This is a genomic window from Streptomyces sp. NPDC002795, from assembly GCF_042888725.1.
GTDB lineage: Bacteria > Actinomycetota > Actinomycetes > Streptomycetales > Streptomycetaceae > Streptomyces.
The window spans coordinates 110616-223555 of sequence record NZ_JBIAQB010000008.1; the positions used below are offsets into that span (position 1 = coordinate 110616).

Below are 112940 nucleotides of genomic sequence, written 5' to 3' on the forward strand. Positions count from 1 at the left end.
CGGTGGCCAGACCGGTGTCGCGGTCGGACGTTCGCTGATCCATCGTGGCTCCCTCTCCGTGGTGTCACCTGCTGAGAAGGAAGTTAGTGCCGCGTTCCCCGGCGCCGCGTCGGCCGACCGTCCAAGCTTCCGGTCCGATCGGCCGAGCCACTACGGGGCGACAGCGCGGCTCACGCAGTCGCGGAGTAGAGCGCGCCGCTGGTCGTGCACGCCGGCGGGCTCCTCGGCGGAGGCGGCGTAGACATTGCTCACCGGGGACCAGGCCATGGACATGGCGATGACCATGGCCAGCACGTCGAAGGGGTCCCCCTGGCGGATGCGTCCGGCGTCCTGGGCCTGCGCGATGGCCTGGAGTTTGTGGTCGTCGTAGTGGTCGTGGTCCGCCACGAGGTGCCCCGCCGGGCGCCGCTCCAGGCGCGCCCAGGTCGCGAGCCGGATCAGGTCGGGGCGGCTGAGGTACTCGTCGTAGAGGCGCACCGCCCAGTCGGCGAGGTCCGTGGCGTCGATGGAGACGACGTTGGTGATCCGCTCCAGTGAGGCGAAGAAGATCGCGTCGAAGAGCTGTTCCTTGTTGCCGAAGTAGCCATAGAGCTGCGCCTTGTTGGTGCGTGCGGCGGCGATGATCCGCTCGACGCGTGCACCGGCGATGCCGTACTGGGCGAATTCCTGGGTGGCGACGTCGACGATGCGCTGGTACGTCGCCGCTCCGCGGCTGCTGGATGGCTGGCTACTGGATGGCTGGTCGGGCATGCATCGCACCGTAACAGACAGACTCGTCTGTTTGCTTCTCGGCCCGTATCCACCTACGGTCAAACAGACCGAACAGTCTGTCTTAGGAGTTGGCGATGCGTTCCACAACCGGATGGCAGGCGGACAGCGTGACGCGGACCCTGCGCCGTACGGCGCTCGAGCGCCGGGACCTGCGCCCGGACGACATCGCGATACGGGTCGAGTACTGCGGTGTCTGCCACACGGACCTGCACGCGCTGCGGGCACACGAGAGCGGTGCGAACGGCGCGCTCGTGCCCGGGCACGAGTTCACCGGCGTGGTGACCGAGGCCGGGAGCGCGGTTGTCGACTTCTCGCCGGGCGACCCCGTGGCTGTCGGCAACATCGTCGACTCGTGCGGCGTGTGCCGCATGTGCCGGGCCGGCCAGGAGAACTTCTGCCGTGAGTTCCCGACGCTGACCTACGGCGGAGCCGACCGGCAGGACGGGTCGACCACCCTGGGCGGGTACTCCCGCGAGTACGTCGTGAGCGACCGGTTCGCCCACCGTCTCCCCGCGGGCCTCGACCCGGCGGCCACGGCCCCGCTGCTCTGCGCCGGAGTCACCGTCTGGGAACCGCTGCGGGCGCTCGGCGTGGGTCCAGGTACCACCGTGGCCGTGGCCGGTCTTGGCGGCCTGGGACACCTCGCGGTCAAGATGGCGACCGGGCTCGGCGCCACGACCTCCGTCATCAGCCGGACCCCGGACAAGGCCGACGAGGCACACACCCTGGGGGCGCGGGGATTCGTCGTGTCCACCGACCCGGAGCAGATGGAAGCGGTCCGCGACCGGTTCGATGTCGTCATCGACACCATCTCGGCTCCCCATGACCTGGCTCCGTACCTACGGGTGACCGCCATGGACGGCACCCTCGGCCACCTCGGCCACCTCGGACCGGTCACCGTGGACACGCTGGACCTGCTCATCGGCCGCAAGAAACTCAGCTCCGCGGGCAGCGGCGGCCGCCCGTCCACCGCCGCCATGCTGCGCTTCTGCGCCGACCACGGCATCACCGCCGACATCGAGCTGCTGCCGTCGTCCCAGGTGAACACCGCCCTCGCCCGCCTGGAGCGCAACGACGTCCGCTACCGGTTCGTGCTCGACATGTCCGACCTGGACTGACCGCGGCCACGCCGCGCGCGAGCCGAGCCGGAGTGCCGCTCAACGAAGGTTCTCCCCCGCCCAGTCCTCGAAGCGCGTCAGCGGTATGCCCAGCGCAAGGCGTTGCTGGAGTGGCTGGGCGAAGTGGTCGCCTACTGCGTCACCGCGCGCGGGCTGGCCGCGGCCCTCTCGTACGACGAGGCGCAGGACCCCGTACGGGGTAACTCCCGCGCGGCGACGCTGATCGAGGCGGGAGAGCCGCTGCTGCGGAGCGCCGCGCGGGAGGGCGCGGTGACGCCGAAGGGCACGGTCGAGGACCTGATCACCCTGGCCGTCGGCCTCGCCCTCGCCACGGAACACCACCCCGACCCCACCGCGCGCGCCAGCACGCTGCTCGGGCCGGCGGTGGCGGGGGTCAGCCCGGATCGGGCCTGACCTGCCGCGACGCGCGGGGGACCGGCAGACGGTCGGTCTCCGCCTCGACGAGGTCAGGCCGTCGCCCTCGCCGTGGAAGCGGTGTGCAGCAGCGCGACGATCTCCGTCAGCTGCGCCGCGACCTCGGCGTCCTCGACCGGGTGGGTTTCGGCGAAGCGGTTGTGGGAGCCGGGGATGGAGAGCTTGGCGTCCTCGATCACCGCGCCGCCCGCGACACCCACGGACTTGCGGACCTCGTCGTGCGCCCACACGCCGCCGAACCGGCCGAGCGAGGTACCGGCGACGGCGACGGGCCTGCCGCTGATGGCGCCGGCGCCGAACGGGCGGGACAGCCAGTCGATGGCGTTCTTCAGGACCGCCGGGATCGTGCCGTTGTACTCGGGGGAGAAGAGCAGCAGCGCGTCCGCCTTCGCGGTGGCCTCGCGCAGTGCGGTGGCGGCGGCCGGGGCGCCGCCTTCGACGTCGATGTCCTCGTTGTAGAAGGGGATCGCGGCCAGGTCGTCGAAGAGTTCGACCTCGACGCCTTCGGGGGCGAGCTGCACGGCGGCTTCGGCGAGGCGGCGGTTGTACGAACCGGCGCGGAGGCTGCCGACGAGCGCGAGGATACGAACAGACATGAGAACTCCAAGAGGATGCGATATCGCGGTTCTGCGGCCCCGGTCCCGGCGCGTACATCGGAGCACGAGCAGCTAACCGGACCAAGGTCCGTTTACTGTCTAGCAGACGAAACGGACCGCGGTCCATTTGTTCGTACGTGACTTACGCTGGGCACATGGCCAGCACCCTGCCCCACTCCCCGCCCGCGGACGACGGGCCGTTTCTGCGCGCCGACGCCGCCCGCAACCGCGCACGCCTCCTCGATGCCGCGGAACGCCTGGTGGCGGAGCACGGCGCGGGCGAGGTCACGATGGAAGCGGTGGCCGCGGCGGCGTCCGTGGGCAAGGGGACCGTCTTCCGTCGCTTCGGCGACCGCACCGGCCTGCTCCTGGCGCTCCTCGACCACTCCGCGAAGAAGCTGCAGGGCGACTTCTTGAGCGGCCCGCCGCCGCTCGGCCCCGGCGCACCGGCCGTGGAGCGGCTGCGGGCGTTCGGCGTGGCGGTGATCGACTGGTCGGTCGAGCAGCTGGACCTCATCCTGGCCTCGCACTCGGACTCCGTCCGCCGCCTGTCCCACCCCATTCGCCAGGTGTTCCTCGCGCACGTCACCGCCCTGCTCCGGGAGGTCGCGGTGGACACGGACTTCGAGCTCCACGCCCAGGCGCTCCTGGCCTACCTCGACCCGTCCCTCATCCACCATCTGACCGGTGAGTGCGAGATGCCCGTATCGCGGGTGAAGGCGGGCTGGACCGATCTGGTCGACCGCGTCACCCGGCCCTGACCGTCAGGAGGACAGAAGGGCCGCGGCCAGCGCATGCGCCGTGGCGGGTCCCTTGCCCCGGCCGTACGGGGCGTGGACTTCCGAGAGGGAGGGCATGGCGGCCGGGGAGCGTTCCTGCGGGGCGCGTTCCACGACGGTGGTACCCGTGGCGGCTTCCAGGACGGGGGCGTAGCCGGCCGCTCGCAGGGCGGCCAGGGTCGCCTCGGCGTCCGCCGCGGAGATGAGGACGGTGGGGGCGAGCGCGCGCAGGCCGAGCTTGGCGAGGGGACGGGCGGCGGCGATCTCGGCGGTGAGCGCGGGGTCGTCGCAGCGCAGGGCGCATGCGGAGCTGACGACGCGGATACGGCCGTGGACGCGGGCGGTGTCGGAGATGAGGTAGCTGAGTGGCTGTGGCAGCGCGGCCGAACCGTGCGAGGCGGCGGTGAGGCGGTCGGTCAGGGTGGCCGCGTCCCAGCCCGCGTCGAGCGCGCGGCGCACGGAGGCGGGGCCGATCCGCCACACCGTGGCATGCCCGTCGGACTCGCGGTCGGCGCAGGCGGCGAGAAGCTCGGCCAGTTCGGATGCGGCCGGTCCTGACACGGTGGCGGTGAGGTCGGCCTGGAAGCGGGCGGTGTGTTCGGGCGGCGGGAGCAGCCCGGCCAGTGTGCGTCCCAACTCCCCTACGGCGTCCGCCAGTACGGGGTGGTCACCGATGTCGGCTCCGGCGCCGGGGACGGCCGGGAAGTGCCGGGCCGCGCCCGCGTCGAGGAGGGCGAGGACGGCGCGCCCGGCGGCGGTGAGGGTGTGGTGGGCGGTGAGGCCGAGGAGTTCGGCCTCACCCAGGACGGCTCGCGCGCGGTCCTCCGCGTCAGGGATCGACAGGCAGGCCGGGCGATACCAGGACGCCCGGACGACGAGGTCGGTGAGGGTGTCGCCGTCGAGGGTCGGCGCATGGACGGACCGGCCTGCGGGGGCGGTTCCGGGTGCCTCGCCCTCGGGCAGGGAGCCGAGGGCGGCGAGCAGGCCGTGGCGCAGATCGACGGCGTACGGGTCGTCGGGGGCGATCAGTGCGACGGCGGTGTCGCCGGAGGCCTCGGGCCAGTACGTGAAGATCTCCGGGACCACCACCCACGCGGCGACCAGCGGCAGCAGCCGGGCGGCCGGGTCCGCTCCGGACCACTGGTCCCAGGCGGGCGTGGGCAGCAGCCGTACCGGTTCGGCCGGGGGCGCGGCGGCTCGGCGGGAACGGCCACGCCCTGTGGGCGTCTTGCTGCTCCCCTCGGGCTCACTCGGGCCGATCAGCGCGGCGTTCGCCGCGAGGTCGATCCACAGGCGGGCCTCGCTCTCGTCGAGGCCGGCCGCCTTCGCGAGACGACGGGTGTCGCGCACGGCGACGCCGCCGCTCTTGCGGATCGCGACCGGCTCGGCGGCCAGGGCGCGCAGCAGCCGTTCGGCCCGGTCGGCGGCGGCCGCCGCGGCGGACCGGGCCTGACCTTCGAGGGTCTGTGGGGCGAGCGGCACGGTGGCCACCGGCTGCGGGGCGTGGGGCAGGGCCCGGTGGGGGCCGGCCTCGCGCAGCACGCGGGCGACCTCGTACGGCAGCTCGGCGAGGTCGGTTCCGACGGGGACCAGCATGCCGCGCTCGGCGAGCCAGTCGGTGCCGGGGTCGCCGGAGCCCTGCTCGCGGAAGTGGAACTTGGCGTGGGAGCCGGCGTAATAGCCGTACTCGGAGACGAAGCAGTGTGTGGCGAGCAGCGGTGGTCCCGGGACCAGGTCGGCCAGGAGGTCGTGGGCGTCGGCGGGAGCGTCGGCGACCAGGGCGCGGACCCGTTCGGCGTCGGAGAGCGTCGCGACGATCGCGTGCTGGGCGGCGTCGCGGGTGCGCTCCGCGGGCAGGCCGAGCCCTGTGGCGATGCGGTGGATCTCGGCGGCCTTGAAGGCGTCGGTGAGCAGCGGGCCGACGGGGCCGCCGTAGCCCTGGAGTTCGGCGGACCTGCCGTGGAGAACGCTCGGTACGGTCAGCCGGTCGCCATGCGGTGGCAGCAGCAGGGCCCGGTCGGCGAGCCGGTCGAGGGCGACCTCGGCGACGGCTCGCCGCCGGGCGGCCTCCTCACCTTCCTCGCTGCCGCCTCCCGCGATCCTGTCGAGGAGTTCCGTACGGTCCACGGCCCGGTTCTCGGGTTCGAGGCCCTCCGGAGCGGGCTCCACCGGCTCGTGGGACTCGGCGGCGTACGCGGCGATCTCGGCGAGTACGACGAGTTCGGGCAGGGTGACGCGGTCGAGGGCCCGGCTGACCGAGCCCGGGCCGAGCAACTGACGGGCCAGCACCGCGAACCCGGACACCGGGGCGCCGGAGGCCGGCAGGTCCCGCTCCTCCAGAAGGCGCGTCAACGCGGTACGGGAGAGGGTCTTCAGCCAGGCGGCAAGGGTGTCTTCACTGGTCACGGCCGACAACCTAACGGGCGCGCGAGCCGCGACGCCAACGCCTCTCACCGCCCTGAACCCGGCCCGGGGATACGGACGCCGGCGGCGCGGAGCTTGGCCTCGACGAGTGCGGTGAGCCGGGCCGTGCCCGGCGCCTGGTCCTCGCCGTGGCGGGCGATCAGCTTGTACCGGGTCGAGGCCTCGGTCCGGGCCTGGAGCCCTGTCACGATCTTCAGTTGGGCGGGACTGGCGAGGTAGTGGTCGGCCATCTCGGTGGCGAGTTCGGCGATGCGGGGGTCGTCGGCGCCCCAACTCACGGATTCCGCGGCGCGTTTGCTCAGGGCGAGGAAGCGGGAGTCCTCCAGAGCGTGCTCGACATCGGCGAGGTAGTCGTCGAAGCCATCGGGGACCAGGGCCTTGGCGAGCACCAGACCGTCCCGGGCGGCTTCCACCTCCTCCGGGGTGAACCCCAGTTCCGCCAGGCGCTCCAGGAGCAGCACGGCGCGGTCGGGCAGCAACGCCCGGTTGCCGTCGGCCAGGCGGTGCAGTGTGTCGCGCCGGGTGGTCAATTCCGCGATGCGTTGGGTGAGTTGCTGCTCCACGTCGTCGAGTGCGGCCGCGAACCGTACGGCGTCGGCATCGAGCAGCGCGCCGACCTCGGCCAGCGGCACTCCGGCGGTGGCCAGCGTACGGACCTGAACCAGCCGCAGCAGGTCGGCCGATCTGTAACGCCGGTAACCGGAGGTGTCGCGTTCCGGCTCCTCGGCCAGGCCGAGCTTGTGGTAGTGCCGCACCGTCTTCACTGTGACACCGACGAACACCGCCGCCTGCCCGATCGTGACCCCGTTCGCCATCTCTCAGGCGCCCTGGCTCGGACGGCCGGCCGGTCCCGGGCCGGTGCTCCTGCCGACGAACACCTCGTCGACCAGCCGCTGCGTCGCCTGCTGGAAGGCCAGGGCCGCGGAAAGATCGGCGTCGTCCGCGTAGTTCAGGGCGGCGGTCAGGGTCGTGCTGCCGTCGGGCGTGCTGTACATCAATGCCGCGTGACCGGCGGCGCCTCCGTTGTGGGTGATGACCGTGCCACCGTCGCCCGTGTCCTGCACGAACACACCCAGGCCGTAGCCCATGCCCGGAGCGGGCGTCGGGCGCGGTGTGCACATCTCGGCCAGCAGATGGGCGGGCAGCAGCTTGCCGCTCACCAGCGCGGAGATGAACGTGTGCAGGTCCCGCGTGGTCGACACCATGTCGCCACCGCTGGAGATCCAGGAGGGATTCTGGCTGGTGACGTCGACCGTTTTCACCTCGCCCGCCTCCTCGTACCGGTAGTAGCCGTGCGCATGCGGCTCCGCGATCTCCGTCCCGGTCGTCGGTGCCTCTGTGCCCGAGAGTCCGAGCGGCCCCAGGATCAGCCGCTGCATCTCCTCGGCGACCGGGCGGCCTGACACGCGCTCGATCACCAGCCTGGCCAGCACGTAGTTGGTGTTGGAGTAGCTCCAGTCCGCCCCCGGCTCGAACCGTGCCGGCTTCGACAGCGCCAGCCGTACGAGTTCCTCCGGTTGGTACGTCGCGAAGCGGTTCCCCACCCACTCCTTGCCTGCGGTGGTGGCGGGGATGCCCGGCACGACTGTGCCGTCCGGGTAGTACTCGCCGGTGAAGTTGAACACTCCGCTGGTGTGCTGCAACAGCATCCGGACCGTGATCCGCTGGTCGAGACCGAACTCGGGGAGGTAGTCGGCCACCGGGGTGTCGAGCCCGATACTGCCCTCGGCGACCAGTTGCAGGACGAGCGTCGCGGTGAACGTCTTGGTGTTGCTGCCGATCCGTACGTGGCCGTCCACCGACGGCTCGGCCGGCTCCCCCAGCTTGCTCACCCCTGCGCTGCCGACCCACTCGCCCCGCTCGTCGTGCACGCGCAGCGTGATCCCGATGAGGCCGGAGTCGACGATGTCCCGCAGCGCCTTGCGGAGTTCCGGGCGATCCTGGTCGGCCGCGTCGGGGCCGTCAGTGACGTTGCGTGTCATGTCAGACATGGTGATCGCTCCCGTGAGGTTCGTGAAGGTGTGGCGACACGCCGAGCTTGCACCCTGCCCCAAGGTCAACCTCAACTGTGATCTGGGCCACACCTCCCGTCGCTCACCGCCCGAGCAGCAGGGCGCAGCGCGGGTCCAACAGGGGTATCCCGTAAGGAGTTGCCGGTGTGTCCCGCCATCCCCAGGACCGCAGTGCCGCGAGGGCCCTCACGTCGGTGCGGTCGACCAGGGTGAGCCCGGTGGCGTGGCCGTGGTCGTCGAGCAGCCGCCGCTGCAACCGACGGGCCAGATTCCAGTCCCGGCCCTGGGACTGTTCCCGTACCCGACGCGGCACGACGATCTCCCTGATCTCCATCAGTCCCTCGCGCAGCGGGAATCCGTACGCGCACGCCGTCAGGGCCGTGTTCTCCGCGACCACCAGCGCGAACCCGGGACGCCGCATATCGGTCAGCAGGCGCTGCAGAAACGCCTGGCTCCGCCACACCTGTTCCGCGGGCCGAGCGACGGAGTGGGCCGCGTACAGCTCACCCAGCTCCTGGAGATGGTCGGCGATCTGGCTCCTGGACAACGGGCGGACCCGCTCCGCTTCCCAGGGCGAAGGACACTGGTGGCCGAGCCGTGCATGCGACTGCGCATCGGCCGGTCGGAACGCACGCTCTGCCATAGGGCGAACCCTGTCCCGGACACCGTCGAAGCGGGCCCAGTGTCTTCGATCGCCGAGAACGGCAGGGGCGCCTGGCCGATGCACGGGGAACCCTCGGTCCCCCCAACCGTACTCCGGCGGTTACTGCGCCCCTCCCGCCGCACGGGCCATGATCGGCTCCGCGGCCTCCTCGGCCGTCTCCGGAGGTACGACGAGCAGGTCCCAGCGCCCGCGCCCGGGGGCGAGGAGGACGACGGTGTCCGCGGTGGCCGTCGGGTTTCTGCGCAGGCGGACGACTTCACCGGCGACGAACATCCGGCCAGGCGCCGGTGACCACACCGTGCCGTTGAACATGACGCTGGCGACATGCCCCCACGTGCGGGGCAACCCGGCGAGCAGCGAGGGCAGTTCGGCCGGAAGGTCGTACGAGCGCGGCCACCACGCCCCGTCGATGGCCCGGGGCCCGCCGGCGTGGAGCGCCAGGCGAAGGCGCAGCAGCGGCTGGGAGGGAAGGGGTGGGTGCATTGCGAGGGTCATGAGACGCGGCTCCTGCCGACTGCCTTGCACGGACGGGTGGTTGACGGCGGTCGTCAGTCGCGAGGGCGCGGCGACATGGCCGGGCACCGACATACGAACATCCTCGCTTCCTTCACCGTACTCCCGCCCGCCAAAAATCGGCCCGGACGGACTCTGGACGGAGAGGACGGAGAGGACGGAGAGGACGAGGAGGGCACGGACAGTGACGAGCCTGTCACCGCGCTCGCCCGCAGGAGTACGCTGGAGAGACCAAGGGCATTTCGCACTCCGGCATCCACGCGGGTCTCGTCCTCGGCGAGCAACGGCATCGGGGACGACCGTGACGTCGCCCCGAAGACGGGTCCGCATCATGACCGGGACCACCACGCCCACGCATGCCACCCTCACTCCCCGTTTCGCTCTGTCCCCGACGGGCGGCGGCCTCCTCGACGGAGCCTGGTGGCCCCGTTCGCGCGATCTGACCGCAGAGCTCCCTGCCCTGGCGGACGTACTCGCCCCGCTGTGGGGTCGCGTGACTCGCGTCGCCGTCAATCCGATGCTCTGGCCCGTCGTCCCTCGCAAGGTGACCGTCGGTGACCGGGTCCTCAAGATCGGCTGGTTCACCCCTGACCTCGACCCGCACACCATGCTGTTGCTGTCCCTCGGGAACGGTCGCCGGGACCTCCTGGTGATCCCGCCCGAGACGAGCGAGGCGAGCGCCGCGCGGCTCATGGCCGCGGCCTGTGACCCGGACGGGCCCCCGCTGACGGCCACCGATCTCATGGCCGCCGAGATCACGGGCCACGGCGACGTCGCCGTGGTCGACCGGCCGCAGAGTGCGGAGGAGGCGTGGGAGTACGAAGGCGGCGCGACCTCCACCCACACCGTTCGCCTCGCCGTGAGCCGGTGATCGCCATGGACGCCACACTCACCGCGGGCGCGGTCCTGGTGCTGATCACCGTCGTCGCGTATGTCATCCACCGTCTGAACGCGCAGTCGACCGAGAGGAACGTCTTGCGCACCTACAGCCGCACCGATAACGCTCCTCCCCCAGGCCCTCTCCCAGCGCCTCTCCCACCCGATCCCACCGACCGCCCCCGCCGAGCGGCACGACCATCGTGACGGGGGCCGCCGACGGTCCCCGTCACGCCGGCAACGTGCCCGTCGCCGCCACCTTCGCGTACCAGTGCGCGCTGGCCTTGGGGGTGCGGGTGCCGGTCGGGTAGTCGACGTGGACCATGCCGAAGCGCTTGCTGTAGCCGTAGCCCCACTCGAAGTTGTCAAGGAGGGACCACAGGAAGTAGCCGCGGATGTCCGCGCCGGCGGACATCGCGCGGTGCACGGCGGCCAGGTGGTCGCGGACGTAGGCGATGCGTTCCGGGTCGTGGACGTTGCCCTCGGGGTCCGCGTAGTCGTGGAAGGCGGCGCCGTTCTCGGTGATGGCCAGGGGCAGGCCGGGGTGCTCGGCGCCCAGGCGCAGCAGGAGTTCTTCGAGGCCCGAGGCGTCGATCGTCCAGCCCATCGCGGTCCTGTCACCGGGCGTGGGGTGGAAGGCGACGCGGTCGGCGCCCACCCAGGGGCTGTGCGTACTGGCGCCGTGGCCGTCGCTGCCGTGCGCCGGGTCGCCCTCGGAGACCAGGGTCGGCGAGTAGTAGTTGACGCCCAGGAAGTCCAGCGGCTGGTGGATCTCGGCGAGGTCGCCGTCCTGGACGAAGGACCAGTCGGTCAGCGGCGCGGTGTCCTTCAGCAGGTCCTCGGGGTACTCGCCGCGCAGCATCGGGCCGGTGAAGACCCGGTTGGCGAGCGCGTCGATGCGCCTGGCGGCGTCCGTGTCACCGTCCGCGCCGGTCAGCGGGCGCACGTGATGCACGTTGAGTGTCACCGACACCTCGGCGGACGGGCGCAGCCCCGAGCGAAGTGCCTGAACGGCCAGGCCGTGGCCCAGGTTGAGGTGGTGCGCGGCGCGCAGTGCGGCGACCGGCTCGGTGCGGCCGGGGGCGTGCACGCCGGACGCGTAACCGAGGAAGGCGCTGCACCAGGGCTCGTTGAGGGTGGTCCAGGTGTCGATGTGGTCGCCCAGGCCGTCGGCGGCGAGCGCCGCGTACTCGGCGAACCGCTCGGCGGTCTCGCGGGCCGGCCAGCCGCCCAGGTCCTCCAACTCCTGTGGCAGGTCCCAGTGGTAGAGCGTGGCGACCGGCTTGATGCCCTTCTCGCGCAGCGCGTCGGCCAGGCGCCGGTAGAAGTCGAGGCCCTTCTGCAGGGCCGGGCCGCGGCCGGTCGGCTGGATGCGCGGCCAGGCGAGCGAGAAGCGGTACGCCTTGACACCCAGGTCGGCCATGATGTCGACGTCCTCGGCCCACCGGTGGTAGTGGTCGCAGGCGATGTCGCCGGTGTCACCGTTCAGGACCTTGCCGGGCGTACGCGCGTAGGTGTCCCAGATGGACGGTGTGCGGCCGTCCTCCTGGGCGGCTCCCTCGATCTGGTACGAGGCGGTCGCCGTGCCCCACAGGAAGTCGGCGGGGAACGTGAGCGCGGGTGACATGAGGGAACCTCCGGGAGGGAACAGGTGGGTGGCGGGCGGGAGTTGGGCTCAGCCCTTGACGGCGCCCTGCATGATGCCGCCGACGATCTGCCGGCCGAAGACGACGAACATCGCGAGCAGCGGCAGCGTGCCGAGCAGCGCGCCCGCCATGATCAGGGACTGGTCGCGGACATAGCCGGCGCTCAGCTGCGTGAGCGCCACGGGCACGGTCGGGTTGGTCATGTCCAGGGCGATGAACGGCCAGAAGAAGTCGTTCCAGGCGTGGACGAACGTGATCATGAAGATCACGGCCATGGGGGCACGGGCGATCGGGAGCACGATGGACCAGAAGATCCGCAGCGAGTGCGCGCCGTCGACCCGGCCGGCCTCGACGAGCTCGTCGGGCAGCGCCTCGGCGAAGTACTGGCGCATGAAGAACACGCCGACCGCGCTGACCAGCGTAGGGAAGATGACCGACGGCAGCTGCTGACCCCAGCCGAGGTCGCTCATCATCATGAACAGCGGAACCACGCCCAGTTGGGGCGGCACCATCATGGTTCCGATGACGACCATCAGCAGCGCGTTGCGGCCCTTGAAGCGGAGCTTGGCGAAGGCGAATCCGGCCAGGGTCGCGAAGAGCACGGTGGACAGCGAGATGGCGCCGGCGACGATCAGCGAGTTCATCATCGCCTTGCCCATGGCGGCCTCGGTCCAGGCCCGGGACAGGTTGCTGAAGAGGTGCGGTCCCGGCAGGAACGGCGGCGGGGTCCGCGAGATCCGGGCGCTGTCGGAGGAGGCCGCGACCAGCGTCCAGTAGAGCGGGAAGAGCGAGACCAGGGCGGTCAGGCCGAGCAGTACGTAGGCGACGGGTCCCGCGTGGTGCTGTTTGCCCGCGCCCTGCCTCATCAGGCGCCCGCGGCGGGCGGGGGCCGAGCGTTCGACGGTGCGGCGGCCTCCGGCGCCGGTGCGGACCGGAGCGGTGTCGGTGGTCATGGCGTGACTCCCCGGTCAGTGCGTGCGGTTGCGCAGGCGCGAGATGACGCGCTGCAGGACGAAGACGAGGACGAGCAGCAGGAACATCGCCCAGGCCACGGTGGCCGCGCGGCCCATCTGGTAGTTCTTCCAGCCCTCTTCGTAGAGCAGCAGGCCGAGGGTCTGGTACTGGTTGTTGGTGCCACCGGTGATGCCGTTGGGGCCCTGGCCGAAGATCAGTGGTTCGCCGAAGAGCTGGGTGGCGCCGATCGTCGAGAGGACGATGGTGAAGACGATCGTCGCCTTGATGCCGGGGACCGTGACGGTGCGGAACTGCTGCCAGCGGTTGGCGCCGTCGATGGCGGCGGCCTCATAGCGCTCCAGTGGCACGGCCTGCATGGCGGCCAGGTAGAGCAGGGCGTTGTAGCCGGTCCACCGCCAGATCACGATCGCGGAGATGGCGGTCTGGGAGGCCCCTGTGGAGTTCTCCCAGTCGACCGGGTCGATGCCCACCAGCCCGAGGCCCCAGTTGATCATGCCGAAGTCGCGCTGGAAGAGCATCGTGAACACGAGCGCCGCGGCGCCGACCGAGGTGGCGTACGGGGTGATGGCGGCGACACGGAAGAAGGTCGAGCCACGCATCCGGTAGTTGAGCAGATGGGCCAGACCCAGGGCCATGAGCAGCTGCGGGACCGTGGAGATCACGCCGATGGTGATGGTGTTGCGCAGCGCGTTCCAGAACCGCTCGTCGGCGATCAGCGCGGTGTAGTTGTCCAGTCCCCGCCATGACATGACATCGAACGTGGACAGCTCGACCTGGTGGAAGGAGATCCAGGCCGTGTAGATCAGCGGGTAGAAGCTGAACGCCGCGAAGACGATGAAGAAGGGGGCGATGAACGCGTACGGTGCGCCCTTCACGTCGAGGCGGTGCAGCAGCGGAATCTTCGAACGGGACTTGTTGGAACGGGACTTGTTCGCACGGGACTTGTTGAGACCGTCCGGATCCGGATCCGGTTTCACGGGCGGGCCGAGCTGGGTGGAGGCGGCCACCGGGGTCCTTCCGTCGGGAGGGCGGGCAGGCAGGCAGACAGACAGCGAACAGGCAGACCGGGGTGGGTGACGCGGGGCGGAGGCCGGGGGCGGCCGGACGATCTGGCCGCCCCACTCAGCGCCGTACGCGTGTCCGCGTCAGCCGACGGCCTTCTTGATCCGCTCGTCGGTCGTCTTCCATGCCTGGGCCGGGGACTTGCCGTTCTCGACCAGCTGGAGGCCCTGCTGGAAGTTGTCCTTGATGGTGCCGTCCTTGCGGCCGAGGACCTGCTCGGCGGGCACCTCGTTGGCCGCCGCTCCGAAGATCCGGCCGGTCGGTGCGCCGGAGAAGTACTCCGACTTGGCGTCCTTCACCTTCGGGTCCGCGAGTGCGGTCTTGGAGGACGGGAAGTTGCCGAGCTTCTCGAAGAGGTAGGCCTGCTGCTCAGGGGCGGTCAGCCACGCCACGAGCTTCTTGGCCTCGTCCTTCACCGGGCTCTTTTCTGTGACCCCGAGGAAGGAGCCGCCCCAGTTGGCGCCCTTGGGGGCCTTGGCGACGTCCCACTTGCCCTTGTTGGCCTCCCCTGCCTTGTCGGTGATGTGCGCGAGCATCCAGGCCGGGCAGACGGTGGTGGCGAAGGTGCCGTTGGCGAGCCCCGGGTCCCAACCGGGCTGGAACTGGGGCAACTTGGCGGTCAGGTCCTTCTGGGCGGCCTCGGTCGACAGATTCCAGGCCTCCTTGATCGCCGGGTTGGTCTTGTAGATCAACTGTCCGGACTTGTCGTAGAACTGCTCGGAGTTGCCGTAGACCATGGCGTTGAACAGGCCGGAGGCCGAGTCCAGATACGAGACCTTCTTGTCCTTGTTGCCCTTGGCGAACTTCTCACCGGTCTCGACGTACTTGTTCCAGTCACCCGCCCACAGCTCGCCGACCTTCTCGCGGTCGGTGGGCAGTCCGGCCTGCTCGAACAGGTCCTTGCGGTAACAGACCGCCATCGGTCCCGTGTCCGTGCCGAGGCCCAGGACCTTGCCGTCCTTCGTGGTGATCTGTCCCTGCTTCCACGGCTGGAAGTGCTTGATGCCCCTGGTTTTGGCGAAGTCCGTGAACTTGTCGGCCTGCGTCTCGGTGATCTCCTTCGCCCGCGCCACCTCGATGCCCTGGATGTCCTTGAGCCCGGAGCCGCTGGCGAGGTGGGTCTGGAGGGCGGTGTAGTACGTCTGCTCGTCGCCGGCCGCCTCGGCCTTGACGGTGACGTTCGGGTTCTCCTTCTCGTACTTCTCGATCAGCCCGGTCTCCTTGAAGCCCATCACGCCGTACAGGCCCATGGTGATGGTGACCTTGCCGTCCTTGACACCGCCGCCGGTGGCGGCCCCGCCACCTCCGCCGCAGCCCGCGAGCAGGGCGCCCGCCGCCGTGCAGGCCAGCACAGCTGTGACTTTTGTACGCAGTTTCCGCTCGACCTTGAGCATGAACGTCCTCCCTGAGACGGCGCCGACGCACCGGTGGCACGAGTCGGCCCGAAGCCCGGCCGCCCGCGGCAGGCACCATCAAGTTCCCAGCTCAGAGCGGGTTTTCCGGAGGTCGGCGAACAAGGTTCGCGGTCTCTGGAGAGCCTGCTGAAGAGTTGGTGGGAACGTGCCCACTGAGTTGCTGGAAGACTGGCGGCCGACAACTCCCGTGTCAAGAAGTCGAATCCAGCTCGTTTCCACCTCGTTATCGACGGACGCTTCCGGAAAGGGGTCACCGAGCGGGCGGAATCGGGGCGGCAACTGGCAGAATGCGCAGGCCGGGAGGGGGCCGGGCGGGTCGGAAGACTCAACAGGGCCGCCCTGAAGGGGAATTGGAGGATCCGGAACGATGAGTGGCGACACCACACGAGAAGCGACGGGCCGCGAGCGGGGCGAGGGCCCGGACCCCGAACCGGGCAGGGCGCCCGGACCCCGGCCGACCATCAAGACCGTGGCGGCGCGGGCGGGTGTCGGGCGCACCACCGTGTCCCGCGTGGTGAACGGCTCGGAGCTGGTCAGCGAGAAGGCGCGGGAGGCCGTGCTCAGCGCCATCGCGGAGCTGGGCTACGTTCCCAATTCGGTCGCTCGTGGCCTGGTCACCAGCCGGACCAACGCGGTCGCCCTGGTCATCCCCGAGTCCGAGAGCCGGCTCGGCTCCGAGCCCTACTTCTCGGCCGTGATCCGCGGGGTGAGCGCCGCGCTCGCCGACACGCACACCCAGCTCCAGCTGACGCTCGTCCGTGACCAGGCGGAACGTGACCAGCTCACCCAGTCCGTCGCCGAACGCCGGGTCGACGGCGTGCTGTTGGTCTCGGTGCACGAACACGACGTCCTGCCGGGCCTGTTGGAGTCGGCCGGCCTGCCGACGGTCCTCGCGGGCCGCCGCCGCGAGGACGACCCGCTCAGTTACGTCTGCGCCGACAACCGGGGCGGGGCGGCCACCGCCGTCCGCCATCTCCTGGACCGCGGCCGGCGCCGTATCGCCACGGTCGCGGGCCCGCAGGACATGGAGGTCGGCCGCAGCCGGCTGCGCGGGTACCGGGAAGCGCTCGTCGAGGCGGGCATCCCGGACGAGGAACACCTGGTCGCGGTCGGGGACTTCACCGAGGAGGGGGCCCGCGTCGCGATGCGTTCGCTACTTGAACGCACCCCGGACCTGGACGCGGTGTTCGCCGCCTCCGACCTGATGGCCGCGGGCGTTCTCCTCGAACTGCGCGCCCAGGGGCTCCGCGTGCCGGAGGACGTCTCGGTCGTCGGATTCGAGGACTCCTACCTCGCCCGCCACACCAACCCGCCGCTCACGACGGTCCGCCAACCCACGGAGGAGATCGGCGGCACGATCGCGCGCACCCTCCTGCGCGAGATCGGGAACCCGGCCGTTGTTCGCACCCGGCTCGTGCTCGACACGGAGTTGGTGGTGCGGGAGTCTTCGTGACTTCGGTCGTCGACCGTGACGACGACCGAGTGCCGGCCGGAGGCTCCGTCGGGGACGGTCGGGGAGCGCTTGGCTGTCTGCGTCTCGCCGGTGCGGTCGGTGACCCGGACCGTGAGGGTGTGGCGACGCCGGCGACCATGACGGTGCCTGGCTTCGGGCGGGCGAAGGGTTTTGGTGTGTCGATACGGGACCGTGTCTTGACGGGCGCGCGCCGGGCCCACTCCCGCTTGACCCAGCACGGGTCTGTCCGTTCATGCCGACGGCGAGCGTCGCGTCCCGTCCGTCCATCACCTCCTCGACAGGGCTGCCGATGGTCATGCCGGATGGCTCGGACGCCGCATCCGAGGTTCCGGAAGGGTGCCCGAGCCGTCCGACCAGCCAGTGCAGCATTGGGGTCCCCACCAGCGCCTCCAGGTCCGGACGGCCTGATGGATTGCTGCCGATGTGTACGACTGCTTCCCGGGACCCTCCGTGGTCGGGAACTGTCACAGGTAATGCGAACTCCGTGAGGCCGTGGATTGGCCCGAACCGCCTTTCATCCCACTCACCGGGAACATTCCACTGCTCCCCTCTCTCCCGCATGGCACGCTCCGATCGCCTGATGCTCTGCACTGCCACGGCGACCGGGAGGACGACAACACATGGGCGGCCCGCACACCTTGGCGCGTCTCGCCGACTGGGCGGCCGACGCCCACGGAGACACGGAGGCTCTCACGTTCCGGGGGGCCCGTTGGACGTTCCGTACCCTGCGCGACCAGGTGGACCGGGCCGCGCGCGCCCTGATGGCGCAGGGGCTGCGGCCGGGCGAATCGGTCGGCGTCTGGGCGTCCAACAGCGACCGGTGGGTGATCGCCGCGCTGGGCGCGTTCGCCGCGGGCGGCGTCCTCGTCCCGGTCAACACCCGTTACCGCGCCGCGGAGGCCGCCGACATCCTGCGTCGGGCGCGTGCCCGTGTGCTGCTGACGGAGCACGACTTCCTGGGCCGCGACTACCGCACCGAACTCGCGGAAGGCCATCAACTGCCTTCCCTGGAACGGGTGGTGGCCCTGCACGACGACGGCGAGTGGGACACGTTCCTCGCCTCCGGCGACGCCGTCACCTCCGAGCAGCGCGAGGAACGGTCGGCGTCCGTCGCCCCGGACGCGCCGAGCGACCTGCTGTTCACCTCGGGCACCACGGGCCGCCCCAAGGGGGTGATCGGCGAGCACGGACAGGTGGTGCGGGCCTCCCGGGACTGGGCGCGGACGGTGACCTTGCAGTTCGGTGACCGGTATCTGCTGGTCAACCCGTTCTTCCACACGTTCGGGTACAAGGCGGGATTCGTGGCCTGCCTGTTGACGGGCGCCACGGTGCTGCCGGAGCCGGTGTTCGACGCGACCCGGGTCCTTGAGCGGATCGCGCATGACCGTGTCTCGGTGCTCACCGGCGCGCCGACGGTGTTCCTCTCCCTGCTGAACCACCCGCAGCGGTCCGCCCACGACCTGTCGTCGCTGCGCATGGCGGGGACCGGCGCGTCCAACATTCCCACCAGTCTCATCGAGCAGATCCGCGGGCTCGGCGCTCACACCGTGTTCACCGCGTACGGGCTCACCGAGACGAACGGCTTCGCCACCATCTGCCCGCCCGCCGAGGGCGCGCACACCCTCGCCCACACGGCCGGGCCCGCGATGCCCGGCACCGAGATCCGGATCGACGCCTCGACCGGCCGGTTCGCCGACGGCGAGGGCGAGGTGCTGATCCGGGGGTACCAGGTGATGCGCGGCTATCTGGACGACCCGGATGCCACCGCCGCCGCGATCGACGCCGACGGCTGGCTGCGCACCGGGGACGTCGGGCGCCTCGACGAGCGCGGCTTCCTGACGATCACCGACCGGCTCAAGGACATGTTCCTGGTCGGCGGCTTCAACGCCTACCCGGCCGAGATCGAACAGGCACTGCGCGGCCATCCGGCCATCGCCGACGTGGCCGTCGTCGGCGCGCCCGATGAACGGCTCGGCGAGGTCGGTGTCGCGTATTGCGTCGCGGCGGCCGACACCGGGATCGATACGGCGGAGCTGACCGGCTGGGCACGGCAGCGGCTCGCCAACTTCAAGGTGCCGCGCGCCTTCGTCCCCGTCGACGCCCTGCCGCACAACGCGGCCGGAAAGGTCGACAAGGTCACGCTGCGCGAGCGCGCCCGCGAGGCGCGGCCGCCCGGGGCGTGAGCCGACGGCCCGGTTCCTCCATGCGCGTTCCCGCCCTACGTTGCCCATCCCTCGCAGACACCCGTCCCCACAGGAGAGCTCATGAAGTACTCCGTCGTCCTCCCCGTCGACCTAGGCGTCCTCGGTGAGCCCGCCGATGTGCTGCGCCTGGCCCGGCACGCCGAAGCGCTCGGCTTCGAGTCGGTCTCCGCCGTGGAGCACGCCGTCGTGATCAGTGACACCGAGAGCCGATACCCCTACGCGCCCGACGGCCGGCTGCCCCTGCCCAACGATCTCGCCTACCCCGACCCGCTCGAACTGCTCGCCTTTCTCGCCGCCGGCACCGAGCGCCTCGGCCTCTCGACCGGCGTGCTCGTGCTGCCGAACCACAACCCCTTCGTGCTCGCCAAGCGTCTGGCCACGCTGGACCGGCTGAGCGGGGGCCGGCTGCGGATCTGTGCGGGGCTCGGCTGGATGCGCGAGGAGATCGAGGCCTGTGGCGGCGACTTCGCGCGGCGCGGCAAGGTGGCGGACGAGTCGATCCGGCTGATGCGTCAGCTGTGGGCGTCGACCTCGCCCGAAGGACTGTCCTTCCAGGGCGAGTTCTACGCGGTCCAAGGCGCGCACAGTTACCCCAAGCCGCACGCGGGCCGCGCCGTGCCCCTGCACATCGGCGGCCACTCCGAGGCGGCGGCCCGCCGGGCGGGACGCCTCGGTGACGGCTTCCAGCCCCTCGGCCTGGCCGGCGATGAACTGACCACGGCCATCACCCTCGTACGGGAGACGGCGCGGGAAGCCGGACGGGATCCCGGTGAGGTGGAGTTGACGCTGGGGGCGACGCTGCCGCGCGCGGCGGAGAAGACGGAGTGGGCCGCGTCGCTCGGCGCCGACCGGCTCGTGCTGTCCGGGTCCCGGCGCGCGACGTCCCTGGACGCGTTCGTCGAGGAGATGACGGCCTGCGCCGCGAAGGTGGGCCTGTCCCGATGACCGAGTACCTCACTCCCCCGCCCGCCCCCGAACTGCCGTCCGCGCTGCCGCGCGACCCCAACTGCCCGCTGTTCGGCGGGCGGACCGCCGTGGTGACGGGCGGGGCGCTCGGCATCGGCGCGGGCATCGTCCGGGCGCTCGCGTATCACGGGGCGCGCGTGGTGCTGTGCGACACGGACGGCGACGCGGCGCGGGCGACGGCGGAGGCGGCGCTCGGCGACGGCTCCCCCGAGGCGGCGGTCGTGATCGGGGACATTCGTTCACGAGCCACCATCGATGCCTTGGTGGAAGCGGCCGGTGCGCCGGACTTCCTGGTGAACAACGTGGGCGACTTCCGCCCCTCCGGCCCGTTCCTCACCAGCGGGGAGCAGGACTGGCAGGACATGTACGAGCTGAACTTCCTGCACATCCTGCGGGTGACGCGCGCGTTCCTGCCCGCGATGGTGGAGCGCGGGCGCGGCGGCATCGTCAACCTGTCGTCCGTGGAAGGGCAGCGGGGCATTCCCGGCAGCGCGGTGTACGGGGCGTTCAAGGCGGCCGCCGTCGCGTTCACGGCGTCGCTGGCCGCGGAGGTCGGCCAGTACGGCATCCGCGTCAACGGCATCGCGCCCGACCTCACCGACACACCGCAGACCCCGATGTGGGCGTCGACCGCCGCCAAGTACCAGGACCACGTGGGCAAATGGGTTCCGGTGGGCCGCTTCGGGCACCCGGCGGACCACGGCGACGCGGCGGTGTTCCTGCTGTCCGAGCAGTCCCGCTTCATGACCGGTACGACGCTGAACCTGGACGGCGGCACGATGGCGGCACCGGGCTGGCTGCGCCGCGACGAGCACCGGTACACGAACATGCCGCGGGGGCTGCGCTGAGCACAGGCGTACCGGTCCGATGGTCAGGAGCCGTCCGCAGGAGACTGGTCAGGGGCGGTGAGGGGCCACGGTGCCGCTGCCTCCAACTGGGCTGCCAGGGCGAGCAGTCGGCCCTCTCCGCCGAGGTCGGTGGCGAACTGTACGCCCAGTGGCAGCCCTTCGGCGTCGCGTCCGAACGGGACCGACATGGCGGGCATCCCCGTGACGTTGTGGACGCTCGTGAACGCGGAGTACACCGCCGCGTGTTCGTAGATCGACTCGGGTCGGGAGGTGTCGAGGACGCCGAGGCGGGGCGTGGGCCGCGCCAGCGTCGGCGTGAGGAGCACATCGTGTGTGCGGAACGTGGCACCCACCGACCAGCCGAACTCCTGGACCGCGCGGAGCGCACGGCTGACGTCGGCGGCGGAAAGCGTGCGGTAGTGCTCGTACAGGAGGTGAGTGAAGGGTTCCAGGTCGTCTTCCGCGAGGGGGCGGTCCAACTGCTCCAGGCGTGTGTCGATCTGGGCCACGAGGTCGCCACCCATCAGTACCGCCGACGCGGCGGCGACCTCGGCCGGGCGGTAGGGGGCCGCCAACTCCGTTACCTCGTGGCCGAGTCGGGCACACAACCGGGCGGCGTCGCGCGCGGCCGCGGCCGACTCGGGATGTACGTCGGGGCCGTCCGGCAGAGCGGTGACGAGGCCGATCCGCAGGGTGCCCGGGTCGCGTCCTGCCAGCTCCGTGAAGGAGGCCTCCGGCGTCGGTGCCGCGTAGGCGTCACCGGGGAGCTGCCCCGCGGCGATGTCGAGCAGCGCGGCGCTGTCGCGGACGGTGGTGGTGAGCGCGTGGTGCCCGGAGACGAGCCCCGAGAGCGTGGTCGGCCTCGGGTAGGGGGAGACGCGGCCGCGGCTGGGCTTGAGGCCGAAAAGGCCGCAGGCGGCGGCCGGGATGCGGATCGATCCGCCGCCGTCGCTGGCGTGCGCGACCGGGACCATCCCGGCCGCGACCGCCGCTGCCGAGCCGCCGCTGGATCCGCCTGATGAGTGGGCGTGGCTCCATGGATTGCGGGTGGGTCCGTGCAGTGCGGGCTCCGTGCCGGCGTTGAGGCCCAGTTCGGGGGTGTTGGTGGTGCCGAGGACGACCATGCCCGCACGCCGGTAGCGGGCGACCAGCTCGCTGTCGCGGCTCGCGACGTACTCGGCGAACAGTCTGCTGCCACCGGCCGCGGGCAGGCCGCGGACCTCCATGTTGAGGTCCTTCACGAGGACGGGCACGCCACGCAGCGGTCCGTCGGGCAGACCTGCCGCGACCTCCGCGCGCGCCGCGTCGAAACAGGTGTGGATCACCGCGTTGAGCCGGGGGTTGAGCTTCTCGATCCGGGTGATGGCCTCCTCGACGACGTCCCCGGCCTCGCGCTCGCCGTTCCTGATCGCCGCGGCGAGTGCCACGGCATCCATGTTCTGTTTCACGCCTCTCCCCTCGTCGTCACGTCTCGCCCCTCACCGTTCGCTCGATGACTCGGCTATGCCACGTATCCCTCGGGCTTGCCCCAGGTCGCGCGGCGGGTGGTGTCGCGGTCGACCAGGACGCACCGGGTGCCGGTGAAGTTGGTCGGCATGCACTTGTTGCAGTGGATGCACAACGACGGTGTGTCGGCGTCCTGTTGGATGCGGTTGATCAGATCTGGTTCGCGCAGCAGGGAGCGGGCCATCGCCACGAACTCGAATCCCTCGCGCATGGCGAGGTCCATGGCCGCCTTGTCGGTGATGCCGCCGAGCAGGATCATCGGCAGCTTCACCGCGGCCCTGATCTGGCGGGCGTCCTCCAGCAGATAGGCATCCCGGTAGGGGTAGCTGTGCAGGAACTTCTTGCCGACGGCCCGCACACCCAGCTTGATCGGCTGCGGCATGACCGCGGCGAACTCGCGGAGCGGCGCGTCCCCCTTGAACAGGTACATCGGGTTGAGGAGGGAGCTGCCCGCGGTCATCTCCAACGCGTCGACGGTGCCGTCCTGTTCGAGCCACTGGGTGACGGGGATCGCCTCGTCAAGCCAGAAGCCGCCGGGGACGCCGTCGTCCATGTTCATCTTCGCGATGACCGCGATGCGGCCGCCCACCGCGTCGCGGACGGCCCGCATGATCTCGCGGGAGAGCCGGGCGCGGTTCTCCAGGCTGCCGCCGTACGTGTCGGTGCGGTGGTTGATCTTGGGGCTGAGGAAGGAGCTGGCGAGGTAGTTGTGGCCGAGGTGGACCTCGACGGCGTCGAAGCCCGCCTCGATCGCCCGCCGCGCGGCCTCGGCGTGGGCCTCCGTGACGCGCTTGATGTCCGCGACGGACGCCTCCTTGGCCCAGCTCAGCGTGGTGGCGTGGAAGTGCTTCGACGGGGAGAGGGCGGGCGCGCCGTTGGCCTTGGGGTTGGCGACGGGCCCGCCGTGCCCGATCTGCGCGGAGACGGCCGAGCCGTGCGCGTGCACCGCGTCGGTGAGCTTGCGCAGTCCCGGCATCGCCTCGTCGGTCCAGTGGATCTGGTGCCGGTCGGTGCGCCCCTCCTTGGCCACGGCGCAGTACGCGACGGTGGTCATGCCGACGCCGCCGCGGGCGTAGCCGACGTGGAAGTCGACGAGGTCCTCGGTGACGAGCGAGCGATGGCTGAGCCCTTCGTACGTCGCCGCTTTGATGACACGGTTGCGCAGCTCGACGGGGCCGAGCGAGGCGGGGGCCAGGACATCGGGTGTCCCGTTGGTGGTCATGACTGGTTCCTCCTCGGTTCGGCATGGGGAACGCGCCCGTGCCAGTCGCTTCAGGTGGGGCGACGCTACGGTCGGCGGTTCACTGTCGCCGCCCGGCATCCCACTCACCGGGAGCCGGGTCAGAACGCCTTCGGGCCGCGGAGGGTCGTCTCCGCGCCCCCGTCCACGTACAGCACCTGCCCGGTGATGTGGCTGTTGTCCTCGGACGCGAGGAACATCGCGGCGCGCGCGACGACGTCCGGCCGCATGTAGCCGTTGAGTGGCATCGGGACGGCGGTGTCCATGACGGCCTTCATCTGCGGGTCGTCGAACAGGTCCGCGCTCATGGGGGTGAGGACGATGCCGGGCGCGACGGCGTTCACGGGGATCCCGGCGTCCGCCCAGCCGGGGGCGACGGCCGTGCGCCGCAGCCACTGCGCGAGTGCCGCCTTCGACGAGGGGTAGAGCCGACGCTCCCGGCCGTCGCCGATGGCCTTCCTCGCGTGTGTCAGGGCCGCCGGCTCGTCGGCCGCGAGGCAGGCGGCGACGATGTCCTCGTCCACGGGTTGTGTGGCGGAGATGGAGGCGAAGACCACCACGCGGGGCCGCTCGGACGCGGCGAGCGCCGACCGCAGGGCCGTCACGAACTCGGTGGTGCCGAAGTAGTTGACCGCTACCAGCGGCTCGCCGGGGACGGAGGTGCCCGCGCAGGTGACGACGGCGTCCACCACCCCGTCGGCGGCCTCGCGTGCGGCTTCGGCGGCTCCCGCCCGGCCGCCGGGAGTCGAGAGGTCTGCCGTGATGTCCGCGCCCCGCAGGTCGACCCCGATCACCTGGTCCCCCTGGGCGCGCAGCAGGGCGGTGAGAGCCGCCCCGATCCCGGATCCGGACCCCGTGACGACGACTTTGCGTGGCATGGATTCTCCCTCGGTCGATGGGCGCCTGCTGTCGATGGGCGCACCGCACCGTAGGCACGCGGCGGCGGCCCCCGAGGGGCGTCCACCGGTGAGTGGGACAGGGGAACGATCCGGTGCCGTGTGCTCCGTAGGCTGCGTGTCCGTCCGTGGAACCTGCCACCTGGAGGAGCAGCGTGCCCAGAATCGCGTCGGCCAGGCCGGGTGCGGAACCGAGTTCGCCGCGGCAGCACGCACGCCGGCAGAGCATCCTGCGGGTCGCCTCCGACATGGCGGCGGACACGGGGCTCGAAGGGGTGCAGATGCAGGAGGTGGCCCGGTGCGCCGGGGTGGCGATCGGCACGCTGTACCGCTACTTCCCTTCGAAGACACACCTGTTCACCGCCGCCATGGCCGAGCAGATCGAGGAGTTCGGGGCGGCGCGGCCACCCGCTCCCGCCGCTCCCGACCGCCCCGAGGACGCCGTCCTCGACGCCCTGGTCCGCGCCACTCGCAACCTGCTGCGACGCCCCGCGCTCGCGACGGCGATGATCCAGTCGTCGAACGCCGCCCGCGCCGGCACGGTCCCCGACCTGGCCCGCGTCGACACCGGGTTCGCCGACCTGCTGGCCCGTGCCTGGGGCGCCGACCCTCCCACCGAGGACCAGTCGGCGCGGCTGCGGCTGCTGATCCTGCTCTGGTACGGGGTGTTGCAGTCGAGGCTCAACGAGAACATCACCCCCGACCAGGCCGACGAGAACCTCCGCATGGCCTGTTCCCTGCTCCTGGCCGCCCCCCGACCGACGGGATTCCGATGACCGACACCGACGACCGGCAGCAGATCATCGAGGCGCTCGCCCGGCTCGCCGAGGCGCTCGACACCAGGGACTGGGGGGGCCTCGCCGCCGCCTTCACCCCGGACGCCACGGGATACGGACGTACCGGCCCCGACGCGATCGTCGCCAACGTCAGGGCGCACCTGGGCGGCTGCGGTCCGTCCCAGCATCTGCTCGGCAACCATCGGGTGACGGTCGAAGGCGACAGCGCCCGGTCGCTGACGTACGCCCGCGTCCTGCACCAGGGGGCCGGTGAACGGGCCGGTCGCTTCTACGAGTGCTGCGGTGAGTACGACGACAACTGGCGTCGTACGGACGGTGGTTGGCGGCTGTGCTCGCGGGTCTTCACCGTGTCGCTGAGCCTCGGGGATTTCGATGTTTTGCAGCCGCCCGTCGCCGGTCCCGACGCGTGAGAGGGCGCCGGGGCCCGAAGGTCCCGGCGCCCCGTGGACACTCAGCCGACGGGCTTCGGCGCGGCCGCATCCACGTCGTCCACCAGCCGCACGTCCTCCTGCTCGGCCAGGCCGCCCTGCGCGGGCGCCCGGCCGTGCTTCATGAACAGGGCGATCAGCAGGCCCACCGCGCCGACGGCCGCGGCCCATCCGTAGGCGTTGGTGAGGGCGCTGTCCGCGTACAGCACGGAATGGGTCTTCGGGTCGACCCGCAGGACGTGCTGCGACATGACCGTGCCGGTGACAGCGGTGGCGATGGCGGCCGTCAGCAGGGTGCTCATGCCGCCGATCGAGTTGCCGACGCCGCTCTGCGAGGCGGGCAGCGCGTCCTGGAGCAGATTCGCGTTCGAGGAGTGCAGGAAGCCGTTGCCGCACCCGATGGTCAGGGCCATCAGCCCCACCTGCCACTGCACAGTGAACATTTGGGAGCCGAAGTACATGCCCGCGAGGAACAGCAACGCGGCGGCGATGAGTACGTTGCGGGCTCCGGCCTTCTTGGACAGATAGCCGCCGAGCGGGCCGACGACCATGGCCGCGATCCCCAACGGGCAGGTCCACAGGGCGTATTCGAGCGCCGTCAGTCCGGCGCCGTAGCTGATTCCCGGCACGTTGTCCGGCGTCCTGAACAGCGTGGGGCCGATCAGCGCGTTCGCGTTCATCATGTACGACACGCACACGACGGCCAGGATGGTGGCACCGAATTTCCTGCCGAACAGCACGCGCATGTCGATCAGCGGGTGCCGGCAGACACGCTCCCACCACACGAACGCGGCCAGCATCGCGACACCGGCGATCAGGCAGGCGAGGGTGAGTCCGGAGGTCCAGCCCCACTCGGTTCCCTGGGTGACGCCGAGCAGCAGCACGGCGATCCCGGGCCCCATCAGCACGGTCCCCAGGTAGTCGATGGGCCGGTCGACCCGGATGTCGCTCTCCGGCACCAGCGCCGCGTAGACGGGCATCAGGACCGCCACGTAGAGGGCGAGGAACCAGAAGACTCCGTGGTAGCCGAAGCTGTCGATGAGCCAGCCGGCCAGGAAGGGCCCGAACAGGGCCGACATGCCGATTCCGGTGACGACGGTGCCCAGTGCGATCGGCACGAAGTCACGCGGCATGATGTCGCGGACCAGGCTGTAGGAGAGCGTGACGATGCCGACGAGGCAGCCCTGGAGCGACCGCCCGACCAGCATCATCGGGAACGACGTCGCGAGGGCGCACACGACGCTGCCGAGTATGAACACGACGCCGAGCCAGACGACGACGTTCTTCTTGCCCCACTTGTCGGCGGCCTTGCCGACGAGCGGTTGAACGGTCGCCCCGGCGAGCGTGAGGATCGAGGCGGTCCAGGCGATGTGCAGGGTCCCGAGCTCCTCCGCCATGTCCGGGAGGGCGGGGTAGACCATGATGAGCTCGAACGTCGCGATCTCCGAGAAGAGGATGATCAGGACGAGCACGGTGAACACGTGGCGCTTGGGTACCGCGCCATGGGACGGATTCAGGTTCAGTGCCATCGCGTTCCTTTGTCGGAGGGGAGGGAGCGGTGGACGTGCGCGTCGCTGAAGGGCGGTACCGGCCCCGGGACGTGTGCCGGAAAACTACGGCCACGACACACCGCCGAGGCACGGCGTCCCACTCACCGGGAGGGCGGCGTTCACGCCACGGAGCCGGTGTCCCAGTGACCGGAACCGGTGGGGTCCGGGCGGGCGTTTCGGGCCGAGACTGGCTCGACCGTGATCCGAGTGGAGTCCCCCGACGCCCCCGAGGAGTCCTCAATGACGAGCGACCAGGACCAGCGCACCATCGCCGCCCACACCGTCTACGCCGAACTCACCGGCCCCGGCGGCCCGTTCGAACTCGTCCCGGAGGACGTACTGGGCGCCCGGCTGCCGGTGTTCGCGCGGCGACGACGGGCGCTGCACGAAGTGGTGCACGAATCCGTGCACCACGGTGAACGCGACTACATCGTCACGGCCGACCGCCGGATCACCTTCGCCGCGCACGCCGCCCAAGTGGCCTCCCTGGCGCAGGCGCTGCGCGAGGAGTACGGGGTCGGCAAGGGCGACCGGGTCGCCATCGCGGCGGCCAACTGCCCCGAGTGGATCGTGACGTTCTGGGCGACGGTGTCGATCGGCGCGGTCGCCGTCGGCTTCAACGCCTGGTGGTCACCGCGCGAACTGGCCCAGGGAGTCGAGAACGCGACTCCGTCGGTGATCGTCGCCGACGCCAAGCGGCATGCGCGGCTCGATGACTGCGGGGTGCCCCTGCTGTCCGTCGAGGACGACATCGCCCGGCTGACCTCCAAGTATCCCGAAGCGCCGCTGCCCAGCGCCGACGTGGCCGAGGACGATCCGGCGGTCATCCTCTACACGTCCGGCACCTCCGGGCGGCCCAAGGGCGCCGTGCACACCCACCGCAACCTCCTGTCCGTCGTGGAGTACCACCGGCTCAACGACGCGGTGCTGGGGCGCTTCGGTGACCCGCTGGCACCCGAGGACCGCGTCTACCTGCTGGTCCTGCCGCTGTTCCACATCGCCAGCCTGCACAATCTCGCGGTGCCGCGGCTCGCCACCGGCAGCAAGGTCGCCCTGCACCAGGGCTCCTTCGACGTGGACGCCGTCCTGTCCATGGTCGAGCGGGAGCGCGTCACCAACTGGGGCGCGGTGCCCACGATGGCCCACCGCATGCTGGAGCACGGTGGGGCCGGCAACTACGACACCTCGTCGCTGACCTCGTTCTCGCTGGCCTCCGCCCCGTCCTCCGTCGAGTTCAAGGAGCGGCTGCGCACCGGTCTGCCCTTCGCCCGCGACTCCCTCGTCGACAGCTACGGCCTGACCGAGTCCTGCACGGGGATCGCCGCTGCGAGCCCGCAGGACCTCGTCGAGGCCCCCGGAACGCTCGGCCGCCCCGTCCTGGGCGTCAGCCTGGAGATCCGTGACCCGCTCGGGCAGGTGCTGCCGACCGGGGAGGAGGGCGAGGTGTGTGTGCGCAGCGCGTACAACATGCTGGGTTACTGGGGTGACGCGCAGGCCACCGAGGACGCGATCGACGCCGACCGCTGGCTGCGCACCGGTGACCTCGGGCGGCTCGACCCGGACGGGCGGCTGCGGCTGGTCAGCCGCCGCTCCGACCTGATCATCCGGGGCGGCGAGAACGTGTATCCGGCGGAGATCGAGGCCGTCGTCGCCGCGTACCCGGGTGTCCGGGAGTGCGTGGTGCTGGGCGTCCCCAATCCGGACCTGGGGCAGGTGGTGGCGGCCGTGGTGGTGACCGAGCAGGGCGCCGACGTCACGGAGGAGGGGCTGCGCGCCCACGCGGAGCGGGAGTTGGCCCACTTCAAGGTGCCGTGCCAGTGGCGGATCACCACCGAGGGCCTGCCGCGCAACGCGACGGGCAAGGTGCTCCGGCGCGCCGTTCAGGTGTGACCGGAGCCGATGGGATGAAGGCCGTCAGTCGAGCCGCGCAGAGAGGTGTCATGCGACTAGGAATTACGAGCCCCGTGGTCACTGCCGTACCCGGGGCGCATTCGCCGTGGGAACGCGCCGCGGGGATCGAGGAACTCGCGACGATCGCGGAAGCCGCCGACCGCCTGGGCTTCCACCATCTGACCTGTTCGGAGCATGTGGCGGTCCCGGCGGACATCGCGGAGCAGCGCGGGGGCACGTACTGGGATCCCCTGGCGACGTTCGGCCATCTCGCCGCGCGCACCCGGCACATCCGGTTCGCCACCCAGGTCCTGGTGCTCGGGTACCACCATCCGCTCGCCATCGCGAAGCGCTACGGAACACTGGACCGGGTGTCGGGCGGCAGGCTGGTCCTTGGGCTCGGCGTGGGCAGTCTCCAGGAGGAGTTCGACCTCATCGGCGCCGAGTTCGAGGGGCGTGGGGCGATCGCCGACGACGCGCTCGCCGCGCTGCGCGCCGGCCTGTCGCGTCGTCAACCCTCGTACCACGGCGAGCACTTCGCCTATGAGGGCTTCGTGGTGGAGCCGCATTCCGTGCAGGAGCGCGTGCCGCTGTGGATCGGGGGACGTACCGGGCGCTCGCTGCGCCGGGCCGTGTCGCTCGGTGACGGGTGGGTTCCGTTCGGGCTGCCGCTGGACCGGTTGGGCGCGATGCTCGCCGAGGCCGAACTGCCCGAAGGCTTCGAGGTGGTGCTCAGCGCCGGCAGGCCACTGGACCCGACCGGCGACCGGGCACGGACCGAGGCGGCCCTGCGCAGAGCCACGGAGGCGGGGGCGACGCTGGTGAGCGTGTCGCTGGCCGCCGAATCGGCCACCCACTACGTCGAACAGGCCGAGGCACTCGCCGAGTTGGCGCTCCCGCGCCCCTGACCTTCGAAGGAGTAACCGTGACCGACGACCCGATGGCCGCGCTGGAGGCAAGGCTGCGCCGACTTGAGGACGAGCGGGACATCGCCCGCCTCATGGCGTCGTACGGACCGCTCGTCGACAGTGGCGCCGCCGACGAGGTCGCCGAGCTGTGGGAACCGGACGGTGTGTACGACATCGACGAGCTCTACCTCGGCGACCGGAGCGAGATCCGCTCCATGGTGCGGTCCGCCGCACACCAGGGCTGGATACGGGGCGGATGCGCACACGTCGTCGGACCGGCGCATGTCACGGTGGACGGGGACACGGCCGTCGCCGTGGCCCATTCACTGATGGTCGTGCACGACGACGGCCAGTACGTGGTCCGCCGGGCCACCGCGAACCACTGGCAGCTGCGCCGCTCCCCGGACGGCTGGCGGGTGACCACCCGCACCAACCGGGTCCTCGACGGCCGCCCGGAGTCCCCGGCCCTGCTGCGCAGCGGGGTGCGGGGGACGGCGGCCGGCGCTGCCACCGCTCGATGAACCTCCATCCGTACGGAAAGGTGTATCCACGCAATGGACATCGGCAGCCCCCTGGACTTCACCGGACGCGTGGTCCTGATCACCGGTGGCACCAAGGGAATCGGCGCGACGACGGCAGAGGCGTTCCTGTCCGCGGGCGCTCAGGTCGCCGTGTGCGGGCGCGGCGCCCCGACCTCACCGCCTCGCGTGGGCGGCCGTGAGGCCGTGTTCCTCCCCTGCGACGTACGCGACGCGGACGCGACGGCCCGACTGGTGAACGCGGTCGTGGAGCGCTTCGGCCGCCTCGACGTCCTCGTCAACAACGCGGGCGGCTCCCCCGACGCCGACGCGGCCACCGTCTCTCCGCGTTTCGTGGAGAAGATCGTCGCGCTGAACCTTCTCGGCCCGTTCTATGTCGCGCAGGCGGCCAACAAGGTCATGCGGGAGCAGGACAGCGGCGGGATCGTCATCAACATCGGCAGTGTCTCCGCACACGACCCGCAGCCGGGCACGGCCGCCTACACCGCGGCGAAGGCCGGACTGCTCGCCCTGACCCGGGCGTTGGCCCTGGAGTGGGCACCCTTGGTGCGGGTCAATCACATCACCACCGGCCTCACCCGCACCGAGAGCGCCGCTTCCGTCTACGGCGAGGACGGCGGCGCCGCCGTCGCGAACGTCGTCCCGATGCGGCGGATGGCGGCGCCCGAGGACGTGGCGCGCGCCTGTCTGCTCCTCGCCAGCGATCTCGCGGGGTACGTCAACGGCGCGGATCTGGCCGTGCACGGTGGCGGCGAGGTCCCCGCCCGGTTCTACGCGGCGCGGCAGAAGACCACCGACTGACCCTCGGGCATGTGTGAACAGCCCCTGATTCAGGGGCTGTTCACACATGCCCGAGGGTCAGACCAGATTGTCCTCCACGGTCAGCCCGAAGGCGCCGCGGCCGTACATGGCCAGAGCCCGCTCGACGTCGTTGGCGACGTGGACACTGCCGGCGTGGGCGTCCCGCCAGGCCCGTTCGATGGGGTTGCCGCGCCGCAGGGAATGGCCGCCCGCCGTCTTGAACAGCAGGTCGATGGCGGCCACCGCACGCTCCGTGCTCCGCACCTGGTCCCGCCGGGCGCGCAGCCGCAGTTCCATCGGGATCTCCCGTCCCGCCGCGGCGAGCTCCGTCATCTCCCGCAGGTTCCGGTCCATCTGGAGCACGGACGCGTCGACGTCGGAGGCGGCGCGGGCGATCGCCACCTGCGCGAAGGGATCCTCCGCGAACATCCCGCCGCCCAGGCTGAGCCTGACCCGTTCCTTCATCAGCGAGACGTACGAGTCGTACCCTCCGCCGACCGCACCGAGCACCGGCGCGGTCACGGCGCTGGTGAAGACCGTGCCGAACGGGAGCCGGTACAGCGGGCCCTTGTTGACCTTCTGTCCGGGTCCCCGCAGTTGGGCCTGCTCGTAGTTGCGGATCACCCGGTGCGCGGGCACGAAGGCGTTGTCGACGAGGATGTCGTTGCTCGCCGTGCCGCGCAGCCCGACCACGTCCCACACGTCCTCGACGCGGCATTCGGCCCGGGGCACCAGGACCGTCAGGAAGTCCACCGGGCGGCCCTGCGCGCCGACCACGAGGGCGCCGAGGAGCAGCCACTCGGCGTGCTCGCAGCCGGAGGAGAAGCTCCACCGTCCGCTGAGCGTATAGCCGCCGTCCGCCGGGGTGAGGCGGCCGACGGGAGCGTAGGCGGACGACAGCAACGTGTCCGGGTTCTCGCCCCAGACCTCTTCCTGCGCCTGCCGGGGGAAGAGGGCGAGCTGCCAGGGGTGCACGCCGAGGACCGAGGCCACCCAGCCCGTCGAACAGCACACGGCGGAGATCGTGCGGACGACCTCGTAGAAGTCCACCGGATCGGCCTCCAGGCCGCCGTACCGGCGCGGCTGGAGCATCCGGAAGACACCCGCGTCGACGAGCTCGCCGACCGTGCTCCGGGGGATGCGGCGCGCCTCGTCGGCGGCCACCGCGCGCTCTTCGATGGCCGGCAGCAGGGAACGTACGGATTCCAGAACGTCGTTGCCCATCAGCTGTCCTTGTCGGGCAGCAGTCGGCGGGACGCCTCGTGCGCGCCACGCACCAGGTCCGCGCGGGGGAAGCCGCTGCGTGCCTCGGCGGTGGCCGCGTTGCCTCCGGCCACCAGGACCGGGCCGTTCGAGAGGTTCTCCAGTCCTTCGCGGGCGACGTCGTCGGGTTCGGCGACCCGCAGTCCGGGCAGGTCCATGCGGAGTCCGGCCCGTTCCATGGCGGGGGTACGGGTGACGCCCAGCACGAGTTCGAGGACGTGTACGCCGTGTGGCTGGAGCTCGAGCCACAGTCCCTCGGCGAAGACCCGGCCGAACGCCTTCACCGCCGAGTAGACGCTGATCGTGGCCTGTCCGAGGTAACCGGCGAGCGAGCCGACGAGCAGGATTCCGCCCCGGCCCCTGTCCTTCATCCGGGCGCCGAAGTGGTGGGTGAGGGCCAGCTGGGCGGTGATGTTGAGGTCGAGTACCCCTTGGACGCGATCCAGGTCGCCGCTGACGAACTCGTGGCCGTAACTGTTGGCCCCCGCGTTGAAGACCAGCAGGCCGACCTCCAGGTCGTGGGTGACCTCGCGGATGCGCTCCACAGAGTCCGTGGCGAGCAGGTCGAGGGCGAGGGTACGCACCTCGACACCGCGGGCCCGCGCGTCGTCGGCGGTCCGCTCCAGTGGCTCCGGTTTGCGGGCGATGAGCACCAGGTTGACACCGGCGTCCGCGAGCTGGTGGGCGAACGAGGCGCCGACCCCCTCGGACCCTCCGGCGATCACGGCCCATGGCCCGTACACACCCTTGTCGAGCATCGGCTTCCTTCCTGCTTGTCGTGCTTGCTTGTCGTGGTACGGCCTAGTGGGCGGCGGGCTGGGTGCCGGTGGTGTCGAGCGCGGCCACGGAGTACGCGGCGTACGTGCGGTACGGGTCGCGGCCCTCGAAGTACGGGGTCAGCTGGGCGTCGAGTTCCGCCGCGGTGAACACCCCGTCGGCGGCGGTGAACTTGTGCTCCACGGTCGGCGGGGCCATCAGGGCGACCATGTCGCCGTAGACGACGAACACCTGGCCGTTGATGCCGTCCGCGGCCGGGGACGCCAGGTGGGTGACGAAGGTGCCGACGCGCTCCGGGGCCATGATGTCGAGCCCGCCCTCGGGACCGTTCCCGGTGCCGAAGGAGTCGGCGGTCATCTCCGTGCGGGCGCGCGGGCAGATGGCGTTCGCCCGCACGCCGTAGCGGGCCAGGCCCTGCGCGGTGGCCAGGGTCAGGGCGGTGATGCCTGCCTTGGCCGCCGAGTAGTTGGGCTGGCCGGGGGCGCCGAACAGGAAGGCCTCGGAGGAGGTGTTGACGACGCGTCCGAAGACGGGCCCGCCGGCGGCCTTGCTCGCGGCACGCCAGTGCACGGCGGCGGCGCGCGAGACGGCGGCGTGGCCCTTGAGGTGGACGCGGATCACATCGTCCCAGTCGGACTCGGAGAGATTGAAGAGCATCCGGTCGCGCAGCACGCCCGCGTTGTTGACGAGGATGTCGAGGCCGCCGAAGGTGTCCACGGCGGCTTCGACCAGGCGCTCGCCCATGGCCCAGTCGCCGACGTCCCCGGTGACCGCGACGGCGCCGGACCCCAGCGCGCGGATCTCGGCCACCACATCGTCGGCGGCCTGCCCGATGTCGTTGACGACGACGTCGGCGCCCTGGGCGGCGAGTGCCAGCGCCTCGGCCCGGCCAAGCCCCGCGCCCGCTCCGGTGACGACCGCCGTGCGCCCTGCCAGGGTCTGTGTCGCGCTCATGCTGCGGCTCCCTCTGTGTGTCGGTGAGTGGAGTGCGGTGTTCGGAGTGATCACCGCGAGCACAAAACTAGTATTCGTTTCAGTTTTCGCGGTGGGGATGTCCCGCTGAGTGGACGCGGCCTCATCCCATCGACAGGCCCTACGTGAACCGGGCCGACACGGAGCCGAGCCCCGCGAAGTCCGCCCGGAACTCGTTCCCCGGGCGCACGTCGACCGCGCGGGTGCACGAACCCGGAAGCACCAGGTGCCCCGCCTCCAGGCGCACACCGAACGAGGCGACCTTGCGGGCGAGCCAGGCCACCGCCTCCGTGGGGTCGCCGAGGACGGCGCTGGTGTTGCCCCGGGCGATCTCCGTACCGTCCTGGTACAGCACCGCCTCGATGTCCGCGGGGTTCAGATCACGTGGCGCCACCCGCGCGTCGCCCAGGATCACACCGGCCGACGAGGCGTTGTCGGCGATGGTGTCGGCCAGGCCGATCCGCCAGTCGGAGATCCGGCTGTCGATGAGTTCGAGGGACGGCACGATGTGGTCGGTGGCGGCGAGGACGTCCTCGGTCGTGCAGCCCTCCCCCGGCAGGGACTTGCCGAGGACGTAGCCGATCTCGACCTCGACGCGGGGGAAGCAGTAGCGGGAGGCGTCGACGGTCGGCCCGGTCAGCACCATGTCGTCGAGCAGGTGGCCGTAGTCCGGTTCGTCGACGCCCATCATGCGCTGCATGACCTTCGAGGAGAGCCCCACCTTGTGGCCGCGCACCGTCGCGCCGTCGGCCAACCTGCGGCGGATGCCGAGGAGTTGGATCTCGTAGGCGTCGACGACGTCGATGCCCGGGAAGGTGTCGACGAGCGGGGCGATGGGGCTGCGGTCGCCCTCGGCGGCCCGCAGCAGGTCGGCTGCGGCCGCACGGCTCGCGGTGTCAAGCAAGGGAGTTCTCCTTCGGGAAGGTCCGCTCGGCGGCGGGCGCGGCGGGGTGGAAGCGGACCAGGCCGCCCGACAGGGCGCGGCGTCCGTCGGCCGAGGCCTCGAAGCGGGCCGCGCCGCCGCCGTCGGTCAGCGCCGTCACGTCGAGCCGGTCGCCCGGGAAGACGGGCGCGGCGAACCGTGCCCGCAGCTCCGTCAGGTCGGCCGGGTGCGCGCCCAGCGCGGGTGCGAGGGTCAGAGTGGTGGCGGCCAGCGCGCACAGGCCGTGCAGGAAGGGCCGGGGCTGCCCGGCGGCGCGGGCCGCGGCCGGGTCGATGTGCATGGCGTGGCGGTCACCGAGCAGCCGGTAGAGCGCGGCCTGCCGGTCGTGGGTGTCGACGGTCAGGCTGCGTGCCGTGCCGCCCGCGGGACGGGACGGGGCCGCGGGGCCGCGCTCCCCGCCGAACCCGCCGCCGCCCGGCGCGAACAGCGACCAGGTCGCGACGAAGCTCTCGGCGCTGACCTCCACCTCGAAGACCGCGGCGGATCCCTTGTCCCACACCTCGGTGACCCGCGCCCGCGTCGTCAGCTCGCCCGCAGGGTCCAACGGCCGCCGCACCACGAGGTGTTGGGCCCCGTGCACGGCGGTGGTGACGTCGAACGCACCGAGGGCGCCGAGTGCGTCGGGGGCCCACTGGGCGAGCGTGAGCGCGAAGGTGGGCAGCACCCGCAGGCGCTCCTCGTGGACGAGGTCGAGCGCGGTCGCGGGCGCACCCACGGCCAACGCGTAGAGAATGGCGTCGCGTTCGGTGTACGCGACCGTGCGGGTACCCAGGTCGTGGCCGCGCCACGGGGAGACGTTCATCGGTCCGCGCCGAGGATCAGTCCGCTGGTGGGCACTCCGGTGCCGGCGGTGACCATGACGTGGGCGACGTCGTCGGGCTGGTTCACCGAGGTGCCGCGCACGAGGCGGACCCCTTCGGCGATGCCGTTCATGCCGTGCAGGTACGCCTCGCCGAGCTGCCCGCCGTGGGTGTTCGTCGGCAGGGCGCCGCCGAGTTCCAGATGGCCGTCGGCGATGAAGTCCTTCGCTTCGCCCCGGCCGCAGAACCCGAGTTCCTCCAGTTGCGGCAGGACGAGCGGGGTGAAGTGGTCGTAGAGGATCGCGGCGTCCATGTCGGCGGCGGACAGACCGCTCTGCGCGTAGAGCTGACGGCCGGTCAGGCCCATCTCCGGGATGCCGGTGATGGAGGGGCGGTAGTAACTCGTCATCATGTGCTGGTCCTCGCCCAGGCCCTGGGCCGCGCCGCGGATCAGCGCGGGCGGGTGGGGCAGGTCGCGGGCCCGTTCGGCGGAGACGATGACGAGGGCCTGGCCGCCGTCGGTCTCCTGGCAGCAGTCGAGCAGCCGCAGCGGCTCGGCGATCCACCGTGACGCCTGGTGGTCGGCGAGGGTGATGGGGCGGCCGTGGAACCAGGCCGCCGGGTTGTTCGCCGCGTGCGCCCGGTCGACGACGGCGACCCTCCCGAAGTCCTCGGTGGTGGCGCCGTATTCGTGGAGGTAGCGGCGGGCGAACATGGCGACCCACTGAGCGGGGGTGCTCAGCCCGAAGGGGGTCATCCACGCGTACGCGGCCCGGTCGGCGGTCGTGTCCATCGCCCGGTCGGCCTGGCCGAGACCGTACCGCTCGCCGGAGCGTTCGTTGAAGGCGCGGTAGCAGACGACGACCTCGGCGGCCCCAGTGGCGACCGCCATGGCGGCCTGCTGGACGGTGGCGCAGCCCGCGCCGCCGCCGTAGCCGATCCGGGAGAAGAAGGTCAGCTCCCCCATGCCCAGGTTGCGGGCGAGGTGGATCTCGGAGTTGGTCTCCGCGGTGAAGGTGACCAGTCCGTCGACCTCGGACGGGGCGAGCCCGGCGTCGGCGAGCGCGGCGAGCACCGCCTCGCAGGCGAGCTGGAGTTCGCTGCGCCCGGAGTTCTTGGAGAACTCGGTCGCGCCGATCCCGGCGATCGCCGCCGTGCCCGTCAGGGGGTATGTGCTCATCGCGGCGCCGCCTCCTTCGGCAGCCGCACCGTGACGGTGCCGGTGACATGGTTGCCCAGGCTGTTGGCGCCGGTCACGGCGATGTCCACGCGGCCGTCGTCGTGCCGGGCGCGCACCTCGCCGCTGAGCGTCATCGTGTCTCCCGGGTAGTTGGGCGCGCCGAGCCGGATGCGGATCGCGGTGACGGTGGCGGCCGGGCCCGCCCAGCCGGTGACGTACCGGTCGACCAGTCCGTTGCTGGTCAGGATGTTCATGAAGATGTCCTTCGAGCCGCGCTGCCGGGCGAGTTCGGGGTCGTGGTGGACGTCCTGGTAGTCGCGGCTCGCGAGGGCCGTGGCGACGATCAAGGTGCGGGTCAGCGGGATCGGCAGGTCGGGCAGCTGCTCGCCGACGGTCACCTGTCCGTACGTCCGGGTGGGTGGGAGCGTCACGAGGCCACCGCCGGCTGGGCCAGGACGTCGCCGAGCCGGGAGAGCTGGGCGCGGGCGCCGCCCAGGGTGGACGCGATCTGCCGCCCCCACAGGAAGTGCCGGTGGACGGGGTAGTCGGTGTCGACGCCGATGCCGCCGTGCAGGTGCTGCACCCGGTGCACGGTGGTCAGACCCGCCTCGGATGCCCACCAGTTGGCGACGAGGGCGGCGGACTCCTGCTCCGCTTCGTCTGCCTCCCCACCGGACAGGGCGTCCACCGCGTGCCACATGGTGACGCGCAGGGCGTCGATGTCGATGTAGCAGTCCGCCAGCTGGTGCTGCACCGCCTGGAAGGTGGCGAGCGGGCGGCCGAACTGCTTGCGCTCGCGCAGATGGTCGGCGGCATGCCCCAACGCGCCTGAGGTGACACCGAGTTGGAGCGCGGCCAGCGCGGTGTGCGCGAGCCGCACGGTCCACTCGACCGCCCCCTGACCCGGGGTGCCGACCGCCTCGGCGGGGGCGCCGTCGAGCGTGAGGTGTCCGCTCAGATCGTGGTCGGTCGTCTCGGCGTGCTCCCAGGTCACCCCTGCGGCGTCGGCGGCGACGAGGAAGAGGCCGGTACCGGCCCCCGTGTCGGCGCTGACCAGAACGTGGGAGGCGCCGGTCGGGCTGGGCACGGCAGCCTTCTGCCCGGTCAGCCGCCAGGGCGCGGCGTCCCCCGGGGCCGATGCGGCGAAGGTTTGGGGCGCCAGCGGGTCGGCCGGGCCGAACTCCTCAAGGGCCAGGGCCAGTCGGGCCGTGCCCGCGACGAGCGGCGGCAGCAGCAGGGCGCGGGTGCGGGCGTCGCCGTGCGCGGCGACGGCGAGCGCGCCGACCAGGGTCGACCACAGGGGCACGGGTGCCACGCTGCGGCCCTGCTCCTCCAGGAGCACACACAGCCCGGCCGGGCCCAGCCCCGCGCCGCCCACCGCCTCCGGCAGCGCGACGCCGACCAGTCCGGCGTCGGCGAGGTCGGCCCACAGCCTCTCGTCGACCCGGCTCTGCGAGGTCTCCACGGCGCGCAGCCGCTCGGGGGACGTCCGGTCGGAGAAGATCTCCCGTGCCAGGTCCCGTACGGCTTCGAGCTCTTCTCCCAGGGAGAAATCCATCAGTTGGCCTCCGCTTCGGCGGGCCGGAAGACCGGCAGGGTCAGGTCGGGGTCGGCGTCGAACCAGTCGAGGACCACCCGCATGCCCACCGTCACGTCCTCGGGCGTGACGCCGGTGAGATTGGCGATGAGCCGGGTGCCCTCGTCCAGCGCTACGACGGCGACGACGTGCGGGAAGTCGAACGCGGGGTGCCGGGGGTGATGGTTCACCACGAAGCTGTACACCTCACCGCGCCCCACGGACTCGACGGTGTCCCACTCAAGGGATCCGCAGGCGGGGCAGCAGGGGCCCGGCGGGTGACGCAGCACCTCACAGGCGGCGCAGCGCTGAATGAGCAGACGGTGTTCGCGCGCCCCCTCGAACCAGAAGGCGTTGTCCCGGTTGACGGCGGGGCGGGGGCGCGGCGCCTTCGGGGCGGTGCCTGCGGTGTCCGCGCTCTGCGGTGCGCGGGTGTCCGCCGTCTCGGGTCCGGCGGTGCCCGTCGTCTCGGGTCCGCCGGTGACCGCCACCCCGGTACCGGCGGTGTCCGTCGTCTCGGTACCGGCGGTGTCCGTCGTCTCGGCCCCGGCGGTGTCCGCCATCTCGGCCCCGGCGGTGTCCGCCATCTCGGGTCCGCCGGTGTCCGCCATCTCGGCCCCGGCGGTGCCCGTCGCCTCCGGTCCGCCGGTGTCCGCCACCCCGGCCCCAGCGGTGCCCGTCGCCTCGGATCCGCCGGTGACCGCCATCCCGATCCCGGCGCTGCCCGCCACCTCGATCCCGGCGCTGCCCGTCGTCTCGGCCCCGGCGGTGCCCGCCATCTCGGCCCCAGCAGTGCCCGCCATCTCGGGTCCGCCGGTGTCCGCCACCCCGGCCCCAGCGGTGCCCGCCATCTCGGGTCCCCCGGTGCCCGCCACCCCGGCCCCGACAATGTCCGCCATCCCGATCCCGGCGCTGCCCGCCACCCCGGCCCCAGCAGTGCCCGCCATCTCGGGTCCCCCGGTGCCCGCCACCCCGGCCCCGCCGGCGTCCGCCACCCCGGCCCCGCCGGTCCCCGCCACCCCAGCCCCGGCGGGCCGGAAGCGCAGGGTGCGCCAGCGTTGCGTCGCGACGGTCCGCTCGTCCTGGTCGGTGTACGTCTTCACGGTCGTGACGAAGCGTCCGGTGCCGAGGCCGGTGCGCTTCTGAGTCGAGATCGACTCGACGGTCTCGCGCACGGCGATCCGGTCGCCGGGGGCGAGTTCGCGCAGGAACTCGAAGTCGGAGTCCGTGGCCACGACCGAGGTGTAGCCGCCCTCGTCGAGCAGCGCGACGAGTTCGTCGAAACCGCGCCGCCCGTCGTCCGTGGCCGTTCCGTAGCCTCGCATCGTCCATGCCTGGCACATGGACGCGGGGGCCACCACGTCCGCGCGGCCCGTGGCCCGCGCCGCCGCGGCGTCGGTGTAGACGGGGTTGGTGTCACCCATGGCGGCGGTCCAGTGCCTGATCATCGGCTCGTTGACCGGGTCGGGCCCCGGGGTGCGCGCGGCCAGTTCCCTTCCGACGAAGGCCAGCAAGCGCTGTTCGTAGTCGGGCAGTTCACCAGTGTCGTCGGACGTCATGCGCCACGCCCCGCCCGCGGCAGTCCGAGGCCCTGGGTTGCGACCATGTCGCGCAGGATCTCGTTGACGCCGCCGCCGAAGGTGTTCACGATGCCCTGCCGGGAGAGCTGTTCCACCTGCCCGGCGAGGGCCGCGCCGGGTGACTCGGGCCGGATTCGTCCGGCGGCGCCGAGGATCTGGGTGAGCGAGCGCTGTACGTCGATGTGTGTCTCGGTGCCGTACACCTTCGTGGCGCCGGCGTCGGCGCCCGTCAGCGTGCCGTTCGCGACCGCGGCCGTCATCTTCCAGTTCATCAGCCGCATCGCCTCCAGACGGGCGTGCGTCCGGGCGAACTCCTCGCGCACCCAGGGGAGTTCGTACGTCCCGTTGTCCCTGGCCCAGGCCAGGACCCGCTCCCTGAGCTGGATCATGCGCCCGCCGAGCGCGGCGAGACCGATCCGTTCGTGGTTGAGCTGGGCGGTGATGAGCCGCCAGCCGCCGTCCACCTCACCCACGACGTCATCGGCGGGGACCCTGATGCCGCTGTAGTAGGTCGCGGTGACGACCATGCCGCCGACGGTCGGCAGCGGGCTCCAGGAGAATCCTTCGGCGTCGGTCGGCACGATCAGGATCGAGATGCCCTTGTGCTTGGGGGCGTCCGGGTCGGTGCGTGCGGCGAGCCAGATGTAGTCGGCCGTGTTGGCGCCGCTGGTGAAGATCTTGCTGCCGTCCACCACGAAGGAGTCGCCGTCGCGGCGCGCCCGGGTGCTCAGCGAGGCGAGGTCGGTGCCGGCCTCCGGCTCGGTGTAGCCGATGGCGAAGACGATCTCGCCGGCGAGGATGCCGGGCAGGAAACGCTTCTTGTGCTCCTCCGATCCCTGCGCCATGAGGGTGGGGCCCACGGTGTTCACCGTGACGAACGGGAAGGGCAGTCCGGCCCGTTGGACCTCGTCGAAGAAGACGTACTGGTCCTCGGCCGAGCGGCCCTGTCCGCCGTACTCGGTGGGCCAGCCGATGCCGAGCCAGCCGTCGGCGCCGAGACGCGCGACGATCTCCCGGAAGCGGCTGCCGCCCACGCCCTCCTCGCCGGCCCTGCGGCGTTCCTCCTCGGGCATCAAGGAGGCGAAGTACGCCCTCAGTTCGCGGCGCAGCTCACGCTGCGCGGCGCTCTCGCGCAGATGCATCTGGTTCTCCTCGGTCGGGCGTGGCTGTCTGATCGTCAGGGGAGGAAGCGGGCGCGGCCGTTGGCGTGGAAGGCGTCGCGCAGGGCGGCCTTGTCGGCTTCGCTCATCAGGGCGTACGCGGGGGTGCCGCGGCCCGCCCAGTGGTGGACGGGGTCGTCGGTGCGCCAGCCGTCCAGTTGCATCTCCTTCTTGCGCAGCTTGTTGGAGCCGGTGGTCGGCAGGGCGTGCGACACCCGTACGTAGCGGGGTGCGCCCTTGGTCCCGAGGTCCTCCTGGCGGGCGAGGAACTCCGGCAGGTCCAGGTCCTCGAACCGGGTCCCCTCCGGTATCTCGACGGCCGCCATCACCTGGTCGCCGGAGCGCGGGTCGGGGACGCCGAAGACACCGGCGGCGAGGACCCGTGGATGGCGGCGCAGGACGCGCTCGGTGAGCAGCGCGGAGGTGTTCTCGCCGTCGACGCGGATCCAGTCGCCGGAGCGGCCCGCGAAGTAGAAGTAGCCGGCCTCGTCGACGTAGCCGAGGTCTCCGGTCCAGTACCAGCCGTGCCGGACGCGTTCGGCGTTGGCGGCCTCGTTGTTGTAGTAGCCCTCGAAGCGGGCCGCTCCCTCGGTGTCGACGATCTCGCCGATGGCCTCCTCGGGGTTCTGCACCCGGCCGTGCTCATCGAGCACGGCGGCGGGGCACGTCGTGCGCCGCTCGGGGTGGACGATGCGCACGCCGTCGCGCGCCGGGACGCCGAGCGCGCCCGTCGGGGCGTCCGGGGCGCGCCGCAGCATGCCGGCCCCCTCGCTCGATCCGTAGCCCTCGACGAGCTTGCAGCCGAAGCGGCGACGGAAGGCGGCGGCGTCCTCAGGAGACGCCTCGGTGCCGAAGGCGTGGGTGAGCTGGTTGTCCTGGTCGTGGGGTGTCTCGGGCTGGGCGAGGACGTAGCTGATCGCCTTGCCCACGTACGTGAAGAAGGTCGCGGAGAAGTGCCGGACGTCGGGCAGGAACCCGGAGGCGGAGAACGTGGCGGTGAGAGCGACCGTGGCGCCGGCGGTGAGCGCGGGGGCCCACAGCGCCATGAGCGCGTTGCCGTGGAACAGCGGCATCGGGCAGTAACAGATGTCGGTCCTGCTGATGTCGTACTTGGCGCTGTTGGCCGCGCCGAGTCCGGCGAGCCGCCCCTGCGAGCAGAGGGCCGCCTTGGAGGTGCCGGTGGTGCCCGAGGTGAGGAGGAGGAGCATGTGGGTGGTGGCGGTGACGTCCGGGTCCCGGGCCGGCTCGGCCGCGTGCGCGGCGACCTCGTGTGCGTAGCCGGGGTCGTCGACCACGAGGAAACGCTCCCGCGCGACACCGACGTCGAGGCCGTCGAGCAGCTTCAGTCCCGCACGGTCGGTGACGATCAACTGGCAGTCGGTGTGCCGGACTTCGCGCTCCAGTTCCGCTCCGCGCCGGGTCGGGTTGATGCCGACGACGGCCGCCCCGCCCAGTGCGGCGGCGCCCAGCCAGAAGACGTACTCCGGCACGTTGTCGAGGAGTACGCCGATGTGGAACGGGCCGTCCGCGCGCAGCTCACGCGCCCAGGCGGCGCGGGCGGCGCTCTCACGGACGACCTCGTCCCAGGTCCAGGCGCGTTCGCGGGTGCGCAGCCCCGTGTGGTCGTCCCCGACGCGGGCGAGCAGCAGGTCGGCGATGGTCTGGTGTGGCACGGTCGGTTACCCCTGTGTCAGTCGAAGTTGGCCTGCCCGCCGTCCAGCGGGACGGTGGCGCCGGTGAGGTAGCGGGCGTCGGGACCGCAGAGCATGACGACGGCGCGGCCTATGTCCTGCTCGCAGTCGCCGACGTAGCCGAGCGGGATGGAGGCGACGAACTCCTCGGCCTCCTCCGGGTTCTGGGCCTGCCACCCCTCGTACGCGGGTGAAGTGGCGTGCGGGGCGATGGCGTTGACGCGGATGCCGTCGCGGCCCCATTCGCCCGCGGCGGTCCTGGTCAGGGAGCGCAGCGCCACCTTGGCCGCGGCGTAGGCGCCGTAGCCGCGCAGGTCCCAGCGGACCATGGCGGAGGTGACGAGATTGATCACTGATCCGCCGCCGTTCCGCTTCAGGTACGGGTGGCAGGCCTTCATGAGGGCGAGGGCGGCGAAGGGGCCGCTGCGGAAGCCCTTCTCGAAGTCGGCGTCGCTCATCGAGAGCAGCGGACCGTAGGAGCCGGAGTAGGCGTTGTTGACGAGGATGTCGATGCCGCCGAGGCGTTCGGCGACGGCGTCGACCATCGCCGGGATGCGCGCGGTGTCGAGCACGTCGAGGACGAAGGGCTCCGCGCGGGCTCCGCGGGCGCGCAGTTCCTCGCAGACTGTGATCAGTTTTTCCTCGGTGCGGCCGAGTGCGGCGATCGCGGCGCCCTCGGCGGCGAGCGCGAGGGCGATGCCACGGCCCACGCCCTGGCCTGCTCCGGTGACGAGCGCGACCTTGCCGTCGAGGCTTCCCATCACGTTCCCCTTCCTGATGTCATGTCTGCTTGTCCGTGTCGGCGGGAGCCGGTGTCCCCGCCGTGCGCTCGCCGCTCACTGCGGCCGGGGCAGCTCCTTGGTGATGAACAGGCCCTCGGCCGTGACGCACTCCTTGCCGCCGGCCGAGATGGCGCCCACGGTCCTGATCCGCCGTCCGTCCACGGACATTTGACGGCCCGTGATGGTGAGCGGCTCGAACAGTGGGGTGGGGCGGAGGTAGCGCAGGGTCAGTTCGGCCGTCATGCCGGAGGGGCCGCCCCAGTGGTTGGCCACGCCCAGGGTGTGGTCGAGCAGCAGGGCGGAGATGCCTCCGTGGACGTGTCCGGGCGGGCCCTGGTACGGCAGTCCGAGGGTGACCGTGCCGGTGATGGATCCGTCGTCGACGCCGTGCAGGGTGAGCGGCGGGGCCAGGGCGTTCTCGGGCCCGGTGACCGGGTCGTGCCGGGTCACGCCCTCCCCCTCCCACATCCGGGCCATGCGCCGGTCCCGGTCGGGGGCGTGGCCCTCCAAGGTGCCTGCGACGTCGAGCAGTTGCTTGGCGATGGCTGTCATGTCGAGGGAGGTGTCGTCGCCCGCGGCGAGCAGCGCCTCGACCACCCGGCGGGCGGCGGCCACCGCGGTGTCCACGCCGTCCTCGTGCGGGGCGGCGACCAGCGGGGGCCCCGCCGTCTCCCGCGTACCGGCGCTCATGCGCGCACCGTCGCGGTGGCGTGGGTGAGTACCGGGGCGTCGTCCCGCTCGGGGCAGGTGGCCCGGAGCAGCAGCCGTTCGGTCCCGGCCTGTTGGCCCGTCTCGCGCCACACCGAGGTGCGGATGGTCTCGCCGGGCGTCAGGATGCCCGCGAACCGTACGGACAGGCCCTGAAGGCGGGTGGCGTCGCCGTCGAGGAGGCCGTCGACCAGGGCCTTGCCGACCAGTCCGTACGAGGCGAGGCCGTGCAGGATCGGCTGCTCGAAGCCGACGGCACGTGCGAACTCCGGGTCGGCGTGCAGGGGGTTGAGGTCGCCGTTGAGGCGGTACAGCAGGGCTTGGCGCGGGGTGGTGGGGGTGTCGATGACCAGGTCGGCCGGTCGCCCGGGTTCGGTCGTCGTGTCCTCGGGACCCGGTTCGCCGCCGAAGCCGCCCTCGCCCCTGGCCCAGATGCGCGTGGTGCTGGTCCACAGGGCCGCACCGTCGCTGTCGGTCGCCTCCGAGACGAGGACGACCAGGGCGGCCTTGCCCTTGTCCCAGACCTCGGCGACGCGTGAGGTGAGGGTGGCGGTGCCGGACGCGGGCAGCGGCCGGTGGACGGCGAGTTCCTGTCCGGCGTGCAGCATCGACCGCAGGTCGATGTCGATGCCGGGCATCGCGTCGGCCGCCATGGGGGCGTCGCCGGCCGATGGCCCGGTGCCCGCGACCATCGCGAAGGTCGGCAGGACCGCGAGTCCGCGTTCGTAGGTGAGGTGGAGCTCGGGGTCGGCGCTCGGTCCGGCTCCCGCGCCCAGGCTGAGGTGGTACAGGAGCACGTCACGGGCGCTCCAGCTGATGGTGCGTGAGGTCGGCTCGGCGGTGAGCGCCTTGTGCCGGTCGATGGGCATGGACGGCCTTTCTCAGGCTGGGGCGGTGGGAGCGGGGAGGGCGGGGTCAGGCGCGGCCGGCGCGCTGTCCCGGCACGGGCTGGGGGTCGCGCGGGAGGCCGAGGATGCGTTCGCCGATGATGTTCAGCTGGACCTCCGTGGTGCCGCCCGCGATGGACATGCAGCGGGAGTTGAGGAACATCCAGGTGGGGTCGTGGCGGCGGCCCTGCCCGGTCAGCGCGGCGGGCCCTTGCCACTCCACGCACATCTCCCACACCTGCTGCTGGTGTTCGACGCCGAGGAGCTTGGCGATGCTCGCTTCGGCTCCCGGCTGTCCCCCGGCGACCGAGCGCAGGGTCGTGCGCAGGCCGAGCAGGGCCCCGGACTGGCCGTCGCAGAGGGCGGCGCCGAGTTCGGTGAGCCGGGTCTCGTCGACGATGCCGGGCGTGGCGGCGGCCATCTCCAGGAGGGTCTGGGCCCCGTCGCCGACGGTGTCGCCTGCGAGGGCGACACGTTCGTTGGCGAGGGTGGTGCGGGCGAGTCGCCAGCCGTCGCCGGGCCGCGCGACGAGCAGTTCGTCGGGGACGAACACGTCGTCGAGGAAGACCTCGTTGAACTCGGCCTCACCGGTGATCTGCCGCAGCGGGCGGATGTCGATCCCAGGGCTCGTCATGTCGAGGATGAAGTACGACAGGCCCTTGTGCTTGGGCACGTCGGCGTCGGTGCGGGCGATCAGGACGCCCCAGTGGGCGTCGCGGGCCATGGAGGTCCACACCTTCTGCCCGCTGATCCGCCAGCCGCCGTCGGCCTTCTCGGCGCGGGTGCTCAGGGCGGCGAGGTCGGAGCCCGCCCCGGGTTCGCTGAACAGCTGACACCAGTTGATGTCGCCGCGCAGGCTCGGGCCGAGGAAGCGCTCCTTCTGCGCGTCGTTGCCGTGCTCGATGAGTGTCGGCACCACCCAGCCACCGATGATCATGTCGACGGGGGTGAGTTCCGCGTCCCGCAGTTCCTCGGCGATGACGAGCTGGGTGACCGGGTCCGCGCCCTTGCCCCAGGGGGCGGGCAGGTGGGGTGCGGTGTAGCCGTCGTCGGCGAGCCGTGTCGCGCGTTCCTTGCCCTCCAGGCCCGCCGCCAGGGCGAGTTCGGCCCGGATCTCCGCGCGGACCGACTCCGCCTCGGGCGGCAGCTCGACCGACAGGTCGCGGCGGGCGCCGTCCAGGGTGAGGCGGGCGACCCGGCGCTGCCAGTGCGCGGTGTTCCCGAGGGTGACCCGCAAGGTCTGGGCCCGGCGCAGGGCGAGGTGGGCGTCGTGCTCCCAGGTGAAGCCGATGCCGCCGAGGACCTGGATGCAGTCCTTGGCGGTGGTGAAGCCCGCCTCGACGCTGGTCGCCGCGGCGACGGCCGCGGCGAGTTCCGCCTCCCGCGGGTCGGTGGCCGCGGCGGGGTCGTGGGCGCGGGCCGCGTCCCAGGCGCAGGCCCTGGCCTGTTCGGCGCGGGCGAGCATACGGGCGCACCGGTGCTTGACGCCCTGGAACTGGCCGATGGGCCGCCCGAACTGCTCCCGTACGCGGGCGTAGTCGGCCGCGGCGGTGACGCAGCGGTCGGCGATCCCGGAGGCCTCTGCGGCGAAGAGGGCGGCGGCCAGATCGAACGGGAGGTACGCCTCGACGGCGAGGACGTCCGTGGCCTCGACCGCCACCTCCCGTACGCCGAGCCGGGACGAGCGCCGGGTGAGGTCGTGGCTGGCGAGGTTCTCCACCGCCACGGCGGCGCGCGGCAGCACGATCCAGGTGAACCGGTCGCCCTCCCGGGCCGGGACGACGAAGAGGTCGGCGAGGTGGCCTCCCACGACGAGTTCGGTGTCACCGTCCACGCGGGTCGTGCCGTCCGTGGCGCGGGTCAGGGTGAGCGTTCCGGCTCCGAGGCCGACGGCGCCGAGGAGCCGGCCGTGGGCGAGGCCGTCGAGGTGGGCCGTGTGCCCGGCCCGGTGCAGGATCGCGGCCGCGAGCGTACTCGGCAGGAACGGCCCGGGAGTCAGGGCTCTGCCCAACTCCTCTGTGACGACGGCGAGTTCGAGCAGGCCGAAGCCGGAGCCGCCGTGTTCCTCGGGAAGGTGCAGACCCAGCAGGCCCTGCGCGGCGATCTCCTGCCAGTACGCGGGGAGTGTCTCCTCCTTCGCGTCCACGGCGTGCCGGAGTGCCTCCGGTGTGATGTGCCGGTCCGTGAAGGTGCGGACGGCGTCGCGCAGGTCGCGGTGTTCCTCGGTGAGGCCGATGGTCATGACGCCCCCTCAGATGCGTTCGATGATGGTGGCGGTGGAGTGTGCGCCGCCGGCGCACATGGTGACCAGGGCGGTGGACCGGTCGGTGCGTTCGAGCTCGTTCACGGCCTGGGTGATGAGGCGGGCGCCGGTGGAGCCGACGGCGTGACCGAGGGCGATGGCGCCGCCGTTGACGTTGACCTTGTCCATGTCGGGCTTGTGGACCCGTGCCCAGGACAGCACCACGGAGGCGAAGGCCTCGTTGATCTCGACGAGGTCGATGTCACTCAGCTTCATCCCGGCCCGGCGCAGCACGTGGGTGGTGGCCTCCACGGGCCCGTCCAGGTGGTAGTACGGGTCCGAGCCGACCATGCCGGAGCTGACGATGCGGGCGCGGGGGCGCAGCCCGAGCGAATCGGCCTTCTCGCGGCTCATCAGCAGGACGCCGGCGGCGCCGTCGCTGATCTGGGAGGAGTTGGCGGCGGTGTGGATGCCGTCGGGCAGGACGGGCTTCAGGCCGGCGACCTTCTCCAGCGTCGTGTCCCGCAGGCCTTCGTCGCGGGTGACCCGCACGGTCTGCCCGGTCGGTCCTTCGGGGCCGTGGACCGGCGCGTCGACCTCGATGATCTGCCCGTCGAAACGGCCTTCGGCCCAGGCGGTCGCGGCCTTGCGCTGCGAGGCGACGCCGAAGGCGTCCACCTCGGCGCGGGTGATGCCGCGCTTGACGGCGATCCGCTCGGCCGCGCTGAACTGGTCCGGCATGTCGAGGTCGACATCCTCCGGCATCGGCGAGCCGGTCCCGGGGGTGAGTGCCTGCCCGAGGAAGACCCGGCTCATCGCCTCCACTCCACAGCCGATGCCGACGTCGATCGCACCGGCCTCGATGAGCCCGGCGGTCAGGTGCACGGCCTGCTGCGAGGAGCCGCAGGCGCAGTCGATGGACGTGCAGGCGGTGGTGTACGGCAGTCCGGAGTACAGCCAGGCGCTGCGGGTGACGTTGTTGGACTGCTCGCCGGCCTGGGTGACACACCCGCCGATCACCTGCTCGACCGCGTCCGGCGCGAGACCGGAGCGCTCGATGAGCCCGCGCTGCACATGACCGAGGAGCTGCGCGGGGTGCAGGGTGGACAGGGCGCCGCGGCGCCGGCCGACCGGCGTGCGCGCGGCGTCGACGATGACGGCCTCGGCCATGGTTCTCCGTAGGGGTGAGGCGCTCGCACGGCGGGGCGCGCGAGTCCGACCGGCCGCGGCCCGGGGCGGACCGTGGCTGACGCGCTCGCTCCGGGAGGGGAGCTCCGCGTCACTCTCGAAAATTAGAATTCGTTCTCGTTCGGGGCAAGGTCGAGTCCCACTCAGTGGTCGGCGGCCCGCACGTACCCGCCCTCAGATGTGCGACCCGCCGTCGACCCTGAGTTCGGAGCCGGTCAGGTAACTCCCGTCCCGGGACGCGGCGAAGGCGATCACCCCGGCGATCTGCTCCGGCTCCGCGGCGCCCAGCGGCGGGCGGATCCGCGCGTAGTAGCTGGTGTCGAGATCGTCCGGCAGAACCCGCGGGTCCGCGGTGAGCGGGGTACGCACCGTGCCGGGTGACACGGGCACGACCCGGATCCCCCGGTGCACCATCTCGGCGGCCAGTGACAGCGAGAAGCCGAGGACCGCGCCCTTGGACGCCGCGTACGCGGTCATGTACGGATTGCCGTGCGCGGCCGCGGTGGACGCCACGTTGACGATGACGCCCGTGCCGTCGGGCAGATGGCGCAGCGCCTCGCGGCAGAACAGGGCCGTGCCCACCGCGTTGACGGTGAACAGTTGGTTCAGGTCCTCGACGGTCAGCCGGTCGATCGGGGTGGCGCGGTGGATCCCGGCCACGTTCACGAGGACGTCGATGCCGCCGAGCGCCTCGACGGCCGCGCCCACGGCCTCCACCACGGACGGCTCGTCGCCGACGTCGGCGCGGTGCCCGACGATCCGTCCCGACCCGGAACAGGCCGCCGTCGCGTCGAGCCCCTCCTTCGACAGGTCGACGGCGAAGACCTCCGCCCCTTCCGCCACCAGTCGCACCGCTGTGGCCCTGCCGATGCCGGAGCCGCCTCCGGTGAGCAGGACCCGCACGCCCTCGAACCGATGCATCACGCCACTTCCTTTCCGGGTTCCATGAGCACGGAGCGGCGGACGCTACCGGCGGCGCGCGGCGTGCCCGGACGGCCGGTTCCGGTCAGTGGGACTGGCCGCCGTGCCGCGGCGGGGCCCGGCCTAGCGTCCCGATCGTGCAGACATCTCGCGATCAGGTGGTAAGGGGATGAGTCGAACGTGAGCGCAGTCGAGTCAGAGCACGACGCGGTACGGTCCATCGAGGCCGAGGCGGCACCGACGCGCTTCGCACGCGGGTGGCACTGCCTGGGTCTCGCCGAGAAGTTCAGGGACGGCAAGCCGCACTCCGTGCGGGCGTTCGGGCAGAAGCTCGTCGTGTTCCAGAGCGGTGACGGGGCGCTCCACGTCCTGGACGCCTACTGCCGCCACATGGGCGGCGACCTCTCCCAGGGCACCGTCAAGGGCGACCAGGTGGCATGCCCCTTCCATGACTGGCGTTGGGGCGGTGACGGCCGGTGCAAGCAGATCCCGTACTCCAAGCGCGTCCCACTGCGGGCCCGCACGGCCTCCTGGCCGACGCTCGACCAGGACGGCATGCTCTTCGTCTGGAACGACCCCGAGGGCAATCCGCCGCCCGCCGACGTCACGATCCCCCGCATCGAGGGTGCGACCAGCGACGAGTGGACCGACTGGGTCTGGTACGAGACCGAGGTCGACGCCAACTGCCGTGAAGTCGTGGACAACGTCGTCGACATGGCGCACTTCTTCTACGTGCACTACTCGTTCCCGACGTTCTTCAAGAACGTCTTCGAGGGACACACCGCCACCCAGTACATGCGTGGCTCCGGCCGGCCCGACGCCCGGCCGCAGGAGCAGGACGGCAGCCGACCCAAGACCACCGGCAGCATGTCGGAGGCCACGTACCACGGCCCGTCCTTCATGATCGACGACCTCACCTACGAGTACGCGACCGGCGACGTGAAGTGCGTCCTGATCAACTGCCACTACCCGGTCAGTGCCGACAAGTTCGTGCTCCAGTACGGGATCATCGTCGAGCGCAGCGACACCATGGCAGCCGAGGCGGCCGACCAACTGGCCAAGGGCATGGCCGAGTTCATCAAGCTGGGCTTCGAGCAGGACATCCAGATCTGGAAGAACAAGACCCGGATCGACAATCCCCTCCTGTGCGAGGAGGACGGGCCCGTCTACCAACTACGGCGCTGGTACGAGCAGTTCTACGTGGACGTGGACCAGGTGCGCCCGGAGATGACGGACCGGTTCGAGTTCGAGCTCGACACCACGCGGCCCGTCGAGGCGTGGCAGCGCGAGGTCGACGCGAACCTCGCCCGCCGGGAAACCGCGGCGAAGAGCCCGGCGCTCTGATGCCGCCCACGGACCCCCGGCTCACCGACGGGACGCCGATGAGGCCCCTGTCGTGCACGACGTGCGGCGCCGGCGTGCTGGTACGCAAGAGCAGCTGGCACCAGACCAGCGTCCAGTGGGACGGGGAGGCGCTGCGCCGCTGCGCCGAGCGCCCGGCGGGCCGGTCCGGCTTCCAGGCCTGCGGGGCGCTGACGGCGAGCATCAGGGAAGCCGCCCTGAGCGGGACACTCCCTGTGATCGACGACGACCGGGAGCACTGAAGTCATGGGAGAGGGGCGGGTCCTCGGGACCCGCCCCTCTCCCATGACCACGTTCGCCGGACTACTGGGCCGCGGCCCGCCCCGCCCGGCGCCCGAAGAAGGTGCCGTCGCCCAGCGAGGTGCCGCTCACATATCCCTCGCCGTGGATCCCGGAGGAGGCCCGGCCCGCCGCGAAGAGGCCGGGGAGCGCACGGCCGGAATGGTCCAGGACGCTGCCGTCGACATCGGTGTGCAGGCCGCCGAGGGTGAAGCCGGACAGGCCCGTCCCCTTCCCCTGGTCGCCGCCGGCGAAGCCCTGCTTCGGGTCGATCGCCGCGAAGGGCCCCTTCAGGGGGCGCAACCAGCGCGCGTCCTTGTGGAAGTAGGGATCCTCGCCTCCGTACTCCGCGTGCCGGTTGTACGTGGCGACGGTCGACTCCAGCGCCCCTTCGGGCATACCGAGCACGGCCTCCAGTTCGCCGAGCGTCTCCTCGGCGAACCGCGGCACGACACCCCAGCGTTCGGCCGGCGGCACGGACTCGTAGCCCTCTTCGTCGACGATCACCCAGTACGGTCCCGGCTGGGTGCGCAACGCCGCGACGCTGAACAGGCCGGGGTACACGTCCTCGTTGATGAAGCGCTGTCCGTGGCCGTTGACCAGCATGCCGCGCACCGCGAGCGCGGGCAGGGCGGTGAGGGCGGCCTGGGTGACCGCCATCCGCCGGGTGGCCGCGCCGGCCGCCGCCGCCATGCGGATGCCGTCGCCGTCGTCGAGGCCGTCGCTGACCTTGCCGTGGCCGAGCATGTGGGGCGCGTGGTCGGCCAGCATCTCCTCGTTGTCCACGAAGCCGCCCGTGGTCAGCACCACTCCCCCGCGCGCCCGGTAGGCGACGTCCTCGCCGTAGCGCCGCGCGGTGACACCGACCACCCGGCCCTCGTCGTCCACGATCAGCGCCGACACCCGGGTGTCGGTGTGGCACCGGGCGCCCGCCGCTCGGGCCGCGGCGGCGAGCTTGTCCATCACCAGCCAGCCGCCGTACGACTCGGTGGCGGGCCGGTGTCCGCGCGGCGCCGGGCGGGCCAGTTCGTTGTACGGCCAGGCGTTCTCGCCGAGCCACATCAGGCCGTCGCGCGAGGTGGGCATCCAGGTGGGTGCGTCCCACAGGCTGGGCTCGAAGGTGAGGCCGCGCTCGGTGAACCACCGGAAGTGCTCGGTGCTTCCGTCGCAGTACAGCCGCAGCTTCTCCTCGTCGGCCCCCGGCCCGAGGGCCGCCGTCAGGTAGGCGAACATGTCGTCCGCCGAGTCCTCGAAGCCACACGCTTTCTGGACCGGTGTGCCGCCGCCGAGATACAGCTCGCCCCCGGAGAGCGCCGAGGAACCGCCCGCCGCGCCCGCGCGCTCCAGGACCAGCACGTCGGCGCCCGCCTCCGCCGCCTCGAACGCCGCCGCGGCGCCCGCGCAGCCGAAGCCGACCACCAGCACGTCGACTTCGGCGTCGAAGCGGGGGACGGAGTCCGCTTGGACGGGTGTCACCAGTCCCGCAGTGCTCACTTCGAGGCCTTGGGCGGAGTGAAGGCGGCCAGCGGCTCCGATCCCGACCAGTCGTGGCCCCAGTAGCTGTCCGCGGTGATCTCCTCGGCCGTGTAGTGCGTCTCGTCGACGAGCATGCCCTCGCAGCCGTACTCCAGGTCCCAGCCGCCCGGGGCGCGCACGTAGAACGACACCATCTTGTCGTTGGTGTGCCGGCCCAGCGTGGAGGAGACCGAGAAGCCGAGCCGTCCCACGTTGTCCAGGGCGCGGCCGACGGCGTCCAGGGTGTCCACCTCGACCATCAGGTGGACCATGCCCGGCTCCTCGCCGTGCGGCGCGGGGCAGATGGCGAGGCTGTGGTGGCGCTGGTTGACGCCCATGAACCGGACGCGGCGCGGCGGCGCGTCGGGGTCCTGCTTGCTGATCTTGACGGAGCCGCGCGGCAGGAAGCCGAGCACCTCGGTGTAGAAGGACTCGGTCTCCTCCATGCGCGTGGTCGGCAGGACGACATGGCCCATGCCCTGAGCACCCGTCACGAACCGCTGGGCCAGGCCCGTGAGTACGGGGCTGTGGTCGAGCTCGGGGCCGAAGAACACCTCGACCCGTACCCCGGCCGGGTCGTCGAAGGCGATGCCCCGTTCCACGCCGCGCTCGTCCGTCTCCTTGCGGGAGAGTTCCTTCACGGCGGTGCCCGACGCCTCCACGGCACGGCCGACCGAGGCCAGCGCGAACTGGTCGCGGACCTCCCAACCGACGGCCAGGACCCGGTCGGTGTCGCCCGGCAGGACGACGAGCCGGGCCCGCCGCTCGTCCATCCGCAGGTGCAGGGCGCCGGGTTCGGGCCCTGACCCTTCGGCGAAGCCGAGCGCGTCGACGGTCAGTTCGCGCCAGCGGGCGAGGTCACGGCTCTGGACCCGGAGATAGCCGAGTCCACGGATCTGCGTCATGGAGGATCCTCCTGTTGCGTCGGGGCGGGCCACGTAGGGGCGGGTCAGATCATCGAGCGCATCGGGCCCTGCGGCGGGTCGATGCCGAGTTCGGTCAGCGCCGACGCGTGGTAGACCGACCCGGGTACGTGGATGGCGTGCACGAGCCCGGTGTGCGCGTCGCGCCAGAACCGCTGGATGGGGTTGTCCATGCGCATCGCGTTGCCGCCGGAGCGGGCGACGATCTCGTCGACGGCGCGCACGGCCCGCCAGGCGGCCGCCGCCTGCGTACGCCGCCCCACGGCCCGCCGCTCGAAGGTGACTTCCTCACCGGCCGCCACCATGTCGTACAGCTCGCAGATGTTGGTGAGGAGCGCGGCCCTGGAGGCCGCGATCTCCGCCGCCGCGTCGCTGAGCGCGTACAGCACGTACGGATCGTCCTTGACGGCGCGTCCGGTGATCTGGACGCGGTCGCGCTGGTAGGCGAGGTGGTGGGCCAGGGCGCCCTCGCACATGCCGATGACGGCGGCGGTGATGCCGAGCGGGAAGGCCGCTGAGAACGGCAGGTGGTAGGTGGGGTTGTCGAGCCCGGCCTCCTTGGCGAGGCTGCCGTCGACGACCTTGTCGTACTCGATGACCCGGTGGGCGGGAACGTACGCGTCGCGGACGATCACGTCCTTGCTCCCGGTCCCCCGCAGGCCGACGACGTCCCACGAGTCGTCGACGATCTCGTAGTCGGCGCGCGGCAGGATGACGTGCACGGACCGCGGCGGCGACAGCCGTTCGCCGTCGGCGTCGGCGAGGAAGCCGCCGAGGAAGATCCAGTCGCAGTGGTCGGTGCCGGAGGAGAACTGCCAGCGGCCGTTGAAGACGTAGCCGTCGCCGGACGGCTTCAGCAGGCCCATCGGCGCGTACGGGGAGGCGATCCAGGTGTCCTGGTCCTCGCCCCAGACCTCCTGCTGCACCCGGGGGTCGGCCATGGCCATCTCCCACGGGTGCACGCCGACCACACCGGCGACCCAGCCGGTGGCGCCGTCGCAGGAGGCGATCTTCATGACGGTCTCGGCGAACTCGCGGGGGTGCAGTTCGAGGCCGCCGTGGGTGCGCGGCTGGAGCATCCGGATCGCGCCGGTGTCCTTGAGGAGCTTGGCGGCCTGGTCGTCCAGCCTGCCGAGGGCCTCGTTGGCGGTGCCGAGTGCGCGGATCTCGTCGGCGCGGGCGACGACGGCGTCAAGTACAGGATTGGACACGGGACTTCTCACTTCGCTGCGGGGGATGTGGCGGAGGCGGACCGGGCCGCCAGACCGGCGGCGATCTCGATGAGCTGGTCCTCCTGACCGCCCACGAGCTGGCGGCGGCCGGCCTCCAGGAGGATCTCGGCGCCGGACACCCCGTACCTCGCTGCCTGCCGGTCGGCGTGCTTGAGGAAGCTGGAGTAGACGCCCGCGTAACCCATGGTCAGCGACATGCGGTCGAGGAGGCACTCGCCGTCCATGACGGGGCGCACGACGTCCTCCGCCGCGTCGATGATCTTCAGTACGTCGATGCCGGTGCGGATGCCGAGCTTCTCGGCGACCGCGGCGAACGCCTCGACGGGTGTGTTGCCGGCGCCCGCGCCGAAGCGGCGGGTGGAGCCGTCGATCTGGGTCGCGCCCGCCCGCACCGCGAGCACCGAGTTGGCGACGCCGAGGCCCAGGTTCTCGTGGCCGTGGAAGCCGACCTGCGCGTCGTCGCCGAGTTCCGCGACGAGGGCGGCGATCCGGTCACTGGTCTGCTCCATCACGAGCGCGCCCGCCGAGTCGACGACGTACACGCACTGGCAGCCCGCGTCGGCCATGATCCGGGCCTGCGCGGCCAGCGCCTCGGGCGGCCGGCTGTGCGACATCATGAGGAACCCGACGGTCTCCAGGCCGAGTTCGCGGGCGAGCCCGAAGTGCTGGACGGCGACGTCGGCCTCGGTGCAGTGGGTGGCGATGCGGCACACGGAGGCGCCGTTGTCGGCGGCCTCGCGGATGTCGTCCTGGATGCCGAGGCCGGGCAGCATCAGGAAGGCGATCTTCGCGTTGCGCGCGGTGCGCACCGCGGCCTTGATCAGTTCCTGTTCCGGTGTGTGGCTGAAGCCGTAGTTGAACGACGATCCGCCGAGGCCGTCGCCGTGGGTCACCTCGATCACGGGCACGCCCGCGTCGTCGAGGGCAGCGACCATCGAGGTGACGTGCTCGACGGTGAACTGGTGCTGTTTGGCGTGCGATCCGTCGCGCAGGGACGAGTCGGTGACGCGGATGTCCAGATCGGAGCTGTAGGACATGGTGTGAGGACTCCTCTGGGTCAGGACGCGGCGCGCCGGGAGACGATCCGCCGGGCGAAGCCCTCGCCGACCTTGGTGGCGGCGGCGGTCATGATGTCGAGGTTCCCGGAGTACGGGGGCAGGAAGTCGCCCGCGCCCTCGACCTCCAGGAACACGGCGACCCGGGCGAGCCCGCCGCTCACCTGGGTCGGTTCGTCGAACTGCGGCTCGGCGCGCAGCCGGTAGCCGGGTACGTACGAGGCGACGCTGGCGACCATCTCGTGCACGGAGGCGGTGATCGCGTCCTGGTCGGCGTCGTCGGGGATCGCGCAGAACACGGTGTCCTGCATCAGCATCGGCGGTTCGGCGGGGTTGAGGATGATGATGGCCTTGCCGCGGGCGGCGCCGCCGATGGTCTCGATGCCGCGGCCGGTGGTGCGGGTGAACTCGTCGATGTTGGCCCGGGTGCCGGGGCCCGCCGACGGGGAGGCGACCGAGGCCACGATCTCCGCGTACGCCACGTCGGTGACCCGGGAGACGGCGTGCACGAGGGGAATCGTGGCCTGTCCGCCGCAGGTGATCAGGGAGACGTTGGGGGCGTCGAGGTGCTCGCCGAGGTTGACGGCGGGCACGACGGCGGGGCCGAGGGCGGCGGGCGTCAAGTCCACTGCCTGGATGCCGAGTTCGGCGTACCTGGGCGCGTTGACCCGGTGCACGTACGCGGAGGTGGCCTCGAAGACCAGGTCGGGCTTCTCGCTCTGGGCGAGGAGGGGGTCGACGCCGTCGGCGCCGATGGTCAGTCCCTCCTCGGCGGCGCGTTTGAGGCCGGGGCTCTCGGCGTCGACGCCGATCATCCAGCGCGGTTCGATCGTCTCGGACCTCAGGAGTTTGTACATCAGGTCGGTTCCGATGTTTCCGGAGCCGACGATCGCGGCGGTCGCCTTGGTCACAGTTCCAACCTCATCCCAATCGTGCGGAGTTGACGTGCCGACGCCCGGTCACGCGTCGTAGGTGACGCGCAGCCGGTCGCTGACGGGGAGCGCCTGGCAGGCGAGCAGCAGACCGTCGGCGAGGTCCTCGGCGTCGAGCACTTCGTTGCGCTCCATGACGGCCTCGCCTTCGACGACCACACAGGCGCAGGCGCTGCAGTTGCCCTCGCGGCAGGAGTAGGGGGCGTCGAGGCCCGCGTCGAGCAGCGCGTCGAGGAGCTTGCGCTGCCTGGGCCATGCCACCGTCCGTGTCTCGCCGTCCAGTTGGACCTCGACGGAGCCGGCCGGTCCCTCTTCGGCGTCCGGCTCGGGTTCGGTGACGGCGAAGGGGTCGGCGGTCAGCGAGGTGAACCGTTCGACGGTCACCCGCTGCGGCGGGACGCCGAGCCGGGCGAGCGCGTCGGTGGCCAGGTCCATGAAGGGGCCGGGCCCGCAGACGAAGGCGCGGCGGTCCGTGTAGGGCCGGGCGAGCGCCCGCAGGCCGGAGGGGGTGGGCCGGCCCTGCACCGATTCGAGCCAGTGGACGACGGTGAGCCTGTCCCCGTACTCCCGTGCCAGTGCGGCGAGTTCGTCGCGAAAGATGACGGACTGCTCGTCGCGGTTGGCGTACAGCAGGGTGACCGATCCGGTCCCGGAGTGCAGGCACGTGGCGAGGATCGACAGGACGGGTGTGATGCCGCTGCCCGCGGCGCACAGGAGGAGGTCGTCGTCCAGTGAGACCGGGGTGAACATGCCTGCGGGGCGCAGCACTTCGAGGACGTCGCCCTCGGTGACGTGGTCGCAGATCCAGTTCGACGCGTAGCCGTCCGCCGTGCGCTTGACGGTGACCTTCAGGTGTTCGTCGCGGCCCGGTGAGCTGCACAGCGAGTAGCAGCGGGCGACGTGGCCTTCGCGGTCGGAGGGGACGCGCAGGGTGAGGAACTGGCCGGGCTTGTAGCGGAACTTCTCCGCGTCACCGCTCTCCGGTTCGAGGACGAGCGAGTGGGCGTCGGCCGTCTCCCGGACGACCTTGACGACGCGGACGGTGAGGGGTGTGCGGGTCATCGTGGCTTCTCCTGCGTGGCCGCGGCGTGCCGGGCCGCGAGGTGGCCGAAGACGATGGCCGGGCCGATGGTGGCGCCGGGTCCCGCGTACTCGCCGCCCATCACGGCCGCCGAGGTGTTGCCGGTGGCGTACAGGCCCTCGATGGCCGTGCCGTCCTCGCGCAGCACGCGGCTGTGCTCGTCGCAGACCAGTCCGCCCTTGGTGCCGAGGTCGCCGACCTCGATCCGGACGGCGTAGTACGGCGCCTTGTCGATCACGTCGAGGTTGGGGTTCTTCAGGGTCGGGTCGCCGTAGTAGCGGTCGTAGGCGCTGTCACCGCGGCCGAAGTCGGTGTCCTTGCCGGTCCGGGCGAAGCCGTTGAAGCGCTCGACGGTGCTGGTCAACGCGTCGGCGGGAACCCCGATCAGGGCGGCGAGTCCGGCGACGGTGTCCGCGCGGTGGATGGTCCCGTTGTCGTAGAACGCCTTCGGGAAGGGCATGCCCGGCAGTACCTGCGCGAACGGGTAGCGGGCCCGCGCCTTGGCGTCCATCACGAACCAGGCGGGGACGTGCTTGCCGTCGAGCTGATCGTGTACGAAGTTCACGTAGGGAGACGACTCGTTGGTGAAGCGGTGACCCGAGCCGGAGACGATCACCGACGGGGGGATGCACCGCTCGGAGACCAGCGGGATCGTCGCGCCGGCGGGGTGGTGCACGGACGGCATCCACCAGGCGTCGTCCATGAAGTCGAGGGCGGCGCCCAGGGACTGTCCCGCGAGGATTCCGTCGCCGACGTTCTCGACGGCTCCGGCGCTGTGGATCGGCTGCCCACCGTCCGGCAGGTACTGGTCCCGCATCTCCTGGTTGTGGTCGAACCCGCCGGTGGCGAGGAGCACGCCCCGCCTGGCCCTGATCCGGATGTCCTTGCCCTCATGGGTGGTGACGATGCCGGTGACCGTGTTCGTCCCCTCGTCGACGACGAGCGAGGACATCGGGGTACGCAGCCGCAGCGGCACGCCGGCGTCCTTGAGCGCCATCCGCAAGCGGGCCACCAGGGCCCGGCCGCCGGTCGCCATGTGGCGGCGGCGCACCACGTTCGACGACACCCGCCAGGCGGCGACGACGGAGGCCCAGCGTCCGCGCCAGGTGCGCTTGACCATGGCCAGGTCGCGGTAGTCCTTGGCGGTGATCCAGACACCAAGCGGCCCCTTCATGCTGTTGGGCCGCTGGAACCTCTCGTCCGCGCCGAGCTTGCGGGTGTCGAAGGGCAGCGCCTCGATCGACCGTCCCAGGGGCCGGCCGCCGTCGTACTCGGGGTGGTAGTCGGCGTAGCCCTTGACCCAGAAGAAGCGCATCCAGCGGCTCTTGCCGAGGAGCTCCATCGCGGCCGGGCCGTGGTCGACGTAGGCGTCGAGCCGGGCGGCGGGGACGCGGCCTTCAGTGAGCCGGTCCAGGTAGGTGCGGATCGACGCGCGACTGTCGTCGTGGCCCTCGGCGCGCAGGGTGGGGTTGTTGGGCACCCAGATGCCGCCGCCGGAGATGCCGGTCGAGCCGCCGTACTTCTCGCCCTTCTCGACCACGACGACGGACAGTCCCTCGTCGGCCGCGGTCAGCGCGGCCGCCATGCCGCCGCCACCGCTGCCCACCACGACGAAGTCGTACTCCTCGTCCCACGCGGCGGCCTCGCCGCGGGCGCTCACGACGCGTCCTTGCGGGTCAGGAAGGCGAGCACCGCGCTCTCCCAGGCGGCCTTCTGCTCGATCATCACCCAGTGGCCGCAGTTCGGGAAGACGTGCAGTTCGCCGTCGGGGATGGTGCGCATCGGCACGATGGACATGTCCACCGGGCTGACCCGGTCGTCACGTCCCCAGGTGAGCAGCGTCCTCGCCTTCAACTGGTGCAGCATCGCCCAGTACGGCGGCTCACCGGAGGCGGCCACCGCGGCGGCGCTCGCGGCGAAGGCTTCCCGGGAGTACATGCGACGGGCCCCGGCGAGCGTCTCCGGGTCCGTGGCGTGCGCCCAGCGTTCCTCGATCAGCTCCTCGGTGACCAGGGACTGGTCGTACACCATGGAGCGCAGCCAGCGCACCAGACCTTCGCGGGTGGGGTTCTCGGTGAACTCCATCAGCAGGTTGATGCCTTCGCCGGGGCCGGGACTGTAGAGGTTGCGGCCGACGCCGCCGATGGTGACGAGGCGGCGGACGCGGTCCGGGTGCGCGAGGGCGAAGCGGGTGCCGACGATGCCGCCCATCGAGTTCCCGATGACGTCGACCTGGTCGAGCCCGAGGCCGTCGAGGAAGCGTTCGACGGCGGCGCCCGCCGTGGCCATGGGGTGGCCGTCGGTCGAGTCACTGACACCGAAGCCGGGGAACTCCAGGACCAGGCAGCGGAAGTGCGGCGCGAACGCGGCCAGGTTGTCACGGAAGTTGCGCCATCCCGTGACTCCGGGGCCCGATCCGTGCAACAGCAGCAGCGGAGGGCCTTCGCCGGCCTCGTGGTAGCGCAACACCCCCTCGTCGGTCGCGAGTTCGCGCCGCGTGGAGTCGTGACTCAGTTCCGTCATCATCCCTGCCTCGGTCGACCGTGATCGGTTCCTGGACCGTAGCCAGCGCGCGAGAGCCCGTTCCTGAACGGTCTCGGTCAGCGGGATGCGGTCCGGATGACCCATCGTCCGAACCAGGAGGGGCGCGTGAAAGCCACGGATTCCACTCAGCGGGAACTCGGTCCGGCCCGTTCGCCGGCTGTCCTACGGTCGGCCCGTGCCCGGCCGGGCACCTCCGCCGCAGCGCCCAGCCGAGGTGAACCCATGACCGCCCAGTCCGTGACCCCGCCCGAGACCGAGGCCATCCCCTGGGCACCCACCCCGGCGCGGATGAGGCAGACCCTCGGCGCCTTCGCCACCGGGGTCACCGTCATCACCGGGACCGGACCGGGCGGCGCCCCCGTCGGCTTCGCCTGCCAGTCCTTCGCGTCCGTCTCGCTGGATCCGCCCCTCGTACTGTTCTGCGCCGACCACCGGGGCCGCGCCTGGCCGCTGATCAGGGAGTCGGGCCGCTTCACCGTCAATGTTCTCGCCGACGGTCAGTCCGATGTGTGCGCGCGGTTCGGTTCCAGCAGGGGCCGCAAGTACGAGGGGCTCGAGTGGGAGGTGTCCCGCTGGGGCACACCGTCCCTGCCCGGCGCCCTCACCCGGGTGCACGCAGAGGTGCACGACGTGCGGGCCGCGGGCGACCACGACGTGGTGATCGGCCGGGTGCTCGGCCTGGATCCGGTGGGCGAGGGCCTCCCCATGCTCTTCTTCCGGGGCGGATTCGGCGTCGACGACCCGACGACCGCGGAGGTCACGGGGCCGTGGGGGTGGGGGGACCGCTGGGGGTGAGGGCCTCCCGGCCGCGACGCCGACCGGTCGGCTACCGCCAGTCCCCGCCCCCGTACTGCCCCGCCATCACGAATCGGTCCATGGCGCTCGGTGACCAGGTCTCCTGGAAGCCGGAGACGACGGACTCGGACTCGAACTCGGACACGACACTCTCCCGCGCACGAGACGCCCCGGCCGTCGGCGGGAACAGCTCGGCGGACACCCGGCGCGCCGCCTCCGCCACCAGGGGGGCGCCCCGCTCCAGTGGCGTCGTCGCCTCCCCGACCAGGGACATGGCCGCCACAGGCCCCTCGGGTCCCCGGATCGCCGCCGCCACGCAGGAGATCGCGGGGAAGCACTCCCCGCGTTCGTAGGCGAGGCCGTGGCGCCCTCGAATCCGGTGGAGTTCCTGGTGCAGTGTGCTCAGATCGGCGATCGTGCGCTCCGTCCTGCGGCTGATGGTGCCCTCGGCCCGCGCGTCCACCTCCTCGGGGTCCAGCCAGGCCAGCATCGCCTTGCCGAGCGCGGTGGAGTGTGCGGGCGCCCGGCCCCCGACCCGGGAGGGCACCACGGTGGCGAACCGGCCTCCCACCTTGTCGAGGTAGTGCACGTCCGCGCCGTCGAGCACGGCCAGGTGGACGACCATGCCGGTCCTCATCTGCAAGTGGTGCAGGTGGTCGGCGGCGGCCTCCCGCACCCGGCTCTGGGTGCCGTCCCCACCACCGAGTCCGAGGGCCCGTCGGCCGAGCCGGTAACTGCAGTCGTGGTGCTCCAGCCAGCGCAGCCGCACGAGTTGGTCGAGGATCCGGTGGGTCGTCGACCGTGGCAGGCGCGTGCGGCGGGCCACGTCCTCCAGCGATCTGCGGACCGTGCTTCCGTCGAACGCGTCCATGATCAGGGTGATGCGCTCGGCCATCGACGGCGGGAGCTCACGGCAGGCGGACCCGGCACGGACGGACAGGTCCACGGGGACACCTTCGGCGACCGACATGGGGGCCTCCAGCTCAAGACTGAAATGAATTCTTGTTTTCTGGAATGTAACAGCGCCGCGTGGCTCGTGGAAGGCGCGCGCACGGCCTCTTTGCCGGCGCCCCTCCCACGCCTCTCCCTCCGCCGGTCGCGGGGATGACGACGGCGCTCCCCCACCTGATAATTTGCGCTCGGCGGCCGGGCCGCGCATACGCCGACGAAGCAGGACCCGCCGCATCACCGAACAGAGAGATCCAGCAGTGCCCCGACGCCCCGACGTGAGAGCCGCCGCACAACCGCAGTCCCCCGGGCAGCGGGCCCGCAGGGACCGGATCCTGCGGGCCGCCGCCGATCTCGGAGCCCAGCACGGTCTGGACGGGGTCCAGATGCAGGACGTCGCCAAGGACGCGGGCGTCGCCCTGGCGACCCTCTACCGCTACTTCCCGTCCAAGACCCATCTGTTCACCGCGGTCATGGGCGAACAGGTCGACCGCATGCACGATCCCCGTCAGCGCATCCAGCGCGCCGACCCCGTGGACGCCGTCGCCGAGACCCTGCTGCGTGCCACGCGCAGCCTCCTGCACACACCCCGGCTCGCAAGCGCCGTCATGCAGAGCAACTACGCCGCGCACAGCGCCACGGTCGTCGAAGCCGCCCGCATCGAGGCCCGCGTCCGGGAGACGGTCCTCGACCTGCTCGGCCTGGACACCCCGACGGACAACGACGAACGGCTCGTTCGCCTCCTGCTCAAGTGCTGGCACGGAGTCATCGTCGCCACCCTCAACAAACACACGACACGGGCGGAGGCCGACACCGAGATCAGGCTGGCCTGCCAGGTGCTACTGTCCGCGCGGTCCAACGCGCCTGGGCGCACGGGCGTTTAGGGGCGGGTCCACGACGGTGACTGCCCGAGGCCGGAGCCGGAGCCGACCGCACCGAGGCCCGCGCCGAGGCCCGCGCCGCAGGAGCTGACAAGTTCGGACAACTCCGATCCTGCCCGGTCACTCTGCTCAACGACTGGGGCGCAGATCGCCACTATCCGACAGGGCCCCTGCGGTCCGACGCGGATCGCTAGCGTGAGGCTGATGGACGTCACGACGTCACCGGGCCTCAGGAGGTGAGCGATGGCCGCTGCTGAGGATGCGTCACCTGCGGGGACGATGCCGGTACAGCAGCTCCGGACGGGCGATCACGCCTTTGTCGGCTACGGCGATGACGACGCGGGCCGCGACGTGGTCACCACGTTCGCGTGGACGGGGCTCGCCCACAACGAGAAGGTGATGGTCTTCTCCGCGCCGCAGCTGGCCGAGGCCGAGGTGTGGAACCGCCTCGACGCTCCGGGCGCACTGCTCGGCGCCGCTCGTGAACGCGGCCAGTTGGTGCTCAGCAGCATGCGCGCCCTGATCCATCCCGCCCGCCACTTCACGCCCGAGCGGCAGTGGCAGCGCATCGAGGAGGAGACGGACCGCGCTCTCGCGGAGGGCTACAGGGGCCTGCGCACCTATATCGACATGCACTGGGTGGGCGACCTCGACGCCGACGTCGCGGTGATGATGCACCGCGAGTCGCACGCCCAACATCTGTTCACCGGCCGCCCGTACACCGAGATCTGCGCCTACGACAGCCGCTGGTTCGCCCCCGAGGTGCTGAGCGCCATGCACGAGGCGCACCCGTGCCGCCTGCTGCCCCACCTCGGAGCGCTGCACGGTGAGCAGTCGGAGAACACGGTCCGCCTCGCCGGTGAGGCGGACATCAACACGCGGGAGCAGCTCATCGCCGCACTGCGCGAAGGTCTGGCGCGCAGTGCGGATGCCCGACGGCTGACCGTGGACATGTCCCAGCTCGTCTTCCTCAGCGCCGCGTGCGCCGTGGACCTGCTGCGGATGGCCGCGTCATCGGCCGCACACGACCTGATCGAGGTGCGCTGCCCTCCGACCGTGGCCCGCATACTGCGCCGGGCAAGCGACGGGACCAGCACCAACCTGGTGATCAGGGAGGTGAGTCGCCGATGACCGCGTCCGGCCCCGGCGACCCACCCGCCGTCCTGCTGCTGAAGTACCCCTTCGCCCAAGACGACCTGCCCCGGCTGCGCACGCTCGTCGACCAGTACGCGGGCCGCGAGGGGCTGCCCGAGCCACGGCGCGGCGAGTTCATCGTGGCCATCGACGCCGTGGCCACCAACGCGATCGAGCACGCGGGCGGCGCCGGCACGCTGGTCCTTCAGCGCGCCAACGGCCATCTGGAGTGCCACATCCACGACTCTGGACCGGGTTTCACGGCGGACGTCATCCCCCCACTCGCACCCGGGATCGGCGACCACACGTCAGGCCACGGCTTGTGGCTCGCCACCCTCGTCACCGACGAACTCACCGTCTCGGCGGGCGCGACGGCCGCCGGCGCCGACACCACATCCGCCGGCGCCACCGTCACGCTCATCATTCGGCTGCCTCACTGAATACCGCCGGGCGCTCTGGCCGAGCTCCTCGCCCTCGTTGCACCTGCACCCACCCCCTGGGCAACAGTTGCGACTTGACGCGCGACGTACCCGTATGCGTCGGCCACCGCTAGGATCTGCCAGGTCGCGACTGGGCCGAAACAGTGCGTAAACCCAGTAGCGGAAGGCAAGTTGAGACGAAGCCAAGAATCGGGCACGCGGCGCCCCCGTCCCCGGCCTCTATGCCTGCGGCAACGACGCCGACTCGATCATGGCGTCGGAGTACCCGGGCGCAGGCTGCCAGGTCGGCGCGGGTCTCACCTTCGGCTATGTGGCGGCCCACCAGGTCGCCAGGTACGCCGCGGGCCGAGCGGACGCGGACATCTGAACCGATGACGGTGCCCCCTTCAACGGCACCATGAGCGGTTCGCGCCACCGCCAGCGCCAGGCGGCCCGACGCCGAGCGCAGCGATCAGGCCCGAGTCTCGCGATCCTCCAGCGCACTGATGGCCGTGGCCGTGAGGCTGTTGGTGATGTGGTCGCGCATGAGCTGTGCGGCCTGGTCCGCCTGGCCGTCCACGATGAGGTCGACCAGCCGGTGGTGTTCCCCGTGGTCGCGGGTGCGGGGCTCGTCGCCGGGCGGCAGGTCGAGTCCGAGGCGGCGGTAGCGGTCGGACTTGTCCCACAGGTCGTCGAGCATCTTGATGAGGACGTCGTTGCGGGAGGCCCGGTAGAGGGTCTGGTGGAAGACGCGGTGCGCGGCCAGGGCCCCTTCGCCCCATTGGCGGGTCACCGGCAGCAGCTGGTCGACGGCCGCCCGCATGGCGGCGATGTCGGCGTCGGTGCGGCGCTTGGCGGCGAGTTCGGCCGCGGTCGGGTCCAGGGAGAGGCGGACCTCGAAGAGCTGGCGCGCCTCGTCGGCGGTCATGGTCGACACCCGTACGTCACGGTGGGTGTCGACGGTCAGCAGCCCCTCGCTGCTCAGTCGCCGGATGGCCTCGCGCAGCGGGGTGATGCTCATGTTCAGTGACTCGGCGAGGGCGTACTGCGCGAGGCGGGAGCCGGCCGGGAGGTCGCCGCTGAGGATCTGGTCGCGGAGTTCCGCGTAGGCGAGATCGCTCTTGCTGAGGAACATGTTCTGGCTCTGCATGGCCTGTTGACCCGTTCCCTTCCCGAGGTCCCCACCCCTTGACAGCCCCCATGGGTGCCGCCCACTCTAACAGCCAACACATCTTATAAGTTACGAGACGTTGTCGGAAAGGCTGCCGCCATGAAGATCACCAACGTGTACGAGGGCGTGGTCCCGATCAGTTCCTCGATCCGCAACGCCTGGATCGACTTCTCCTCCATGGACTGCTCGATCGTCGCGATCGAGAGCGACGTCATCCGCGACGGGAAGCCGGTGGTGGGCTACGGCTTCAACTCCAACGGCCGCTACAGCGCAGGCGAGATCCTGCGCCGCCGCATCCTGCCCCGCCTCCTGAACGCCGAGCCGGACAGCCTCCTGAACGAGGCAGGCGAGCTGGACCCCGCCAAGGCGTGGGAGCTCATGATGCGCAACGAGAAGCCCGGCGGGCACGGCGAACGCTCGGTCGCCGTCGGCGTCGTGGACATGGCCCTGTTCGACCTGGCGTCGAAGATCGCGGGGCAGCCGCTGTACCGGTACCTGTCCGAGCGGCACGGCGACGGCGCCCCCGACGACTCGGTGTTCGTCTACGCGGCCGGCGGCTACTACGCCCCCGGCAAGACACTCACCGATCTGCAAGCAGAGATGCGGGGCTTCCTCGACCAGGGCTACGACGTCGTCAAGATGAAGATCGGCGGCGCCGGCCTCGCCGAGGACCTGCGCCGCATCGAGGCCGTCATCGATGTCCTCGACGGTGACGGTTCCCGCCTCGCCGTCGACGTCAACGGCCGCTTCGACCTGGCTACCGCGCTGGAGTACGGGCGGGCCATCGAGCCGTACAACCTGTTCTGGTACGAGGAGATCGGCGACCCGCTCGACTACCACCTCAACGCGACCGTCGCCGAGCACTACGCGGGCCCCATCGCCACCGGCGAGAACCTCTTCTCCCTCCAGGACGCCCGCAACCTGATCCGCTACGGCGGCATGCGCCCCGACCGCGACACCCTCCAGTTCGACCCGGCGCTCTCCTACGGCCTGACCGAGTACCTGCGTATCCAGGACATGCTGAAGCGGCACGGCTGGTCCTCGCGCCGCTGCGTCCCGCACGGCGGACACCAGTTCTCGCTGCACATCGCGGCCGCCCTCAAGCTCGGCGGCAACGAGTCCTACCCGGGCGAGTTCCAGCCCACGGGTGGCTTCGCCGACGACGCGGTGGTCGAGAAGAGCCGGGTCGGCCTGACCGACATCCCCGGCATCGGCTTCGAAGGCAAGGCCGCCTTCCACAAGGTGCTGCGCGCCCTGCACAGCTGAGCCGTCCTCCACTCTCAGCCGCACCACATCGCACCACATCGCACCGCGACCGCTCCCGCCACCGCGCGGGCGCCGTCGTCGCGCCGGGCGCAGCAGCTCCACCCACGCGCCACGTACGACGCCGGGCACATCGAGCCGAGCCACCGGCACTCCCCCGGCGCCCCCACGGGACAGGGCTACACACGATCGTCGTGCAAGGGAGCACCAACGATGACATCCACCCCCGCCACCGAACGTCCCCGGCAGTCCAGGCTGAGCCGCCTGCTGCGTGAACTGTGGTTCCAGGTCGTCCTGGCCGCCGTCCTCGGCATCGCCGTAGGGCTGGTGGCACCCGGCTTCGGCGAGGAACTCAAGCCGCTCAACGACTGGTTCATCGCACTGGTCAAGATGATCGTGATCCCGGTCGTCTTCTGCGTCGTCACGACCGGCATCGCCTCCATGGACAACCTGCGCAAGGCGGGCCGTATCGGAGTCAAGGCGATCGGCTACTTCCTGGTGCTGTCCCTGGTCTCGATGCTGATCGGCCTGGTGGTCGCGAACGTCTTCCATCCAGGATCCGGCCTCGACGTCGATCCCTCCACGCTACGCGCCGATGACGTACCGGAGACGGCCACCGAGCACGCCACCTTCACCGGCTTCGTCTCCTCACTGATCCCCACCTCGCTGCTCGGCGCAATCACGGGCGACGCGATCCTGTCCGCGCTCATGGTCTCGATCGTCTTCGGCGTCGCCCTGAACATGGCGGGCGAGGACGGCGCCCCGCTGACCCGTGGCATCAAGGCCCTCTCCGACGTGGTGTTCCGCATCGTCGGCTGGGTGATGCGACTGGCACCCGTGGGTACCTTCGGCGCCCTGGCCACGGTGGTCGCGACGTACGGCGCCGAGAGCCTCAAGCAACTCGCCTACCTGATCGTCCTGTTCACCGCGACGTGCGTCGTCTACGTCCTGGTCGTTCTCGGCGCCATCATGCGGGCCTGCCGCTTGAGCCTGTTCGCCCTCATGCGCTTCCTCAAGGCGGAACTCCTCGTCGCGTTGAGCACCTGCTCCAGCGAGGCCGTACTGCCCCAACTGGTGAGGAAGTTGGAGACACTCGGGATCGGCCGCCCGGTGGTCGGCATCGTCATCCCCTCCGGGTTCTCCTTCAACCTGGACGGCTCGGCCGTCTACCTCACCATGGCCTCCATGTTCCTCGCCCAGGCCATGGGCATCGACCTGTCCTGGCAGCAGCAACTCGTCATGGTCGGCGTCATGATGCTCACCAGCAAGGGCACCGCGGGCATCGCGGGCGGCGCGTTCATCGTCCTCGCCAGCACGGTCACGGCGGTCGGCCACATACCGCTCGCCGCCCTGTCGTTGATCGTCGGCATCGACCGCATCCTCAACGAGGGCCGTGTCTTCATCAACGTCCTCGGCAACGCGGTGGCGACCATCGTCGTCGGCAAGTGGGAGAACGACTTCGACGCGGAGCGGGCTCACGCCGTTCTCCACCCGGGCAAGACACCACCCCCGCCGCCACCCGCGCAGCTCGACACGGCCAAGGTCGGCGCCGACACCTGATCTGTCCGTCCTGTAACTCAGCCGTCCTGGGCCGCACTTGGCCACGAGACAAGAGAGTCCGGACGGCACCCGCAGGAGGTGCCGATCCGCAGCCGGTGGGGCTGGGTGAGGACCTGTGGTGGTCCTCCGACGCCGTCGACGCGCCTGATCAGCTGCTCGACCGACAGCTCGGCCATGCGCCGGCGCGGCACGCTGATCGTGGTCAGTTCGGCCAGCATGGAGGCCGCGGGAAACACCCCGTCGACTCCGGTCACCGCGACGTCGTCGGGAACCCTGAGCCCCTGGCTCCGCAGAGCACCGATCACGCCGGAGGCGATGGCGTCGGACCCGCAGACGATCGCCCGCGGGAGGTCGCGCCGCACCATGAGCCGCTGCACGACCGTGTGTCCGCCCTCGGCGGTCAGGTAGGCGTTGAATCGGCGGTGCGGCGGGAGCGACAGGCCGATCGCCTGCGCCGTACTGACGAAACCCGCCGCCCTGGTCGACGATGCGGACGAGTTCGGCGGCCCGGTGATGACCGCGACGTCGGTGTGGCCGTGGTCCTCGACGACGTGGCGCAGGATGTCGGAGGCGACGGCGAAGTCGTCGATGCCGACGAAATCCGCGCGGAGATCCGGGATCCGGCGGGAGAACTGGATGAACGGAACGCCCGCACCACGAAGACGCCGCACGACCTCGCCGTCCTCCGGGTGCAGAACGGTGATGACGATGCCGTCGACCCGGCGAGTGATCATCGTGTCGACGACCTTGGCCAGCATCTCGCCGCTTTCCTGGGTGTGTGCCAGGAAGACCTCGTAGTCACGTGCCCGGGCCGCGTCGATCACGCCCGCCGAGACCTCGGTGTAGAAGGGGTTGGCGATGTCCTGGAGGATCAGCCCGATCACCCGGGTGCGCTCCCGCCCCTTGTCCCGCTGATGGGCCTGCAGCGGATAGCCGAGCTCACGCGCGGTGCCGAGCACCCTGTCACGCATGTCCTGCGACACACCTGGTCGGTCGTTGAGGACGTACGAGACGGTTGCCGGTGACACCCCCACGGCCCGTGCGACATCGGCGGCCGACACCCTCATTCCGCGGATGCCGTGCTTGCGCACCGGGCGTTCACTGCTCATGGGGACATTCTCCTTCGCGGCATCACCCGAACCCGCAACGCCCCTCCCGCCCGTCGGCCGGGCCCGCTCAGCCGGCGAGCGCCGGCAGCGCGACGGTCAGCGGAGCCTCGGTCGCCGCCAGGACCTCGTCGGCCGAGACACCGGGAGCCAGCTCTACGAGCCGCAGCTCACGCTCGTCGGGGCTGCCCGGCACGGCGAGCCGGCCGGTGGCGGGGTCGGTGACGTCGATGACGGCGAGGTCGGTGATGATCCGCTGGACCACGCGCTTGCCCGTCAACGGCAGCGAGCACTCCCTAAGAATCTTGGGGGATCCGTCGCGCGCCGTGTGTTCCATGAGCACGATGACCTTCTTCGCGCCGTGTACGAGGTCCATCGCGCCGCCCATCCCCTTGACCATCTTGCCGGGAATCATCCAGTTCGCGATGTCACCGTCGCAGGAGACCTGCATGGCGCCCAGGACGGCCGCGTCGATCTTGCCTCCCCTGATCATCCCGAACGAGGTCGCCGAGTCGAAGAGGGAGGCCCCGGGGCGCAGGGTGATGGTCTCCTTGCCCGCGTTGATCAGGTCCGGGTCGACGTCGGCGTCGAGCGGATAGGCGCCCATGCCGAGGACACCGTTCTCGGACTGCAGCACCAACTCGACGTCAGCGGGGACGTAGTTGGGCACCAGGGTGGGCAGCCCGATGCCGAGGTTCACATACGATCCGTCGGTCAGCTCTGCGGCCGCTCGGGCCGCCATGTCCTCGCGCGTCCAGCTCATGTCATCTCCCTGGTGTCGGTCATCAGCCGGGTCACCGTTCGTTTCTCGATCCGCTTGCGTGCCGCCTCGTCCTCGTCGAGGGCCACCACGCGGTGCACGTACACGCCCGGAGTGTGGACCTCACTCGGATCGATCTCGCCAGGCTCGACCAGGTGCTCCACTTCGGCGATGGTGGTGCGGCCGCACATCGCGGCCACGGGGTTGAAGTTCTGTGCGGCGTGCCGGTAGACGAGGTTGCCGTGCCGGTCGCCCTTCCAGGCCCGCACGAGGGCGTGGTCGGCGACGATCGCGTGCTCCAGGACGAACTCCTTGGGGCCTTCGGCCGTCGGAAAGGTCTCAACTCGCTTGGCCTGGCTGGCCTTTGACACGGATCCGTCCGGGCCGTAGAGCCAGGGCAGACCACCCTCCGCGATCTGGGTGCCGACACCGGTCGCGGTGAAGAACGCGGGGATCCCCGCCCCTCCGGCCCGCATGCGTTCGGCGAGCGTGCCCTGTGGCGTCAGCTCGACCTCCAGCTCTCCGGCGAGGTACTGCCGGGCGAACTCCTTGTTCTCGCCCACGTAGGACGCGACCATCCTGCGCAGCCGTCCGGCCCCGAGCAGCAGCCCCAGCCCCCAGTCGTCGACGCCCGCGTTGTTCGAGACGGCCTCCAGCCGGTCGGCTCCCTGGTCGAGCAAGGCCTGGAGCAGTACTGCGGGGATGCCGCACAGACCGAAACCTCCGACGGCCAGGGTGGTGCGGGACTCGATGTCCGCCACCGCCTCGGCGGCGCTTGCGACTACCTTGTCCACTGGCGACTACTCCTCAGTTCTGTGCACGTGCCGGTATGTTGGGGCGCCGCCGGGCTGTCTGCGGGGGCTCTGCGCGCGACAGGGCAGTTCACACCACGCCGACGCTTTTGGCGACGTGCGCCAGGCCCGCGCGGCCGGGGCGGGCGGTTCCCTGCTCGCAGCGGTGTATCCACTCCACGACCGCGCGGTGGCCCGGTGTCGGAACGCCGAGACTCTCGCCGGTGGCGACCACGCCTCCGTTGATGACACCTGCTTCGGTGCGTGCCCCGCGCTCCAGGTCCTGCAGCATGGAGGCCTTGGTGGCTCCGAGGTGCTGCATCACGGCGTCGACGCCTGCCGACGCGGCGACATGGTCGTCCACGGTGCGTACCACCAACTGCTGCGGGTCGACGCCGAGAAGCGGCTGCAGGCGCGCGCCGCGCGCGAGGGCGACGTCGTACGCCTCGGTCCACAGTCGCAGCGCGGTGAGCAGGCCCTGCTCGTCGGCGGCCACCTCCCGGTAGGTCCATCCCGCGACGGCACCCAGGCCGGAGAAGGTGCTGTTGAGCAGCAGCTTGGTCCAGACGGTGTCCTGCACGGAGTCCGACACCTGGACCTCGGCGACGGAGGAGAGCGGGCCCACGAGGTCGTTCGCGCGGCTGCTGGACTCGCCATCGAGTTCTCCGATGATGAAGGGCGCGACGGTGGTCTGTTCCACATGGCCCGGGCCTCGGTTGGTCGCGCCCCATTCGGTGATGCCCACGAGCATGCGGCCGCGTCCGACCATCTTCTCGACGATGTCCTGGACCAGACCGTTGCCGAACACCACGTACGTGTCGGCGAGTTCATGGCTGAGCAAGGACGCCAGCGCGGGCTCCAGGGCGGTCGACTTCAGCATCAGCAGCGCGTAGTCGAAGCGGCCGGTGATGGCGTCGGGCGACCGGTAGGCGTCGAGGACCACGGTGATCGGCCCGTCCGGGGCGTCCACCTTCAGGCCGGTCTGACGCATGCGTGCGACGTGTGCCTCGTCGGCGTCGAGGACGGCGACATCATGGCCGGCGTGTGCCATGCGCGCGGCGGTGACCCCGCCGATGGCACCGGCTCCGACGATCAGAATTCGGGGTTTCATCGCATTGCTCCTGTCTGCGCCGTGCGTGCCACGGACGCGTCGTTCTTGGGGAAGAACAGCCCGGCCAGGGCGCCCACGGCGACCAACGCCGCGACGAACCACAGTCCGGACAGCGGGTTGCCCGTCGCGTCCTCCAGCAGACCCATCACATACGGGCCGACGAAGCCGCCCAGGATGCCCAGGGTGTTCAGCAGGGCGATGCCGCCGGCGAGAGTGGCGCCGCTCAAGCGGGACGACGGGACGGCGAAGATGATCGGCTGGACCACGAAGAAGCAGGATGCGGTCAGGCAGAATCCGACCAGGGCGACGACGGGCGAGGCCAGTGCGGCGATCACCAGTCCGGCGGTCATGGCGGTCAGTCCGGCCAGGAGCATCGTCCGCGAGCGGCTCGCGGTGGTGGCGTAGCGCGGCAGGAACACCGCGCCCGCCACGGCGAACACCCAGGGCAGCGTGGTGACCAGGCCGGTCTGGAAGCTGCTCAGGTCGGCCCAGGTGTCGATGATGGTCGGAAGGAAGTAGGTGAGGCTGTAGACCGCGATCTGGTGGCAGAAGTAGACGACGATCGCCAGGACGATGTACTTGTCCTTCAGTACGCCGCCGAAGGAGTGTGTACCGGACTCGGCGGCGCCGTCCTCCTGCTCGGCCGCCAGCCGTCGCACGAGCCGGTCGGCCTGGGCCGTGGTCAGCCACTTGGCGTCACGCGGGCCGTCGGGCAGGTACCGCCAGACGACGAAGGCGAAGAGAACGGCCGGCAGACCCTCCAGGGCGAACATCCACTGCCATCCCGCGAGCCCGCCGACACCGTCCAGTTCGAGGAGCGCGCCTCCCAGCGGCGCACCGATGATGTTGGCGACGGGCACGGCCACCAGGAACAGACCCATCGCGGCGACCCGCTGGCGGCGGGTGAACCAGTAGGTCAGATACAGCAGCAGTCCGGGGAACAGCCCCGCTTCGGCGAGGCCGAGCAACACCCGCAGGATGTAGAAGGACTTCTCGCCCTGGACCAACGCCATCGCCGAGGACAGCAGCCCCCAGGTCAGCATGATGCGGGTGATCCAGAACCGTGCCCCGATCCGGTGCATGATCAGGTTGCTCGGCACCTCGCACGCCGCGTAGGCGACGAAGAACAGCCCGGCGCCGAGTCCGAACGCGGCGGCGGAGATCCCGAGATCGGCCTCCAGGCCTTCCTTGGCCAGGCCGATGTTGGTGCGGTCGATGAACGAGATGATGTACGCGGCGATCAGCAGCGGCATCAGCTTGCGCATGATCAGCCGAGATTCCTGAGCCTCTTCGGCCTTCTGTCCGTGGCCGGCGCTTGCTCCAGTACCGGGCGCTGATGACGGCGGTGTCATGACGCTCCTTCTCGCGGGATACGGCCTCGGGCCCATGGCGGGCGCCGCGGGCCAGCAGGAGCCGAGCGCTCGGGGCAGTAGTCGGCCCGCTGTCAGCGAGAAGGTACGCACGAGGCAAATCGTTAAGCAACGATAAGTTTCGTGGTCCGGCGCTTGCGTACTTAACGTTGCTTACGGCTCGGGCCCCTCTCCATTCTGAGCGTGCCGATGGACGCCGGACATGTCCCCACCCGAGGGGCACGACATACCGGCTGGACGATCAGAGAGGGCCGACGATGCCGAGCCGCAAGGTCATCATCACCAGCGCCGTGACGGGCGCGATCCACACGCCGTCGATGTCGAAGTACCTTCCGGTCTCTCCCGAGGAGATCGCGGAGGCGGCGATCGGCGCCGCCGAGGCCGGGGCGGCCGTGGTGCACATGCACGCCCGCGATCCTCGCGACGGCCGCCCGTCCCAGGACCCCGAACACTTCGTGCCGATCCTGGACAGCCTCAAGCGCAACACCGACGCCGTCGTGAACCTGACGACCGGGGGCTCCCCGCACATGTCGGTCGAGGAACGGATGCGTCCGGCGATGGAGTTCGCGCCCGAACTGGCCTCGCTGAACATGGGGTCGATGAACTTCGGTCTCTACCCGATGCTGGACAGGTTCCAGGAGTTCGAGCACGCGTGGGAACGCGAGGGCCTGGAGAAGAGCCGGGACCTCGTCTTCAAGAACACCTTCGCCGACATCGAGGCCATCCTCGCGGGCGGGCGGGCGAACGGCACCCGCTTCGAGTTCGAGTGCTATGACATCTCGCACCTGAACAACCTCGCCCACTTCCGCTCCCGCGGTCTCACCGACGGGCCCCTCTTCGTGCAGTCGGTCTTCGGCCTCCTGGGCGGGATCGGCGCCCACCCGGAGGACCTGATGCACATGCGCCGCACGGCCGACCGGCTCTTCGGCGACGGATACGAGTGGTCCATCCTCGGCGCCGGCCGCAACCAGATGCCGCTCGCCACGATGGGCGCCGCGATGGGCTCCCACGTCCGCGTCGGCCTCGAGGACTCCCTGTGGATCGGCCCGGGCGAGCTGGCCGAGACCAACGCGGCCCAGGTCACGCGGATCAGGACCATCCTTGAGGCGCTGAACCTCGAGGTCGCCACGCCGGATGAGGCACGTCAGATGCTGGGGCTCAAGGGGCGTGACAGCGTGGGGTTCTGACAGGGCGTCCGATGTAGGACTGACGTGGCACCGGAGTCCCGGTGGTTCCCGCGCAGGGGAACCCCCTCAGCCACCCGGGAGCCACGTGGGCGCCCGCACACCTCGCCGTGAGGACGTGCGTCTGCTGAGGAGCCGGGGCGCGTTCGTGGACGACATCGACCTCGCGGGACAGCTGTGGATGAGGGTCGTACGCGCTTCCGTCGCGCATGCCCGGATCACCTCGGTGACCGGGGAGGACGCGCGTGCGCTGGGCCGGGCGCCGCTGGAGGAGGCGGGGTACCACGAGCTGTTCCCCCGGCTCGACGACTACGGGCATCCGGTGCTCGCCGACGACCGGGTGCTGTACGTGGGCCAGCCGGTGGCCGTGGTGATCGCCGAGGATCCGTACGTGGCCGAGGACGCCGCCGAGTTGGTCGAGGTCGACTACGCGGAACCGCCGGGGGTGAGCTCCTCCACGAGGCGGGGAACGTGACGGGCGCGGGTGCCCGGCCGGCGCCGACGAACCGTCCCCCTGGGGCTGAGCCACCAAGGGGAGTCCGGCACGGGCTACTGCGTCTCCTCCGCCTCCACCAGCGCGGCGAGCTGGGACGCCACCCGGTCGGCGTCGTCGCCGGTCACGGTGAGGCGCAGCCGGTCGCCGTGGTGGGCGCTGAGCGCCATCACGGCGAGGACGCTGCGGCCGTCCGCCGAGGCGCCGTTGTCCGGGCGTTCCAGGCGGACCTCGTGGCCGGCGGCCGCGGTGGCCGCGTGGACGAAGACCGTGGCGGGCCGGGCGTGCAGTCCCACCTTCGGCCCGACGGTGACCAGTCGTTCGGCCGAGGCGCTCACAGTCGCGCCCCGTTGCTCTCGATCACGGACCGGTACCAGGCGAAGCTCTCCTTCTTGGTGCGCCGCTTCGACCCGTTGCCGTGGTCGTCCTGGTCGATGTGGATCAGGCCGTAGCGCTTCGTCATCTCGGAGGTGCCCGAGCTGATGATGTCGATCGGGGACCACATCAGGTAGGCGAAGACATCCACGCCGTCCTTGGCCGCCTCCCGCATCTGCTCGATGTGGTCGCGCAGGTAGGCGATGCGGTACGGGTCCCGGACGGTGCCGTCGGCCTCGACCCGGTCACGTACACCGATGCCGTTCTCGGCGATCATCAGGGGCAGTTGGTAGCGGTCCCAGAGGTTGTTGAGAACGTGGCGCAGGCCGACCGGGTCGATCTGCCAGCCCCAGTCGGTGACCTCGGAGTGCTCGTTGCGGAATTCCGGGCGGGCGGCGTGCCAGCCCAGGTTGTCGCCGAGGTTGAATCCCTCGCCCATCACCATCGTGTGGTAGTAGCTGAAGGAGAGGTAGTCGAGGGTGTTCTCGGCGAGTTCGGCGAGGTCGTGTTCGCCCATGTCGAGGTGGATGCCACGCTCCGAGAGGTAGCGTTTGATCCGCCCCGGATAGGTACCGCGCGTCATCACGTCGGAGAAGAGGAGCGAGAACTGCTCGTGCTCCTGGGCCGCGAGCACGTCCGCCGGGCGCGAGCTCTTCGGGTAGACGGTCAGGTCGACAATCATCGACCCCATCTTGAGATCGGGCGATATTCCGTGGCCGATCCGCACCGCGCGGGCGTTGCCGACGAGTTGGTTGTGGATCGCCTGCCACTTGGCCGCGTTGAAGGCTTCGGCGGTCTCGAAGTCCTCCTGGAGCAGTCCGAGGGTGACGTATGGGTCCATCAGCGCCGAGTTGATCTGGTTGAAGGCGATCCAGTAATTCACCTTGCCGGCGTAGCGGTTGAGGACCACGGTCGCGTACCGCTCGAAGAAGTCGAGCACCTCCCGGTTCAGCCAGCCGCCGTATTCGGTGACGAGCGCGACCGGGATGTCGTAGTGCGAGAGGGAGACGACCGGCTCGATGTTGTGGCGGCGCAGTTCGTCGAAGACACGGTCGTAATAGGCGAGTCCGGCCTCGCTGGGCTCCTTTTCGTCGCCGCGCGGGAAGATCCGGCTCCAGGAGATGGACATCCGGAACGCCTTCATTCCCATCTCCGCCATGAGGGCGATATCCTCGGCATAGGTGTGGAAGAAGTCGATTCCGTGCCGCTTGGGGTAGGTGCGCTCGGTGTCGGCCAGCGCGTCCTCGATCTCCTTGCGGCTGGTGACGAAGCCCAGCTTCGCGTAGTCCCGGTTCTCGATGTACGGCTCGATGTCGGCGACCGACGGGCCGCGGCCGTCCTCCCGCCAGGCTCCTTCGACCTGGCTCGCGGCGACGGCGCCGCCCCAGAGGAAGCCGTCCTTGAAACCGGTGGGGGTGTGCGTGGTGCTCATACTTCGCCAGCCTCCGTGGTGTTGTTCTCGATGCCGCTGATGCGCTCGCCGACCTTGCGGAAGAGCCGGAGCAGGTGCTGTGCCGTTCCGTGCTCACTCATGACCGTCATCAGCGTGTCCTGGGCGTGGGTGAAGAGAACCGAGTACTGCTGCTGCTCTCCGCTCGCTTCCGCCTGGACGAATTCCGTCTGCGCCTTGTGCGCCTTGGCGATTTCCTCTTTGGCCTCGACCAGGAATCGCTCCGCCTCCTCGTAGGAGTCGCTCTCCACCGCGGTGAGTGACCTGCGGATGAGGTTCCGCGCATCCCCGGCGTGCAGGATGATCTGCATCGAGGACCGGGCGACGTCGTCGTTCATTTCTGTTTTCCGTTCTCCACTGTTTCCCCGCTGGATGCGACTGTTTCCCCCGCTTCCTCTTCGCGTTCCTTCCTGGCTTCCTGGGCGTCGTACGCACGGAAGAACGGGTACCAGATCACGCACGAGACCGTCATCAAGATCACGGCCACGATCGCCCCGCGCCAGCCACTCACCAGGAACGTGGATATGGGGTACGGCATGTACCAGATCTGGAACACCTTGTCCGGGATCTTCGCAAGACCCCAGTCGAGGGCCAGATAGGTCATCGCGGGAACCACGATGCCGTTGATCCAGAACGGAATCATCAGGAGCGGGTTGAAGGCGATCGGGGCACCGAAGACGATCGGCTCGTTGATGTTGAAGATGCTGGGGATCGCGCCGGCCCGGCCTATCGCCTTGATGCGCTTGGTTTTCGCGAAGTTCATCAGGGCCACGAGCGGCAGTGTTCCGCCGATCCCGCCGAAGGTGAGGAATCCCACGAAGCACACTTCGTAAGTGAAGATGTTCGTGGCCGATCCACCTGCGGCGACGGCGTCCGCGTTCTCCTGGATGGCAGTCATCCAGAGAGGGAAGGACAGCGGCATGGTGACCCAGCCACTGATGCCGAACGAGTAGAAGAACAGCGGCAGGAAGCAGAGGAGCACAAAGCCCGGGAAGGACTCCGCAATCGACGTCAGCGGCGAGAAGAGCTTGAGGATCGCGGCGAACACGTCCCAGCTCAGTACGTACGTGAAGACCCAGCCGGCGGCCACGACCACCAGGATCGGCAACAGCGAGTTGAACCAGTTGATGACGAAGCTGGGCAGGTTCGCGTTGTTTTTGAAGAAATCCACCTTCGCGAAGAGGACCATCACGAAGCTGACGAACAGGCCACCCACGATCGAGACGAACATTCCGGTGGCACCGAATCGACCGAAGTCGAAGGTGATCGCACTCCCCTTGCCCGACGTGGGATCGAGCAGCATCAGGAAGAGTGCGAGTCCCGCCAGACCCGCGATGAGCTTCTGCGAGTTCAGCTTCTTCTTCTCCATCACCTGGTAAGGGATCAGGAAGGCGACGAAGAGGCCGATCAGGCCGAAGGTGAAGTCGCTGATCTTGCTCATGGTCGGTATCGCGTCGCTGACACCGGGAATGATGCCGATCAGCGTCACGAGCGAACCGACGAGGATGAACGGAAGGATGCCGAGAATCGCCGTCTGTACCGCCGCCACATAGGTGTTGCGGGTGAAGCGGTTCACCTTGGGGGCGAACTTCTCGGTCAGGAACTCAATGAAGGTATCCATCAGACGGCGGGGGACTCGCCGAGTTCCTGGGCCAGCTGGAAGGCGGCCTCTCCGTCGAGCGAGCCATAGATCTTCTGTGGAATCAGCGTGGCCTTCACGCCCTTCTTCGCCGCCGTGGCGGTCACCTCGTCGATCATGTACTTGAGGTGCGGGCCGACCAGCAGGACGTCGGTGCCGTCGAGGTTCTCCTCCAGCTCCGTCTCGCTGCGCGCGTCGACCTGAAGGTCGACACCCTGCTTCTTCGCGGCCTTGCGCATCCGCTGGGCGATGAAGCCGCTGGAAGCGCCGGCGCCGCACACAATGAGAACTCGCATCTGGTTCACCTCTCGGGGGTGACGGGGCGGGTGAGATAGCCCGGTGAGACACCATGTCTCGGCCTCACCGCAGCAGCGATGCTGCCCGGCGGCCCGACACCGGCGCCAATAGGCCTGTTTCCGGCCCGCGGAAATCCGTCTCGGCTCCCCGGTCACCTCCCGAACGGACCGACGTATGCTCTCCAGCCATGAGTGAGGATGTCCGGCCATGAGCGAGAACCGCCACGCGGCGCTGATCGCGTACCTGCGACAGGTGGGCGGCCTCGTCCCGGCCGCGGAAGCCGCCAGTGCCCTCGGTGTCACGGCCCGCAGCGTCCGCGGCTATGTCTCCCGTATCAACGCGGCGTCTCCCCGGCCCGTGATCGTCTCCACGCCCGCGGGCTACCGGCTCGACGAGGAGGCACTCGCCGCCTCCCGCACGTCCCCGCGCACCCTCGCCCACGGCGACGACACACCCCAGGGTCGGCTCGTCCGCCTCTTCCGCCGCCTCAACGACGCCCCCGAGGGCATCGGCTTTCACGAACTGGCGGAGGACTTCCACGTCAGTGACGCCACCCTGGAAGCCGACCTGGGCAAGGCCCGCCGCCGCCTCGAACCCCTCGGCCTGCGTCTGCGTCGCGACCGCGAGAGCGTCCGCATGGAGGGCCCTGAGGACGCCCGCCGTCGCCTGATCAGCACGCTGCTGCGCGAGGAGGCGGCTGAGGGCTTCCTTCCCTTCGACGCGATCCAACGCGCGTTCGCCGGACTCGACCTCGGCCCGTTCAAGGCGGAACTGGTCGGCACGCTGAGCGAAGTGGGTTACTCGGTCAAGGAGTTCGCGCTCAACGAGGCACTGCTGCACATCGCCATCGCGGTGGACCGCACGACCAAGTTCCCCGCGCCCGCGGCGACTTCGCTCGACACACCACCCTCGGACGCTCCCGGCGACCAGGTCACCACCGTCCTCAGGAACCTCATCGAGAAGTTCTTCGGCCTCCGTTTCGACGGTGGCGAACTCGACCGTCTAGCGGCCCAGTTGACCACCCGCGCCCTCGCCGCCGCGGGCCGCCCGACCACCCCGCCCGAGGAATCCGACCTCGCGAAGGTACGCGCCCTGGTGGCCCGCCTCGACGACGAGTACCTGGTGGACTTCTCCGACCCCGGCTTCGTCACCCGTCTCTCGGTCCATGTGCACAACCTGCTCGGCCGCGCCCGCCGACAGATGTACAACCGCAACCCCCTGGCCGCCTCCATCAAGACCTCGTACCCCCTCATCTACGAACTCGCCGTCTACCTCTCCCGCGAGATCCAACGAGAGTGGCAGGTCGCCCTCAACGAGGACGAGATCGCCTACGTCGCCATGCATGTCGGCGCCCACCTCGAAGCGCAGGCGGTGCGGCCGCGACCACTGACCGCCGTGCTCGTCTGCCCCGAGTACTACGAGCTGGCCACCACCCTCGGCGACCGCCTCGGCCAGGAGTTGGGCAGCCGCGTCGAGATCACCCGCCTCGTCACGCGCCTGGAGGACGTGCCGGACATCAAGGCCGACGTGGTGATCTCCACGCTGCCGATCGACGCGCACCCGGGGGCCGTCGTCGTCCGCCCCTTCCCCGGCCGGCGCGACTTCGACGCGGTCCGCGCGGAGCTCGCCCGCGTCCAGCACCAGCGTGAGCACGGCGACGACCACGCGGTGCTCCTCGACTACCTCCGACCGGAGCTCTTCTTCCGCGACCTGCACGCCGAGAACGAGACGGCGATGATCCGGCTCCTGGGGTCCCGCATGGCCGAGCAGGGTGTCATCGACCCGGAGCACATCGACAGCGTCCTGGAACGTGAACGCCTCTCCTCCACCGCTTTCACCGACGGCTTCGCCGTACCGCACGCGATGACGATGAACGCGCACCGTTCCGCCATCGCCCTCGTCGTCAACAGCGAACCGATGCGATGGGGCAACAAGCCGGTCAACGTGATCGCGTTCATCGCCTTCAGCCCGCGCGACCGCTCCACGTTCCGCGCGGCGTTCGAGAAGTTCACCGCGGTGCTGAGCGAGCGCTCCGCGGTGCACCTCCTGGTGAAGCGGGCGGTCGATCACCCGTCGTTCGTCCGCGAGATCCGGGCGCTCCTCGCGGAGTGAACGTGGGTTGTCCGCGGCGTCCAGCAGGAAGCCGTGGAAGTCCACGTCGGCGGCGGCGACTTGCTCCGCGTCGTGCGCGTCGCAGGCTTCCTGCATACGCGCCACGGCCGCTTCCCATCGACGAGCCCCGTCTCGAGCCTCCCGCAGGGTCAGCGGGGTGTCGGCCTCGAAGCGCCCGGAGACGACAGAGGTGAGCAGCAGCTGACACGCCCTCCCCCGTGGTCATTCGATGTCCACTCCATACGCGCGGGCGAGGGCGTCGCGGCCCCCGCTCCAGCCCTGCCCGATCGCACGCAGCTTCCAGACGGGCCGCCCGTCGGCCACGTGCCGGTACAGCTCCGCGACGGCCATGGCCCGGATGTTCGGGTCGGCCGGCGGGCGGAAGGCCCAGGCCGCACCCGGGCCACCGTCCAGCGTGAGCACGGCGTGCGTGAGCGACGCGCAGCTCAGACCGGTGTCCACGTCCATGTTGACGGCGATCGTGACACGGTGTGTGAAGTCAGGCAGAGCCCCCAGGTGGACTGTGGCCCTTTCGACGACGACCGGACCGTCCCGCCGCTTTCCCAGGAGACGTGCCGCGCCGCCGGCCGCGGTGGGCTGGTGATAGAAGACGAAGTCCTCGTCCCCGGGCACCCGCCCGTCATCGCCGCCGAGGAAGAGTGTCAGATCGGCATCCGCACCGGCGAAGGCGAACGCGATGGACAGCGTGTGCCCGGCTTCCTCCGGCAGTACGAGTGTCTGGCCCGGGACGAGTGAGACATCAGGTTCCGAGGTCGTGACGGGAGTGGTCGGCCGTGCGGTGTGCGTCTCCTGCTTCCACTCGGCGAACGGCCTGATCCGGAAGGGATCGGTGCCGGCCGCCGGTCCACCGTCCGGCTGGCCGGCCCCGAGTGCGATGTCGAGGTCGCCGAGGGACCCTTCATCGGTGTCCTGCTGTTCCCGGGCGTGGTCCAGCACATCCTGGAGGCCCGGTGTCCTGCCGGTGTCCAACGGCCGGACCGTGCTGGACACGTTGCCCGTGGCGGTCGTTGTGACGGAGCAGGCGACGTCCTCTCCGATGTCGAGGAAGCGCAGCGCGTCGCCGGGCTCGCACCAGGGCGTGGTTTCGATCGCGCGGCGTGTCCACCGGCCGTAGGCGACGAATCCGAGACGTTGTGTGTCGGGCAGCCGTGTCAGCACCGCGAGGTCGATGGCGGTGATGCCGGGCGCCGTGGCGAAGCCCTCCTTGAGGGTGGCCACGATGTTCGACCCCATGGCCGTCAACCACCACAGGACACGATCGCGCTTGGTGAGGTTCTTCAGCGTCGGGTGCCCGCTCGGGGTCGTGCCGGGAGTCTGGGCGGGCATGGCGTCGAGGTCCTGGTGCCGTACGACCACCGAGAGGACGGAACCGTCCACGCCCACCGCGCAGCCGGCCGCCGGGTTGTCCGAGAAGGCGGTATTCACCGCTTCGCAGACGGTGTCCTCGTCGTTGGCGTTCAGCGCACGCCACCATCGGTCGGCCTCGGCCTCCACCTGCTGCCGTATCCCGTCCAGCCGCGCCAGCTCGGCCGCGAGATACACGGGCGCGTCCTGTACGGCACGGCGTCGGGCGGCCGCCCTCTCGGCGCGCGCCAGCCGCCCCACACCCCGCAGATGGAACGCCTGCGCTTCGGCAAGCGCCCAGGGCTCCCCCAGTTGAGGGGTTTCCGGGATGAGGGGAGGGCGGGCACCGGGGAACGACTGGAGGTGCACCGTGGTCATCTCGCGCCGCAGATCCGTCAGCCGCGCGACAGCGGCATCGCGCTCGGCCGTCTGCTGGGCGCGCTCCGCCTGCCGGCGCGCCCGGTCCAATTGCGCGGCCGAGGGAGCCACCACCCGTGACCGCGTCGCGGTGCGGCGTGTGGTGGTACGTCGGCGGTTGCCACCGAGCGAGGAGGATGCGTAGAAGGGGCCGAGACCCGACGAAATCCTGGCGCCGCCGCTTCCTACACTCAGCCGCGCCGCACGCGGGCCGACCGAGGTGCGCACTCCGCGGGTGGACACGCGCACGCTCATCCCGGGAACACCGACCCGGAAGCCGAATCCCATGACTGTCTCCCGTCTCCCCGCTTCCCCTCTCGCCGTACACATTCTGGCGCGAGACCGGCATCGTGCGCTCTGTGTACAGGCCCGCCTTTGGCACGGGCCAGCGGGTTCACGCATCGTCTTAAACGTCCCGCCCCGCAAATTCAGCCCCGCTGAACGAGCTAAATCGAGCACGAATGGCCCCATTAACTCGCGGACACAGAACGGCGTTCCTACGTTCGGTCTCAGTCAACCCCCACCCGTGCCCCTAGGAGGCATTCATGCGTGTGAAGTCTGTCTTGCTCGCGTCCGCAGTCGCCGGAGCCGCTCTCATACCGACGTCCGGGATGGCGTACGCCGCCCCGGACAGGGACTGCCCGGACTTCTCGACGCAGGCCGAAGCACAGGCCTACTACGACGCCCACCCCGGCGACCCGGACCGCCTCGACCGCGACGACGACGGTCAGGCATGTGAGGACGGCGGGCTCCCGCCCGGGTCCGACTCCGACGCGGACACCTCGGCGGACACACCGTCGGACACCCCGGCCATGCCCAAGGACGGCGTGAAGGCCGGCGCCGGCGGCCTCTCCGAGGACGGCTCCGCCACCGCGCTGCCGATCGGCTTCGCCGCCGCAGCCGTGCTCGCCGCGGGTGGCGCCGTCGTGCTGCGCCGCCGCGCCAAGCAGGACCACTGAGGCGGGGGACGCACGAACCGTGCCGTTGCCGCATGACGATGTGACAGGGAGGCCCGTGCCATGACCGGTTCGCCGCCTCCCGGTCACCGCCGGGGCCGCGATCTCTCCTGGATCGCGGCCACCGCCTTGTGCGCCCTGCTCGCCCTGACCGCCGTACTGACCTGGTTCACGGACTCCGGGCCCGCCCACGACGACGGGGCGCCCAACCCGGCGCGTCTGCAGGCGAGTTCGGCGTCGACCAGCACGCCGAAGCCCGCGACGCCCACCTTCCCCGACGCCCGTGACGACTCTCCGACGCCCGCGCCGCTCGCGCGGGCCGCCGACCCTGTCCGGCTGCAGATCCCCGCGATCGACCTCGACACCGCCATCGACCCGCTGTCGCTCGACCCCGAGGGCCGACTGCCCGCCCCGGCAGGCCCCACCGACGTCGGCTGGTGGCGCGAGGGCCCCGCACCCGGCGAGGCGGGCCCTGCCGCCATCGTCGGTCACCTCGACACCACGAGCGGCCCCGCCGTCTTCGCCGGCCTGACCGCACTCCGCCCCGGCGACCGGGTCCTGATCACGCGGGCCGACAACAGCACAGCGGTCTTCGTCGTGCGCTCCACGAAGCAATTCCCGCAGGACGACTTCCCCTCCCGAGCCGTCTACGGGCCCACGCCCGACGCCCAGTTGCGCCTGATCACCTGTGGCGGCACCTACGACCGCGCGGCCGGGCGCTACCTCTCGAACACGGTCGTGTCCGCGACGATGACGGACCCGTGAGCCAGGTCGGGCCGGGCCCGCCAAGACAGGCCCGTCGGCTGATGAGGGATCTGCTCACGGAGTACGCCGACCTCTTCCCCGGGCAGTGGTTCCATCTCGGCGGTGACGAGTACAGCGACTACCTCTGGGAATGGCCGGCCGAGGCGGTCGGTGACTCGCCCGACGGCAGCTGACACGCCCTCAACTGCCTGCTTGGGCGAGGTGAGAGTCCGGCGCCGGACCACCGGCAGGGAGGCGCGCACAGCCGGCCCGCTCACCGTCTCCGGCATCCGGCATCCGGCCCGGCGCACCCGATTCCCGCCGGACGGCGAACAGCACTGACCACGCGACTTGCCGTCAACACCCACATACAGTCACCATCTCCACATCAGGCGCACCACTTGTTCACGCGGGTGGCGGCGAGCGAGGGGGGCCTCGCGCCTGGGTGATCGGTGGGGAGGCCGAATGTACGAGATGGTCAAGGGTGCGAACGTGGGGCTCGGGGGGCTGGTCGACGGAGACGTCGACTCGGTGGTCGTCGGCCTCGGGTGGGTGAGTCCAACCGGCGAGGGGGACGCCGACGTCTCCGTGCTGTTGCTGAACGAGAACGGCAAGGTACGCAGCGACGCCGACTTCTACTTCTACAACAACGCCTGCGCGCCGGACGGGAGCGTGCAGCTGCTCGGCAAGACACCTGCGGGAGAGGGCAGCGAGGACCGCATCGGTTTCGATCTGAGCGCGCTCCCGGACGACGTCGCCACCGTCCTCATCGCGGCGAGCCGGTACGAGTCGGCCCGATTCGACGAACTCGAGGGCCTGCAGCTGACGTTGAGCGATGGAGCCGGGGAGCCACTGCTACGGTTCGCGATCGAGGACGCGGGCGCCGTGAGTGCCCTGATCTTCGGGGAGTTGTACCGGCGTGGAGCCGAGTGGAAGTTCCGCGCCGTGGGACAGGGTTACGCAGCGGGCTTCGCCGCCCTCGCCTCGGATCACGGCGTGGACATCGACGACGACGCGGCCGAGGAGACGGTCGCGGCCGAACCGCTTGTCCCGGCGGAGACAACGGATACGACGGATACGCTCCGGCCGTCGGCCGGCGACCAGCCCCCGCAGGAGCCCGAGCCGCGCACGGCGCCTGCCACCGCCCCCACTGAGGACGCCCCGAAGCCCGGCGAAGCCGCCGACACCGCGACGCCCGTCAAGAAACCCGCACGCCCCCGTACCTCGAAGACGAAGGTCACGCTCCCCAGAGCACTCAAGAAGTCCCTCGCGGAGAACGAGTCCTGGGCGGGCGCCCGCCTCTTCCCGGTGTCCGCATTGAAGAGCGACCGGGACCGGGAGATGCGGGCCACGTCGGTCCTGCTGGCCGTCATGGCGCAGGTGCCTGAGTTCGGACGGCGGCTGACCGCCGGGTTCGGCGCCCACGCCGGACGCATGGAAACCTTCACCGAGGTGACGCTCCCCCACGGCGACTCGCCCCGGCGGCCCGACGGTGTCATCCGTGTGGAGCGCGCGGGCAAGCTTTGGACGGCGCTGGTAGAGACCAAGACCAACGGCAACTCCCTCAAGGCCGAGCAGGTGCAGGCCTACGCCGACATCGCGGCCCGCCGTGGTTACGAGGCCGTCATCACCCTCTCCAACGACGTTGCGCTGGAAGGCAGTCCGCTGGTCGAGGTGAAGATCGACCGGCGGCGCAAGAACAAGGTGAGCCTGTGGCATCTCTCCTGGGCCGAAGTCACCCACCAGGCCCAGATGTTGATCCGGCACGAGGGGCTGCGCAATCCCGCGCACGCCTGGCTCCTGGGGGAACTCCTGCACTATCTGCGCCACGAGAACTCGGGGTGTCACGGCTTCCACAACATGGGTCCGGCCTGGGTGCCGGTCCGCAACGGGATCCAGGACGAGACCCTGTGCCAGGGCGACCCGCGCGCACTTGAGGCCGTCGAGAGCTGGGAGCGACTGGTGCGCCAGGTGTCGCTGGGCCTGGGCGGCGAGCTGGGACGCAAGGTTCTCCCTGTGCAACGGGCGCGGCGCGGCACCGACGCGGTGGCCCGGCGAGCCCGGATGGCCGACGAGCTGTGCCGGGAAGGCAGGCTCAGGGCCGAGCTGCGCATAGACCAGACCCCCGGAGTGCTCGGTATCACCGCCGACCTGCGTACGTACAAGATCCGCACGTCCATCGACATCGCTCCCCCGGCCCACGGCTACCCGCTTTCCTGGGCCAAGCGGATCGTCCGCGAGCTCGCCGAGGCACCCGCCGACCTGCACATCGAGACCTTGGTCGAAGGGGAGGCCGGAGGCCCGCGGGGCACCCTGGAACGCCTGCGGCCCGAACCGGGCGACCTGCTGCCGGCCGCCGGGGCGAAGATCGCCGGCTTCCGGCTCTCGTTGTTCAAGGGTATGGGTACACAACGGGGGAACACGGAATCCGGCTTCATCCGCAGCGTCGACGAAGCGGTCCAGAAGTTCCACGCGTCGGTGGTGGCACACCTCGACCGCACACAGACCGCCAGGCGGGATCCGGCGCACGGAACGGCCGCATCCCGCTCCACGACCTACCGCGCCACATAAACCGTGTTCGTCGAAGACCCCCCTTGCAGAGGATTGGGAAACTCCACGACATGGCTCCGCACGGTCGAGAAGACCTCCCCGAGCGTGGCTTCGAACTCCGCGTCCGGCGGGTCGTTCGACCAGAGGGCGAACACGCCGTCCGGGACGAGCAGTTGGGCGAGTGAGCGCAGGCCGTCGGGCTGGTAGAGGGCCGCGTTCCGGGGGTGCAGGACGTGCCGGGGGGAATGGTCGACGTCGAGCAGGATGGCGTGGAAGCGGCGGCCCGGTTCGCTCGGGTCCAGGCCGGCGCCCTCGGCGACCCTCGCGAAGAAGTCGCCCTCGACCAGCCGGCACCGGGCGTCCGACGCCAGCCGGTCACCGAGTGGCACGTAGCCGAGCCGGTGCCACTCGATCACCTCGCCCAGCGCATCGATCACCGTCAGCGTCCGCACTCGCGGATCGTCGAGCGCGGCCGCAGCCGTGTATCCGAGGCCGAGGCCGCCCACGGCGACATCCAGCTCCGTGTCCGCGAGGGGGGCGAGGCCGAGCCGGGCGAGTTCGATCTCGCCCTCGGTGAAGAGGCTCGACATCAGGAACTCCTCGCCCAGCTTCACCTCGTACACGTCCTCACCGGAGGCCGGGTCCCGTCTGCGGCGCAGGCTGATGTCCCCCAGGGGCGTGGGACGCCAGTCGATCTCCTGAAAACGAGTACTCATGCGCGGCCTCCGCCGAATGGGATGGGGACGCGACCATCTTCGCGTACGGAGCGCGCGGCGAGGTACGTGACCCGCACGCTGGGGCCCCCGCCGACGTCAGCCGCGCGCCCGCGCCGCCGACTGCGCGACCTCCGCCGCCAGCCGCACCGCCAGGGAGCGGGCCAGCAGTACCGGCACGTGCGCGGCGTCCGCGGCCGCGTGGCGCATCTCCTCGGTGTAGCCGATGCAGTCGAGGACCACCCAGCGGGCCCCGGCCGCGGCCAACTCCCGTGCCGCCGCGGCACATTGCTCCGGCGCGCCCGCTCCGTACGGGTCCGCGGGAGCGGCGGTGACCCGGCCGGGCAGCAGCCGGGCCCAGCGCGCCGCGACGTCCTCGCGCTGGGCGGGCAGCGGGCAGACGACGCCGACCGGGTCCGTACCGACCAGGGCGCGTACGCCGTGCTGGACGAGTGGCTCGGCGTACAGCAGTGGCCTGGCGGCCGGGACCGGCGGGAAGTGGCCGGTGCAGAGCAGCAGCGTGGCGTCGGCGCCGTCGGCCTCGCAGCGGGCGACGGCGTCCGCCATGCGGGGGGCGAGCGCGTCGTGGCCGAGGACGGCGGAGCCGCCGTCGCGCAGGCGGGAGATGAGCGGCGCCTCGCCGGGGGCGGGGCCGACGGCGGTGCGTACCGCGTCGGCGTCCGGGCCGTCGAAGCGGTCGTGGTCGAGGGCGCCGTGCTCGGTCAGCCGGAGCCCGGCCGTGAGCGGGAGGATGTCGGGGGTCAGGTCGGTGCGCGGGGCCTGGCCGATGGTGACCAGGCCCAGCACACCCTGCGTGTCCGATGCTGCGGGCACGGTCACACCGCCTCGTAGAGACATGCTCACACCGCCTTGTAGATCTGGCCGACGTCGTGGACGGAGCTGCCCGCGATCAGGCCGGCGCCGACCAGGGCGAGATCGTTGTCGGCGGTCTCTGCCACGGCGTCCGCCTCCTCCTTCGTGGCGGCCTGGGAGCGGCGCCAGCGGGTGTAGCCGAAGCGGACGGCGAGCGCGGCGAGCACCAGCCAGCCCGCCTGCGGGGTGGCCACCAGCAGACCGGTGGCGAGGAGCACGCCCATCTGCCGCTTCGAGCCGCCGAGGAGCTGGATCAGTACGCCGGGGATCGCCCACAGCAGCATCATCGTGATGGCGTGGGTGTCGGTGAGGCCGGCCTTGATGGTGTCGACGTACACCTGGGCGACCGGCGGGACCCTGCCGTCGGAGAAGAACGGCTTCCACGCGATGGCGACGATGACGATCGCGACGGCGAAGCCCACCAGCTGCGAGAGGTACTGCTGGCGGCGGCCCGCCATCTCGTACGGCTTCCACGGCACGGCGTCCTTGCGCAGCAGCCAGCCCGCCTTGAAGTCGAAGCCGACGTCGGCGAAGGCGGGTCCTGTGCACGCGCAGTACCCGACCAGCAGGGCGAGCGGGATCATCGGGATGCTCAGCACCAGGCCGAGGATCAGGAAGATCAGCGTCACGGCGAAGGCGGGGAACCACCCGGAGTGCATCGCCGCGAGGCCCACGATCAGCTGGTGCACCAGCGCCGCCACGCCTGCGAGCAGCACCCAGCCGACGAGGCCGAACCCGCCCATGTCCGCCGCGACCCCGCCGCCGATGGCGACGACGATCGCGCCGACGACGAACAGGGCCAGGCCCTCGATGAGACCGCGGCGCAGCCGGCGGGCGTCGACGGTGCGGAACTCCGGGTCGAACCGGCCGTCCTGCCGCTCGGCCACCGCGGCCCGCTTCTTCGCGTTGCGGTCCCGCATCATCAGGGAGGCCTGGACGAGTGCCACCAGACCCGCGCCGATCATCACGCCGTGCGGGACGTAGTTGGCGCCGAGGTCGTAGTGCAGGGTGGTCGGCGCGTACTGGGCGACGAGCAGGCCGACGCCGAACATCAGCAGCGCCCAGATGTTGCCGAGGAACGCCACGCCCGCGGCCGATGTGGGCAGCTTGAACATCGCCCCGACGAAGCCGACGACCGCGCCGACGCCGAGCACGGCGGCCTTCTTCCCGCCCTCGTCACCCGCCTTGATCGTCTCGGCGGCGGCGATCCCGGCGGGCCAGGCGGACGAGGCCGGGAAGAGTCGCGAGTCGTAGACGCGGAACAGCACCCAGCTGTCCACGGCCAGGCCGATCACCGCGCCGAGCAGCATCGTCCACACCAGGTCGGGGCGGCCGATGAGGAACGGCACCGCGATGGGGGTGATCAGCGAGTTGGCGGCGGCGAACGTCGATCCGGAGACGGCCGACTGCACGAGGTTCTGCCGGTGCTGGTTGCGCATCTTGCGCAAGCCGGCGATGGAGATCCGGCCGATCAGCATGGCGAGCAGCGCGCCGATCACGGAGGTGTTGGGGGCGATGCCCAGGGTCGTGATCAGCACCAGGCCGATGACGGAGCCGAGGATGGCGAGGACGGCGCTGACGACCAGGGTCACCGGTTCGAAGGCGCGCGGGTGCGTGGGCGGCGCAGCCTCGGGGGGCGCGCTCTGCGAAGTGGTCACGGGGACTCCAGCGGGGCGAAGCGGGGCGGAGGGGGGTGGGGCCGTGGTCAGGCGGTGGACGCCTGAAGGCGGGTCATCGGCCCGTAGAGCTCGATCAGCCGGTCGAACTCCTCCTGGTCGTGGAAGCGGGCGACACCGCGTCCGAAGTCCTTCGCCGCTTCGAGCGAGAACCGGGCCGCCGCGGCGATGTCCGTCTCGTGGCTGGCGCCCGTCGCGCAGCCCGCCACCGCGGTCCGGGTGACGAGTGCGAGGCCGACGACGGCCGCGTCCGTGGCCACGCACGGCTGCATGATCGAGTTGATGTGGTGCACGCCGTTGCCGTACGGGGTGATGTCCTGCGTGGTGATCGGCAGGACGTGCGCGAACTCGCCGGTGACCGTTTCGAGGAGGCCCAGCAGGTCGTCGCTCGGGCGCAGGATCCAGCCCTGCTTGACGGTCGGGGAGAGCGCGACGCCGCGGTGGTTGAGGAGCCGGTTGCCCTTGGTGGTGTCGATGGAGACCACCGCGTCCATCTCCGGGGAGATCTCCGCGCGGTTGCAGTCGAGGACGGAGATCGGCGAGTCCATGAACGGCACCGGGTCGTGCGGCCGGGTCGGCGCGTCGGGGCACACGTGTGTGGAGAGGATGACATCACCCTCCAGGCGGTCGCCGCGTCCGTACATGTCGAGGAGCTTCGCGGCGGCGGCCAGTGCGGCGATCGCGCCGTCCGCGTCGGACACGAGGCCGATCCGCTCCGGGCGGGCGCCGACGCCGCCGAGGCGGCCGAGGATGCCGAGCGTGGGTGCCTCGCCTCCGGCGGTCCTGCCACGGGTGCCGGGGACGGTGACCTTCACGAAGTCGGTGCCGCCCCGCTCGCCCTCGATGCGGGTGACGGTGATCTCCGGCTTCGGGCCTTCGGCCGGCGATCCGGCCGCGTCCAGGACGGACCGCAGATGACCGGCGAGCAGCTCACCGCTCGCCTGCGGGCGGTCGAGGAGGTCGACGACGTCGAGTACGTACTTGAGCACAGCGGCTCCTTTGGTGCGTGTTCGGTGCGTAACGAGGTACTGCCGCCAGGGCCACTGCGACTCGGCCGGCTCGTAGCAGACTGCGACGCCGATCCCGCATGAGACAACCTTTTCTCTATTTCAGAGAATGATGTCCGTCATCCGGTACGCTGCCGCCATGACCGCACCCCCCTTGCAGACCGCCGACCGTGTCCTCAGCGTGCTCCTCGCCTTCTCCCAGGAGCGCGAGGAGTGGGGGGTGACGGATCTGGCGGCCGAGTTCGGCTGGGACAAGTCGGTCGCGCAGCGACTGCTCGCGGCCCTGGCACACCGCGGTTTCCTGGTCTCCGACCCGGTCACCCGCCGCTATCGCCTCGGCCCCGCGGTGTGGCACATGTCGACTGCCTGGGAGCGGCACGGCGGCATGTCCGCCCTGGTCAGACCCGCTGTGCGCGCGCTGGCGATGAAGACGGGCGCGACGGCGCTCTTCGCCGTGCCGGACGGGGTGCACCTGCGCTGCGTGGAGTCGGCCGACGGCGGCAGCGGGCCGCTGCGCGCGTACCGGCTGACTGGCGAGCTGTACCCGGCGCATGCCGGCGCCACCTCCCGGGCGTACTTCGGCATGCTCACGCCCGGCACCCGGGCCCGGCTGCTGTACGGCAGGCCGATGCCGAGCTTCTCCTCACTGACCGTGACCGATCCGGAGGAGCTGGAGGAGCTGATGGTCCGCGCCGGCCAGGAAGGCTACTCCCACTCGAAGGGTGAGTACGACCCGGCCACCTCAGGCCTCTCGGTGCCGATGCTCGTCCGGTCGCAGCCCGTCGGCACGCTCTCGCTGGTCGGACCGCACGACCTGGTCACCGGCCCGGACGAACACCTCCTCGGCCCGCTGCAGGCCGCGGCGGACCAACTGGGCGAACTGCTCTCCCCACGCCGCTCCCGCTCGCAGGCGGCCCGCCGCACACCTTGACCCCAAAAGCAGCCCGACCCCCTACCGATCCCGACACCGATACCGAAAGGCACCTCCCCATGAAGCTGCTCCTGCTGTCCAACTCCGCGGCTCCCGGCCACGGTTACCTGGAACACGCGACGGAGGTGATCGCGGACCACCTGGCAGGTGTGCGCGAACTCGTCTTCGTGCCGTACGCGTTGGCCGACCACGACGCGTACACCGGCAAGGTGGCCGACGCGTTGAAGCCGCTGGGCATCTCCGTACGCGGCGCCCACAAGGGCGGCGATCCGGCCCAGGCGGTGGCCGACGCGCAGGCCGTCTTCGTCGGCGGCGGCAACAGCTTCCGGCTGCTCAAGGCGCTGCACACGCTCGGCCTGATCGAGGCAGTGCGGACACGCGCCGCCGCGGGGATGCCGTACATGGGCTCCTCGGCCGGCACCAACATGGCCTGCCCGACGCTGCGCACCACCAACGACATGCCCATCGTGCAGCCGCCGGACTTCTCCTCCTTCGGCCTTGTCCCCTTCCAGATCAACCCGCACTACCTCGACCCGGACCCGGCGAGCACCCACCAGGGCGAGACGCGCGAAGAGCGTCTCGTGCAGTTCCTGGAGGAGAACGACGTGCCGGTGCTGGGGCTGCGCGAGGGCACCTGGCTGCGGCGCCAGGGGGACGCTCTCGACCTGGGCGGCACCGCCGCCGGCGCCCGCCTGTTCCGCCGGAACGAGGCCCCGCAGGAATTCGCCCCTGGCGCGGACCTCAGCGCCCTGCTGACCCTGCCCACCCACTTCGACACGCCTCTCGCCGGCTGACGGGCAGCGTCGTGCCGGTGCGCCGGCGAAGGCGTTCCGCTCAGGCCAGGGACGAAGTGACGTGCAGATCCGCGCCCTTGGTCTCCGGCGCCATGAACATGCTGACCACGGCGCCGATCAGCGCGATCCCGGCCGCGATGTACATCGTCGCGCTCAGCCCCAAGGTCGCCAGTGCCCACGGAGTCGCGAACGTGCCGATCGCCGAACCGATCCGGCTGATGCCTGTGCACAGGCCGACCGCCGTGGCCCTGATCTCCGTCGGGAACAGTTCGTTGGGGTAGATCCATTCGAGGATGGACGGGCCTCCGTTGAACACCGCGTACAGGGCGAAGGCGATCGCGACCATCCAGAGTCCGGAGTCGGGCCTGATGGCGAGATAGAGCAGTCCCAGCGCGGAGACCGCGAACCCTCCGATGAGGATGGGGCGTCGGCCCAGCCTGTCGACGAGCAGCAGCGCGACGACATTGCCCACCAGGAAGAACAGATTGATCAGGCCGTACCCCAGGTTCGCCTCGTCGGTGCCACCGTTCAGGTCGAACAGGGTCAGGATCTGGGGCCCGAAGGCGTAGATGGCGAAGAGCGTGACCACTGTGCAGGTCCAGAACACGGAGATGAAGACGATGCGGCTGAGGTAACCGCCCTTGAGGAGGGTCCGTACGGAGGTCTCCCCTTCCTCCTTGGGGAGGTCGTCGAGCGTGGCGTGCTCACCCAGCGTCTGCTGGAGTACGCCGAGGGCCTCCTCCCGGCGGCCCTTGCTGAGCAACCAGCGTGGGGACTCCGGGATGCTCGTCCGGGCGATCACGATCAGCAGGGCGGGGACGGCCGACGACAGCAGCATCCACTTCCAGCCGTCGGGCGAGCGCAGCAGGAAGTAGCCCACGAAAGCCGCGACCGTCGCGCCCACGAACCACATGGCGTTGAGTCCGCCGACGAGCCGGGCCCGCCAGGCCTTCGGCACGAACTCGGTCACCAGGGCGGTGGCGATGGGGTAGTCGGCACCGACCGCGATGCCAATGAGCAGCCGGAGGGCGAAGAGCTCGACCTCGTTGGTGACGAAGAACTGGAGCACCGAACAGACGACGATCGCGATCAGGTCGATCGTGTACATCAGTTTGCGGCCGATGCGGTCGGTCACGGCACCGAACACGGCACCGCCGATGAACACACCGATCAGTGCGGAGGCACCGATCAGCCCGGCCCACAGGGTGCTCATGTTCCACAGCGGCTGTATCTGCACCATGGCGATGCCGATGATGCTGAGGATGTAGCCGTCGAGAAACGGCCCGCCTGAGGAGAACAGAGTGAGTTTCCGGTGGAATCCATTGAGTTGGGCGGTGTCGAGGGAGGTGTCGGCTCGGTGGCTGACGGAGGTGGGTGTGTCGACGTTCATCGGAACCGTCCCATCACGGGGTAGGAAACGCGGGAAGCTTTCGGTACGGGACCGCCGGGCTCTCTGGTACGAGACAGCGGCGTGAGGCCGCGTAGAGCCTCGCCCACAGGTCGGGGTCGACCGGCAGGCCGCTCCTCGTCGCTTCGGTGAGGCGCGCCTCGCTCCGTGCCCGGGTACGGTCCGGTGCCGTGCCGGCCGAGATCGCCTCCTGGGGGCAGCGGCTCAGCAGGACTCCACCTCCGTGGGCCACGGCCGCGGCCAGGGCCGATGCCGCCGGCGGTTGCCGCGCGGACCGGGCGGCCTGCGCCCCGCGGTACAGCGCACCGTCCGGTGTGGCCAGTGCCGCCGCTCCGTGTTCGCCGTCCGCCCCCATCTGTGCGGCAAGGACCGGGAGTCGGGACCGTGCGGCCGTGCTCAGGAGGACCCATTCCAGGGCGGGCGCCCATGCCATGCCGGCCATGAACACCGGTCGGCGGCCGACCGCCGCGTGGTCGGCGGCCGACGGGCCCAGCAGCAGGGTGCCTCGGGCCGCCGGGTCGCGCAGCACGTCGATGCCGGTGTCGGCACGGTCGGTGTGTCGCTCCACGGGTACCCGGCCGTGGGGCACGTCCCCGAGTTCGTCGAGCAGCGCCCGCACGCCCGTGCCGTCCAGGACTTCGCCGAGCACGACGAGTTCGGCGACGGAGGTGGCTTCTCCGGCGGAGGCTCCGGCGGCGAGGACCGCACGGAAGGCGGTGTCCCTGACCTCGCGTACGGCTCTCACGGTGCCTCCGTGTTCTCGAAGACGTCCGAGAACAGCCGGAGCCAGTTCTCGCCGAGGATCTTTCTGACGGTGTCCTCGTCGAGGCCGGTGGAGAGGAGCCCCTCGGTGACGGCGGGGAAGTCGGCCGGACCCGAGAACCACTGGGGCCATGCCGGCCATTCAGGCTGGACGGGATTGGCCGACGGTGGACGCCACCGGCCGTTGCGCAGCCATCCCACGAAGTCCTGCGACCAGTTCCTCGTGCAGTCGCTGCCGATGGCGACGTGGTCGGGGCCGATGTCGTCGACCAGGCGGGCGATCATCGTGCAGAACTGCTCGCGCGTGGTCAGTTCGCCGCCCAGCACGTTGGGGTACAGGCAGCAGCCGATGACTCCGCCCCGGTCGGCCAGCGCCTTGATCACCTCGTTCGGTTTGTTCCTCGGGTGGTCGAAGAACCACGTGGGGTTGGAGTGGGTGATGGCGACGGATCCGGCTGAGGCGTCGATGGCGTCACAGCAGGTGCGGTTGCCCACGTGGGAGAGGTCGATGAGCATCCCGACCCTGTTCATCTCGGCGACGATGAAGCGGCCGTACGCGGTCAGCCCCGAGTCCTCCTCGTCGTAGCAGGCACCGCCGACGAGGTTCTGGTTGTTGTACGTGAGCTGGGCGATCCGCACGCCGAGCCGGTGGAAGACCTCCACGAGCCGGTAGTCGTCCGCGAAGGGCGAGGTGTTCTGGAAGCCGAGCAGCACGGCGACCTTGCCGGCGGCTTTCGCGGCCCGTATCTGCTCGACCGACTCGGCGAGCACGACGATGTCGTCGTTCTCCCTGGCCAGCTCGTACCAGTCGGCGATCGCGCGCGTGGTCTCGGTCGGTCCCTCCCACACGGCGCAGGTGGCGTTCACCCCTGTGACGCCGCCGGCCCGGAGCTCCTCGAGCACCTTTCGGTCCCAGTTGTTGATCTGCAGGCCGTCGACGACGACCAGCTCGTCATGAGCGAGCGAACTCACGGTGCGTCCTTTCGGGGTTTACGGGCGAAGAGCCAGTCGTGCTCGCGGCCGGCGGCGATGTCGGACGGCCGGGGAGCGCCGCAGAACAGCGTGACCCGAAGCCAGTCCGTGGACTGTGGGCTGTAGTTGTCCATGCCGTAGAGCGCGAGCTGGAACCGTTGTACGTGCAGGGGGAGGAAGTCCCGGGCGAGCAGGTTGGCCCGGACCTCGGCGTACGGCAGCCCGGCCAGTGACTGGACCCGGGCGACCGCCGCGCGGTGCCATGGGTGACTCAGCAGGAAGTCCGCCACCGGCCGGTCGTCCGCGGTCACGGCGGCGAGGTCGTCGAGCATCTCGTTCACCGAGCGGGCTATGTCGACCGGGTGCTCGACGTGTTCGCCGGGGTCGATCCCGCGGCGGCCGCGCCGCGGTTCCTCGTTGTTCACCGAGGAGAACCAGAAGTACGTCTGCTGGGTGGAGTCGTCGAAGTCGAAGCGGCGCACCCAGTTGTAGCGGTCGAGTGCCATGGCGCGCAGCGCGCCGCAGGTCTGGGCCGGTTCCACTGTCAGTTGCTGGTCGCAGTGGAGCAACTTCTCGACGTCGGCGTCGAGTTCGTCGTAGGCCTCGACGAGCAGCGAGCAGAGGACACCGCGGGCTTCCGGTCCGATCTCGTCCGCCGACGCGTGCAGTGTGTGCCAGGCGCGGTCCGTCGGCTCTCCCCGGATGGACCCGGTTTCCCGGTATTCGTCGAGCAGGGCGGCGAGTTCGTCGAGTTGTCCGGCGAGAAGCGGGCCGGGCAGGTAGGGCGCCGTGGCCAGGGTGTCACGTTCGCGGAAGTAGTCCCGTGCCCGCTCCAGCAGGTCCCGCACGCGGGCCGTGCGTGCGCCCTGTGGCGAGGTCGGGTCGTGCAGCGCGTGCGCGAGGGGCAGTTCACGCACGGCACACCACGCGTCGAGCACCCGCGGGTGATTGATCACGAAGGGCACCATGCCGAGCCCGGTGGCATTGCCGAGGCCGAGGTAGCACCGCCAGTCGCCGGTGAGCCGCACCGCGAGGGGGCTCCGCGCGGCGGCACAGTGCTCGACCAGGTCGTAGCTGAGCTCGCGCAGCAGCCAGGCGGTCAGCATCTGTGCCCGGTACGGCAGTCGCAGCGGGTGGTCGTCGCCGAGGCTGTCGAAGTCCGCGAGCCCGAACTTGCCGTTGCTGTAGAACGCGGTGCTGCGCAGAACGTACGCGGCGTCGCCCATGGCCTCCGGCTCGGGCTGAAGTCCCTCGGCGAGCCGGTCCACGACGTAGTCGAAGAACCGCCGGCTGCGGTTGGCCCGCGTCCACACCAGCGTCCTGGCATCGGCCCTCCCTTCTTCCTGGAGCGGCACCTGCGCGCGCAGTTCCGCTCTCCGCCGCTCGTCGCAGGGGCCCTCCACCAGCGCCGCGGTGACGTCCCACGCGTCGGCGACGACGCGATCGGTGCGCTGTTCCTCGGGCAGGAGCGTGGAGAAGGCGAGGAACCACAGTTCGTGGCCGTCGGCGTCGACGCGGTAGGCCGCCTCGCCCCTCCCGCGCGCGTCCACGTCCCAGCTCTCGCGGCGCACGGTCCAGTGCTGGGCGGCGGCCGTGCGCAGGAAGGACCGCGCGAAGCTGTGCCTTGTGTGACGGGACGCGCCCATGTCCAGCGGGTCGAGGACTCGCTCGGGTGGCCGGGCCAACTGCTGGGCGCGCCGCAGTAGTTCAGTGGGCCGCAGGGCGCCTGCGGCGGTCACGGCCGGCTCCCGCTCGGCGTCCCCGTGCGCAGGTACGCGGTCTTGGTCCAGGTGAAGAAGTCGGCGCTGCTGTCGCCGTTCTGCTCACGCGGGGCGGGGAACGACGACTCCTTGAGCCCGCCGAAGGGTGCGTGCAGTTCCGACCCGGTGTTGGGAGCGTTCACCTTCACCAGGCCCGCGTCGAGTTCGGTGACGCAGCGGCGGACGGCCCGCTCGTCGCAGGTGAACACGGCGGCGGTGAGACCGAATCGGGTGCCGTTGGCGATGCGGATCGCCTCGTCCAGGTCGGCCGCGCGCAGCAGGGTGGTGACCGGGCCGAACACCTCCTCTTGGCAGATCGTCAGGTCAGGGTTGCCGGAGAGCAGTGTGGGTGCGGTGTAGGCGCCGTGTGTCGGTGCCGGGCTGTCGGCGCGCGCGACGACCTGGGCGCCTTCGGCGACGGCCTGTTCCACGGCGGACTCGACCTCGTCCCTCGCCTCCGGCGAGACGAGCGGCCCGATCTGCACTCCGTCGACCCGGCCGTCCCCGACGACGAGTGCCTTCACCCGGCTCGCCAGTTCGGGCAGGAGCACGTCGTAGGCCTCCCCGACGGCGATGATGCGGCGCGTGGCGGTGCACTTCTGGCCGGTACTGCCCATGGCGCCGGCCACCAGGGCCGCGGCCGCCTCCGCGGGGTCGATGTCGGGCAGCACGAGGGCGGCGTTGTGCCCGCCGAGCTCCATCTGCACCTTGGCTCCGCGCGGCACCACCGCGGCCTGGATGGACCGGCCGACCGGTACGGAGCCGGTAAACGTGACGCCGTCCACCTCTTCGCGGGCCACCAGCGCGGCGCCGAGGCCGCCGGGGGCGAGCAGCAGGTTCAGGGCGCCCGCGGGGACGCCGGCCTGGACGAGTACCTCGGCGAAGGCGACCGCCACCGCCACCGTGTCACTGGCGGGCTTCCATACGACCGTGTTGCCCCACAGGAGGGCGGGAGCGAGCTTCCATGCCGGTACCTGCAGCGGGAAGTTCCATGGTGTGATCGCCGCAACGACACCCAGGGGGCGCCGGACGGTCCGGATGACCTCATCGGGGTGGCTCGACGGGTAGCCGACGCTGTCGGCCGCCCGCGCCCGCCCCGCGTGGTAGTGCAGTGTCTCCACGGTGGCGCCGACCTCGGCCCGCGACTCCGGGAGCGTCTTGCCCTGCTCCCGGGTCATCAACAGGGCGATGTCCTCGGTGCGTTCGGCGAGCAGCTCGGCCGCGCGCCGCAGCACCAGGCCGCGCTGGATGAGCCCCTGCTTCGCCCAGTCCGGCTGGGCGGCCTTCGCCGCGGTGACGGCCCGGTCCAGCAGTGCCTCGCCGGCGGTCCGGTACGCGGCCACCGGCCGGTCGGGGTGTGCGGGGTCGAGGCTGAGCGTCTCGTCGCCGTCACCGTCGACCCACTCCCCCGCGACCAAGTGCCGGATGTTCGTGGGTTGTTCAGGGGAACTCGGGATGGATGTCACGGCAGTGTCCCTCCGTTGCGACGGCAGCTTCGTCATGGACGGTAAGCGGCTCGCACACCACAGAGAAGTATCTATTGCCACCTCGTTGATAAGCTGCGAGTATCAATGCGCATGGAGCTACGCCAACTCCGCTACTTCGTCGCCGTCGCCACGGAAATGAACTTCCGCCGGGCCGCCGAGCGCTTGCACATTGCCCAGCCCGCACTCAGCCAGCAGATCAGCAAGTTCGAGAAGGAACTGCGCACTCCCCTGTTCATACGGACCACGCGCCGCGTGGAACTGACGGACGCGGGGCGGGTGTTGCTCGCCCAGGGACAACGGGTGCTGGCCGAGGCCGACCACGCGCTGTCCGCCGTGGGCCACGCCGCCCACGGTGAAATCGGGCTGCTACGGGTCGGGTTCGTCAGCTCGGCCGCGCTGGGCATCGTGCCCAGTACCGTGCTGGCCCTCCAGCGGTCCTGGCCCGACCTGCACCTCGAACTGACGGAATCCACCACCGAATCGCAGCTGGAGTCGATCAGCGAGGGGCGCCTTGACGTCGGCATCGTGCGCGAGGTCGACCGGGCGGCCGGGCTCACCGTGCGGCCACTGCTGCGCGAGCGGCTCGTCGTAGCCGTCCACGAGTCCCACCGCCTCGCCGAGCGGCACGCCGTATCGCTGGCCGACCTCGCGGACGAGCGCCTCCTCACCTTCCCCCGCCATCAGGTGTCGCGCCTCTACGACCACATCGCTGCGCTCTGCCACCGAGCCGGGTTCCGCCTGGAGGCCGCCCAGGAGGCGGTCCAGTTCCCGACGCTCCTCGGCCTCGTGGCCGCCAACACGGGGGTCACGATCGTCCCCGACTGCCTCCGCGCGCTGCGCCTTCCGGCCCTGCGGTACGTGGAGTTGACCGACCCCGACGCCGCCTCCACGATCTCCGTCATCTGCCGCCCGGACCGCCAGGAGACCCCACCCGTACGCAACTTCCTCGACACCGCGACGGAACTGTTCGGCTGAGCCGTCGACCGGGCCGTAAGTCCCGCTAACCGGCGTGCAGTCGACCGTATTCGTCGAGCAGGCGCCGCAGATTCCCCACCATGAAGTCGTAGTAGGTGTGCATGTCCCGCAGCCGTGCCCGCTGAGGCTCCGGCATGTCCTGTCCGCGTTCCTGCGCGGTCCGAGCGAGTTCGAGCAGCTGCTCGGTCTGGGCGAGCTGGTGCTGGAGGCAGCCGCTCCACGCGTCGTCGCGCCATACGTAACCGGCCTGGCGCACGCCGGGCGCCTTGACCCGTTCGACCGTGCCGTTCGCGATGAGCAGGCGGGTCATCTCCGACGTCGACCCCTTGCTGGCCCCCAGCGCCGCCTGCAGTTCCGACAGTGTCATGGGGGTGGGGCTGAGCATCAGGACACCTGCCAGCCGTCCCGCTATGGGCGGCCATCCCATCGCGCGCCCGATCCGCCGGCCGAAGTCCTCGACCAGCGGCCCGCCACCCGTCACTGGAGCCCCGTCGTGCGTGGCTGAGCTGTTGTCGGCGGCCGGCGGCACCGATCCTCCTCGTACAGAAAAAAGTGAAAATTCATTCTTGACTGAACTTCTCTGGTGCGTCAGATTACCAGCATCCGCCCAGGAGGCACCGGCGCGGGACGCTCCCGCATCAAGGAGTACCGATGGCACAGCACGAGAAGGCACAGCACGTTCGCGACCTGATCGTCGTCGGCGCGGGCTCCGCGGGCGCGGCGCTCGCCGCCCGTGCCGCCGCTCGCGGCCGACGAGTCCTCCTGCTGGAGGCGGGCCCCGACTACCGCTCGGCGCAGATGCCGGAGGCGTGGCGTTCACCCAACCCCGTCGTGGCCCTCATGGATCCCGCGGCCTCGGAACATCTCGTATGGACCGGCCTGAACTCCTCGCGCACCGAGAAGCAGCCGCAGGCCCCGTACTGGCGCGGCCGAGGGGTGGGCGGCAGCTCGTCCGTCAACGGCCAGATCGCGATCCGGCCGCCGATGGAGGACTTCGCGGAATGGGCCCGGCTCGGCTGCACCGGATGGGCGCCCGATGACGTGCTGCCCTACTTCGCCAAGCTGGAGGACGACGTCGAATTCGGCGATCAGCCCTACCACGGCCGTGGCGGACCGACACCGATCCACCGGACCCCGAAGGACGCCTGGGGAAGCATCGACCGGGCCCTGGCCGACTCCGCCCTGGCGGCGGGCTTCGGCTGGGCGTCCGATGTCAACGCCCCCGGCGCCACCGGCGTCTCCCCCTACCCGATCAACTCCCGTGACTCCCGACGCGTCAGCGTCAACGACGCCTACCTCGAACCCGCACGAGAACTGTCCGGCCTCACCGTCCGCGGCGACGCCCTGGTGGACACCGTCATCTTCGAGAACGACCGCGCGGTCGGTGTACGTGCGGTGATCGACGGAGCCGTCGTCACCGAGTACGCGGACGAGGTGATCCTCAGCGCGGGAGTCATCCACTCCCCCGCGATCCTGCTGCGCTCGGGCATCGGCCCCGCCGGCCAGCTGCGGTCGCTGGGGATCGAGGTCCGCCAGGACCTGCCGGTCGGTGTCGGCATGCAGGACCATGCGATGACCGTGCTCTCGCTGCCGTTGCGGGCCGAAGCAGCCATCAAGTCACCGCACGACCGACACACCAACGTCTGCGTGCGCTGGTCCAGCGCGTCGGGTACGCACTCCGACGACCTCATGTTCGTCTCGCTCAACCAGAACGTGCTGGCCATGGCCACGGCCAACACCGAGGCCCACGCCGGTGCCTTCGGTGTCTGGCTGAACCAGACCCACTCGCGCGGTGAGCTCACCCTGGTCTCCACCGACCCTTCCGCGCACCCGTACGTCGCCCAGCGGATGCTGTCCGACGCGCGCGATCTCGCTCCGATGAGGGAAGGGGTGCGCGCCCTCGTCGAGTTGAGCGGCAGGGCCGAGACGGCCACCGTGCTCGGCGGATCGGTCGAAGAGGCCAACCGTCCGCTGTTCGCGGCCCTGTCGAACGACGGCGACCTCGACGACCACCTGCTCTCCACGGTCATCGACGCCCAACACGGCACGAGCACCTGCCGGATGGGTGCCCCCGGCGCCGCAGGGACGGTCGTCGACCCGGCGTGCCGGGTGCAGGGGGTCCGGGGTCTACGGGTCGTCGACGCCTCGATCTTCCCCTTCGTCCCCCGGGCCAACACCAATCTCGCCGCCATCATGACCGGCGAACTCATGGCCGATCGGCTCGATACCTGACGCCTGACACCTCTCCATCACGCACAGAGCCCTCCACCGAACAGAAACGGCCAGCCACCATGGAAACCCTCCAGAACCACATCGGCGGCCGGTGGAAAGAACCGACCGGCGAAGATGTCATCACCGTGGTCAACCCCGCCACCGAGGAAGCCGTCGCACACTTCCGCGCGGGCAGCCCCGCCGACGTCGACCACGCAGTCGCCGCCGCGCGCGCCGCACAACGCGAGTGGGCCGCGCTCACCGTGGCGCGGCGCGTGGAGCGCGTGCACGCCTGGGCCGACACGATCGCCGCGCACACCGCGGAACTGGCCGAACTGGAATGCCGGGAGATGGGCAAGCCCGTCGGCATCGGGCGCACTTTCGTCGAGGGAGCGGTGGCCGGTCTCAAAGCCGCCGCGGACCAGGCGCTCACCTACCCGTTCAGCGAGACGGTGACCGGTCCAGGCCCTGCGGGTGAGCGGACCGACATCGTCCGCCACCCGCTCGGTGTCACCGCGGTCATCACTCCGTGGAACTTTCCCGTCGCCATGGTCCTCGGCGCCCTCGGCCCACTGCTCGCCGCCGGGAACACCGTCGTGGTCAAGCCCTCGGAGCGGTCGCCTCTCTCCACGGTGCGGTTGTTCGAGCTGGCCGACTCCGTCGGGCTGCCGCCGGGCGTGCTGAACCTCGTCCTGGGCGACGGCCGCACCGGCGCGGCGCTGACGGAACACGAAGACGTACGACTCGTCCACTTCACCGGCTCGGTCGGGGCCGGCCGCGCCGTGGGGACGGCGACCGGACACCGCCTGAGCCGCAGCGTGCTCGAACTCGGCGGAAAGGACCCCGTCGTGATCGACGCCGGGGTCGATCCGGTGGCCACCGCGCAGGCCGTCGCGTTCGGCGCGTTCATCAACACCGGCCAGATCTGCACCTCCATGGAACGGATCTACGTCCATGAGCGGATCGCTGACGCGTTCGTCGAGGCCCTCGTCGACGCGGCGGGAACCTTCACCATCGGCGACGGTCTCGACCCCGCCACGGTGCTCGGCCCTCTCGTGGACGCGCGGCAACGCGACACCGTACGACGCCATGTCGAGGACGCCGTCACCAAGGGCGCCACCGTGCGCGCGGGCGGGACCGTGCCGTCGGAGCGTCCCGGCCACTTCTACCCGGCGACCGTGCTCACCGGCGTCGACGACACCATGCTCGTGATGACCGAGGAGACGTTCGGCCCCGTGGCGCCCGTCTCCGTCGTGTCGAGTTTCGAGGAGGGCCTCGCCCGCGCGGCCGCCTCCCGCTACGGCCTCGCCGCCACCGTGTACACCGACGACCCCGAGCACATCGCGGCGGCCGCACACCTGCCCGTGGGTGTCGTGTGGGTCAACCAGTGGCAGGGCGGCGGCCCCGAGCGGCTTTACGAACCCGCGCGCGACAGCGGCATGGGAGCCACCGGGTCGCGTGCCGCGTACGACGCGGCGACCCGGCCGGCCGCCGTGCACATCGCCGCCGCTGCCCCGGCGGCCGCCCTGTGAGCGCCGCGAAGGAAGCCGCGGCCCAACACGTCCGGGCCGCGGCGGACGACCTGATCGCCCTGTCCCACCGCATCCACGCCCATCCCGAGCTCGCCTTCGAGGAGTACCTCGCCAGCCGCTGGGTCGCCGACGCCCTCAGCGACGCGGGGTTCGAGGTCCGGCACGGGTACTGCGGGCTGCCGACCGCCGTGGAAGCGACGGTCGGCACCGGGCCGACCCACATCGCGATCTGCGCCGAGTACGACGCCCTGCCCGACATCGGACACGCCTGCGGCCACAACATCATCGCCGCCGCGGCGGTCGGCGCCGGGATCGCACTCGCCCCCTTGGCGGACGAACTCGGCCTGACGGTACGGGTGTTGGGCACTCCCGCCGAGGAGGGTGGTGGCGGCAAGGTGCTGATGCTGGACAAGGGCGCCTTCGACGGGGTGCACGCGGCCATGATGGTTCATCCGGCCGCCGTCGAGATGGCGGCGATGCCGGGTCTCGCTGTCACCCAGTTCGACGTGGCCTACAAAGGCAAAGCGGCGCATGCGGGTGCCTACCCCCAGCTCGGCATCAACGCGGCCGACGCCATGACCCTCGCCCAGATGGGCATCGGACTGCTGCGCCAGCAGACGGCCGCATCCGACCGCATCCACGGCATCGTCACCGAAGCGGGCTCCGCGGCCAACGTCATCCCCGAGACCAGCCGCGGCCACTGGATCGTGCGCAGCGACAGCCTGGAAGCGCTCCAGCCGCTGTCGGAGCGGGTGCACCGCTGCTTCGAAGCGGGCGCGCTGGCCACCGGCTGCGACCTGACCACCACACCGGTCGGCCCCGACTACGCCGACCTGCGGCCGGACCAGGGTCTGCTCGACCTGTGGGTGGCCAACGCGACGGCGCTCGGCCGCCGCTTCCCCGAGCTGCCGAAAAGTGTCGCGGGCGCCGCCACCGACATGGGAAACGTCTCCCACGTCGTGCCCACCATCCACCCCATGCTGGGTCTCGACTGCGGGCCCGCGGTCAACCACCAGCCGGAATTCACCGCCGCGTGCGTCACGCAGGCGGCGGACCGGGCCGTACTCGACGGGGCGACCGGCATGGCCTGGACCGCCATCGACGTGGCTCTGGCGGCGGGACGAGGCGGGGGCAGGCCGACCTGATACACCGCCGCCGCAGAACAGTGGTGTATCAGGTGTGCCAGGTGTGTCAGCTCTGGGTGGTGTCGTCGCCCGACTGCCCGGAGCCCTCGGCCGCGCCGCTCACCTTCTCGCGCATCTTGCGCACGAGCTCCGCCTTCTGCTCGGCGGCGCTCTTGCGGTCGAGGTTGCGGTGCGGGCCGTTGTTCTGCCGCTCGGCGCGGGACAGCTTCTTGCGCTGGCCGCCGCCCTGGCCCACGGGGTTGTTGATGTTCTTGCTCACGGTCACGGGTTCTCCCGAAATGATGTGGAGTGATCTACGGATTCATCGGTGGGGGACGGGCGCGGCGACGTCCGAGGACGTCAGCGGGGGCCCATCACGCTCTCACTCGTAAATCGGCGTCTGGAAGAACATGCCCAAGACGTTACCCCGTCCCGCGGCCCCCGCACACCAGGTTTTCGCCGCACCGGGCTCGGCCGTCCCTCACAGCCCCAGGTAGATCCGCCGGACCCGCGGGTCCTCGCTGAGCTCCTCGGAGGTGCCGGTCATGGCGACGGTGCCGTTCTCCATGACCAGGCAGTGGCTCGTCGCACCGAAGGTGAGCTTGGCGTTCTGTTCCACGAGGAGCATGCTCAGTCCCTCCTCGCGGAGCCGGGTCAGGACGCGCAGGATCTCGCCGACCAGTTTCGGTGACAGGCCCATCGAGGGTTCGTCGAGGAGCAGGATGCGGGGTTGCGGCATCAGGGCCCGGCCGATCGCGAGCATCTGCTGCTGGCCGCCGGACAGCGCGCCGGCCAGTCGCTGGCCCATCTCGCCGAGCACCGGGAAGAGCTCGTGGACCTGGGCGAGCGTGGACCGGGTGTCGTCGTCCCAGGCCCGCGCGTACGCGCCGAGCAGGAGGTTCTTCTCTACCGTCAGGCCGGGGAACACATGGCGGCCCTCCGGTACGTAGCCGATGCCGTGGCGGACCATGTCGCGGGCCCGTACGCGGGTCAGGTCGAGGTCGCCCAGCGTGATGCGTCCGCCGCCGCGCGGGACCAGGCCCATCACCGCCTTGAGCGTGGACGTCTTGCCCGCGCCGTTCGCGCCGATGATGCCGACCGAGGCTCCGGGCTCCACGCTGAAACCGATGGAGCTGACGGCGCGGACTCCTCCGTAGTGGACGGAGAGGTCGGCCACGGTGAGTGTGGCGGCGGACGGGGCGGCGGGCGTGCGGGGGCGGCGTGGAGCCAGGGGCAGCTTCACCGGGTGGCCTCCTTCGGCAGGGGCGGCGCGGGCGCGGGCAGCGGGACGTCGTCGGCCATCGCCGAGTCACCGAGGTACGCCTCGATCACCTCGGGTGAGGCGACCACCTCGGCCGGTGTGCCTTCGGCGATGACGCCGCCGCTGGACAGCACGGTGACGCGTTCGCACAGCGACATGACCAGGCCCATGTTGTGCTCGATGAGGACGACCGTGGTGCCGCTGTCGCGGATGGAGCGCACGATGTCGGCGAGTTGGCGGACCTCCTCGCCGTTGAGGCCCGCGGCCGGTTCGTCGAGCAGGAGGAGGCGGGGCCGTGCTCCCATGGCGCGGGCGATCTCGATGCGGCGCTGGATGCCGTACGGGAGGGAGCCCGGGGCCGACCGCGCGAAGTCGGTGAGGCCGAAGCGTTCCAGGAGTTCGGCGGCCTCGTGGCGCAGCCGTCGTTCGCGGCGGGCCACTCCTGGCTGCCACAGGGCGTACTGCCAGATGGTGCGGGTGCGGGACCGGTCGAGGGCGACGAGGATGTTCTCACGGACCGTCAACTGGCCGAACAGGCGCAGGTTCTGGAAGGTGCGGGCCATGCCGAGGAGGGACAGGGCGTAGGGGCGGGCGGTCGTGGTGTCACGGCCCATGAAGGCGACCGTTCCCGAACTGGCGCGGTAGAAGCCGGTGATGACGTTGAAGAGGGTGGTCTTGCCGGAGCCGTTCGGGCCGACGATGCCGCGGATCTCGCCGCGGCGCACCGTGAGGGAGACGTCGTCGAGGGCGCGCAGGCCGCGGAAGTCCTTGGTGACCGAGCGGATGTCCAGGAGGGGTGGGGGCTCCTCGGCGGCGGCTTCGTCGGGCGTGGTCACCACCTCGTACGGCTGGAAGGGGCGCAGTATCGCGCGGTCGTCGCTCTTGCCCCGCCTCTTGTTCGTGAACTCCCTTGCTCGGGCCGGGATTCCGGCCAGGCCCGTCGGTGCGAAGACGACCATCAGGACGACCACGACGCCGTATCCCAGTTGTGCGTACGTCGAGAAGTCGGAGAGCCACTCGCGGATGAGGGTGAGGCCGACGGCCCCGACGACGCAGCCGATGAGGGAGCGGCGGCCGCCGATGATGACCATGGCGAGCAGGATGAACATGTTGGCGATGGAGAAGGTCTCCGGGGCGACGTAGCGGATGAGTCCCGCGTACAGGACCCCTGCGAGGCCTCCGTAGAAGCTGGCGAGGAGGAAGGCCGTCATGCGCAGCAGCGGGATCTCGGCGCCCATCGCGCCGGCGGCCAGTGGGTCGTCTCGCATGGCGCGCAGCCGTCGCCCGAGCGACGTACGGACGACGAAGAGTCCGAAGCCGAGGCCGAGGGCGCAGATCACCAACTCCAGGTAGTAGTAGAGGTACTCGCTGGAGAGGTCGATGCCGGGCAGGGTGGGTTGCGGGATGCCGGAGATGCCGTCGGCGCCGCCGGAGACGGACGCGTTGGTGATCCAGTTGATGAAGCCGAGGGCCAGGCCGAGGGTGACGATGCCCAGGTAGTGGGACTGCATGCGCAGGGCGGGGATGCCGACGAGCAGGCCCGCGGCGACCGTGGCGAGCAGGGCGAGGATCGCCGCCGTCCAGAAGCCGTGTCCGGAGTGGGTGGTGAGGATGGCCACCGCGTAGGCGCCGACGCCGAAGAAGGCGACCTGGGCGAGGTTGATCTGCCCGGAGATGCCCATGGCCAGGCCCATGCCGATGGACAGCAGGGCGTAGATGAGGGCGATGTTGACGATGTGGATGGCGTAGCTGCCGAGGCCGTACGGGAGCAGCCAGCCGGCCACCGCGAGTACGCCGAGTCCTGCGAGCCGGTAGCGGCGGGTCATGCGCGGCTCACCGTCCTCTCACCGAAGACGCCCATGGGGCGGATCATGATGGCGACGGTGAAGACCAGGAAGGTCACGAGCACCGAGTAGCCCTGGAAGTGGCCGGCGGCGTAGGAGTCGAGGACGCCGATGGCGAGGCCGCCGACGACGGCGCCGGGGATGGAGCCGAAGCCGCCGAGCATGGCCGCGGCGAAGCCCTTGATGCCGAGCGCGCCGCCGAGGGAGGCGTCGACGTAGAGCATGGGGCCGACGAGTCCGCCGGCGAGTGCGGCGAGGCCCGCGCCGATGCTGAAGGCGAGGGCGTTGCTGCGGCCGACGTTGATGCCGACGGCGGTGGCCGCCTCGTGGTCCATGGCGACGGCCTGCATGGCGGCGCCGCGCTTGGTGCGCGCGAGGAACCAGGCCAGGCCGATCACGGCGAGCGCGGCGACGGCCATGACCACGAGGTCGTAGGTGCGGACCCGGACGCCGAACAGGGACAGCGGGGCGGACGGGACGGGTGAGGGCACCGCCCGTCCCGTGGTGCCCCAGATGAGGATGGCGACGGCCTGGAGGACGATGCCGAAGCCGATCGTGCCGATCAGCATCAGGTCGAAGTCCTTGTTCTCCAGTGGGCGCAGCACGCGTTCGATGACGAGGCCGATGGCTCCGGTGACGACGATCGCCACGATCATGGCGACGGCGAACGGCAGCTTGGAGGTGAGGTAGAACGTCGACGCGGCGTAGGCGCCGATCATCGCGATGTCGGCGTGGGCGAAGTTGACGAGCCCCATGGTCCGGTAGACGAGCGAGAAGCCCATGGCCACCAGGGCGTAGACGGCGCCGAGGCTGAGTCCGCCGACGAGCGTTTGCAGTGTCTCTTGCATGTCTGTTCGGCTCCCCGGGCCTACTGCTGCGGGACGAGCTTGCCGTCGCGGATGACACCGATGGTGGTCTTGGTGATGCCGACCCCGTTCTCGCCGAACTCGAAGTCGCCGAGCAGGCCGTCGTAGCGGGTGTCCCGGATGGTGTCGGCGAGCTTCTGGCCGGTGGCGGCCTTGCTGGTCTTCAGTGCGGTCAGCAGGATGTTGGCCCCGTCGTAGGCCTTGGCGCCGTGCAGTTCGGCGGCCTTGTTGTACTTGGCCTGGTAGGCGGCGGCGAACTTCTTCGAGGCGGCGCTGACGTCGTTGCTCAGGTACGGCGAGCTGACGATGGTGTCCTCGACGGCGGTCTTGCCGGCGGTGTCGATGAAGACGGGGGTGCCTTGCGGGGCGGCTCCCGCGAAGGGCGCGGTGATGCCCAGGTCGCGCGCCTGCTTGACGATGAGGCCGGCCTCGACCTCCTCGGAGCCGATGAACACGACGTCGGGTTTGCCCGCCCGGATCTTGGTGAGGGCGCTGCTGAAGTCCTTCTGGTCGGTGGTGACCACCTGGTCGGTCACCGGGGTGACACCGAGGTCCTTGGCCGCCTTGAGGAAGGCGTCGTGCTCACCCTTCCCGAAGGAGCCGTTGTTGGAGATCATCGCGATCTTCTTGTGGCCCTTGTCCTTGACGAGGTACTGGGCGAGCGTCGCGTCGTACGTCGTCGAGGTCGGCCCGTTGAGGAAGAGGTACGGGCTTCCCACGTCGACCAGCGCGTCGGCCTGCCCCGAGGTGATGTTGGGGATCTTGGCCTGCTGGAGGATGGGCGCCATGGCCACGGTCACCGCGCTCTCCGCGGTGCCGATCATCGCGACGTAGCCCTGACTGTCCAGCTTCCGGGCGATGTTGGTGCCGGTGGTGGGGTCGCCCTGGTCGTCGAAGAGCTTGAGCTGGATCTTGCGGCCTTCGATGCCGCCCTTCTTGTTCCACTCGTCGATGGCGAGCTTGGCTCCCTTGTACTCCCAGTCGCCGAGCGAACTGAGCTGTCCGCTCTGCGCGTTGACGACGGCGATCTTGATGGGGCCCGAGGAGGCCTTGTCCGAGTCGCCGGATTCGCCGGGTGCGCTGCACGCGGTGAGGGCGGCGGCCAGCGCGGCGGCCGTGCAGACGGCTGTGCGGGTGGTGCGGATCATGGGGTCACCTCGTTGTGGCGGGGGCGGGGGCAGGGACGGAGTAGGGAGCGGTGGTCAGTCGGTGAAGGATCCGCGGTAGATGTCCTTGATGTTCCAGTGGCCGGGGGTCGGCACCGGTTCGTTGACCATGGGTACGTCGATGACGGCCGGCCTGCGCCGGGTGACGGCGTCGGCGAGGGCCTTCGCGAGGTCGGCGGGGGCGGTGACGTGGTAGCCGTCCGCGCCGCAGGAGGTGCCGAGGCCGGCGAAGTCCGGGCTGTACGGGCGCCCTTCGGCGTCGGTGAACTCACATCCGTAGGAGCGGCCGAACGATGCGGACTGGAGGTCGGCGATGGTGCCGTGGGCCCGGTTGTTCATCACGACGAAGATCACCGGGAGGCCCTGTTCGACGGCCATGGGCAGCGCGGGGAGCTGGGCGCTCATGCCGCCGTCGCCGATGAGGGCCACCACCACGCGCTCGGGCTCGGCCAGTTGTACGCCGACGGCGGCCGCGGGCCCGAAGCCCATCGTCGAGGCGCCGCCCGGGGTGATGAACCGGCCGCCCGTGGGGAGTTCGTAGCACTGGGCGACGCCGTTCTTGTTCCAGCCGACGTCGGTGACGAGGACCGCGTCGTCGGGGAGCGCGTCGCGCAGGTCGGCGAGGATCCGCTGGGGACGCAGCGGGAAGGCGTCGCTGCGGCCGTCCTCGCGGGCCGTGTCGAAGACGGCGCGGCGGGCGGCGGCGATCGAGGCGCGCAGCCCTTCGCGGGGCCGCGGTGCGGGCTGCCGGGCGCGGACGGCGGCGTCGATGGCCCGTACCGCGTCGGCGACATCGGCGACGGCGCCGATCTCGACCGGGTAGTTGCGGCCGATCTCGGCCGGGTCGATGTCGATCTGGATGAGCTTGCTGGGCGGGCTGCCTTTGTCGCCGAACGTCCAGGTGTACGCCGGGTCCCAGGAGCTGGCGTCGGTCTCGGCGAACCGGGTGGCGAGCGCGAGGACCACGTCGGCGCCCTTGGTGTACGCGTGCGTGGAGTCCAGTCCCCAGAAGCCGGGCATGCCGAGCAGCAGCGGGTGTGCGTCGGGGAGGACGCCCTTGCCCATCAGGGAGTGGGCGAGGGGGATGTCGAGGTGTTCGGCGAGCGAGGCGAGGGCGCCGCGGGCTTCGGGGTCGCGCAGCCCTCCGCCGAAGTAGATCAACGGCCTGTCCGCGCTCAGGAGTTGGTCGGCGACGCGCTGCGCGGTCGCGGCGTCGAGGGCCGGTGCGGCGTGCGTGGCGGGCAGCGGGTACTGATCCTCGTACGGTTGGACGGGCCGGTTGAACAGGTCCATGGGGATGTTGACGAGGACGGCTCCGGGGCGGCCCGACTGCGCGGTCCAGAAGGCGCGTTCGGTGGTGCGGGCGAGGTCCTGGGCGCGGTGCACGTCCCAGGTGCGCTTGGTGAACGGGCGGTAGATCGCGCTCTGGTCGGCGTCCGTGTGGAGGTTGACCTCTTGGTGGGGGTGGCGGCCCGCGTAGTACGAGGGGATGTCGCCGGAGAGGACGACGAGGGGCACGGAGTCGAGGGCGGCGGTGGCGACGCCGGTGACCGCGTTCATCATGCCGGGGCCGACGTGGGTGAGCAGCACGCCGGGGCGGCCCGTGGCGCGGGCGTAGCCGTCGGCGGCGTGCGCGGCGGCCTGCTCGTGGCGGGCGATGACGAACTCGATGGAGCTGGGGGCGAGCGCGTCGAGGAGGGCGATGTTGGTGTGTCCGCAGGTGCCGAAGATGTGCCGGACTCCGTAGGACTCCAGTTGGCG

The 112940-nt window shown here is 70.8% G+C and carries 105 protein-coding genes and 2 pseudogenes (2 of these 107 cut by a window edge); 36 read left to right on the forward strand and 71 right to left on the reverse strand.

Features of this window, described 5'->3' with window-relative positions; all coding sequences use genetic code 11:
* Together ACFYWS_RS24320 and ACFYWS_RS24325 are read right to left on the reverse strand one after the other, a co-directional pair.
* Positions 1-43, reverse strand: partial view of a Clp protease N-terminal domain-containing protein gene (locus ACFYWS_RS24320; RefSeq protein ID WP_389280041.1) — the 5' end (the start) only. It extends 1226 nt beyond the left edge of the window; the window shows 43 of its 1269 coding nt (coding positions 1-43); it begins with the start codon at positions 41-43; the stop codon falls past the left edge of the window.
* A gap of 107 nt (positions 44-150) precedes the next feature.
* Complete coding sequence (locus ACFYWS_RS24325) at positions 151-750, reverse strand: TetR family transcriptional regulator (RefSeq protein WP_389280042.1); 600 nt, start codon at positions 748-750, stop codon at positions 151-153.
* A gap of 95 nt (positions 751-845) precedes the next feature.
* Here ACFYWS_RS24325 and ACFYWS_RS24330 point away from each other — a divergent pair, with 95 nt between their 5' ends.
* Complete coding sequence (locus ACFYWS_RS24330; protein ID WP_389280044.1) at positions 846-1889, forward strand: NAD(P)-dependent alcohol dehydrogenase; 1044 nt, start codon at positions 846-848, stop codon at positions 1887-1889.
* Between the two features lie 102 nt (positions 1890-1991).
* Positions 1992-2303 (forward strand): hypothetical protein, encoded by a 312-nt coding sequence (locus ACFYWS_RS24335; RefSeq protein WP_389280046.1) that lies wholly within the window; start codon positions 1992-1994, stop codon positions 2301-2303.
* A gap of 53 nt (positions 2304-2356) precedes the next feature.
* On the opposite strand, the gene ACFYWS_RS24340 is transcribed toward ACFYWS_RS24335, so the two are convergent.
* On the reverse strand, positions 2357-2920 hold the full coding sequence (locus ACFYWS_RS24340; RefSeq protein WP_389280048.1) for an NADPH-dependent FMN reductase: 564 nt from the start codon (positions 2918-2920) through the stop codon (positions 2357-2359).
* A gap of 155 nt (positions 2921-3075) precedes the next feature.
* Here ACFYWS_RS24340 and ACFYWS_RS24345 point away from each other — a divergent pair, with 155 nt between their 5' ends.
* Entirely contained in the window at positions 3076-3681 is a 606-nt protein-coding gene (locus tag ACFYWS_RS24345) for a TetR/AcrR family transcriptional regulator (RefSeq protein ID WP_389280050.1), read from the forward strand.
* Between the two features lie 3 nt (positions 3682-3684).
* On the opposite strand, the gene ACFYWS_RS24350 is transcribed toward ACFYWS_RS24345, so the two are convergent.
* The 5 genes from ACFYWS_RS24350 to ACFYWS_RS24370 form a co-directional block, all read right to left on the reverse strand.
* On the reverse strand, positions 3685-6105 hold the full coding sequence (locus ACFYWS_RS24350) for a helicase-associated domain-containing protein (RefSeq protein WP_389280052.1): 2421 nt from the start codon (positions 6103-6105) through the stop codon (positions 3685-3687).
* Positions 6106-6149: 44 nt separating this feature from the next.
* Positions 6150-6938 (reverse strand): MerR family transcriptional regulator, encoded by a 789-nt coding sequence (locus ACFYWS_RS24355; protein ID WP_389280054.1) that lies wholly within the window; start codon positions 6936-6938, stop codon positions 6150-6152.
* Between the two features lie 3 nt (positions 6939-6941).
* The gene (locus ACFYWS_RS24360) at positions 6942-8114 is read right to left on the reverse strand and encodes a serine hydrolase domain-containing protein (protein ID WP_389280056.1); all 1173 of its coding nucleotides are present in this window, start codon (positions 8112-8114) and stop codon (positions 6942-6944) included.
* 103 nt (positions 8115-8217) lie between these two features.
* Positions 8218-8682, reverse strand: a complete 465-nt coding sequence (locus ACFYWS_RS24365; RefSeq protein ID WP_389280058.1) for a hypothetical protein — start codon at positions 8680-8682, stop codon at positions 8218-8220.
* A gap of 216 nt (positions 8683-8898) precedes the next feature.
* Positions 8899-9294 carry a DUF5994 family protein gene (locus ACFYWS_RS24370; protein WP_389280060.1) on the reverse strand — a complete coding sequence of 132 codons (396 nt, stop codon included), beginning with the start codon at positions 9292-9294 and terminating at the stop codon, positions 8899-8901.
* 349 nt (positions 9295-9643) lie between these two features.
* Here ACFYWS_RS24370 and ACFYWS_RS24375 point away from each other — a divergent pair, with 349 nt between their 5' ends.
* Positions 9644-10183 (forward strand): DUF5994 family protein, encoded by a 540-nt coding sequence (locus tag ACFYWS_RS24375; protein WP_389280062.1) that lies wholly within the window; start codon positions 9644-9646, stop codon positions 10181-10183.
* 234 nt (positions 10184-10417) lie between these two features.
* On the opposite strand, the gene ACFYWS_RS24380 is transcribed toward ACFYWS_RS24375, so the two are convergent.
* The 4 genes from ACFYWS_RS24380 to ACFYWS_RS24395 all read right to left on the reverse strand — a co-directional run bounded on the left by ACFYWS_RS24380 (position 10418) and on the right by ACFYWS_RS24395 (position 15265).
* Positions 10418-11815, reverse strand: a complete 1398-nt coding sequence (locus tag ACFYWS_RS24380) for a GH1 family beta-glucosidase (RefSeq protein WP_389280064.1) — start codon at positions 11813-11815, stop codon at positions 10418-10420.
* Positions 11816-11863: 48 nt separating this feature from the next.
* Positions 11864-12787 carry a carbohydrate ABC transporter permease gene (locus ACFYWS_RS24385; protein WP_389280066.1) on the reverse strand — a complete coding sequence of 308 codons (924 nt, stop codon included), beginning with the start codon at positions 12785-12787 and terminating at the stop codon, positions 11864-11866.
* Between the two features lie 15 nt (positions 12788-12802).
* Complete coding sequence (locus tag ACFYWS_RS24390; RefSeq protein ID WP_389280068.1) at positions 12803-13816, reverse strand: carbohydrate ABC transporter permease; 1014 nt, start codon at positions 13814-13816, stop codon at positions 12803-12805.
* A 138-nt stretch (positions 13817-13954) separates the two neighbouring features.
* Complete coding sequence (locus ACFYWS_RS24395; RefSeq protein ID WP_389280070.1) at positions 13955-15265, reverse strand: extracellular solute-binding protein; 1311 nt, start codon at positions 15263-15265, stop codon at positions 13955-13957.
* Between the two features lie 388 nt (positions 15266-15653).
* Here ACFYWS_RS24395 and ACFYWS_RS24400 point away from each other — a divergent pair, with 388 nt between their 5' ends.
* Positions 15654-16739 (forward strand): LacI family DNA-binding transcriptional regulator, encoded by a 1086-nt coding sequence (locus tag ACFYWS_RS24400; protein WP_389280072.1) that lies wholly within the window; start codon positions 15654-15656, stop codon positions 16737-16739.
* A gap of 8 nt (positions 16740-16747) precedes the next feature.
* Here ACFYWS_RS24400 and ACFYWS_RS24405 read toward each other — a convergent pair.
* A pseudogene (locus ACFYWS_RS24405) lies at positions 16748-17075 on the reverse strand (molybdopterin-binding oxidoreductase); the annotation flags it as partial.
* A 305-nt stretch (positions 17076-17380) separates the two neighbouring features.
* On the opposite strand from ACFYWS_RS24405, the gene ACFYWS_RS24410 reads away from it, so the two are divergent.
* The 3 genes from ACFYWS_RS24410 (at position 17381) to ACFYWS_RS24420 (ending at position 20778) form a co-directional block, all read left to right on the forward strand.
* Positions 17381-18943 (forward strand): FadD3 family acyl-CoA ligase, encoded by a 1563-nt coding sequence (locus tag ACFYWS_RS24410; RefSeq protein ID WP_389280074.1) that lies wholly within the window; start codon positions 17381-17383, stop codon positions 18941-18943.
* Between the two features lie 81 nt (positions 18944-19024).
* Positions 19025-19909, forward strand: a complete 885-nt coding sequence (locus ACFYWS_RS24415; protein WP_389280076.1) for an LLM class F420-dependent oxidoreductase — start codon at positions 19025-19027, stop codon at positions 19907-19909.
* Positions 19906-20778 (forward strand): SDR family NAD(P)-dependent oxidoreductase, encoded by an 873-nt coding sequence (locus ACFYWS_RS24420; RefSeq protein WP_389280078.1) that lies wholly within the window; start codon positions 19906-19908, stop codon positions 20776-20778. Before ACFYWS_RS24415 ends, ACFYWS_RS24420 begins: the two co-directional genes overlap by 4 nt.
* A gap of 23 nt (positions 20779-20801) precedes the next feature.
* Here the strand turns inward: ACFYWS_RS24420 and ACFYWS_RS24425 are convergent, their stop codons facing one another.
* The 3 genes from ACFYWS_RS24425 to ACFYWS_RS24435 form a co-directional block, all read right to left on the reverse strand.
* Positions 20802-22226 carry an amidase gene (locus ACFYWS_RS24425; RefSeq protein WP_389280080.1) on the reverse strand — a complete coding sequence of 475 codons (1425 nt, stop codon included), beginning with the start codon at positions 22224-22226 and terminating at the stop codon, positions 20802-20804.
* Between the two features lie 53 nt (positions 22227-22279).
* A complete protein-coding gene (locus tag ACFYWS_RS24430) occupies positions 22280-23506 on the reverse strand; it encodes an NADH:flavin oxidoreductase (protein WP_389280082.1) in 1227 nt (408 codons plus the stop codon).
* 119 nt (positions 23507-23625) lie between these two features.
* Positions 23626-24402, reverse strand: a complete 777-nt coding sequence (locus ACFYWS_RS24435) for an SDR family oxidoreductase (RefSeq protein ID WP_389280084.1) — start codon at positions 24400-24402, stop codon at positions 23626-23628.
* A 173-nt stretch (positions 24403-24575) separates the two neighbouring features.
* On the opposite strand from ACFYWS_RS24435, the gene ACFYWS_RS24440 reads away from it, so the two are divergent.
* Positions 24576-25196: a TetR family transcriptional regulator gene (locus ACFYWS_RS24440; RefSeq protein WP_389280086.1), complete on the forward strand. Its 621-nt coding sequence runs from the start codon at positions 24576-24578 to the stop codon at positions 25194-25196.
* On the forward strand, positions 25193-25627 hold the full coding sequence (locus ACFYWS_RS24445; RefSeq protein ID WP_389280088.1) for a nuclear transport factor 2 family protein: 435 nt from the start codon (positions 25193-25195) through the stop codon (positions 25625-25627). The genes ACFYWS_RS24440 and ACFYWS_RS24445 overlap by 4 nt, the downstream gene beginning before the upstream one ends.
* Before the next feature lie 41 nt (positions 25628-25668).
* Here the strand turns inward: ACFYWS_RS24445 and ACFYWS_RS24450 are convergent, their stop codons facing one another.
* Positions 25669-27174, reverse strand: a complete 1506-nt coding sequence (locus tag ACFYWS_RS24450) for an MFS transporter (protein ID WP_389280090.1) — start codon at positions 27172-27174, stop codon at positions 25669-25671.
* A gap of 261 nt (positions 27175-27435) precedes the next feature.
* On the opposite strand from ACFYWS_RS24450, the gene ACFYWS_RS24455 reads away from it, so the two are divergent.
* The 4 genes from ACFYWS_RS24455 to ACFYWS_RS24470 all read left to right on the forward strand — a co-directional run bounded on the left by ACFYWS_RS24455 (position 27436) and on the right by ACFYWS_RS24470 (position 31333).
* Positions 27436-29085, forward strand: coding sequence for an AMP-binding protein (locus ACFYWS_RS24455; RefSeq protein WP_389280092.1), 1650 nt, complete (start codon positions 27436-27438; stop codon positions 29083-29085).
* Positions 29086-29159: 74 nt separating this feature from the next.
* The gene (locus tag ACFYWS_RS24460; RefSeq protein WP_389280094.1) at positions 29160-29993 is read left to right on the forward strand and encodes a TIGR03619 family F420-dependent LLM class oxidoreductase; all 834 of its coding nucleotides are present in this window, start codon (positions 29160-29162) and stop codon (positions 29991-29993) included.
* 17 nt (positions 29994-30010) lie between these two features.
* Positions 30011-30514, forward strand: a complete 504-nt coding sequence (locus ACFYWS_RS24465; protein WP_389280096.1) for a nuclear transport factor 2 family protein — start codon at positions 30011-30013, stop codon at positions 30512-30514.
* Between the two features lie 33 nt (positions 30515-30547).
* On the forward strand, positions 30548-31333 hold the full coding sequence (locus ACFYWS_RS24470) for an SDR family oxidoreductase (RefSeq protein ID WP_389280098.1): 786 nt from the start codon (positions 30548-30550) through the stop codon (positions 31331-31333).
* A 57-nt stretch (positions 31334-31390) separates the two neighbouring features.
* Here the strand turns inward: ACFYWS_RS24470 and hsaA are convergent, their stop codons facing one another.
* The 17 genes from hsaA to ACFYWS_RS24555 all read right to left on the reverse strand — a co-directional run bounded on the left by hsaA (position 31391) and on the right by ACFYWS_RS24555 (position 50003).
* Positions 31391-32557, reverse strand: a complete 1167-nt coding sequence (gene hsaA / locus ACFYWS_RS24475; RefSeq protein WP_389280100.1) for a 3-hydroxy-9,10-secoandrosta-1,3,5(10)-triene-9,17-dione monooxygenase oxygenase subunit — start codon at positions 32555-32557, stop codon at positions 31391-31393.
* A complete protein-coding gene (locus tag ACFYWS_RS24480) occupies positions 32557-33354 on the reverse strand; it encodes an SDR family NAD(P)-dependent oxidoreductase (RefSeq protein WP_389280102.1) in 798 nt (265 codons plus the stop codon). The genes hsaA and ACFYWS_RS24480 overlap by 1 nt, the downstream gene beginning before the upstream one ends.
* 43 nt (positions 33355-33397) lie before the next feature.
* Complete coding sequence (locus ACFYWS_RS24485; RefSeq protein ID WP_389280104.1) at positions 33398-34327, reverse strand: 3-oxoacyl-ACP reductase; 930 nt, start codon at positions 34325-34327, stop codon at positions 33398-33400.
* A 139-nt stretch (positions 34328-34466) separates the two neighbouring features.
* On the reverse strand, positions 34467-35249 hold the full coding sequence (locus ACFYWS_RS24490) for a 2-keto-4-pentenoate hydratase (protein WP_389280106.1): 783 nt from the start codon (positions 35247-35249) through the stop codon (positions 34467-34469).
* Positions 35242-36090 carry a MaoC/PaaZ C-terminal domain-containing protein gene (locus ACFYWS_RS24495; protein WP_389280108.1) on the reverse strand — a complete coding sequence of 283 codons (849 nt, stop codon included), beginning with the start codon at positions 36088-36090 and terminating at the stop codon, positions 35242-35244. Before ACFYWS_RS24495 ends, ACFYWS_RS24490 begins: the two co-directional genes overlap by 8 nt.
* Positions 36087-37268: a lipid-transfer protein gene (locus ACFYWS_RS24500; RefSeq protein WP_389280110.1), complete on the reverse strand. Its 1182-nt coding sequence runs from the start codon at positions 37266-37268 to the stop codon at positions 36087-36089. The genes ACFYWS_RS24495 and ACFYWS_RS24500 overlap by 4 nt, the downstream gene beginning before the upstream one ends.
* Entirely contained in the window at positions 37265-37699 is a 435-nt protein-coding gene (locus ACFYWS_RS24505; RefSeq protein ID WP_389280112.1) for a MaoC family dehydratase, read from the reverse strand. Before ACFYWS_RS24505 ends, ACFYWS_RS24500 begins: the two co-directional genes overlap by 4 nt.
* The gene (locus ACFYWS_RS24510; protein ID WP_389280114.1) at positions 37696-38826 is read right to left on the reverse strand and encodes an acyl-CoA dehydrogenase family protein; all 1131 of its coding nucleotides are present in this window, start codon (positions 38824-38826) and stop codon (positions 37696-37698) included. The genes ACFYWS_RS24505 and ACFYWS_RS24510 overlap by 4 nt, the downstream gene beginning before the upstream one ends.
* A complete protein-coding gene (locus ACFYWS_RS24515) occupies positions 38826-40403 on the reverse strand; it encodes a MaoC family dehydratase N-terminal domain-containing protein (RefSeq protein WP_389280116.1) in 1578 nt (525 codons plus the stop codon). Before ACFYWS_RS24515 ends, ACFYWS_RS24510 begins: the two co-directional genes overlap by 1 nt.
* Positions 40400-41566 carry an acyl-CoA dehydrogenase family protein gene (locus ACFYWS_RS24520; RefSeq protein WP_389280118.1) on the reverse strand — a complete coding sequence of 389 codons (1167 nt, stop codon included), beginning with the start codon at positions 41564-41566 and terminating at the stop codon, positions 40400-40402. The genes ACFYWS_RS24515 and ACFYWS_RS24520 overlap by 4 nt, the downstream gene beginning before the upstream one ends.
* A 35-nt stretch (positions 41567-41601) precedes the next feature.
* The gene (locus ACFYWS_RS24525; protein ID WP_389280120.1) at positions 41602-43257 is read right to left on the reverse strand and encodes an AMP-binding protein; all 1656 of its coding nucleotides are present in this window, start codon (positions 43255-43257) and stop codon (positions 41602-41604) included.
* 17 nt (positions 43258-43274) lie between these two features.
* Positions 43275-44036: an SDR family NAD(P)-dependent oxidoreductase gene (locus tag ACFYWS_RS24530; RefSeq protein WP_389280122.1), complete on the reverse strand. Its 762-nt coding sequence runs from the start codon at positions 44034-44036 to the stop codon at positions 43275-43277.
* Between the two features lie 75 nt (positions 44037-44111).
* Positions 44112-44747: a PaaI family thioesterase gene (locus tag ACFYWS_RS24535; protein ID WP_389280124.1), complete on the reverse strand. Its 636-nt coding sequence runs from the start codon at positions 44745-44747 to the stop codon at positions 44112-44114.
* Entirely contained in the window at positions 44744-45634 is an 891-nt protein-coding gene (locus tag ACFYWS_RS24540) for a MaoC/PaaZ C-terminal domain-containing protein (RefSeq protein WP_389280126.1), read from the reverse strand. Before ACFYWS_RS24540 ends, ACFYWS_RS24535 begins: the two co-directional genes overlap by 4 nt.
* 46 nt (positions 45635-45680) lie before the next feature.
* The gene (locus ACFYWS_RS24545; protein WP_389280128.1) at positions 45681-47894 is read right to left on the reverse strand and encodes an acyl-CoA dehydrogenase; all 2214 of its coding nucleotides are present in this window, start codon (positions 47892-47894) and stop codon (positions 45681-45683) included.
* A 9-nt stretch (positions 47895-47903) separates the two neighbouring features.
* Positions 47904-49064, reverse strand: a complete 1161-nt coding sequence (locus tag ACFYWS_RS24550; RefSeq protein ID WP_389280130.1) for a steroid 3-ketoacyl-CoA thiolase — start codon at positions 49062-49064, stop codon at positions 47904-47906.
* Between the two features lie 192 nt (positions 49065-49256).
* The gene (locus ACFYWS_RS24555; RefSeq protein WP_389280132.1) at positions 49257-50003 is read right to left on the reverse strand and encodes an SDR family NAD(P)-dependent oxidoreductase; all 747 of its coding nucleotides are present in this window, start codon (positions 50001-50003) and stop codon (positions 49257-49259) included.
* A 180-nt stretch (positions 50004-50183) separates the two neighbouring features.
* Between ACFYWS_RS24555 and ACFYWS_RS24560 the strand changes: the two genes are divergently transcribed.
* Both ACFYWS_RS24560 and ACFYWS_RS24565 read left to right on the forward strand, forming a co-directional pair.
* Positions 50184-51347, forward strand: coding sequence for a Rieske 2Fe-2S domain-containing protein (locus ACFYWS_RS24560; protein WP_389280134.1), 1164 nt, complete (start codon positions 50184-50186; stop codon positions 51345-51347).
* Positions 51347-51607, forward strand: coding sequence for a ferredoxin (locus ACFYWS_RS24565; RefSeq protein WP_389280136.1), 261 nt, complete (start codon positions 51347-51349; stop codon positions 51605-51607). The genes ACFYWS_RS24560 and ACFYWS_RS24565 overlap by 1 nt, the downstream gene beginning before the upstream one ends.
* A 61-nt stretch (positions 51608-51668) precedes the next feature.
* Here ACFYWS_RS24565 and ACFYWS_RS24570 read toward each other — a convergent pair whose 3' ends face one another.
* The 8 genes from ACFYWS_RS24570 to ACFYWS_RS24605 are packed head-to-tail and all read right to left on the reverse strand — an operon-like array spanning position 51669 to position 60905.
* Positions 51669-53138 (reverse strand): FAD-dependent oxidoreductase, encoded by a 1470-nt coding sequence (locus tag ACFYWS_RS24570; protein ID WP_389280138.1) that lies wholly within the window; start codon positions 53136-53138, stop codon positions 51669-51671.
* A complete protein-coding gene (locus ACFYWS_RS24575; RefSeq protein WP_389280140.1) occupies positions 53135-54064 on the reverse strand; it encodes a VOC family protein in 930 nt (309 codons plus the stop codon). The genes ACFYWS_RS24570 and ACFYWS_RS24575 overlap by 4 nt, the downstream gene beginning before the upstream one ends.
* A 44-nt stretch (positions 54065-54108) precedes the next feature.
* Entirely contained in the window at positions 54109-55293 is a 1185-nt protein-coding gene (locus ACFYWS_RS24580) for an acyl-CoA dehydrogenase family protein (protein ID WP_389280142.1), read from the reverse strand.
* An 8-nt stretch (positions 55294-55301) separates the two neighbouring features.
* Positions 55302-56351 carry a 4-hydroxy-2-oxovalerate aldolase gene (gene dmpG / locus ACFYWS_RS24585; protein WP_389280144.1) on the reverse strand — a complete coding sequence of 350 codons (1050 nt, stop codon included), beginning with the start codon at positions 56349-56351 and terminating at the stop codon, positions 55302-55304.
* 20 nt (positions 56352-56371) lie between these two features.
* On the reverse strand, positions 56372-57280 hold the full coding sequence (locus ACFYWS_RS24590; RefSeq protein ID WP_389280146.1) for an acetaldehyde dehydrogenase (acetylating): 909 nt from the start codon (positions 57278-57280) through the stop codon (positions 56372-56374).
* 48 nt (positions 57281-57328) lie between these two features.
* Complete coding sequence (locus ACFYWS_RS24595; RefSeq protein ID WP_389280148.1) at positions 57329-58363, reverse strand: 2Fe-2S iron-sulfur cluster-binding protein; 1035 nt, start codon at positions 58361-58363, stop codon at positions 57329-57331.
* Positions 58360-60042 carry an FAD-binding protein gene (locus tag ACFYWS_RS24600; RefSeq protein WP_389280150.1) on the reverse strand — a complete coding sequence of 561 codons (1683 nt, stop codon included), beginning with the start codon at positions 60040-60042 and terminating at the stop codon, positions 58360-58362. Before ACFYWS_RS24600 ends, ACFYWS_RS24595 begins: the two co-directional genes overlap by 4 nt.
* Positions 60039-60905 carry an alpha/beta fold hydrolase gene (locus tag ACFYWS_RS24605; protein ID WP_389280152.1) on the reverse strand — a complete coding sequence of 289 codons (867 nt, stop codon included), beginning with the start codon at positions 60903-60905 and terminating at the stop codon, positions 60039-60041. The genes ACFYWS_RS24600 and ACFYWS_RS24605 overlap by 4 nt, the downstream gene beginning before the upstream one ends.
* A gap of 243 nt (positions 60906-61148) precedes the next feature.
* Between ACFYWS_RS24605 and ACFYWS_RS24610 the strand changes: the two genes are divergently transcribed.
* The gene (locus tag ACFYWS_RS24610; RefSeq protein WP_389280154.1) at positions 61149-61721 is read left to right on the forward strand and encodes a flavin reductase family protein; all 573 of its coding nucleotides are present in this window, start codon (positions 61149-61151) and stop codon (positions 61719-61721) included.
* Positions 61722-61752: 31 nt separating this feature from the next.
* Here ACFYWS_RS24610 and ACFYWS_RS24615 read toward each other — a convergent pair whose 3' ends face one another.
* The gene (locus tag ACFYWS_RS24615) at positions 61753-62691 is read right to left on the reverse strand and encodes an IclR family transcriptional regulator (RefSeq protein ID WP_389280156.1); all 939 of its coding nucleotides are present in this window, start codon (positions 62689-62691) and stop codon (positions 61753-61755) included.
* A gap of 238 nt (positions 62692-62929) precedes the next feature.
* Here ACFYWS_RS24615 and ACFYWS_RS24620 point away from each other — a divergent pair, with 238 nt between their 5' ends.
* From ACFYWS_RS24620 to ACFYWS_RS24635, 4 genes and pseudogenes are all read left to right on the forward strand, one after another.
* Positions 62930-63553, forward strand: coding sequence for a TetR family transcriptional regulator (locus ACFYWS_RS24620; protein WP_389280158.1), 624 nt, complete (start codon positions 62930-62932; stop codon positions 63551-63553).
* 240 nt (positions 63554-63793) lie between these two features.
* A complete protein-coding gene (locus ACFYWS_RS24625; protein WP_389280160.1) occupies positions 63794-64681 on the forward strand; it encodes an MEDS domain-containing protein in 888 nt (295 codons plus the stop codon).
* Positions 64678-65124: an ATP-binding protein gene (locus ACFYWS_RS24630; protein WP_389280162.1), complete on the forward strand. Its 447-nt coding sequence runs from the start codon at positions 64678-64680 to the stop codon at positions 65122-65124. Before ACFYWS_RS24625 ends, ACFYWS_RS24630 begins: the two co-directional genes overlap by 4 nt.
* Positions 65125-65326: 202 nt before the next feature.
* Positions 65327-65491: pseudogene (locus ACFYWS_RS24635) on the forward strand (hypothetical protein); the annotation flags it as partial.
* A gap of 84 nt (positions 65492-65575) precedes the next feature.
* Here ACFYWS_RS24635 and ACFYWS_RS24640 read toward each other — a convergent pair.
* Positions 65576-66253 carry a GntR family transcriptional regulator gene (locus tag ACFYWS_RS24640; protein WP_389280164.1) on the reverse strand — a complete coding sequence of 226 codons (678 nt, stop codon included), beginning with the start codon at positions 66251-66253 and terminating at the stop codon, positions 65576-65578.
* 120 nt (positions 66254-66373) lie between these two features.
* On the opposite strand from ACFYWS_RS24640, the gene ACFYWS_RS24645 reads away from it, so the two are divergent.
* Together ACFYWS_RS24645 and ACFYWS_RS24650 are read left to right on the forward strand one after the other, a co-directional pair.
* Complete coding sequence (locus ACFYWS_RS24645; protein ID WP_389280166.1) at positions 66374-67540, forward strand: mandelate racemase/muconate lactonizing enzyme family protein; 1167 nt, start codon at positions 66374-66376, stop codon at positions 67538-67540.
* A gap of 210 nt (positions 67541-67750) precedes the next feature.
* Positions 67751-69097: a cation:dicarboxylate symporter family transporter gene (locus ACFYWS_RS24650; RefSeq protein ID WP_389280168.1), complete on the forward strand. Its 1347-nt coding sequence runs from the start codon at positions 67751-67753 to the stop codon at positions 69095-69097.
* A 17-nt stretch (positions 69098-69114) separates the two neighbouring features.
* On the opposite strand, the gene ACFYWS_RS24655 is transcribed toward ACFYWS_RS24650, so the two are convergent.
* The 5 genes from ACFYWS_RS24655 to ACFYWS_RS24675 all read right to left on the reverse strand — a co-directional run bounded on the left by ACFYWS_RS24655 (position 69115) and on the right by ACFYWS_RS24675 (position 74130).
* On the reverse strand, positions 69115-70206 hold the full coding sequence (locus ACFYWS_RS24655; protein ID WP_389280170.1) for a LacI family DNA-binding transcriptional regulator: 1092 nt from the start codon (positions 70204-70206) through the stop codon (positions 69115-69117).
* Between the two features lie 67 nt (positions 70207-70273).
* Positions 70274-70966, reverse strand: coding sequence for a 3-oxoacid CoA-transferase subunit B (locus ACFYWS_RS24660; RefSeq protein ID WP_389280172.1), 693 nt, complete (start codon positions 70964-70966; stop codon positions 70274-70276).
* Positions 70963-71757, reverse strand: a complete 795-nt coding sequence (locus ACFYWS_RS24665) for a CoA transferase subunit A (RefSeq protein ID WP_389280174.1) — start codon at positions 71755-71757, stop codon at positions 70963-70965. The genes ACFYWS_RS24660 and ACFYWS_RS24665 overlap by 4 nt, the downstream gene beginning before the upstream one ends.
* Positions 71758-71845: 88 nt before the next feature.
* Positions 71846-72865: a ketopantoate reductase family protein gene (locus ACFYWS_RS24670; protein ID WP_389280176.1), complete on the reverse strand. Its 1020-nt coding sequence runs from the start codon at positions 72863-72865 to the stop codon at positions 71846-71848.
* The gene (locus ACFYWS_RS24675) at positions 72862-74130 is read right to left on the reverse strand and encodes an MFS transporter (RefSeq protein ID WP_389280178.1); all 1269 of its coding nucleotides are present in this window, start codon (positions 74128-74130) and stop codon (positions 72862-72864) included. The genes ACFYWS_RS24670 and ACFYWS_RS24675 overlap by 4 nt, the downstream gene beginning before the upstream one ends.
* Before the next feature lie 362 nt (positions 74131-74492).
* Between ACFYWS_RS24675 and ACFYWS_RS24680 the strand changes: the two genes are divergently transcribed.
* Together ACFYWS_RS24680 and ACFYWS_RS24685 are read left to right on the forward strand one after the other, a co-directional pair.
* The gene (locus tag ACFYWS_RS24680; RefSeq protein WP_389280180.1) at positions 74493-75422 is read left to right on the forward strand and encodes a 3-keto-5-aminohexanoate cleavage protein; all 930 of its coding nucleotides are present in this window, start codon (positions 74493-74495) and stop codon (positions 75420-75422) included.
* Between the two features lie 145 nt (positions 75423-75567).
* On the forward strand, positions 75568-75894 hold the full coding sequence (locus ACFYWS_RS24685; protein WP_389280182.1) for a hypothetical protein: 327 nt from the start codon (positions 75568-75570) through the stop codon (positions 75892-75894).
* A 74-nt stretch (positions 75895-75968) separates the two neighbouring features.
* On the opposite strand, the gene ACFYWS_RS24690 is transcribed toward ACFYWS_RS24685, so the two are convergent.
* Genes ACFYWS_RS24690 through ACFYWS_RS24710 form a run of 5 tightly spaced genes read right to left on the reverse strand, consistent with a single transcriptional unit; the run spans position 75969 to position 79672 of the window.
* Positions 75969-76250 carry an HPr family phosphocarrier protein gene (locus ACFYWS_RS24690; protein ID WP_389280184.1) on the reverse strand — a complete coding sequence of 94 codons (282 nt, stop codon included), beginning with the start codon at positions 76248-76250 and terminating at the stop codon, positions 75969-75971.
* Positions 76247-77719 (reverse strand): glycoside hydrolase family 1 protein, encoded by a 1473-nt coding sequence (locus tag ACFYWS_RS24695; protein WP_389280185.1) that lies wholly within the window; start codon positions 77717-77719, stop codon positions 76247-76249. The genes ACFYWS_RS24690 and ACFYWS_RS24695 overlap by 4 nt, the downstream gene beginning before the upstream one ends.
* Positions 77716-78075 (reverse strand): PTS lactose/cellobiose transporter subunit IIA, encoded by a 360-nt coding sequence (locus ACFYWS_RS24700; RefSeq protein ID WP_389280187.1) that lies wholly within the window; start codon positions 78073-78075, stop codon positions 77716-77718. The genes ACFYWS_RS24695 and ACFYWS_RS24700 overlap by 4 nt, the downstream gene beginning before the upstream one ends.
* The gene (locus tag ACFYWS_RS24705) at positions 78072-79313 is read right to left on the reverse strand and encodes a PTS sugar transporter subunit IIC (RefSeq protein WP_389280189.1); all 1242 of its coding nucleotides are present in this window, start codon (positions 79311-79313) and stop codon (positions 78072-78074) included. Before ACFYWS_RS24705 ends, ACFYWS_RS24700 begins: the two co-directional genes overlap by 4 nt.
* 44 nt (positions 79314-79357) lie before the next feature.
* Positions 79358-79672: a PTS sugar transporter subunit IIB gene (locus ACFYWS_RS24710; RefSeq protein ID WP_389280191.1), complete on the reverse strand. Its 315-nt coding sequence runs from the start codon at positions 79670-79672 to the stop codon at positions 79358-79360.
* A gap of 208 nt (positions 79673-79880) precedes the next feature.
* Between ACFYWS_RS24710 and ACFYWS_RS24715 the strand changes: the two genes are divergently transcribed.
* On the forward strand, positions 79881-81785 hold the full coding sequence (locus tag ACFYWS_RS24715) for a BglG family transcription antiterminator (protein ID WP_389280193.1): 1905 nt from the start codon (positions 79881-79883) through the stop codon (positions 81783-81785).
* Positions 81786-82007: 222 nt separating this feature from the next.
* Here the strand turns inward: ACFYWS_RS24715 and ACFYWS_RS24720 are convergent, their stop codons facing one another.
* Positions 82008-83810: a TerD family protein gene (locus ACFYWS_RS24720; RefSeq protein WP_389280195.1), complete on the reverse strand. Its 1803-nt coding sequence runs from the start codon at positions 83808-83810 to the stop codon at positions 82008-82010.
* A gap of 302 nt (positions 83811-84112) precedes the next feature.
* Here ACFYWS_RS24720 and ACFYWS_RS24725 point away from each other — a divergent pair, with 302 nt between their 5' ends.
* The 4 genes from ACFYWS_RS24725 (at position 84113) to ACFYWS_RS24740 (ending at position 87838) form a co-directional block, all read left to right on the forward strand.
* Complete coding sequence (locus ACFYWS_RS24725) at positions 84113-84526, forward strand: excalibur calcium-binding domain-containing protein (RefSeq protein ID WP_389280197.1); 414 nt, start codon at positions 84113-84115, stop codon at positions 84524-84526.
* A gap of 60 nt (positions 84527-84586) precedes the next feature.
* Entirely contained in the window at positions 84587-85288 is a 702-nt protein-coding gene (locus ACFYWS_RS24730; RefSeq protein WP_389280199.1) for a class F sortase, read from the forward strand.
* Positions 85289-85329: 41 nt separating this feature from the next.
* Positions 85330-85461, forward strand: coding sequence for a family 20 glycosylhydrolase (locus tag ACFYWS_RS24735; RefSeq protein ID WP_389280201.1), 132 nt, complete (start codon positions 85330-85332; stop codon positions 85459-85461).
* 271 nt (positions 85462-85732) lie between these two features.
* Positions 85733-87838: a TerD family protein gene (locus ACFYWS_RS24740; protein WP_389280203.1), complete on the forward strand. Its 2106-nt coding sequence runs from the start codon at positions 85733-85735 to the stop codon at positions 87836-87838.
* Here ACFYWS_RS24740 and ACFYWS_RS24745 read toward each other — a convergent pair.
* The 4 genes from ACFYWS_RS24745 to ACFYWS_RS24760 form a co-directional block, all read right to left on the reverse strand.
* Positions 87823-88533 (reverse strand): spermidine synthase, encoded by a 711-nt coding sequence (locus ACFYWS_RS24745; protein ID WP_389280205.1) that lies wholly within the window; start codon positions 88531-88533, stop codon positions 87823-87825. The genes ACFYWS_RS24740 and ACFYWS_RS24745 overlap by 16 nt on opposite strands.
* 96 nt (positions 88534-88629) lie before the next feature.
* On the reverse strand, positions 88630-89364 hold the full coding sequence (locus tag ACFYWS_RS24750) for an AroM family protein (protein ID WP_389280207.1): 735 nt from the start codon (positions 89362-89364) through the stop codon (positions 88630-88632).
* Positions 89365-89390: 26 nt separating this feature from the next.
* Positions 89391-91061 carry an OPT/YSL family transporter gene (locus ACFYWS_RS24755; protein ID WP_389280209.1) on the reverse strand — a complete coding sequence of 557 codons (1671 nt, stop codon included), beginning with the start codon at positions 91059-91061 and terminating at the stop codon, positions 89391-89393.
* A 47-nt stretch (positions 91062-91108) separates the two neighbouring features.
* Entirely contained in the window at positions 91109-92068 is a 960-nt protein-coding gene (locus ACFYWS_RS24760) for a DUF1177 domain-containing protein (RefSeq protein ID WP_389280211.1), read from the reverse strand.
* A gap of 157 nt (positions 92069-92225) precedes the next feature.
* Between ACFYWS_RS24760 and ACFYWS_RS24765 the strand changes: the two genes are divergently transcribed.
* The gene (locus tag ACFYWS_RS24765; protein ID WP_389280213.1) at positions 92226-93017 is read left to right on the forward strand and encodes an IclR family transcriptional regulator; all 792 of its coding nucleotides are present in this window, start codon (positions 92226-92228) and stop codon (positions 93015-93017) included.
* Between the two features lie 59 nt (positions 93018-93076).
* Positions 93077-93811 carry a dipeptidase PepE gene (pepE, locus tag ACFYWS_RS24770; protein WP_389280215.1) on the forward strand — a complete coding sequence of 245 codons (735 nt, stop codon included), beginning with the start codon at positions 93077-93079 and terminating at the stop codon, positions 93809-93811.
* A gap of 40 nt (positions 93812-93851) precedes the next feature.
* Here the strand turns inward: pepE and ACFYWS_RS24775 are convergent, their stop codons facing one another.
* The 5 genes from ACFYWS_RS24775 to ACFYWS_RS24795 are packed head-to-tail and all read right to left on the reverse strand — an operon-like array spanning position 93852 to position 100179.
* Positions 93852-95201: an MFS transporter gene (locus ACFYWS_RS24775; RefSeq protein WP_389280217.1), complete on the reverse strand. Its 1350-nt coding sequence runs from the start codon at positions 95199-95201 to the stop codon at positions 93852-93854.
* Positions 95202-95214: 13 nt separating this feature from the next.
* The gene (locus ACFYWS_RS24780) at positions 95215-95964 is read right to left on the reverse strand and encodes a hypothetical protein (protein ID WP_389280219.1); all 750 of its coding nucleotides are present in this window, start codon (positions 95962-95964) and stop codon (positions 95215-95217) included.
* A complete protein-coding gene (locus ACFYWS_RS24785; protein ID WP_389280221.1) occupies positions 95961-96953 on the reverse strand; it encodes a dipeptidase in 993 nt (330 codons plus the stop codon). Before ACFYWS_RS24785 ends, ACFYWS_RS24780 begins: the two co-directional genes overlap by 4 nt.
* Positions 96950-98692 (reverse strand): hypothetical protein, encoded by a 1743-nt coding sequence (locus tag ACFYWS_RS24790; protein ID WP_389280223.1) that lies wholly within the window; start codon positions 98690-98692, stop codon positions 96950-96952. The genes ACFYWS_RS24785 and ACFYWS_RS24790 overlap by 4 nt, the downstream gene beginning before the upstream one ends.
* On the reverse strand, positions 98689-100179 hold the full coding sequence (locus tag ACFYWS_RS24795) for an aldehyde dehydrogenase family protein (RefSeq protein WP_389280225.1): 1491 nt from the start codon (positions 100177-100179) through the stop codon (positions 98689-98691). The genes ACFYWS_RS24790 and ACFYWS_RS24795 overlap by 4 nt, the downstream gene beginning before the upstream one ends.
* A gap of 105 nt (positions 100180-100284) precedes the next feature.
* Here ACFYWS_RS24795 and ACFYWS_RS24800 point away from each other — a divergent pair, with 105 nt between their 5' ends.
* Positions 100285-101175, forward strand: a complete 891-nt coding sequence (locus ACFYWS_RS24800; RefSeq protein WP_389280227.1) for a LysR family transcriptional regulator — start codon at positions 100285-100287, stop codon at positions 101173-101175.
* A 25-nt stretch (positions 101176-101200) separates the two neighbouring features.
* Here the strand turns inward: ACFYWS_RS24800 and ACFYWS_RS24805 are convergent, their stop codons facing one another.
* Positions 101201-101704, reverse strand: a complete 504-nt coding sequence (locus ACFYWS_RS24805; RefSeq protein ID WP_389280229.1) for a GbsR/MarR family transcriptional regulator — start codon at positions 101702-101704, stop codon at positions 101201-101203.
* Between the two features lie 122 nt (positions 101705-101826).
* Here ACFYWS_RS24805 and ACFYWS_RS24810 point away from each other — a divergent pair, with 122 nt between their 5' ends.
* Genes ACFYWS_RS24810 through ACFYWS_RS24820 form a run of 3 tightly spaced genes read left to right on the forward strand, consistent with a single transcriptional unit; the run spans position 101827 to position 106063 of the window.
* Complete coding sequence (locus ACFYWS_RS24810; protein WP_389280231.1) at positions 101827-103407, forward strand: GMC family oxidoreductase; 1581 nt, start codon at positions 101827-101829, stop codon at positions 103405-103407.
* Positions 103408-103466: 59 nt separating this feature from the next.
* The gene (locus ACFYWS_RS24815) at positions 103467-104918 is read left to right on the forward strand and encodes an aldehyde dehydrogenase family protein (RefSeq protein ID WP_389280232.1); all 1452 of its coding nucleotides are present in this window, start codon (positions 103467-103469) and stop codon (positions 104916-104918) included.
* Positions 104915-106063 (forward strand): M20 family metallopeptidase, encoded by a 1149-nt coding sequence (locus ACFYWS_RS24820; RefSeq protein WP_389280234.1) that lies wholly within the window; start codon positions 104915-104917, stop codon positions 106061-106063. Before ACFYWS_RS24815 ends, ACFYWS_RS24820 begins: the two co-directional genes overlap by 4 nt.
* A 46-nt stretch (positions 106064-106109) precedes the next feature.
* On the opposite strand, the gene ACFYWS_RS24825 is transcribed toward ACFYWS_RS24820, so the two are convergent.
* From ACFYWS_RS24825 to ACFYWS_RS24850, 6 genes are all read right to left on the reverse strand, one after another.
* Complete coding sequence (locus ACFYWS_RS24825) at positions 106110-106328, reverse strand: DUF6243 family protein (protein WP_389280236.1); 219 nt, start codon at positions 106326-106328, stop codon at positions 106110-106112.
* A 195-nt stretch (positions 106329-106523) separates the two neighbouring features.
* The gene (locus ACFYWS_RS24830; protein WP_389280238.1) at positions 106524-107285 is read right to left on the reverse strand and encodes an ABC transporter ATP-binding protein; all 762 of its coding nucleotides are present in this window, start codon (positions 107283-107285) and stop codon (positions 106524-106526) included.
* A complete protein-coding gene (locus ACFYWS_RS24835; RefSeq protein ID WP_389280240.1) occupies positions 107282-109129 on the reverse strand; it encodes an ATP-binding cassette domain-containing protein in 1848 nt (615 codons plus the stop codon). The genes ACFYWS_RS24830 and ACFYWS_RS24835 overlap by 4 nt, the downstream gene beginning before the upstream one ends.
* Positions 109126-109995: a branched-chain amino acid ABC transporter permease gene (locus ACFYWS_RS24840; RefSeq protein ID WP_389280242.1), complete on the reverse strand. Its 870-nt coding sequence runs from the start codon at positions 109993-109995 to the stop codon at positions 109126-109128. Before ACFYWS_RS24840 ends, ACFYWS_RS24835 begins: the two co-directional genes overlap by 4 nt.
* Before the next feature lie 20 nt (positions 109996-110015).
* On the reverse strand, positions 110016-111161 hold the full coding sequence (locus tag ACFYWS_RS24845; RefSeq protein ID WP_389280244.1) for an ABC transporter substrate-binding protein: 1146 nt from the start codon (positions 111159-111161) through the stop codon (positions 110016-110018).
* Positions 111162-111215: 54 nt separating this feature from the next.
* Positions 111216-112940: the 3' portion of a thiamine pyrophosphate-binding protein gene (locus ACFYWS_RS24850; protein WP_389280246.1), read on the reverse strand. It continues 75 nt past the right edge of the window; only the last 1725 of its 1800 coding nucleotides appear in the window; its start codon lies beyond the right edge, outside the window; its stop codon occupies positions 111216-111218.

Coding starts and splice junctions, on each gene's coding strand:
- ACFYWS_RS24695 (WP_389280185.1), bottom strand. CDS start 77,719: ATGAGCACCACGCACACCCCCACCGGTTTCAAGGACGGCTTCCTCTGG.
- pepE (WP_389280215.1), top strand. CDS start 93,077: ATGAAGCTGCTCCTGCTGTCCAACTCCGCGGCTCCCGGCCACGGTTAC.
- ACFYWS_RS24655 (WP_389280170.1), bottom strand. CDS start 70,206: ATGAGCAGTGAACGCCCGGTGCGCAAGCACGGCATCCGCGGAATGAGG.
- ACFYWS_RS24355 (WP_389280054.1), bottom strand. CDS start 6,938: ATGGCGAACGGGGTCACGATCGGGCAGGCGGCGGTGTTCGTCGGTGTC.
- ACFYWS_RS24410 (WP_389280074.1), top strand. CDS start 17,381: ATGGGCGGCCCGCACACCTTGGCGCGTCTCGCCGACTGGGCGGCCGAC.
- ACFYWS_RS24735 (WP_389280201.1), top strand. CDS start 85,330: ATGAGGGATCTGCTCACGGAGTACGCCGACCTCTTCCCCGGGCAGTGG.
- ACFYWS_RS24400 (WP_389280072.1), top strand. CDS start 15,654: ATGAGTGGCGACACCACACGAGAAGCGACGGGCCGCGAGCGGGGCGAG.
- ACFYWS_RS24415 (WP_389280076.1), top strand. CDS start 19,025: ATGAAGTACTCCGTCGTCCTCCCCGTCGACCTAGGCGTCCTCGGTGAG.
- ACFYWS_RS24545 (WP_389280128.1), bottom strand. CDS start 47,894: ATGACCATCGGCCTCACCGAGGAACACCGCGACCTGCGCGACGCCGTC.
- ACFYWS_RS24815 (WP_389280232.1), top strand. CDS start 103,467: ATGGAAACCCTCCAGAACCACATCGGCGGCCGGTGGAAAGAACCGACC.
- ACFYWS_RS24615 (WP_389280156.1), bottom strand. CDS start 62,691: ATGTCGGTCGCCGAAGGTGTCCCCGTGGACCTGTCCGTCCGTGCCGGG.
- ACFYWS_RS24330 (WP_389280044.1), top strand. CDS start 846: ATGCGTTCCACAACCGGATGGCAGGCGGACAGCGTGACGCGGACCCTG.
- ACFYWS_RS24675 (WP_389280178.1), bottom strand. CDS start 74,130: ATGCGCAAGCTGATGCCGCTGCTGATCGCCGCGTACATCATCTCGTTC.
- ACFYWS_RS24535 (WP_389280124.1), bottom strand. CDS start 44,747: ATGAGCGCCGGTACGCGGGAGACGGCGGGGCCCCCGCTGGTCGCCGCC.
- ACFYWS_RS24455 (WP_389280092.1), top strand. CDS start 27,436: ATGACGAGCGACCAGGACCAGCGCACCATCGCCGCCCACACCGTCTAC.
- ACFYWS_RS24470 (WP_389280098.1), top strand. CDS start 30,548: ATGGACATCGGCAGCCCCCTGGACTTCACCGGACGCGTGGTCCTGATC.
- ACFYWS_RS24550 (WP_389280130.1), bottom strand. CDS start 49,064: ATGGCCGAGGCCGTCATCGTCGACGCCGCGCGCACGCCGGTCGGCCGG.
- ACFYWS_RS24340 (WP_389280048.1), bottom strand. CDS start 2,920: ATGTCTGTTCGTATCCTCGCGCTCGTCGGCAGCCTCCGCGCCGGTTCG.
- ACFYWS_RS24435 (WP_389280084.1), bottom strand. CDS start 24,402: ATGCCACGCAAAGTCGTCGTCACGGGGTCCGGATCCGGGATCGGGGCG.
- ACFYWS_RS24630 (WP_389280162.1), top strand. CDS start 64,678: ATGACCGCGTCCGGCCCCGGCGACCCACCCGCCGTCCTGCTGCTGAAG.
- ACFYWS_RS24385 (WP_389280066.1), bottom strand. CDS start 12,787: ATGACCACCGACACCGCTCCGGTCCGCACCGGCGCCGGAGGCCGCCGC.
- hsaA (WP_389280100.1), bottom strand. CDS start 32,557: ATGGGCAACGACGTTCTGGAATCCGTACGTTCCCTGCTGCCGGCCATC.
- ACFYWS_RS24530 (WP_389280122.1), bottom strand. CDS start 44,036: ATGGGAAGCCTCGACGGCAAGGTCGCGCTCGTCACCGGAGCAGGCCAG.
- ACFYWS_RS24445 (WP_389280088.1), top strand. CDS start 25,193: ATGACCGACACCGACGACCGGCAGCAGATCATCGAGGCGCTCGCCCGG.
- ACFYWS_RS24800 (WP_389280227.1), top strand. CDS start 100,285: ATGCGCATGGAGCTACGCCAACTCCGCTACTTCGTCGCCGTCGCCACG.
- ACFYWS_RS24485 (WP_389280104.1), bottom strand. CDS start 34,327: ATGAGCGCGACACAGACCCTGGCAGGGCGCACGGCGGTCGTCACCGGA.
- ACFYWS_RS24500 (WP_389280110.1), bottom strand. CDS start 37,268: ATGAGCACATACCCCCTGACGGGCACGGCGGCGATCGCCGGGATCGGC.
- ACFYWS_RS24725 (WP_389280197.1), top strand. CDS start 84,113: ATGCGTGTGAAGTCTGTCTTGCTCGCGTCCGCAGTCGCCGGAGCCGCT.
- ACFYWS_RS24360 (WP_389280056.1), bottom strand. CDS start 8,114: ATGTCTGACATGACACGCAACGTCACTGACGGCCCCGACGCGGCCGAC.
- ACFYWS_RS24370 (WP_389280060.1), bottom strand. CDS start 9,294: ATGACCCTCGCAATGCACCCACCCCTTCCCTCCCAGCCGCTGCTGCGC.
- ACFYWS_RS24430 (WP_389280082.1), bottom strand. CDS start 23,506: ATGACCACCAACGGGACACCCGATGTCCTGGCCCCCGCCTCGCTCGGC.
- ACFYWS_RS24515 (WP_389280116.1), bottom strand. CDS start 40,403: ATGACGTCCGACGACACTGGTGAACTGCCCGACTACGAACAGCGCTTG.
- ACFYWS_RS24605 (WP_389280152.1), bottom strand. CDS start 60,905: ATGACGGAACTGAGTCACGACTCCACGCGGCGCGAACTCGCGACCGAC.
- ACFYWS_RS24740 (WP_389280203.1), top strand. CDS start 85,733: ATGTACGAGATGGTCAAGGGTGCGAACGTGGGGCTCGGGGGGCTGGTC.
- ACFYWS_RS24375 (WP_389280062.1), top strand. CDS start 9,644: ATGACCGGGACCACCACGCCCACGCATGCCACCCTCACTCCCCGTTTC.
- ACFYWS_RS24540 (WP_389280126.1), bottom strand. CDS start 45,634: ATGCCCATCGACCGGCACAAGGCGCTCACCGCCGAGCCGACCTCACGC.
- ACFYWS_RS24595 (WP_389280148.1), bottom strand. CDS start 58,363: ATGACCCGCACACCCCTCACCGTCCGCGTCGTCAAGGTCGTCCGGGAG.
- ACFYWS_RS24520 (WP_389280118.1), bottom strand. CDS start 41,566: ATGCATCTGCGCGAGAGCGCCGCGCAGCGTGAGCTGCGCCGCGAACTG.
- ACFYWS_RS24345 (WP_389280050.1), top strand. CDS start 3,076: ATGGCCAGCACCCTGCCCCACTCCCCGCCCGCGGACGACGGGCCGTTT.
- ACFYWS_RS24480 (WP_389280102.1), bottom strand. CDS start 33,354: ATGCTCGACAAGGGTGTGTACGGGCCATGGGCCGTGATCGCCGGAGGG.
- ACFYWS_RS24840 (WP_389280242.1), bottom strand. CDS start 109,995: ATGCAAGAGACACTGCAAACGCTCGTCGGCGGACTCAGCCTCGGCGCC.
- ACFYWS_RS24555 (WP_389280132.1), bottom strand. CDS start 50,003: ATGCATCGGTTCGAGGGCGTGCGGGTCCTGCTCACCGGAGGCGGCTCC.
- ACFYWS_RS24420 (WP_389280078.1), top strand. CDS start 19,906: ATGACCGAGTACCTCACTCCCCCGCCCGCCCCCGAACTGCCGTCCGCG.
- ACFYWS_RS24680 (WP_389280180.1), top strand. CDS start 74,493: ATGCCGAGCCGCAAGGTCATCATCACCAGCGCCGTGACGGGCGCGATC.
- ACFYWS_RS24565 (WP_389280136.1), top strand. CDS start 51,347: ATGCCGCCCACGGACCCCCGGCTCACCGACGGGACGCCGATGAGGCCC.
- ACFYWS_RS24845 (WP_389280244.1), bottom strand. CDS start 111,161: ATGATCCGCACCACCCGCACAGCCGTCTGCACGGCCGCCGCGCTGGCC.
- ACFYWS_RS24395 (WP_389280070.1), bottom strand. CDS start 15,265: ATGCTCAAGGTCGAGCGGAAACTGCGTACAAAAGTCACAGCTGTGCTG.
- ACFYWS_RS24510 (WP_389280114.1), bottom strand. CDS start 38,826: ATGGATTTCTCCCTGGGAGAAGAGCTCGAAGCCGTACGGGACCTGGCA.
- ACFYWS_RS24650 (WP_389280168.1), top strand. CDS start 67,751: ATGACATCCACCCCCGCCACCGAACGTCCCCGGCAGTCCAGGCTGAGC.
- dmpG (WP_389280144.1), bottom strand. CDS start 56,351: ATGTCCTACAGCTCCGATCTGGACATCCGCGTCACCGACTCGTCCCTG.
- ACFYWS_RS24745 (WP_389280205.1), bottom strand. CDS start 88,533: ATGAGTACTCGTTTTCAGGAGATCGACTGGCGTCCCACGCCCCTGGGG.
- ACFYWS_RS24450 (WP_389280090.1), bottom strand. CDS start 27,174: ATGGCACTGAACCTGAATCCGTCCCATGGCGCGGTACCCAAGCGCCAC.
- ACFYWS_RS24835 (WP_389280240.1), bottom strand. CDS start 109,129: ATGACCCGCCGCTACCGGCTCGCAGGACTCGGCGTACTCGCGGTGGCC.
- ACFYWS_RS24575 (WP_389280140.1), bottom strand. CDS start 54,064: ATGACGCAGATCCGTGGACTCGGCTATCTCCGGGTCCAGAGCCGTGAC.
- ACFYWS_RS24645 (WP_389280166.1), top strand. CDS start 66,374: ATGAAGATCACCAACGTGTACGAGGGCGTGGTCCCGATCAGTTCCTCG.
- ACFYWS_RS24660 (WP_389280172.1), bottom strand. CDS start 70,966: ATGAGCTGGACGCGCGAGGACATGGCGGCCCGAGCGGCCGCAGAGCTG.
- ACFYWS_RS24625 (WP_389280160.1), top strand. CDS start 63,794: ATGGCCGCTGCTGAGGATGCGTCACCTGCGGGGACGATGCCGGTACAG.
- ACFYWS_RS24610 (WP_389280154.1), top strand. CDS start 61,149: ATGACCGCCCAGTCCGTGACCCCGCCCGAGACCGAGGCCATCCCCTGG.
- ACFYWS_RS24715 (WP_389280193.1), top strand. CDS start 79,881: ATGAGCGAGAACCGCCACGCGGCGCTGATCGCGTACCTGCGACAGGTG.
- ACFYWS_RS24710 (WP_389280191.1), bottom strand. CDS start 79,672: ATGCGAGTTCTCATTGTGTGCGGCGCCGGCGCTTCCAGCGGCTTCATC.
- ACFYWS_RS24670 (WP_389280176.1), bottom strand. CDS start 72,865: ATGAAACCCCGAATTCTGATCGTCGGAGCCGGTGCCATCGGCGGGGTC.
- ACFYWS_RS24380 (WP_389280064.1), bottom strand. CDS start 11,815: ATGTCACCCGCGCTCACGTTCCCCGCCGACTTCCTGTGGGGCACGGCG.
- ACFYWS_RS24765 (WP_389280213.1), top strand. CDS start 92,226: ATGACCGCACCCCCCTTGCAGACCGCCGACCGTGTCCTCAGCGTGCTC.
- ACFYWS_RS24325 (WP_389280042.1), bottom strand. CDS start 750: ATGCCCGACCAGCCATCCAGTAGCCAGCCATCCAGCAGCCGCGGAGCG.
- ACFYWS_RS24640 (WP_389280164.1), bottom strand. CDS start 66,253: ATGCAGAGCCAGAACATGTTCCTCAGCAAGAGCGATCTCGCCTACGCG.
- ACFYWS_RS24730 (WP_389280199.1), top strand. CDS start 84,587: ATGACCGGTTCGCCGCCTCCCGGTCACCGCCGGGGCCGCGATCTCTCC.
- ACFYWS_RS24495 (WP_389280108.1), bottom strand. CDS start 36,090: ATGAACGTCTCCCCGTGGCGCGGCCACGACCTGGGTACCCGCACGGTC.
- ACFYWS_RS24700 (WP_389280187.1), bottom strand. CDS start 78,075: ATGAACGACGACGTCGCCCGGTCCTCGATGCAGATCATCCTGCACGCC.
- ACFYWS_RS24810 (WP_389280231.1), top strand. CDS start 101,827: ATGGCACAGCACGAGAAGGCACAGCACGTTCGCGACCTGATCGTCGTC.
- ACFYWS_RS24775 (WP_389280217.1), bottom strand. CDS start 95,201: ATGAACGTCGACACACCCACCTCCGTCAGCCACCGAGCCGACACCTCC.